100 protein-coding genes, 2 tRNA genes and 2 pseudogenes (2 of these 104 cut by a window edge) are annotated in these 113,736 nt (G+C 73.4%); 67 read left to right on the top strand and 37 right to left on the bottom strand.

Features of this window, described 5'->3' with window-relative positions:
• Positions 1-65: the 5' end (the start) of a hypothetical protein gene (locus OG871_RS18755; RefSeq protein ID WP_371498032.1), read on the bottom strand. Its footprint begins 823 nt before the window's first position; only the first 65 of its 888 coding nucleotides appear in the window; it begins with the start codon at positions 63-65; its stop codon lies off the left edge, out of view.
• A 403-nt stretch (positions 66-468) separates the two neighbouring features.
• Between OG871_RS18755 and OG871_RS18750 the strand changes: the two genes are divergently transcribed.
• On the top strand, positions 469-1,458 hold the full coding sequence (locus tag OG871_RS18750; protein WP_371498029.1) for a DUF4190 domain-containing protein: 990 nt from the start codon (positions 469-471) through the stop codon (positions 1,456-1,458).
• 422 nt (positions 1,459-1,880) lie between these two features.
• Here the strand turns inward: OG871_RS18750 and OG871_RS18745 are convergent.
• A tRNA-Pro gene (locus OG871_RS18745) sits at positions 1,881-1,954 on the bottom strand.
• Positions 1,955-2,054: 100 nt separating this feature from the next.
• On the bottom strand, positions 2,055-2,996 hold the full coding sequence (locus OG871_RS18740) for a metallophosphoesterase (protein ID WP_371498027.1): 942 nt from the start codon (positions 2,994-2,996) through the stop codon (positions 2,055-2,057).
• Between the two features lie 199 nt (positions 2,997-3,195).
• Here OG871_RS18740 and OG871_RS18735 point away from each other — a divergent pair, with 199 nt between their 5' ends.
• Positions 3,196-3,651 carry a GatB/YqeY domain-containing protein gene (locus OG871_RS18735; protein ID WP_371498025.1) on the top strand — a complete coding sequence of 152 codons (456 nt, stop codon included), beginning with the start codon at positions 3,196-3,198 and terminating at the stop codon, positions 3,649-3,651.
• Between the two features lie 170 nt (positions 3,652-3,821).
• On the opposite strand, the gene OG871_RS18730 is transcribed toward OG871_RS18735, so the two are convergent.
• Complete coding sequence (locus OG871_RS18730) at positions 3,822-6,068, bottom strand: transglycosylase domain-containing protein (protein WP_371498023.1); 2,247 nt, start codon at positions 6,066-6,068, stop codon at positions 3,822-3,824.
• A gap of 349 nt (positions 6,069-6,417) precedes the next feature.
• On the opposite strand from OG871_RS18730, the gene OG871_RS18725 reads away from it, so the two are divergent.
• Positions 6,418-6,792 carry a WhiB family transcriptional regulator gene (locus tag OG871_RS18725; RefSeq protein ID WP_371503354.1) on the top strand — a complete coding sequence of 125 codons (375 nt, stop codon included), beginning with the start codon at positions 6,418-6,420 and terminating at the stop codon, positions 6,790-6,792.
• Positions 6,793-6,961: 169 nt separating this feature from the next.
• On the opposite strand, the gene OG871_RS18720 is transcribed toward OG871_RS18725, so the two are convergent.
• On the bottom strand, positions 6,962-8,128 hold the full coding sequence (locus OG871_RS18720) for an ArsA family ATPase (protein WP_371498021.1): 1,167 nt from the start codon (positions 8,126-8,128) through the stop codon (positions 6,962-6,964).
• Positions 8,125-9,198 carry an ArsA-related P-loop ATPase gene (locus tag OG871_RS18715; RefSeq protein WP_371498019.1) on the bottom strand — a complete coding sequence of 358 codons (1,074 nt, stop codon included), beginning with the start codon at positions 9,196-9,198 and terminating at the stop codon, positions 8,125-8,127. The genes OG871_RS18720 and OG871_RS18715 overlap by 4 nt, the downstream gene beginning before the upstream one ends.
• 160 nt (positions 9,199-9,358) lie before the next feature.
• Between OG871_RS18715 and OG871_RS18710 the strand changes: the two genes are divergently transcribed.
• From OG871_RS18710 to OG871_RS18690, 5 genes are all read left to right on the top strand, one after another.
• The gene (locus tag OG871_RS18710) at positions 9,359-9,517 is read left to right on the top strand and encodes a DUF4177 domain-containing protein (protein ID WP_095874066.1); all 159 of its coding nucleotides are present in this window, start codon (positions 9,359-9,361) and stop codon (positions 9,515-9,517) included.
• Positions 9,517-9,987, top strand: a complete 471-nt coding sequence (locus OG871_RS18705; RefSeq protein WP_371498017.1) for a RidA family protein — start codon at positions 9,517-9,519, stop codon at positions 9,985-9,987. The genes OG871_RS18710 and OG871_RS18705 overlap by 1 nt, the downstream gene beginning before the upstream one ends.
• Positions 9,988-10,066: 79 nt before the next feature.
• Positions 10,067-10,939: an NUDIX hydrolase gene (locus OG871_RS18700; protein WP_371498015.1), complete on the top strand. Its 873-nt coding sequence runs from the start codon at positions 10,067-10,069 to the stop codon at positions 10,937-10,939.
• A 162-nt stretch (positions 10,940-11,101) separates the two neighbouring features.
• Complete coding sequence (locus tag OG871_RS18695; protein ID WP_371498013.1) at positions 11,102-11,293, top strand: hypothetical protein; 192 nt, start codon at positions 11,102-11,104, stop codon at positions 11,291-11,293.
• Entirely contained in the window at positions 11,290-12,111 is an 822-nt protein-coding gene (locus OG871_RS18690) for an MBL fold metallo-hydrolase (protein ID WP_371498011.1), read from the top strand. Before OG871_RS18695 ends, OG871_RS18690 begins: the two co-directional genes overlap by 4 nt.
• A 99-nt stretch (positions 12,112-12,210) precedes the next feature.
• Here OG871_RS18690 and OG871_RS18685 read toward each other — a convergent pair whose 3' ends face one another.
• Positions 12,211-12,885 (bottom strand): Crp/Fnr family transcriptional regulator, encoded by a 675-nt coding sequence (locus OG871_RS18685; protein ID WP_033818547.1) that lies wholly within the window; start codon positions 12,883-12,885, stop codon positions 12,211-12,213.
• A 387-nt stretch (positions 12,886-13,272) separates the two neighbouring features.
• On the opposite strand from OG871_RS18685, the gene nth reads away from it, so the two are divergent.
• Both nth and OG871_RS18675 read left to right on the top strand, forming a co-directional pair.
• On the top strand, positions 13,273-14,145 hold the full coding sequence (gene nth, locus OG871_RS18680; RefSeq protein ID WP_371498009.1) for an endonuclease III: 873 nt from the start codon (positions 13,273-13,275) through the stop codon (positions 14,143-14,145).
• Positions 14,142-14,840: a CoA pyrophosphatase gene (locus OG871_RS18675; protein ID WP_371498007.1), complete on the top strand. Its 699-nt coding sequence runs from the start codon at positions 14,142-14,144 to the stop codon at positions 14,838-14,840. Before nth ends, OG871_RS18675 begins: the two co-directional genes overlap by 4 nt.
• A gap of 61 nt (positions 14,841-14,901) precedes the next feature.
• Here OG871_RS18675 and OG871_RS18670 read toward each other — a convergent pair whose 3' ends face one another.
• Positions 14,902-15,861, bottom strand: coding sequence for a DUF4389 domain-containing protein (locus OG871_RS18670; protein WP_371498005.1), 960 nt, complete (start codon positions 15,859-15,861; stop codon positions 14,902-14,904).
• Positions 15,862-16,025: 164 nt separating this feature from the next.
• On the opposite strand from OG871_RS18670, the gene OG871_RS18665 reads away from it, so the two are divergent.
• The gene (locus OG871_RS18665; protein WP_371498003.1) at positions 16,026-17,210 is read left to right on the top strand and encodes a MarP family serine protease; all 1,185 of its coding nucleotides are present in this window, start codon (positions 16,026-16,028) and stop codon (positions 17,208-17,210) included.
• 137 nt (positions 17,211-17,347) lie between these two features.
• Positions 17,348-18,049: a metal-dependent hydrolase gene (locus tag OG871_RS18660; protein WP_371498001.1), complete on the top strand. Its 702-nt coding sequence runs from the start codon at positions 17,348-17,350 to the stop codon at positions 18,047-18,049.
• Positions 18,050-18,472: 423 nt separating this feature from the next.
• On the opposite strand, the gene OG871_RS18655 is transcribed toward OG871_RS18660, so the two are convergent.
• The 4 genes from OG871_RS18655 to acs all read right to left on the bottom strand — a co-directional run bounded on the left by OG871_RS18655 (position 18,473) and on the right by acs (position 24,380).
• A complete protein-coding gene (locus tag OG871_RS18655) occupies positions 18,473-19,432 on the bottom strand; it encodes an alpha/beta fold hydrolase (RefSeq protein WP_371497999.1) in 960 nt (319 codons plus the stop codon).
• Between the two features lie 131 nt (positions 19,433-19,563).
• Entirely contained in the window at positions 19,564-20,037 is a 474-nt protein-coding gene (locus tag OG871_RS18650) for a phage holin family protein (RefSeq protein WP_371497997.1), read from the bottom strand.
• 195 nt (positions 20,038-20,232) lie between these two features.
• Positions 20,233-21,531 carry a Na+/H+ antiporter NhaA gene (gene nhaA, locus OG871_RS18645; protein ID WP_371497995.1) on the bottom strand — a complete coding sequence of 433 codons (1,299 nt, stop codon included), beginning with the start codon at positions 21,529-21,531 and terminating at the stop codon, positions 20,233-20,235.
• Positions 21,532-22,424: 893 nt separating this feature from the next.
• On the bottom strand, positions 22,425-24,380 hold the full coding sequence (acs, locus tag OG871_RS18640; RefSeq protein WP_371497993.1) for an acetate--CoA ligase: 1,956 nt from the start codon (positions 24,378-24,380) through the stop codon (positions 22,425-22,427).
• 471 nt (positions 24,381-24,851) lie between these two features.
• Between acs and OG871_RS18635 the strand changes: the two genes are divergently transcribed.
• Positions 24,852-25,304: a hypothetical protein gene (locus OG871_RS18635; protein WP_371497991.1), complete on the top strand. Its 453-nt coding sequence runs from the start codon at positions 24,852-24,854 to the stop codon at positions 25,302-25,304.
• A 151-nt stretch (positions 25,305-25,455) separates the two neighbouring features.
• On the opposite strand, the gene OG871_RS18630 is transcribed toward OG871_RS18635, so the two are convergent.
• A complete protein-coding gene (locus tag OG871_RS18630; protein WP_371497989.1) occupies positions 25,456-27,852 on the bottom strand; it encodes a SulP family inorganic anion transporter in 2,397 nt (798 codons plus the stop codon).
• A 348-nt stretch (positions 27,853-28,200) separates the two neighbouring features.
• Entirely contained in the window at positions 28,201-29,187 is a 987-nt protein-coding gene (locus OG871_RS18625; protein ID WP_371497987.1) for an ATP-binding protein, read from the bottom strand.
• Between the two features lie 202 nt (positions 29,188-29,389).
• On the opposite strand from OG871_RS18625, the gene OG871_RS18620 reads away from it, so the two are divergent.
• A complete protein-coding gene (locus OG871_RS18620) occupies positions 29,390-30,283 on the top strand; it encodes an oxidoreductase (RefSeq protein ID WP_371497985.1) in 894 nt (297 codons plus the stop codon).
• A gap of 367 nt (positions 30,284-30,650) precedes the next feature.
• Here OG871_RS18620 and OG871_RS18615 read toward each other — a convergent pair whose 3' ends face one another.
• Positions 30,651-31,571 carry an HAD family hydrolase gene (locus OG871_RS18615; RefSeq protein ID WP_371497983.1) on the bottom strand — a complete coding sequence of 307 codons (921 nt, stop codon included), beginning with the start codon at positions 31,569-31,571 and terminating at the stop codon, positions 30,651-30,653.
• A gap of 618 nt (positions 31,572-32,189) precedes the next feature.
• Here OG871_RS18615 and ssd point away from each other — a divergent pair.
• From ssd to OG871_RS18580, 7 genes and pseudogenes are all read left to right on the top strand, one after another.
• Positions 32,190-33,305, top strand: a complete 1,116-nt coding sequence (ssd, locus tag OG871_RS18610) for a septum site-determining protein Ssd (protein WP_371497981.1) — start codon at positions 32,190-32,192, stop codon at positions 33,303-33,305.
• 371 nt (positions 33,306-33,676) lie between these two features.
• Positions 33,677-34,915, top strand: a complete 1,239-nt coding sequence (locus OG871_RS18605; protein WP_371497979.1) for a TadA family conjugal transfer-associated ATPase — start codon at positions 33,677-33,679, stop codon at positions 34,913-34,915.
• A gap of 373 nt (positions 34,916-35,288) precedes the next feature.
• Positions 35,289-36,074: a type II secretion system F family protein gene (locus OG871_RS18600; RefSeq protein WP_371497977.1), complete on the top strand. Its 786-nt coding sequence runs from the start codon at positions 35,289-35,291 to the stop codon at positions 36,072-36,074.
• A 227-nt stretch (positions 36,075-36,301) separates the two neighbouring features.
• Positions 36,302-36,916 (top strand): type II secretion system F family protein, encoded by a 615-nt coding sequence (locus tag OG871_RS18595; RefSeq protein WP_371497975.1) that lies wholly within the window; start codon positions 36,302-36,304, stop codon positions 36,914-36,916.
• Between the two features lie 219 nt (positions 36,917-37,135).
• On the top strand, positions 37,136-37,318 hold the full coding sequence (locus tag OG871_RS18590) for a DUF4244 domain-containing protein (protein WP_371503353.1): 183 nt from the start codon (positions 37,136-37,138) through the stop codon (positions 37,316-37,318).
• Positions 37,308-37,736, top strand: a complete 429-nt coding sequence (locus OG871_RS18585) for a TadE family type IV pilus minor pilin (protein WP_371497973.1) — start codon at positions 37,308-37,310, stop codon at positions 37,734-37,736. The genes OG871_RS18590 and OG871_RS18585 overlap by 11 nt, the downstream gene beginning before the upstream one ends.
• Positions 37,724-38,140, top strand: a pseudogene (locus OG871_RS18580) (Rv3654c family TadE-like protein); the annotation flags it as partial. The gene OG871_RS18585 and the pseudogene OG871_RS18580, both read left to right, overlap by 13 nt.
• Positions 38,141-38,286: 146 nt before the next feature.
• Here OG871_RS18580 and OG871_RS18575 read toward each other — a convergent pair.
• Positions 38,287-40,671 carry a DEAD/DEAH box helicase gene (locus tag OG871_RS18575; protein ID WP_371497970.1) on the bottom strand — a complete coding sequence of 795 codons (2,385 nt, stop codon included), beginning with the start codon at positions 40,669-40,671 and terminating at the stop codon, positions 38,287-38,289.
• A 218-nt stretch (positions 40,672-40,889) separates the two neighbouring features.
• Between OG871_RS18575 and bldG the strand changes: the two genes are divergently transcribed.
• The 23 genes from bldG (at position 40,890) to OG871_RS18460 (ending at position 71,687) form a co-directional block, all read left to right on the top strand.
• Complete coding sequence (gene bldG / locus OG871_RS18570) at positions 40,890-41,231, top strand: anti-sigma factor antagonist BldG (protein WP_109448826.1); 342 nt, start codon at positions 40,890-40,892, stop codon at positions 41,229-41,231.
• Positions 41,232-41,373: 142 nt separating this feature from the next.
• Positions 41,374-41,787: an ATP-binding protein gene (locus OG871_RS18565; RefSeq protein WP_371497968.1), complete on the top strand. Its 414-nt coding sequence runs from the start codon at positions 41,374-41,376 to the stop codon at positions 41,785-41,787.
• Between the two features lie 211 nt (positions 41,788-41,998).
• A complete protein-coding gene (locus OG871_RS18560; RefSeq protein ID WP_371497966.1) occupies positions 41,999-42,367 on the top strand; it encodes a cyclophilin-like fold protein in 369 nt (122 codons plus the stop codon).
• A 192-nt stretch (positions 42,368-42,559) separates the two neighbouring features.
• Entirely contained in the window at positions 42,560-43,297 is a 738-nt protein-coding gene (locus OG871_RS18555) for a small secreted protein (RefSeq protein WP_371497964.1), read from the top strand.
• A gap of 84 nt (positions 43,298-43,381) precedes the next feature.
• A complete protein-coding gene (locus tag OG871_RS18550; protein ID WP_371497962.1) occupies positions 43,382-44,917 on the top strand; it encodes a methyltransferase in 1,536 nt (511 codons plus the stop codon).
• Between the two features lie 296 nt (positions 44,918-45,213).
• Positions 45,214-45,762 carry a DUF3592 domain-containing protein gene (locus OG871_RS18545; protein WP_371497960.1) on the top strand — a complete coding sequence of 183 codons (549 nt, stop codon included), beginning with the start codon at positions 45,214-45,216 and terminating at the stop codon, positions 45,760-45,762.
• A 465-nt stretch (positions 45,763-46,227) separates the two neighbouring features.
• The gene (gene topA, locus OG871_RS18540) at positions 46,228-49,110 is read left to right on the top strand and encodes a type I DNA topoisomerase (protein WP_371497958.1); all 2,883 of its coding nucleotides are present in this window, start codon (positions 46,228-46,230) and stop codon (positions 49,108-49,110) included.
• Positions 49,111-49,234: 124 nt separating this feature from the next.
• On the top strand, positions 49,235-52,519 hold the full coding sequence (tmk, locus tag OG871_RS18535) for a dTMP kinase (protein ID WP_371497957.1): 3,285 nt from the start codon (positions 49,235-49,237) through the stop codon (positions 52,517-52,519).
• 140 nt (positions 52,520-52,659) lie between these two features.
• Positions 52,660-53,874, top strand: a complete 1,215-nt coding sequence (locus tag OG871_RS18530) for a DNA polymerase III subunit delta' (protein ID WP_371497955.1) — start codon at positions 52,660-52,662, stop codon at positions 53,872-53,874.
• A gap of 295 nt (positions 53,875-54,169) precedes the next feature.
• Positions 54,170-55,255 (top strand): hypothetical protein, encoded by a 1,086-nt coding sequence (locus tag OG871_RS18525; RefSeq protein WP_371497953.1) that lies wholly within the window; start codon positions 54,170-54,172, stop codon positions 55,253-55,255.
• 287 nt (positions 55,256-55,542) lie between these two features.
• On the top strand, positions 55,543-57,150 hold the full coding sequence (locus tag OG871_RS18520) for an alpha/beta hydrolase (protein ID WP_371497951.1): 1,608 nt from the start codon (positions 55,543-55,545) through the stop codon (positions 57,148-57,150).
• Positions 57,151-57,253: 103 nt separating this feature from the next.
• On the top strand, positions 57,254-57,919 hold the full coding sequence (leuE, locus tag OG871_RS18515; protein ID WP_371497949.1) for a leucine efflux protein LeuE: 666 nt from the start codon (positions 57,254-57,256) through the stop codon (positions 57,917-57,919).
• 122 nt (positions 57,920-58,041) lie between these two features.
• Positions 58,042-58,115 (top strand) — tRNA-Thr (locus OG871_RS18510).
• An 818-nt stretch (positions 58,116-58,933) separates the two neighbouring features.
• Positions 58,934-60,151, top strand: a complete 1,218-nt coding sequence (locus tag OG871_RS18505) for a LamG-like jellyroll fold domain-containing protein (RefSeq protein WP_371497947.1) — start codon at positions 58,934-58,936, stop codon at positions 60,149-60,151.
• A gap of 374 nt (positions 60,152-60,525) precedes the next feature.
• Positions 60,526-61,347 carry a glycosyltransferase family 2 protein gene (locus tag OG871_RS18500; protein ID WP_371497945.1) on the top strand — a complete coding sequence of 274 codons (822 nt, stop codon included), beginning with the start codon at positions 60,526-60,528 and terminating at the stop codon, positions 61,345-61,347.
• Positions 61,344-61,940 carry a hypothetical protein gene (locus OG871_RS18495; RefSeq protein WP_371497943.1) on the top strand — a complete coding sequence of 199 codons (597 nt, stop codon included), beginning with the start codon at positions 61,344-61,346 and terminating at the stop codon, positions 61,938-61,940. Before OG871_RS18500 ends, OG871_RS18495 begins: the two co-directional genes overlap by 4 nt.
• A 38-nt stretch (positions 61,941-61,978) precedes the next feature.
• The gene (locus tag OG871_RS18490) at positions 61,979-63,106 is read left to right on the top strand and encodes a glycosyltransferase family 4 protein (RefSeq protein ID WP_371497941.1); all 1,128 of its coding nucleotides are present in this window, start codon (positions 61,979-61,981) and stop codon (positions 63,104-63,106) included.
• Positions 63,103-65,406, top strand: coding sequence for a hypothetical protein (locus OG871_RS18485; protein WP_371497939.1), 2,304 nt, complete (start codon positions 63,103-63,105; stop codon positions 65,404-65,406). The genes OG871_RS18490 and OG871_RS18485 overlap by 4 nt, the downstream gene beginning before the upstream one ends.
• Positions 65,403-66,545: a glycosyltransferase family 4 protein gene (locus OG871_RS18480; RefSeq protein WP_371497936.1), complete on the top strand. Its 1,143-nt coding sequence runs from the start codon at positions 65,403-65,405 to the stop codon at positions 66,543-66,545. Before OG871_RS18485 ends, OG871_RS18480 begins: the two co-directional genes overlap by 4 nt.
• A gap of 120 nt (positions 66,546-66,665) precedes the next feature.
• On the top strand, positions 66,666-68,132 hold the full coding sequence (locus OG871_RS18475) for a lipopolysaccharide biosynthesis protein (protein WP_371497935.1): 1,467 nt from the start codon (positions 66,666-66,668) through the stop codon (positions 68,130-68,132).
• Entirely contained in the window at positions 68,129-69,289 is a 1,161-nt protein-coding gene (locus tag OG871_RS18470; RefSeq protein WP_371497934.1) for a glycosyltransferase family 4 protein, read from the top strand. Before OG871_RS18475 ends, OG871_RS18470 begins: the two co-directional genes overlap by 4 nt.
• Entirely contained in the window at positions 69,286-70,560 is a 1,275-nt protein-coding gene (locus OG871_RS18465) for a polysaccharide pyruvyl transferase family protein (protein WP_371497933.1), read from the top strand. Before OG871_RS18470 ends, OG871_RS18465 begins: the two co-directional genes overlap by 4 nt.
• Positions 70,557-71,687 (top strand): glycosyltransferase family 4 protein, encoded by a 1,131-nt coding sequence (locus OG871_RS18460; protein WP_371497932.1) that lies wholly within the window; start codon positions 70,557-70,559, stop codon positions 71,685-71,687. Before OG871_RS18465 ends, OG871_RS18460 begins: the two co-directional genes overlap by 4 nt.
• Positions 71,688-71,702: 15 nt before the next feature.
• Here the strand turns inward: OG871_RS18460 and OG871_RS18455 are convergent, their stop codons facing one another.
• Together OG871_RS18455 and OG871_RS18450 are read right to left on the bottom strand one after the other, a co-directional pair.
• A complete protein-coding gene (locus OG871_RS18455; protein ID WP_371497930.1) occupies positions 71,703-72,905 on the bottom strand; it encodes a cellulase family glycosylhydrolase in 1,203 nt (400 codons plus the stop codon).
• A gap of 134 nt (positions 72,906-73,039) precedes the next feature.
• Positions 73,040-74,965 (bottom strand): ATP-binding cassette domain-containing protein, encoded by a 1,926-nt coding sequence (locus OG871_RS18450; protein WP_371497929.1) that lies wholly within the window; start codon positions 74,963-74,965, stop codon positions 73,040-73,042.
• A gap of 331 nt (positions 74,966-75,296) precedes the next feature.
• On the opposite strand from OG871_RS18450, the gene OG871_RS18445 reads away from it, so the two are divergent.
• Entirely contained in the window at positions 75,297-75,638 is a 342-nt protein-coding gene (locus OG871_RS18445) for a hypothetical protein (RefSeq protein WP_371497927.1), read from the top strand.
• Positions 75,639-75,645: 7 nt separating this feature from the next.
• On the opposite strand, the gene OG871_RS18440 is transcribed toward OG871_RS18445, so the two are convergent.
• Complete coding sequence (locus OG871_RS18440; RefSeq protein WP_371497926.1) at positions 75,646-76,230, bottom strand: TetR/AcrR family transcriptional regulator; 585 nt, start codon at positions 76,228-76,230, stop codon at positions 75,646-75,648.
• A gap of 163 nt (positions 76,231-76,393) precedes the next feature.
• On the opposite strand from OG871_RS18440, the gene OG871_RS18435 reads away from it, so the two are divergent.
• Complete coding sequence (locus OG871_RS18435) at positions 76,394-77,179, top strand: SDR family NAD(P)-dependent oxidoreductase (RefSeq protein WP_371497925.1); 786 nt, start codon at positions 76,394-76,396, stop codon at positions 77,177-77,179.
• 86 nt (positions 77,180-77,265) lie between these two features.
• The gene (locus OG871_RS18430) at positions 77,266-77,490 is read left to right on the top strand and encodes a hypothetical protein (RefSeq protein WP_371497924.1); all 225 of its coding nucleotides are present in this window, start codon (positions 77,266-77,268) and stop codon (positions 77,488-77,490) included.
• A gap of 25 nt (positions 77,491-77,515) precedes the next feature.
• Here OG871_RS18430 and OG871_RS18425 read toward each other — a convergent pair whose 3' ends face one another.
• Complete coding sequence (locus OG871_RS18425) at positions 77,516-79,915, bottom strand: YbhN family protein (RefSeq protein WP_371497923.1); 2,400 nt, start codon at positions 79,913-79,915, stop codon at positions 77,516-77,518.
• A 172-nt stretch (positions 79,916-80,087) separates the two neighbouring features.
• Here OG871_RS18425 and OG871_RS18420 point away from each other — a divergent pair, with 172 nt between their 5' ends.
• Both OG871_RS18420 and OG871_RS18415 read left to right on the top strand, forming a co-directional pair.
• Entirely contained in the window at positions 80,088-80,366 is a 279-nt protein-coding gene (locus OG871_RS18420) for a hypothetical protein (RefSeq protein ID WP_371497922.1), read from the top strand.
• Positions 80,367-80,477: 111 nt separating this feature from the next.
• A complete protein-coding gene (locus OG871_RS18415) occupies positions 80,478-80,972 on the top strand; it encodes an NUDIX domain-containing protein (protein WP_371497921.1) in 495 nt (164 codons plus the stop codon).
• A gap of 7 nt (positions 80,973-80,979) precedes the next feature.
• On the opposite strand, the gene OG871_RS18410 is transcribed toward OG871_RS18415, so the two are convergent.
• Both OG871_RS18410 and OG871_RS18405 read right to left on the bottom strand, forming a co-directional pair.
• Entirely contained in the window at positions 80,980-81,681 is a 702-nt protein-coding gene (locus OG871_RS18410; protein WP_371497920.1) for a class I SAM-dependent methyltransferase, read from the bottom strand.
• A gap of 78 nt (positions 81,682-81,759) precedes the next feature.
• Positions 81,760-82,206 carry an N-acetyltransferase family protein gene (locus tag OG871_RS18405; protein WP_371497918.1) on the bottom strand — a complete coding sequence of 149 codons (447 nt, stop codon included), beginning with the start codon at positions 82,204-82,206 and terminating at the stop codon, positions 81,760-81,762.
• Between OG871_RS18405 and OG871_RS18400 the strand changes: the two genes are divergently transcribed.
• Positions 82,205-82,792 (top strand): GNAT family N-acetyltransferase, encoded by a 588-nt coding sequence (locus OG871_RS18400; protein WP_371497917.1) that lies wholly within the window; start codon positions 82,205-82,207, stop codon positions 82,790-82,792. The genes OG871_RS18405 and OG871_RS18400 overlap by 2 nt on opposite strands.
• Positions 82,793-82,802: 10 nt before the next feature.
• Here OG871_RS18400 and OG871_RS18395 read toward each other — a convergent pair whose 3' ends face one another.
• Positions 82,803-83,513 (bottom strand): tyrosine-protein phosphatase, encoded by a 711-nt coding sequence (locus OG871_RS18395; protein WP_371497916.1) that lies wholly within the window; start codon positions 83,511-83,513, stop codon positions 82,803-82,805.
• A 448-nt stretch (positions 83,514-83,961) separates the two neighbouring features.
• Here OG871_RS18395 and OG871_RS18390 point away from each other — a divergent pair, with 448 nt between their 5' ends.
• The 3 genes from OG871_RS18390 to OG871_RS18380 all read left to right on the top strand — a co-directional run bounded on the left by OG871_RS18390 (position 83,962) and on the right by OG871_RS18380 (position 87,448).
• The gene (locus OG871_RS18390; RefSeq protein WP_371497915.1) at positions 83,962-84,753 is read left to right on the top strand and encodes an RNA polymerase sigma factor; all 792 of its coding nucleotides are present in this window, start codon (positions 83,962-83,964) and stop codon (positions 84,751-84,753) included.
• Positions 84,750-85,616, top strand: coding sequence for a hypothetical protein (locus OG871_RS18385; protein WP_371497914.1), 867 nt, complete (start codon positions 84,750-84,752; stop codon positions 85,614-85,616). The genes OG871_RS18390 and OG871_RS18385 overlap by 4 nt, the downstream gene beginning before the upstream one ends.
• A gap of 248 nt (positions 85,617-85,864) precedes the next feature.
• The gene (locus tag OG871_RS18380; protein WP_371497913.1) at positions 85,865-87,448 is read left to right on the top strand and encodes a protein kinase; all 1,584 of its coding nucleotides are present in this window, start codon (positions 85,865-85,867) and stop codon (positions 87,446-87,448) included.
• Positions 87,449-87,472: 24 nt separating this feature from the next.
• Here OG871_RS18380 and OG871_RS18375 read toward each other — a convergent pair whose 3' ends face one another.
• The 7 genes from OG871_RS18375 to OG871_RS18345 form a co-directional block, all read right to left on the bottom strand.
• Complete coding sequence (locus OG871_RS18375; RefSeq protein ID WP_371497912.1) at positions 87,473-88,018, bottom strand: potassium channel family protein; 546 nt, start codon at positions 88,016-88,018, stop codon at positions 87,473-87,475.
• A gap of 88 nt (positions 88,019-88,106) precedes the next feature.
• Positions 88,107-88,778: a MerR family transcriptional regulator gene (locus OG871_RS18370; RefSeq protein ID WP_371497911.1), complete on the bottom strand. Its 672-nt coding sequence runs from the start codon at positions 88,776-88,778 to the stop codon at positions 88,107-88,109.
• Between the two features lie 85 nt (positions 88,779-88,863).
• Complete coding sequence (locus OG871_RS18365) at positions 88,864-90,306, bottom strand: hypothetical protein (protein WP_371497910.1); 1,443 nt, start codon at positions 90,304-90,306, stop codon at positions 88,864-88,866.
• Positions 90,307-90,451: 145 nt separating this feature from the next.
• Complete coding sequence (tatA, locus tag OG871_RS18360; protein WP_371497909.1) at positions 90,452-90,730, bottom strand: Sec-independent protein translocase subunit TatA; 279 nt, start codon at positions 90,728-90,730, stop codon at positions 90,452-90,454.
• Between the two features lie 157 nt (positions 90,731-90,887).
• Positions 90,888-91,238 (bottom strand): DUF202 domain-containing protein, encoded by a 351-nt coding sequence (locus OG871_RS18355; RefSeq protein ID WP_371497908.1) that lies wholly within the window; start codon positions 91,236-91,238, stop codon positions 90,888-90,890.
• Positions 91,235-91,594, bottom strand: coding sequence for a YidH family protein (locus OG871_RS18350; RefSeq protein WP_371497907.1), 360 nt, complete (start codon positions 91,592-91,594; stop codon positions 91,235-91,237). Before OG871_RS18350 ends, OG871_RS18355 begins: the two co-directional genes overlap by 4 nt.
• Positions 91,595-91,795: 201 nt before the next feature.
• The gene (locus OG871_RS18345; protein WP_371497906.1) at positions 91,796-93,355 is read right to left on the bottom strand and encodes an MFS transporter; all 1,560 of its coding nucleotides are present in this window, start codon (positions 93,353-93,355) and stop codon (positions 91,796-91,798) included.
• 97 nt (positions 93,356-93,452) lie between these two features.
• Here OG871_RS18345 and OG871_RS18340 point away from each other — a divergent pair, with 97 nt between their 5' ends.
• A complete protein-coding gene (locus OG871_RS18340) occupies positions 93,453-94,034 on the top strand; it encodes a TetR/AcrR family transcriptional regulator (protein ID WP_371497905.1) in 582 nt (193 codons plus the stop codon).
• An 80-nt stretch (positions 94,035-94,114) separates the two neighbouring features.
• Here OG871_RS18340 and OG871_RS18335 read toward each other — a convergent pair whose 3' ends face one another.
• Positions 94,115-94,447 (bottom strand): cupin, encoded by a 333-nt coding sequence (locus OG871_RS18335; RefSeq protein WP_371497903.1) that lies wholly within the window; start codon positions 94,445-94,447, stop codon positions 94,115-94,117.
• A gap of 137 nt (positions 94,448-94,584) precedes the next feature.
• On the opposite strand from OG871_RS18335, the gene OG871_RS18330 reads away from it, so the two are divergent.
• Complete coding sequence (locus OG871_RS18330; RefSeq protein WP_371497902.1) at positions 94,585-94,860, top strand: hypothetical protein; 276 nt, start codon at positions 94,585-94,587, stop codon at positions 94,858-94,860.
• A 75-nt stretch (positions 94,861-94,935) separates the two neighbouring features.
• Here the strand turns inward: OG871_RS18330 and OG871_RS18325 are convergent, their stop codons facing one another.
• Positions 94,936-96,093: an acyl-CoA dehydrogenase family protein gene (locus OG871_RS18325; RefSeq protein WP_371497900.1), complete on the bottom strand. Its 1,158-nt coding sequence runs from the start codon at positions 96,091-96,093 to the stop codon at positions 94,936-94,938.
• 187 nt (positions 96,094-96,280) lie between these two features.
• Between OG871_RS18325 and OG871_RS18320 the strand changes: the two genes are divergently transcribed.
• The 3 genes from OG871_RS18320 to OG871_RS18310 all read left to right on the top strand — a co-directional run bounded on the left by OG871_RS18320 (position 96,281) and on the right by OG871_RS18310 (position 102,385).
• Complete coding sequence (locus OG871_RS18320) at positions 96,281-97,423, top strand: TetR/AcrR family transcriptional regulator (protein ID WP_371497899.1); 1,143 nt, start codon at positions 96,281-96,283, stop codon at positions 97,421-97,423.
• 512 nt (positions 97,424-97,935) lie between these two features.
• Positions 97,936-99,885, top strand: coding sequence for an ATP-binding protein (locus OG871_RS18315; protein ID WP_371497898.1), 1,950 nt, complete (start codon positions 97,936-97,938; stop codon positions 99,883-99,885).
• Positions 99,886-100,027: 142 nt separating this feature from the next.
• Positions 100,028-102,385, top strand: coding sequence for a hypothetical protein (locus tag OG871_RS18310; RefSeq protein ID WP_371497897.1), 2,358 nt, complete (start codon positions 100,028-100,030; stop codon positions 102,383-102,385).
• Here OG871_RS18310 and OG871_RS18305 read toward each other — a convergent pair.
• Both OG871_RS18305 and OG871_RS18300 read right to left on the bottom strand, forming a co-directional pair.
• A complete protein-coding gene (locus tag OG871_RS18305; protein ID WP_371497896.1) occupies positions 102,373-102,600 on the bottom strand; it encodes a hypothetical protein in 228 nt (75 codons plus the stop codon). The genes OG871_RS18310 and OG871_RS18305 overlap by 13 nt on opposite strands.
• Positions 102,597-102,986 carry a hypothetical protein gene (locus OG871_RS18300; RefSeq protein ID WP_371497895.1) on the bottom strand — a complete coding sequence of 130 codons (390 nt, stop codon included), beginning with the start codon at positions 102,984-102,986 and terminating at the stop codon, positions 102,597-102,599. The genes OG871_RS18305 and OG871_RS18300 overlap by 4 nt, the downstream gene beginning before the upstream one ends.
• Positions 102,987-103,171: 185 nt before the next feature.
• Between OG871_RS18300 and OG871_RS18295 the strand changes: the two genes are divergently transcribed.
• The 8 genes and pseudogenes from OG871_RS18295 to OG871_RS18260 all read left to right on the top strand — a co-directional run bounded on the left by OG871_RS18295 (position 103,172) and on the right by OG871_RS18260 (position 111,763).
• Positions 103,172-104,227: a Scr1 family TA system antitoxin-like transcriptional regulator gene (locus OG871_RS18295; RefSeq protein WP_371497894.1), complete on the top strand. Its 1,056-nt coding sequence runs from the start codon at positions 103,172-103,174 to the stop codon at positions 104,225-104,227.
• Between the two features lie 28 nt (positions 104,228-104,255).
• On the top strand, positions 104,256-104,378 hold the full coding sequence (locus OG871_RS18290) for a hypothetical protein (protein WP_371497893.1): 123 nt from the start codon (positions 104,256-104,258) through the stop codon (positions 104,376-104,378).
• A gap of 715 nt (positions 104,379-105,093) precedes the next feature.
• The gene (locus OG871_RS18285; RefSeq protein ID WP_371497892.1) at positions 105,094-105,501 is read left to right on the top strand and encodes a hypothetical protein; all 408 of its coding nucleotides are present in this window, start codon (positions 105,094-105,096) and stop codon (positions 105,499-105,501) included.
• 16 nt (positions 105,502-105,517) lie between these two features.
• Positions 105,518-105,792: pseudogene (locus tag OG871_RS18280) on the top strand (DedA family protein); the annotation flags it as partial.
• A 77-nt stretch (positions 105,793-105,869) separates the two neighbouring features.
• Positions 105,870-107,663, top strand: a complete 1,794-nt coding sequence (locus OG871_RS18275) for a threonine/serine exporter family protein (RefSeq protein WP_371497891.1) — start codon at positions 105,870-105,872, stop codon at positions 107,661-107,663.
• A gap of 54 nt (positions 107,664-107,717) precedes the next feature.
• On the top strand, positions 107,718-108,809 hold the full coding sequence (locus tag OG871_RS18270; RefSeq protein ID WP_371497890.1) for a hypothetical protein: 1,092 nt from the start codon (positions 107,718-107,720) through the stop codon (positions 108,807-108,809).
• 220 nt (positions 108,810-109,029) lie between these two features.
• Entirely contained in the window at positions 109,030-110,286 is a 1,257-nt protein-coding gene (locus OG871_RS18265) for a C40 family peptidase (RefSeq protein WP_371497889.1), read from the top strand.
• Between the two features lie 193 nt (positions 110,287-110,479).
• The gene (locus tag OG871_RS18260) at positions 110,480-111,763 is read left to right on the top strand and encodes a GNAT family N-acetyltransferase (RefSeq protein ID WP_371497888.1); all 1,284 of its coding nucleotides are present in this window, start codon (positions 110,480-110,482) and stop codon (positions 111,761-111,763) included.
• 70 nt (positions 111,764-111,833) lie between these two features.
• On the opposite strand, the gene OG871_RS18255 is transcribed toward OG871_RS18260, so the two are convergent.
• The 3 genes from OG871_RS18255 to OG871_RS18245 form a co-directional block, all read right to left on the bottom strand.
• Positions 111,834-112,571, bottom strand: a complete 738-nt coding sequence (locus OG871_RS18255; protein WP_371503352.1) for a TetR family transcriptional regulator — start codon at positions 112,569-112,571, stop codon at positions 111,834-111,836.
• 98 nt (positions 112,572-112,669) lie between these two features.
• On the bottom strand, positions 112,670-113,158 hold the full coding sequence (locus OG871_RS18250; RefSeq protein WP_371497887.1) for a thiol-disulfide oxidoreductase DCC family protein: 489 nt from the start codon (positions 113,156-113,158) through the stop codon (positions 112,670-112,672).
• A gap of 27 nt (positions 113,159-113,185) precedes the next feature.
• Complete coding sequence (locus tag OG871_RS18245; RefSeq protein ID WP_371497886.1) at positions 113,186-113,590, bottom strand: hypothetical protein; 405 nt, start codon at positions 113,588-113,590, stop codon at positions 113,186-113,188.
• A 98-nt stretch (positions 113,591-113,688) separates the two neighbouring features.
• Between OG871_RS18245 and OG871_RS18240 the strand changes: the two genes are divergently transcribed.
• Positions 113,689-113,736: the 5' portion of a GNAT family N-acetyltransferase gene (locus tag OG871_RS18240; protein WP_371497885.1), read on the top strand. The gene runs 486 nt beyond the window's last position; only the first 48 of its 534 coding nucleotides appear in the window; the start codon lies at positions 113,689-113,691; its stop codon lies off the right edge, out of view.

Raw genomic sequence — 113,736 nt, 5'->3', positions numbered from 1 at the left:
GGCTCGGGGTCGACCTGCGGCTGACGGGAGGAGAGCGGGAGCAGGATCGACTGCCAGGTGCTCACCCGTTCCTCCGCGCTGGGGACCGTCGTCGCCGGATGTGGCGACTGCCGTGTCGCGGGATCGGCGAGAGGCCGGCGCCGGGGAGGCGGGTTCACCCGGCCAGGCTAGGCGCGGTGGCGCCGGGCGCGCAGGCAGACCCGAGGATCACGGTCAGCCGCCTGCGAACCACAGCTGCTGCTGCCCGGCCTGGCCCCGGATCGCGATGTCGGGGCCGTGACCGCCACCTGTATGTTGATCACCCGCCGACCCCGTCGGTGTCCCGTCCCGGGGTGTCGACGTGTGGGTCCGGTCGGGGCCGGTGCCCGCTTCGCGGAAATCGGATCGCTGTCGCCGGGGGATCGGGACAGACTTCGGCGTCGGCGCTGACCAGCCGCTCATCATCTCAACGTGCTTGAAGGATTTCGTATGACCACACCTGCCCCGCCCGACAGCCCGCAGTCCGCCGGGGAACCGGCCGACGCCAACCCGTGGGCACCGCCCGTCCAGGGGCAGGGCGAGGGCCAGGGCGAGACGCCGGGTCAGGGGGCGACCCCTGCCCCGGGCGCGGGCCCGGGTGTGCCGTACTGGCCGCTGTACCCGATGCCGGCGCCGCAGCCTCGCAACGGCCTTGGCATCGCGGCCATGGTGCTCGGGATCACCGGTGCCGTCCTCAGCCTGGTCCTCATCCTGTTCTGGCTGTCCTGGCTGCCGTCCCTGCTTGCCGTGATCTTCGGTGCCATCGGGCTGGGCCTTGTGCGCAAGGGGCAGGCGACCAACCGGGCGATGGCGCTCGCGGGCGTGATCCTGGGCGTCGCAGGCCTGCTGGTCTCGGTCGGCACCGGGGTGGTCGTCGTGGCGCATGTACGGGCGGTCAACGAGGAGCGACGGGCGGACGAGGACGCCGCCCGCGCTCGCGCCGAGGAGCGGGCGGCGAAGGAGAAGGAGCGGATCGACGCCGCACACAAGAGGATCGAGGCCGAGCAGGAGAAGCGGGCCGCGGACGAGCGGGCCCGGCGCCTGTCGTTCGGCCAGTCCTACACGTACGAGGACGGACTGAAGGTCACAACGGCGGCGCCGGAGCCGTACGTTCCGCGTGAGACCGTGCACGAGGCCCCCAAGAACGCCAAGATCATCCAGGTGCGGATCACCGTCGTCAACACCGGGCCGAAGGAGCTCTCGCTCTACGGGTCCGGATCGCCCTTCGTCAAGGACGCCAAGGGCAACCTCGTCTTCACTCTGATCGACGGAAGCGGACGGACGAAGTTCCTCGCCGGCTCCGTTGCTCCCGGCCAGGAGGCCACCAGCCTGTCTGCGTACGCCCTGCCGGACGACGCAGCCGACCCGTTCACCGTCGAGTTCAACTACGGCTCCGGGCTGCAGCGCAAGAACGTCATCTGGTCCGGTCCCCCCAGCTGACCCGAGGCCACTCCCACCAGAGCCCGCTGCGCAGAAACCAGGACCGGCCGACTTCCTGCGCAGCAGCGGCCCCCGCGCCGTGGGCGCCACGGCGCCTCTCCGTCCGACGAGCGTCCGGGTGGGGCGGCGGCCGTACGAGCCGGACGCCGGCGAGCTGCACCGATGCCCGCCGAAGGGCGACTCCTGCCTGGACATCGGCGCCCCAAGGGCGTCCTCCCTCCCACCGCACCATCGCCCGCACCCGGCCGAAGCCGTGCGAGGGCCACAGGCTCGCCTGCGTGGTTCACGGCCGCGGTGCGGCCAACGGCTCCGACCACAGGCCGCGCTCACCGGGATGCGGGAGGAGAGGCCGGACGCGCCCTGAGAACCAGTCAGGGCCGGTCTCCCTTGCGGGAGACCGGCCCTGAGCTGGTCTTACTGGGTCGGGGTGGCGGGATTTGAACCCACGGCCTCTTCGTCCCGAACGAAGCGCGCTACCAAGCTGCGCCACACCCCGGTCCTGCTGTTGTTGCTTCCGTCTCCGGCGCAACGAGTAGAACTCTACCGGACGTGCGCCGAGAGACGAAATCCGATTCCCCGGAGGGCTTCGTCGCAGGTCAGCGCCGAGGCGTCAGGGTGAGCAGGGTGGCCTCCGGCGGGCAGGCGAAGCGGACCGGGGTGTAGCGGTTGGTGCCGCAGCCGGCCGAGACGTGCAGGTAGGAGCGCTGGCCGCCGGCGCGGTGGGCGGACAGGCCCTTGACCCGGTCGGCGTCCAGGTCGCAGTTGGTGACCAGGGCGCCGTAGAACGGGATGCAGAGCTGTCCGCCGTGGGTGTGCCCGGCCAGTATCAGCGGGTACCGGTCGGCGGTGAAGGCGTCCAGCACCCGCAGGTACGGGGCGTGCACCACGGCCAGCGAGAGGTCGGCGTCGGGCGAGGGCCCGCCGGCCACGTCCTCGTAGCGGTCGTGCCGGATGTGCGGGTCGTCCAGGCCGGTGAACTCGACGTCGAGGCCGGCCAGGGTCAGCCGGCCACGGGCGTTGTTGAGGTTGAGCCAGCCGGCCGCGTCGAAGCCGTCGCGCAGCTTCTGCCAGGGGTTGTGGACGGCTCCGGTGATGCCCCGTCGACCGGTGCCGTCCGGGTTGTTGAGGCCGTGGATGCCGCTGCGCAGCGCACCGAGGTAGCGGGTCGGGCTCTTGCGGGCCGGACCGTAGTAGTCGTTGGAGCCGAAGACGTAGACACCAGGGAAGTCCATCAGCGGGCCGAGCGCGTCGAGGGTGGCGGGTACGCCGAGCGGGTCGGAGAGGTTGTCGCCGGTGTTCACCACCAGGTCGGGCCGGAGCCCGGCGAGGCTCTGCAGCCAGCGCTGCTTCTTGCCCTGTCCGGCGACCATGTGGATGTCGGAGAGCTGGAGCACCCGGAGGGGCCGGGCGCCGCGCGGCAGGATCGGGACCTCCACCCGGCGCAGCCGGAACGAGCGGACCTCGTACCCGGCGGCGTAGGCGAGGCAGGCGGCGCCGGTGGCGGCGATTCCGAGCGGGACGGAGTACAGCGGTCGCATCGGTCCATGGTCTCAGACGGGCGATCAGAGACCGAACGCGCAGGTGGTCACCGAGGGTGCCGGTGAGCTGCCGTCATCCTCCGCCGAGCCCGCGCCGCCCGCCGCGGCCCGCCGTGGCCGGCGCCGGGAGGATGGCAGGGCGGGCCCGCGGGGGCTTAATCAGGGGCGTCGGTGCCGGTCAGGTGCGAGACTCGTCGGCATGACGACGCTTAAGCAGCAGCTGCAGGAGGACCTGACGGCTGCGATCAGGGCCCGGGACGAGCTGCGCTCCTCCACCATCCGGCTGACACTGTCGGCGGTCACCTCGGAGGAGGTGGCCGGTAAGGAGAAGCGCGAGCTCTCCGACAGCGAGGTGCTTCAGCTGGTGGTCCGCGAGGCCAAGAAGCGCCGGGAGGCGGCGGAGGCCTTCGAGCAGGCCGGCCGGACCGAGTCGGCCGCCCGGGAGCGGGCCGAGGGCGAGGTGCTGGCGCAGTACCTGCCGCAGCAGCTCTCGGACGAGGAGCTGACCGCGATCGTCGCCGAGGCGGTGGCCGCGGTCGGTGCCACCGGCCCGCAGGCGATGGGTGCGGTGATGAAGCTGGTGCGCCCCAAGGTCGGCGACCGGGCCGAGGGCGGCCGGGTGGCCGCCGCGGTGAAGGCCGCGCTGGCGGGCTGACCCGGCCGCGCGCCGAGCCGCGTCGGCCCGCGTCGGCCCGTGTCGGCCCACGTCGACGCAGGTCGGCCGAGTTGCCGGCCGGTACCGGACACGCCCGAGGGCGGTCCCCGTGCTTCGGGGACCGCCCTCGGGCGTTCGTCGCGCTGCGGGCTCGGGTCGCCCCGCGGGGGTCAGTGGCGTCGGCCGCCGGTGTTGCCGCCGTTGCCGTTGTTGCCGCCGATGCCGCCGTCGGTCCCGATCGGCGGGAAGGTGAAGCCCCCGTTGATCAGCCCGCCGCCGTTGTTGCCGGCGGTGGCGGCGTCCCCGGACGGCGGGGTGGCACCGTCGGTGGGCGTCGGGGTCACCGGCACCGGGATGTTGACCGTGTGGAAGCTGGACTTCGGCGTGCCGTCCAGCGCGTCGTTCATCGCCAGCTGCCAGATCGGGCCGGGGCCGTCGGCGCCGTAGACCGCGCTGAAGGGCTTGCCGCCGATCTTGATGTTCTTCATCGAGACGTTGCCGGTGGGGCCGCCGAGCCAGACCGAGGTGGACAGCTCCGGGGTGAATCCGGTGAACCAGGCGGCGTACCGGTTGTCGGTGGTACCGGTCTTGCCGGCGATCGAACGCCCGCCGTCCAGGCCGAGCGACGAGCCGGTGCCCTTCTCGGTCACGCCCAGCAGCAGCGTGGTGACGCCGTCCGCGGTGGCCTCGGACATCGCCTGGGTGCAGTTGGCCTTCGGCACCTGGAGCTTCTTGCCGTCGGCGGCGACCATCGAGCTGATCGCGACCGGGCTGCAGTACAGGCCGCGGGCGGCGAAGGTCGCGTACACGTTGGCCATGGTCAGCGGGCTGACCTCCTGGGTGCCGAGCACCATGGAGGGGACCTGCTCCATCGGCTTGCCGTTGGCCTTGTTCTTGATGCCGAGCTTGTCCGCCATCTGCTTCATCGGGCAGAGACCGACCTGCTGCTCCATCTGCACGAAGTAGGTGTTGACCGACTTCGCCATGGCGTCCTTCAGCGAGAACGGTCCGACCTCGCTGGCCGACTCGTTCTCCACGGTCGCCGCGTTGCGGGTGCTGTTCTTCCAGGTGCCCTCGCAGGTGCTCATGGACGGGTAGTCCATGTCGTGCGGGGAGGGGTACTCCTGGGTGATCGGAATACCCGATTCGAGCGCGGCCGCGGCCAGGATCGGCTTGAAGGTCGAGCCGGGGGAGAAGCCGTTGCCGCCGCCCATCGCGGCGTCGACGTTGAGGTTGAGGACGGTCTGGTTCTGCTTGCCGTCCAGGCCGTACGGCCGGGTCTGCGCCATCGCCAGGATCTCGCCGGTGCCCGGCTTGACCATGGTGGCCGCGGCCGAGACCGAGTCGGTCGCGTAGACCTTCTTGGTCACCGCGTTGTAGGCGGCGGCCTGCTTGTCCGGGTCGATGGTGGTGTTGATCTTCAGGCCGCCCTGGCTCCACAGCTTCTGCCGGTCGGTGGCGGTCTTGCCGAAGACCGGGTCCTGCTTGACCACCCGGCGCACGTAGTCGCAGAAGAAGCCCATCCCCGCCTGGGCGGTGATGCAGCCGTTCAGCGGCTCCCGGTACTTGATCCCGAGCGGGGCCTCGGTGGCGGCCTTGGCCTCCTCCGGCGAGATGTGCTTGTACTCCAGCAGCTTGCCGATGACCGTGTTGCGCCTGGTCTGCGCGGCCTGCGGGTGCAGGATCGGGTCGTAGGCCGTGGGGTTCTGCACCAGCCCGGCCAGCATCGCGGCCTCGGGGACGGTCAGGTCCTTGGCGCTCTTGCTGAAGTAGCGGTTGGCGGCGGCCTCGATGCCGTACGCCTGGTGGCCGTAGAAGGTGATGTTGAGGTAGTTGGTGAGGATCTGATCCTTGGTCAGCTCCTCCTCCAGCTTGATGGCGTACTTCAGCTCCTGGATCTTGCGGCCCAGGCTCTTCTTGGTCGCCTCGAGGAAGGCCTGCTGGTCGTCACCGGCCTGCTCGACGAAGACGTTCTTCACGTACTGCTGGGTCAGCGTGGACGCGCCCTGGGTGGCGGATCCGGCCTCGGCGTTCTTGGTGATCGCCCGCAGCACGCCCTTGAGGTCGACGGCGCCGTGCTCGTAGAAGCGGCTGTCCTCGATGTCCACCTGGGCCTTGCGCATGATCGGCGCCATCTGGTCCGAGGTGAGGATCGTTCGGTCCCGGTCGTAGACCTTGGCGATCAGCCCGCCCTTGGCGTCGTAGATCGTCGACGCCTGGGAGAGGGTGGGAGTCTTGAAGTCCGCGGGGATGTTGTCGAAGCTGTCGGCCGTGTCCTTGGCCGTGAGCCCGAGCGCGCCGACGGCCGGCAGGGCCATGCCGGCGACCAGGACGCCGGCGAGCACGCTGCCGCCCAGGAACTTGACTCCGAGGCTCGCCTTGTCGAGCGCTGATCCCGAGGTTCGCTGAGGTGCCATGGGAGAACCCTACGTGCCGGATTCCCCACCATGGGGGCAGGTGTTCGCCTAGGCTTGTCACAAGACTGCGACAGCTTCGCTCTGTTCATCATCACCACTCTTGTGAGTGATGAGCTTTGCCCGATTTAGAGCCTTTTGCGGCCAATGATGCCCGGGTATCCCTCGATTTTCCGTAGCAGAGTGTGATGATAGTTGTCTCGGGAGTGTCGGCAAGGCCTACGACCTGCGATCACTCCAACGAGTGAGGTATCGGGTACCCATAGTCCGATTGGGTCATTTGAGATTGAGCCCGAAGGGGCTGTTGCGGAGTGCCGTTCTTCCGTAACGTCCTCAACTGGCAGCGGTGAATATGCCGTTGCCGCCGTGGGGGAGCCCCGATTCGGGAGAGGACGGCGCCAGCATGGGCTGGGTAGACGACTGGAGCGCATTGGCGGCCTGCCGCACGAGCGATCCGGATGAATTGTTCGTACAGGGGGCCGCGCAGAATCGCGCCAAGGCCGTGTGCAGCGGGTGTCCCGTTCGCACCGAATGCCTGGCCGACGCGCTCGACAACCGGGTCGAGTTCGGTGTCTGGGGAGGGATGACGGAGCGGGAGCGCAGGGCGCTGCTGCGGCGTCGTCCCACCGTGGGCTCCTGGCGCAGGCTGCTGGAGACGGCCCGGGCGGAGTACGAGGAGTCGCTGGCAACAGGAGTGATCCTGCGCGACTACGCCCAGGCGGGCTGAGCTTCTCCCGCCATCGACCGCAGGGATGCTGACGGGCAGTCGGCAGGTGTGGGGGCGGCGATCGACAGGTACCGGTCCGGCCGGTGTCCGTGTCCCGCCCGGTGCACCAGAGGGGGTCTGCTGCCCGGGCTGCGCTCCGAGTTCCGCCGGATCGCTCCGTTCACCCTGCTCACCGCTTCGCCGGGCCCGAGGGCGGCGGCGCGCTGAGGCGTTCGCCGATGATGCGCAGTCCGGCGAGGTCGTGCACGTCACCGGCCAGTGCCGGCACCTCCACCATCGGTACGTCCGGATAGACCGAGACGAACCGGTCCCGGGTGCGTCGCTCCCGGTCCATGATCTGCATCCGCTCCGCGTGCAGCCGCAACAGTCCGGCGGCCAGCGTCTCGGCCTGCACCGTGGCGGTCTGCGAGCCGTTCTCCTCCAGCATCTCGGCGGCGGCCAGCGCCCGTTCGGCGGTCAGCTGTGCGGCCCCGGTGGAGTGCACCCGGTTGAGCACCAGCCCGGCCAGCGGCATCTCGTCGGCGGCCAGCCGGTCGACGAAGTACGCGGCCTCGCGCAGCGCGTCCCGCTCCGGCGCGGCGACCACCAGGAAGGCCGTGCCCGGCGCCTTGAGCAGCTGGTACGTGCGGTCGGCCCGCTCGCGGAAGCCGCCGAACATCGAGTCCATCGCGCTCACGAAGGTCTGGATGTCGGTCAGCAGCTGGGCGCCGAAGATCTTTCCCAGGGTGCCGGTCAGCAGGCCCATCCCGACGTTGAGGAACTTCATCGCACTCCGGCCGCCGACCTTGGCCGGGGCGGTGAGCATCCGGATCACCCGCCCGTCCAGGAAGGAGCCGAGCCGGCCCGGGGCGTCCAGGAAGTCCAGTGCGGAGCGGGACGGCGGAGTGTCCACCACGATCAGGTCCCAGCGCTCGGCGGCCCGCAGCTGGCCGAGCTTCTCCATCGCCATGTACTCCTGGGTGCCGGCGAAGCCGGCCGACAGCGACTGGTAGAAGGGGTTCTCCAGGATCGCCTTGGCCCGCTCCGGGTCGGCGTGGGCCAGCACGACCTCGTCGAAGGTCCGCTTCATGTCGAGCATCATGGCCTGCAGCTCGCCGGGGCCGTCGACGTCCTTGACCAGCCGGGGAGTGTTGTCCAGCTCGGTCAGGCCCATCGACTGGGCCAGCCGCCGGGCCGGGTCGATGGTCAGCACCACGGCCTTGCGGCCGCGCTCGGCGGCCCGCAGGCCGATCGCCGCGGCGGTGGTGGTCTTGCCGACACCGCCCGAGCCGCAGCAGACGACGATCCGGGTCTTCGGATCGTCGATCAGCGCGTCGATCTCCAACCGGGTTGTCATGCCGCCCCCTGCCGCTTGAGTTCGCTCGCGAGCCGGTACAGCCCGCCGAGGTCCACGCCTTCGCCGAGCAGCGGCAGCTCGTAGGTCGGCAGTTCCAGCTGCTGCAGGTCGGCCCGCTGGTCCCGCTCCAGTTCCACCCGCTCGGCGTGCTCCCTGGCCTGTTCCAGCAACGGGTCGAGCAGCGGTTCGACGGCCGCCCGGACGGTCTCGGGCTTGCGCGACCGGCCGCCGAGGCCGGCCTCGCCGAGTGCCTGCGCCACCTCCTCGCGGTGGTCGCCGTGCACCGCCGCCACCGCGGCCGCGTCCAGCACCGGCGGCCGGACCATGTTCACCATCACCCCGCCCAGCGGCAGTTGCGCCTCCCGGAGGTCGGTGATCCCGTCCACCGTCTCCTGCACCGGCATCTCCTCCAGCAGCGTGACGAAGTGCACCGCCGTCTCCGGTGACTTCAACACCCGCATCACGGCCTGCGCCTGAGTGTGTATCGGGCCGAATCTGGCCAGCCCGGCGACCTCGGAGTTGACGTTCAGAAAGCGGGTGATCCGGCCGGTCGGCGGGGCGTCCATGACGATCGCGTCGTATGCCCGGTGGCCGTCCGACCCCTTGCGGCGGGCCGCCTCGCAGGCCTTGCCGGTGAGCAGGACGTCGCGTACGCCCGGTGCGACCGTGGTCGCGAAGTCCACGAAGCCGACCTTCTGCAGGGCCTTGCCGGCCCGGCCGAGCTTGTAGAACATCTCCAGGTACTCCAGCAGCGCCTGCTCCGTGTCGATCGCCAGCGCGTACAACTCGCCCGGCCTGCTACCGGGCTCGGCGGGCAGCCCCAGCCTGGCCCGGCTGACGGTGGCGACCTTGCGCTCCTCGTACGGCAGCGCGGAGATGCCGAACAGCTCGGCGATGCCCTGTCGGCCCTCGACCTCGATCAGCAGGGTGCGGCCCCCCTCGGCCGCCAGAGCCAGCGCGAGTGCGGCCGCCAGCGTGGTCTTCCCGGTGCCGCCCTTGCCGCTGACGACATGCAGCCGCACGCCCTCCCAGTCCGGGCCGCGCTCCTCGGGGCCGGGGGTGCTCGCCACGCTCCGTCTCCGTCCGTCCGTCGACCGGCACCGCCTGGTGCCCTCCCCGTGAGCGTAACCAGCGAGCGCCGTCGATGACGGGAGCATCCGGACGGGCGCCCGGATTGATGCCCCCTCTGTGTCCCACCTCACACCCTCGCCGACGGCTAGAGTCACCCCCATGACCAAGTGGGAATACGTCACCGTGCCGCTGCTCGTGCACGCGACCAAGCAGATTCTGGACACCTGGGGCGAGGACGGCTGGGAGCTCGTCCAGGTCGTGCCCGGGCCGAACAACCCCGAGCAGCTGGTTGCCTACCTGAAGCGGGAGAAGAGCTGATGAGCAAGGTCGAGGAGAAGCTGGCCGAGCTCGGGCTCACCCTGCCCGCCGTCGCGGCGCCGGTCGCCGCCTACGTCCCGGCGGTGCGGTCCGGCGACCATGTGCTGACCGCCGGCCAGCTGCCGATGGTGGCGGGCAAGCTCGCGATCACCGGCAAGGTCGGTGCCGAGGTCACCGCCGAGGAGGCCAAGCAGCTCGCGCAGACCTGCGCGCTCAACGGCCTGGCCGCCGTGAAGTCGGTGATCGGCGACCTGGACCTGATCGAGCAGGTCGTCAAGGTGGTCGGCTTCGTGGCGTCCGCCCCCGACTTCACCGGTCAGCCCGGCGTGATCAACGGCGCCAGCGAGCTGCTCGGCCAGGTGCTCGGCGAGGCCGGTGTGCACGCGCGCAGCGCGGTCGGCGTCTCGGTGCTCCCGCTCGACGCCCCGGTCGAGATCGAGTTCCAGGTGCGGGTCCGCGCCGCCGTCTGACCGTCCTGTGCGCCCTCTTTTCGCGCGGGGCCGGGGTCGGGTCTGTCCAACCCGGGCCCCGCGCGTTTAGCATCCGGGCATGGATCATCGAGCAAGGTCGCTCCCGATGCCGCCGTCCTGGCCTGCCCGGATCCGCGCGCTCGCGGCCGGTGAGCTGACGCCGGCGACGCCGAAGCCGTCGGCCACCGTGGTGCTGCTGCGCGACGGGCGGTCGGACGAGGCCGCCGGACCGCAGGCGTACCTGCTGCGGCGCCGGACCTCGATGGCCTTCGCCGGCGGCATGTACGCCTATCCCGGTGGCGGGGTCGACCCGCGCGACGCGGAGGCCGACCTCCGCTGGGCCGGGCCGACGCCCGGCGAGTGGGCACAGCGGCTGGGGATCGAGGTCAGCGCCGCCAAGGCCGTGGTCTGCGCGGCCGTCCGGGAGACGTTCGAGGAGGCCGGCGTCCTGCTGGCCGGACCGGACGCCGAGACCATGGCCGAGCCCCGGGACTGGAGCGCCGAGCGCGCCGCGCTGGAGGCCCACGAGCTGTCCTTCGGCGAGTTCCTGAGCGGGCACGGACTGGTGCTGCGCAGCGACCTGCTGGGTGCCTGGGCCCGCTGGACCACCCCGGCCTTCGAGGAGCGCCGCTTCGACACCTGGTTCTTCGTCGCCGCCATGCCGGCCGGGCAGGACGCGGCGGCCCAGGTCGGCGAGGCGGACAAGGTCGCCTGGCTGTCGCCCGCCGAAGCCGTCGAGGGCTACGAGGCGGGCCGGATCGGCATGCTTCCGCCCACCGTGACCGTGCTGCGCGAGCTGCTTCCCGCCCATACCGCGGCCGAGGCGCTCGCGGCGGCGGAACATCGCACCATCAGCCCCGTCCTTGGTACAGCCGAGGTGGCGGGCGATCGTATGACGGTGCGATGGTCTGGGTATGAAGAGCTGACCATCGATGGGGAATTCCCGGCGTAGCGGCGCCGGGAGTTCGGGACCGTCCGGCGTAGCGGCGCCGGGACGATGGGACCGTCCGGCGTCGCGGCGCCGGAGTTCGAAGCGGCCCGGCGTAGCGGCGCCGGGAGTTGGAGAGGGGCTCGGCGGAGGCCGGGTCACCATAGACGGAAGGAAACTCGGCCGATGATCCACAATGACGTGGCTCGCCGGACGGCGCACGCCCTGCCCGCCCGAAGCCTGACGCCCCGAAACCGGTTCGGCGCCGCCGCCGCGTACGACGTGTACGCCCCGCGTGCGCTGACGCGGCCGCTGCCGGCCCGCAGCCTGGTCCGCCGCAGCGCGGACGTGGACCGCGGAACCGAGGGCGGCCGGTGAGCGGTCTCCTCCCGGGTGACCCCGCCGCCACGGTCGGCGGTGGGGCCACCCCCCGGGCGCTGTGTGTGCTGGCGCCCAACCCCTCCCCGATGACACTGGACGGCACCAACACCTGGCTGCTGTCCGAGCCCGGTTCCGACCGGGCCGCGGTCGTCGATCCGGGTCCGTTGGACGAGGGGCACCTGCGGCGCGTGGTCGAGGCGGCCGAGCAGCAGGGCAAACGCATCACGTTGACCCTGCTGACGCACGGCCACCACGACCACGCCGAGGGCGCCGCCCGCTTCGCCGAACTCACCGGCAGCCGGGTGCTCGCCCTGGACCCGGCGCACCGGCTCGGTGACGAGGGGCTGCACCACGGCCAGGTGCTCGACGTCGGCGGTCTGGAGCTGCGGGTGGTCGGCACGCCCGGCCACACCGCGGACTCGCTGACCTTCCACCTGCCCGCCGACGGCGCGATCCTGACCGGCGACACCGTCCTCGGCCGCGGCACCACAATGGTCGCGCACCCCGACGGCCGGCTCGGTGACTACCTGGACTCGCTGCGCCGCCTGCACACCATGGCCGCCGAACGGGGCGTGCGCACCGTGCTGCCCGGGCACGGGCCGGTGCTCGCGGACGCGCTGGGCGCCGTCGACTACTACCTGGCGCACCGTGCCAACCGGCTGGCCCAGGTCGAGACGGCGGTGGAGGCCGGCTGCCGGACTCCCGCCGAGGTGGTCGCCCGGGTGTACGCGGACGTGGACCCGGCACTGTGGCCGGCCGCCGAGCTCTCGGTGCGGGCCCAGCTCAGCTACCTGGAGGACCACGGTCTGATCTGAGGCCGGTGGCCCTGCCGGGTCGTGGACTCCGGGAAACGCCCGAGGGCCCGTGGGAGCTGTCCCACGGGCCCTCGGTACACGCGTCGTCAGCGCGGGGTGTCAGCGCGAGCGGCGCGACAGCCGTTCGACGTCCATCAGGACCACCGCGCGGGCCTCCAGCTTCAGCCAGCCGCGGCCGGCGAAGTCCGCGAGCGCCTTGTTGACCGTCTCGCGCGAGGCGCCGACCAGCTGGGCCAGCTCCTCCTGGGTGAGGTCGTGCGCGACGTGGATGCCCTCGTCGGACGGCACCCCGAAGCGGCGGGAGAGGTCCAGCAGGGCCTTGGCCACCCGGCCGGGGACGTCCGAGAACACCAGGTCGGACATCACGTCGTTGGTGCGGCGCAGCCGGCGGGCGATGGCGCGCAGCAGCGCGATCGACACCTCGGGGCGGGCGTGCAGCAGCGGGAGGAGGTCGCCGTGGCCGAGGCCGAGCAGCTTCACCTCGGTCAGCGCGGTGGCGGTGGCGGTCCGCGGACCTGGGTCGAACAGCGACAGTTCGCCGATCATCTCGCTGGGGCCGAGCACGGCGAGCATGTTCTCGCGGCCGTCGGGGGACGCGCGGTGCAGCTTCACCTTGCCCTCGACCACGACGTACAGCCGGTCGCCCGGGTCGCCTTCGTGGAACAGCGACTCACCGCGGGCGAGGGTCACCTCGGTCATGGAAGCCCGCAGCTCGGCAGCCTGGTCGTCGTCGAGTGCCGCGAAGAGCGCGGCGCGCCGCAGAACGTCGTCCACGAGCTTCCTCCTGCTGGTGTCTGGGCAGTGCTACTCACCACCAAGGATGACGCATGTCACTCCGATCATATGAGGAGGGGGTGACCTGCTGGACACCGTACGGGGCCATTTGTACCCATCCGTGCGGTGTAGTCGCACCTGGGCGGACCCGTCCGTGGCCTCAACAGGCCTCCGAGGAGCCGCTGAGAGGTCGCTGCGAGACCTCCGGGAGCCCGCGAGGTGGGCACCCGTCGGTCCGGGAAGGCCCGGCGAACGGCGGGGTGCACGGCGGGTGCACGGCTTGGCGAGCGGCGCGGTGAAACGGCTTGGCGAACGGCTTGGCGAACGGCTCGGCCCGACCGGTGGAACCGTCCACGGAGGGCGGCCCGCTCGGCGTAGCCTGCGTGCATGGCAGAGAGCAAGGTCCGGAAGGCTGCGCCCGCGGTGCAGAGGGTCGCGAAGCCGAAGAAGCCGGAGTCGCATCTGGCGATGGTGCGGCGGGCGCGGAAGATCAACCGGGCGCTGGCGGAGCTGTATCCGTACGCGCACCCGGAGCTGGACTTCGAGTCGCCGTTCGAACTGCTGGTGGCGACGGTGCTGTCTGCCCAGACGACCGACCTGCGGGTGAACCAGACGACGCCGGCGCTGTTCGCGAAGTACCCGACGCCCGAGGACATGGCGGCGGCGGTGCCGGAGGAACTCGAAGAGATCATCCGGCCGACGGGGTTCTTCCGGGCCAAGGCCAGATCGCTGATCGGGCTGGCGGCCGCGCTCCGGGACCGCTTCGACGGCGAGGTGCCGGGCCGGTTGGAGGACCTGCTCACCCTGCCGGGGGTCGGGCGCAAGACCGCGAACGTCGTGCTCGGCAACGCCTTCGGGGTCCCCGGGATCACCGTCGACACGCACTTCGGCCGGCTTGCCCGGCGCTTCGGCTGGACGGACGAGGAGGACCCGGTGAAGGTCGAGGCGGTCGTCGCCGAGATCTTCCCGAAGTCCGAGTGGACGATGCTCTCGCACCGGGTGGTCTTCCACGGCCGCCGGGTCTGCCACTCCCGCAAACCGGCCTGCGGTGCCTGTCCGATCGCGCCGCTCTGCCCGTCGAACGGGGTGGGCGAGGTCGACCCGGAGAAGGCCCGCAAGCTGCTCAAGTACGAGCTGGGCGGGCAGCCCGGGCAGCGGTTGCGGCCGCCGGCGGACTATCCGGGGCAGCCCGCCCCGAGCGCGGGTGGCGGGGCCGGTCCGTCCGGCGACGACGACGGCGATCTGGACGGGGTGGCATGACGGTGTCGATCGAACGCGACGGGCTGCCGGGCTGGCTGCTGCCGGTACGGGAGGCGGCCGAGACGGTGCGGCCGGAGCAGCTGAGCCGCTTTCTGCCGCCGGCGGAGGGCGGGCGGCCCTCCGCCGTCCTGATGCTCTTCGGGCAGGGGCCGCTCGGCCCGGACCTGCTGCTGATCGAGCGGGCCCGTTCGCTGCGCTCGCACGCCGGCCAGCCGTCCTTCCCGGGCGGGGCGCTCGACCCGGAGGACGGGGATCCGGACGGTCCGGGGCCGGTGGCGGCGGCGCTTCGGGAGGCGGCGGAGGAGACCGGCCTCGACCCGTCGGGGGTCCAGGTCTTCGCGACCTTGCCCGCACTCTTCATCCCGGTGAGCGGATTCGTGGTGACGCCGGTGCTCGGGTGGTGGCGCCGGGAGACGCCGGTCGCGCCGGTCGACCTGGCGGAGACGGGTGCGGTCTTCCGGGTGCCGCTGACCGACCTCACCGATCCCGCCAACCGGGCCAGGCTCAAGCACCCGTCCGGCTTCACCGGGCCCGTCTTCGATGTGGCGGGGCGCCTGGTCTGGGGTTTCACGGCCGGGGTGATCGACCGGGTCCTGCACTACAGCGGCCTGGCACGGCCCTGGGACACCGAGCGCATGATCGCGCTCTCGGACGAGGCGCTCGGGCTGGCGGGGCGGGGGTTCGGCGAGCGCTGACGAGGGGGTCGGGCGGGTGGCCTCCGTCTGTGCGACGACGGATGGCGGATGACGGATTCCGCTATCTGGTGCCCGTCATCGGGCCGGGCGCGTCCGGCAGGTCCCCGACCACCGGCATCGTCGCGTGGTAGTTGTCGTCGGAGTCGTAGTTGCGGGTGACCGAACTGGTGATCGAGGAGGCGATGCCGGCCACGATGAACAGCACCAGCAGCGCCTTCCCGGCCCCGCTGACCACCAGCGGCCTGGTCGCCGAAGCCCTCGCGATGCCCGACGCGCCCAGCGCACCCGCCCCGGCGGCCCCCGCCCCCACGGCCCCCGCCACCGGACCGGGGGCCGCTGCCTCGGAGGCCGGCCCGGACGGCGCCTCGGCCGCCCCCGCGCCCGGCCAGGCCGCCCCGGCGGGCGGCAGCGGAGGCTCGGCGAGCGGTTCCGGGTCGCCGAACACCCGCTTTGGATACGCCGCGGTCAGCATCAGCGCGTACACCTCGAACCGCATCCGGTACCGCAGCACGGCCGCCGTCGCCTCGAACAGGGGCCGCGGCATCCGCCCCAGGACCAGGACCACCAGCCAGCTGAAGAACGCCACCACCCACCACCCGGTGACCAGCAGGTTCTGCACGATGGCCGCGGGGATCATCAGCACCAGCCGGAAGAACACCGCCAGCCGGTTGAGCAGGCCGGGCCTGACCTCGATCCGCACCGGGTACTTCTCCGGCTCGAACTCGAACGGCGGGTAGCGGTCGACGAGCAGCATCAGGTAGGCCTCGACCCGTGTGTCGTACGCGACGTACAGCGCCAGGTAGCGGGCGGCGAATTCGGGTAGCCGACCGAGGAACAGGGCGCCGAACCAGCCGATCACCACGACCACGAAGGCGGCAATGCTCAGCAGCCAGACCACGATGATCTGGGGCAGCGCCAGCAGGGCGCGCAGGAACACGGTGAACCGGTTCTGCGGGCCCGGCTCGGGGATGTCGAGCGGGGGCAGCCACTCGGCCTCCACAGCGCTGCTGGCGTCCCACATGCCTGCCTCCCGGAGTCCCTGCGGTGTCGGAGCGGTGTCGGGTTGTGACGGTTCTCTGTTCAGACGGTCCCAGTGCGGTGCACGCCCTGCCTGCCGGGTGGGCCGAGCGAGCTACCGGGCGTGAGTATGCCCGCCGCGCGCCGAGGACATGGGAGGGTAGCTGGGTGAACGTCCTGGATCTGCTGCTGATCGCCGCCGCGGTGGGCTTTGCCGTCTCCGGCTACCGGCAGGGTTTCGTGGTCGGCGTGCTCTCCGTCCTCGGCTTCCTCGGCGGAGGCCTGATCGCGGTGCAACTGCTGCCGCTGCTGCTGCGGCACATCGGACCCGGCACCACCGCCTCGGTGGTCGCGGTGATCGTGGTGATCGTGCTGGCCGCCATCGGCCAGGCCGTCACCACCCACTTCGGCTGGAAGCTGCGCGGGCACATCGGCCGCAGGCGGGCCAGAACCGTGGACGCGATCGGCGGCTCGGTGGTCAACGTGATCTCGATGCTGCTGGTGGCCTGGCTGATCGGATCGGCCCTGGCCGGGACCTCGATGCCCACCGTCTCCAAACAGGTCCGCACCTCCGCGGTGCTGGGCGGTGTCCAGGACGTCCTCCCGGCGGACGCGCCGAACTGGTTCTCCGACTTCAGCAAGGAGCTGGCACGCAGCGGCTTCCCCCAGGTGTTCAACCCCTTCGAGCACGAGCCGATCACCGAGGTCGAGGCGCCGGATCCGGCGCTGGCCGGCAGTGCCGCCGTCCAGCGGGCGCGCCAGAGCATGGTCAAGGTGGTCGGCACGGCCACGGCCTGCGGCAAGACCCTGGAGGGCAGCGGCTTCGTCTTCGCCCCGCACCGGGTGATGACCAACGCCCACGTGGTCGGCGGGGTCGAGGAGCCGACCGTGCAGATCGGGGGGGCGGGCCAGCTCTACGACGCCACGGTGGTCCGCTACGACTGGCAGAAGGACATCGCGGTGCTCGACGTCCCCCGGCTGAACGCCCCGCCGCTCAACTTCGCCGGCGAGGCCAGGACCAACGACAGCGCGATCGTGGCCGGCTTCCCCGAGAACGGCGCCTTCAACGTCCAGCCCGCCCGGATCCGCGGCCGGATCCAGGCGAACGGCCCGGACATCTACCACCGCGGCCAGGTGGTCCGGGACGTGTACTCGGTCCGCTCGCTGGTCCGCCAGGGGAACAGCGGCGGTCCGCTGCTGACCCCCGAGGGGGAGGTGTACGGGGTGGTCTTCGCCAAGTCGCTGGACAGCGCGGACACGGGCTACGTGCTGACCGCCGCCGAGGTGCGCGACGACGCCGTGCAGGGCGCCACCGCGACGGCACGGGTGGACACCGAGGGCTGCGCGCTCTGAAGCCGCGTCGCCGTGGCCCGGGCCTCCGACGGATCGGCCGGTCCTGCTGATAGCGTCGGCCCGCGCTCACCCGTTCAGCTCAAACGGAACGGGGGTACGCGAGGCGGACCGGTCCGACGGAAGGTCAGCGAGACGTCATGATGGGTCACTCGCACGCGATCAGTGGCGCGATGCTGTACGCCGCCTCCGCGCCGTTCCTGCCACCGCTGCTGCTCGGCACCCATCTGCGGCCGGCCGACATCCTGATGGGCACGGTGCTGTGCGCGGGCGCCGCGCTGCTGCCCGATCTGGACCACCACGACGGGACCATCGCCAACTTCCTCGGCCCGATCTCCAAGGTGCTCTGCCGCCTGGTGGCCTGGGTCTCCGGCGGGCACCGGCACGCCACCCACTCGCTGCTCTTCGTCGCGCTGACGGGAGCGGGCAGCTGGGCCGGGATCACCTACCTGGGGCGGAACTTCACCCTCGGCCTGACCTTCTTCCTGCTCGCCCTGGCCATCCGGGCCCTGCGGCTGCACCCGCCCGGGGACGGCCCCACGGCGTGGATCACCGTCATGGGTATGGCGGCGCTCGGCACGGCGGGCCTGAACAACTGGATGCCGACCGCCCCGGGCTGGCTCCCGTACGCGGTGGCACTGGGGACGCTCGCGCACCTGCTCGGGGACTGCCTCACGAAGAAGGGCGCCCCGCTGCTGTGGCCGCACAAGGAGCGCTACGAGGTCGTCCTGATCAAGCGCAGCGGCAACGGCGTGGAGACCAAGGTCCTGGTCCCGCTGATGACCGCCGCCACCTTCGTCCTGCTCTGGTTCACCGCGGTGTCGCCGACCGTGCTCACCTGACATCGGCCCGGCCCGGCCCGCCCGGTCGCAGTCGGCCCGAGGTGAAGGCGGGCCCAGGGGCGGCTCGGGTGCCGCCCGTCGGGCCTCAGGCCTCGCGCCTCAGCCGTGCGCCCACCCACCGGGCACGCCGTCCGAGGATGCGTGGGATGCCCATCCGGCGCGCGCCCACACGCGGTGGCCGCGCCGAGCCCTCGTACGGCCACTGGGGCCCGTGCTCCTGCTCGGGGAGGTGGGACCGCTCGGACTGGCTCTGCGAGCCGCTGCCGGGCCGGTGGCGGCGCGCGGTGGGCTCACGATCGGGCATCCAGGTCATACCGGATGGATGCCCGTAGGCCGGGCGGAGTAACCGTCCCGACCGGGCATCTGTCATGTGCGATTGTCATATGAGCCTGCGTCAGGCTTCGAGACTCACCCGTTCGGGTGTCAGTCCTTGTGCTGATCGACCCAGTTGACGAGCTCCGCCGTGAACTCCTCCGGCGCCTCCTCGTGCGGGAAGTGCCCGACGCCCGGCATCAGCCGCCAGCGGTACGGCGCCTCGACGTACTCGCCGGCCCCCAGCGCGGTCTGGGCCAGCAGCACGGGGTCGGCGGCGCCCTGCACGTGCAGGGTGGGTGCGGTGATCGGCTTCTTCATCCGGCGGGCGAACTGGATCCCGTCGGGCCGGGCCATCGACCGCAGCAGCCACCGGTACGGCTCGATCGAGCAGTGCGCGGTGCTGGGGATCTGGATCGCCTTCCGGTAGGCCGTGAGCGCCTCCTGGTCCAGCATGGAGGGGCCGGTCCAGGCGTTCAGGTACTCGGCGACCAGGGCTCCGTCGTCCGCGACCAGCTGCCGCTCCGGGATCCACGGACGCTGGAAGCCCAGGACGTGGTCGAGGGCGGCGATCTGGCGGCGGTCGGTCAGCAGGGCCCGGCGCAGGTGCCGGGGGTGCGCCGCGGAGACCACCGTCAGGCTCCGGATGACCGAGGGCCGCATCACGGCCGCCACCCAGGCCAGCGTGCCGCCGGTGGCGTGGCCGACCAGATGGGCCCGGCGCTCACCGAGCGAGCGGATCACCCCGGTGATGTCCAGCGCCAGATTGCCCGGGTCGTAGCCGCGCGGGGTCCGGTCGCTGCCGCCCATGCCCCGCAGATCGAGCGCCACCGCGCGGTACCCGGCCTCGGCCAGCGCGGTCAGCTGGTGCCGCCAGGCCCACCAGTACTGCGGCCAGCCGTGCACCAGCAGGACCAGCGGGCCCTCGCCGACCTCGGCGATGTGGAACCGTGCCCCGTTGGCGGCCAGGTCGCGGTGGACCCATGGACCGGCCGAGCGGACGCTCCAGTCGGTCTCGGCGGGCCGGGGCGTGGCGGGCGGCGTAGGAACGGGCTTCTGGTCCAGCGGCATACCGAGAGCCTGTCATACCCGTGCTGCGGACACGTCCCCGGCACTCGCGTAGCCCACGAACCGGTGCCCGGCCGCCGCGGCCCGCCGGAACCCGCCGCAGCCCGCCGGGTGGGGGCAGGGGCAGGGCGCGGCTACGGGATGCGGCCCAGCGCCCGGTCGATCTCCTCCTTGGTGGCAGGCCTCGGCCGGGCGTTCTTGAGCACGTCCGCGGTCGCCTGGGCGCCCTCGATGGTGCGGCGCGGCTTCTCGATCTTCTTGAACGAGCGCTGGGCCAGCAGGCCGAGCACCGCCGCGATCAGCAGGTAGGCGCCGCCGACGATCAGGAACGACCAGCCCAGCGTCAGCCCCAGCGCCTGCAGCCCGTACGCCGCGGCGAAGCTCAGCATCGGGATGGCGGCGAGGGCCACCACGCCGGCCACGGTGAGCGAGACGCCACCGGAGACGCCGCGCTTGACGTCCGCCCGGATCTCCGCCTTGGCGAGGGCGATCTCGTCGTGCACCAATGCGGACAGGTCGGCGGTGGCCGCGGCGAACAGCTGCCCGACCGAACGCTCGCCCTCGTAGGGGGCCCGGCCGTTGCCTGGGTCTGCGGCTCCTGCGGCCATCAGCGGTTCTCCTTGCTCGCGCGGCTCATCACTCGATCGACAGCTCAGCATCATGCCTCTACCGGTCAGTCAGGCACCACTCCGGGGCCGCCCTCGGAGGGATGGGAACCCCGCTTGGCCCAGGCTCGGCCCGCGCCGGGTGAGCCGGCGTCAGCTTCGCGGGCGGCCGCACCTTGTGGTCAGCCGGTCAGCCGGTCAGCCGGTCTGCTGGTAGATGTCGGGGATCCCGTCACCGTCGGAGTCCAGGTTCTCCTCGTCCCACAGCTGCCGGTAGTGCCGGTTGCGCAGCTTCAGCAGCACGGTGGCGACCACCGCGCACAGCAGCGAACCGACCAGGACGGCGGACTTGGCCCGGTCCGTCAGCACCGGTTCGTCGGCGAAGGCCAGCTCACTGATCAGCAGGGAGACGGTGAACCCGATCCCGGCCAGGGTCGCCACCGCGAACAGGTCGGCCCACTTCAGCTGCGGATTGAGCTCGGCCCGGGTGAACCGGGCGGCAAGCCAGGTGCCGCCGAAGATGCCGACGGTCTTGCCCAGCAGCAGCCCCAGCACGATCCCGAGCGGTAGGGCCTGGGTGAAGACCTCGCGCAGCGCGTGGCCTGAGATCACGACGCCGGCCGCGAACAGCGCGAACACCGGTACGGCGAAGCCCGCCGAGACCGGTCGTACCAGGTGCTCGATGTGTTCGCCGGGGGAGTGCTGCTCGTCGCCCTCGGTGTGGCAGCGCAGCAGCAGGCCCATCGCCACACCCGCGACCGTCGCGTGGACGCCGCTCTCGTGCATCAGCGCCCAGATCACCAGCGCCAGCGGGACGAACAGGTACCAGCCGTGCACCCCGCGCCGGTGCAGCAACCAGAACAGCACCAGCCCGGCCAGCGAGAGGCCGAGCGCCCAGAACTTGATGCCCGAGCTGTAGAAGACCGCGATGATCAGGATGGCGATCAGGTCGTCGACCACCGCCAGGGTCAGCAGGAAGGCCCGCAGCGCCGACGGCAGGTGACTGCCCACCACGGCCAGCACGCCGAGCGCGAAGGCGATGTCGGTGGCGGTGGGAATGGCCCAGCCCTCGGTGTGCCCGCCGGAGCCGCTGTTGACCACGGTGTACACGACCGCGGGCAGCACCACCCCGGCCACCGCCGCGACCACCGGCAGCATCGCGGCGCGGGGGCTGCGGAGCTCTCCGGCGACGAACTCGCGCTTGAGCTCGATGCCGGCGACGAAGAAGAAGATGGTCAGCAGACCGTCGTTGGCCCAGGCCTCCAGGGTCAGATCCAGGTGCAGCGGACTGGAGGGGCCGATGGTGTAGTGGCTCACCGTCTCGTAGGCGTGCGGCCAGACGTTCGCCCAGACGAGGGCCACGACGGCGGCGATCAGGAGCAGGATGCCGCCGACGGTCTCGGTGCGGAGCGCGTCGGTGATGAACCGGCGCTCGGGCAGCGGGAGCAGTCCGAGGAACTGGCGGCGCTTGGCCGGGGGTGGCGGCGGCGTGGCCACGACGGGGGACCTCCTGAGGGCGGGGCGGCAGATGGATACACCGGTGGTGCAGTGCCGACCAGACTTCCCGGCGCGCCTCTAGGGATCTTGATGTGTTTTTGACATTCTACGGGGCTGGTCCAGCGATATCCGTTTCTTCATACTTCATGGCGGTCGTCGGTGCATGCGGCGGCGCTCCGTCCGGGCTCCGTAGGGGCTCCGTCCGGGCTCGGCTCGCGCTCGGGCCGGGCTCGGGCCGAGCCCGGACGGAGTCGCCGGGCGGATCGGACCATTCGGGTGCGGAGCAGCGTTTCATCCGAACGGGTTCGACCGGATGCGCGAACGCCCGGCCCTCCCGGGCGCCTCCGCGCTGCGTTCCACGGCGGACGACGTGCTGCGGTACCTGCAGGCCCACCTGGCATTGGACGCCGTCCCCATCCCGGCGCGGACCGGCGCGGCGACGGGCCTCCGGGCGGCGCTGCGGGATGTCTCGCTGCCCCGGGTGGCGTGTCGGAACTCCGGCGTGCGGATCTGCCTGACCTGGAACCAGCGGCAGTTGGACGAGGGCGCGCTGGTCTGTCACGCGGGCTCGACCCGGGATTCTCCGCCTTCGCGCGGTTCGACCGGGAGGCCCAGGTCGGTCTGGCGGCGATGGCGAACACTCGGCCGTCCTCGCGGAGGAAGTTCACCCAGGCGGCCTCCCGGTCACTGCTCGGACTGGCGCACGAGAAGGCCCGGCTCGGGTGATCCGGCCGGCCACTGACCGGCCGAACCGCCGGCCGGGCGAACACCTGGCTGGGCGAACGGGTGACCGGTCGAACCGGTGAGCCGGCGGAAGCGCGGTGGCCCCGCTGTGCGCGTGCACAGCGGGGCCACCACCATGGAACCGGCCCGGCCCTGGCAGCTGGCCCGGATCAGTCCTCGCCGCCGGCCGTGGGCAGCTGCGCCTGGATCAGGTTCATCACCGAGGAGTCGGCCAGCGTGGTGGTGTCGCCCACCTCACGGCCCTCGGCGATGTCCCGCAGGAGTCGTCGCATGATCTTGCCGGAGCGGGTCTTCGGCAGCTCGCTGACGACCTTGATCTGCTTGGGTTTGGCGATGGGGCCGAGGGTGCGGCCGACGTGGTTGCGCAGGTCGGCGGTGAGGTCGTCGCTGTCGGTGGCGGTGCCGCGGAGGATGACGAAGGCGACGATGGCCTGGCCGGTGGTGGGGTCGGCGGCGCCGACGACGGCGGCTTCGGCGACGGCGGGGTGGCCGACGAGGGCGGATTCGACCTCGGTGGTGGAGATGTTGTGGCCGGAGACGAGCATGACGTCGTCGACGCGGCCGAGCAGCCAGATGTCGCCGTCGTCGTCCTTCTTGGCGCCGTCGCCGGCGAAATAGCGGCCGGGGAAACGGGACCAGTAGGTGTCGAGGTAGCGCTGGTCGTCGCCCCAGATGGTGCGGAGCATGGAGGGCCAGGGCTCGGTGAGGACGAGGTAGCCGCCGGAGCCGTCGGGGACCTCGTTGGCCTCGTCGTCGACGACGGTGGCGGCGATGCCGGGCAGGGCGCGTTGGGCGGAGCCGGGCTTGGTGTGGGTGACGCCGGGCAGCGGGCTGATCATCATGGCGCCGGTCTCGGTCTGCCACCAGGTGTCGACGATGGGGGCGGTGCCCGCGCCGATGTGCTCGCGGTACCAGATCCACGCCTCGGGGTTGATCGGTTCGCCCACGGATCCGAGCACGCGCAGGGAGCTGAGGTCGAACTTGGCGGGGATGTCGTCGCCCCACTTCATGAAGGTGCGGATCGCGGTGGGGGCGGTGTAGAGGATGGTGACGCCGTACTTCTGGACGATCTCCCAGAAGCGGCCCTGGTGGGGGGTGTCGGGGGTGCCTTCGTAGATGACCTGGGTGGCGCCGTTGGCGAGCGGGCCGTAGACGATGTAGGAGTGGCCGGTGACCCAGCCGATGTCGGCGGTGCACCAGTAGACGTCCGACTCGGGCTTGAGGTCGAAGACGGCGTGGTGGGTGTAGGCGGCCTGGGTGAGGTAGCCGCCGGAGGTGTGCAGGATGCCCTTGGGCTTTCCGGTGGTGCCGGAGGTGTAGAGGATGAACAGCGGGTGTTCGGCGTCGTGGGCTTCGGGGGTGTGGGTGCTGGACTGGCGGTCGCAGATGTCGTGCCACCACACGTCGCGGCCCTCGGTGAGGGTGGTGTCCTGGCCGGTGCGGCGGACGACCAGGACGTGTTCGACCTGGGGGCACTTGGCGAGGGCCTCGTCGATGGCGGGCTTGAGGGCGGTGGCCTTGCCGCGGCGGAAGCCGCCGTCGGCGGTGATGACCAGCTTCGCGTCGGCGTCCTGGATGCGGGAGGCGACCGCGTCGGCGGAGAAGCCGCCGAAGACGACGGAGTGCGCGGCGCCGACGCGGGCGCAGGCGAGCATCGCGACGACGGCCTCGGGGATCATCGGGAGGTAGACGGCGACGCGGTCGCCCTTGGTGACGCCGAGTTCGAGCAGGGCGTTGGCGGCCCGGGAGACCTCGTCCTTGAGCTGGGCGTAGGTCAGGGTGCGGGAGTCGCCGGGTTCGCCCTCGAAGTGGATGGCGACCCGGTCGCCGTGGCCGGCCTCGACGTGCCGGTCGACGCAGTTGTAGGCGACGTTGAGTTTGCCGTCGGCGAACCACTTGGCGAACGGCGGGTTCGACCAGTCCAGGGTCTCGGTCGGTTCGACCGCCCAGTGCAGGCGGCGGGCCTGCTCGGCCCAGAACCCGAGCCGGTCCTCGGAGGCCTGCGCGTACGCGGCGGCGGTCACGTTCGCGGCCGCGGCGAGCTCCGCCGGCGGCGCGAAACGGCGGTCCTCCTTGAGCAGGTTGGCCAGACTCTCGTTGCTCAACGCGCACTCCTCATCGAGTTCTCTACTTCCAGGGTGTTCCCGTGCGGAGGGATTGTCCCTGGTGTCCCAGCACACAGCTCACCAGGCGAACGGGCGTGTTGACAAGAGGCTCCCGAAAATTGGTGTAGACCTCTCGCTCGGAATGTGGCCACGTTCCGAGCCGATCCGGCGCCGGCAGGCCCCGACCGCCCGGGGCCCAGGCTGCCGGCAGGCACCCCTGTCGCCCCGACATCCGATCTGACGGACCGTCTGCCGGTGGCATTGACGCCCCTCCCAGCGGGTACTCCAGACAGTACCTCCAGAGGTGGTCAGGACCTTCGTGGAGCGGAGCGGGCCCGCCGTCGTGGGCGCGGCTCGCATGTCAGCGCACCCCTTCCTTCCTTCGGGGGTCGAGCCATGCCCGGAACACCTGCACACCCACCCCTTCCCGGCGACTTCGCGGTGGTCCGTATGGACGGCGGAGTCGGCCGAATGATCCGGATCGGCCAGTGGCTCAACGGCGACGGATTCGCCGACTACGAGCACGCCTTCGTCCTCGTCGACGGCGGCCGACTGGTCGAGGCACAGCCCGGCGGCGCCGAGCTGCTGCCCCTCACCGCCTACCAGGACCGCCCGATCCTGTGGTCCACCGGACTCGTCCCGCTGAGCGGCGAACAGCGCCGGGCGATCGTCGCCGCCGCTCACGGCTACCTCGGCGTGCCGTACAGCTTCGCGGACTTCGCGGCGCTGGCCGCACACCGATTCCACCTACCGGTCGGCCCGCTGCTCAAGGGCTATGTGGCGTCGACCAAGCACATGATCTGCTCCCAACTGGTCGACCAGTGCTACCAGGACGCGGGAGTCCGGCTGTTCGCGGACGGCCGCTGGCCCGGCTACGTGACACCGGCCGATCTGGCCAACCGCCTGCTGGGTCGGACGTCCTGACCCTGCTCCTCGGGTCCCGGCCGGGCCAACCAGCCCGGCCGGGTCTCCAGGTTCGGCCGGAGCGGGCCGATCCCGGGTCTTACCGGCCCTGCCCGTTCCCGGCCGGGTTCTGTCCGGGTTCTGTCCGGGTTCTGTCCGGGGAGGCTGCGGCCTACGCGGCCAGCTGCTGTTCCTCCCTGCCGTCCGAGCCTTCCGTGCCTCTGCGGTCGTCGCGGTCGGTGCGTTGCGGTGTGCGTTCCGCCGACACCGGTGCGAAGCGGCCGCTGGCTCGGTCCAGGACGTATGCCTGGGCCGTCGCGAAGTCGAAGTACATGCCGACCAGTCGCAGTGTCCCGGCAGCGACTCTGAGCTCGACCGCCGGATTGGCCAGCAACTGGTCCAACTGCTGCACCACATTGGTGATGCAGAGTTGCTCCACCGTGTCGGCCACCGGACGGTCCTCGAACTCGGCGGGCACCCTGCGCAGTCGGGCAAGCGAGCCGCGGCCGTTGCGCAGCCAGCGGGCCAACGCAGTGGGCGGACCGGGCTGCTCGTGCAGTCCGTCGAGCAGGGCCTTCATCGCCCCGCACCCCGAGTGCCCGCAGACGGTGATGCTGCCGACCTCCAGGACCTCCACGGCGTACTGCACCGCGGCGGCCACCGAGTCGTCCGCGGCGCCGGGCTCGTGCGGTGCGGGCACCAGGTTGCCGACATTGCGGACGGTGAAGAGATCGCCGGGACCACTGTTGGTGATCATGCTGGTGACCATGCGGGAGTCGGCGCAGGTCAGGAACAGCTGGGACGGAGTCTGACCGTCGCGTGCGAGCCGGGCCAGCTCCTCGCGCACCAGAGGGGCGGTGTGCTGCTGAAACCCGCGCACCCCGTCGAGCAGTCGGCCGTGCGGATCATCCGCGCCCTGCTCGATGCAGTGGTGACCGACCCACGGCGTCCAGGCCCGGCAGCGGTGCGGGCCGGGGGAGCTGCCGGAGCGGACGGTGCCGTCCGGGTCGAGGACTCCGTCGTCCGGGCGCTCGGTCAGCATCGACACCCGGCCGCCGGCCGACAGGTGGCCGGCCCGCCAGGCGTGCACGGCCTCGTAGGCGGCGTGGTCCAGGAAGGAGCCGTCATGGCAGACCGTGACCGCCGTGCCGGCGGGAATGCGAGTCAGCGCGCGGCTCAACTTGGGGACCGCCGCGAACGTCAACGGCCCGTGCGTGTGAACGGTGTACGACCCGTCCGGTTCGGTCACCACATCGACGTGCGCCCGGGTGAGCCGGTACAGCGCGAGCAGTACGGCCACCGAGCCGCCGAGGGCGACCCCGAGCGGCACCCCGAGCAGCACGACGCCGAGCACGGTGGCCAGGTAGACCGGGAACTCCCGGTGCCGGTGGATCCTGCGGATGTGCGCGAAGCTGACCATCTGCACCCCCACCACCAGGACCAGCGCGGCCAGGGCCGCCAGCGGGATCCGTCGCAGCCCGCTGGTCAGGACCAGGGCGGCCAGCAGGACCCAGCAGCCGTGCAGCACCGAGGACATCCGAGTGGCCGCGCCGGCCTGGACGTTGGCGGTGCTGCGCACCGCGCCTCCGGCCACCGGCAGGCCGCCGAGCAGCCCCGACACCAGGTTTGCGGCGCCCTGCCCGCGCAGCTCCCGGTCGAGGTCACCGGTGCCGTGCGACATGCGGTCCACCGCCACGGCGGAGAGCAGCGACTCGACGCCGGCCACCGCGGTGACCGTCAGGACCGCGGCCAGCAGTTCGGGCCAGTGCTCCGCGAGCACCGTCCCGGACGGGAGCGAGGCGAGGGCGTGGTGGTCCCACTCGGGCAGCTCGACCCGGGCGAGCCGTAGGCCGGCCAGGACGGAGAGCGTGGTGGCGGCCGCGACGGCGACCAGGGCCGCCGGGACCTTGGCGAGCCGGGCGCCGATTCTGCCGGGCCGGCCGGGGAGCCGGCTGAGCCGCGGCCAGCCGAAGAGGACGGCGACGGCGACCGCTCCGACGGCGAGGGCGGGCAGGTGCGGGCCGGCCAACTGCCCCGGCAGCGCGACCATGTTGGCGAGGGCGGAACTCTGTGGCGAGCCGCCGAGGACGACGTGCAGCTGGGTCAGCGCGATGGTCAGCCCGACTCCGGCGAGCATGCCGTGCACGATGGCGGGGGACACGGCGAGCGCGGCGCGGGCCACCCGGAGGGTGCCGAGGAGGAGTTGGAGCACGCCGGCCGCAACGGTCACAGCGCAGGCGACCTGCCACCCGTACCGGGCGAGCAGGCCGGCGGTGACCACGGTGAGCGCGGCCGAGGGGCCGCTGACCTGAAGAGGTGTGCCGCCGAAGAGGCCGACGACCAGCCCGCCGACCGCGGCGGACACCAGGCCTGCGGTGAGTGGGGCGCCGGTGGCCAGCGCGATGCCGAGCGAGAAGGGGACGGCGATCAGGAAGACCGCGAGGGAGGCGGGCACGTCCCGCAGCAGCAGTCGTCGGACGTTGCCCGTCGGCGGGTGGCCCGGCCCCGCGGGCGGGGCGTGGTCGGTGGTGTCCGAGGGAGTGGGGGCGCTGGAAATATCGAGGGTCATGGTCTTCCCGTCTGTCCGGGGAACGAACGCAGTCAGGTCCGGCGATGTGGCTTGAGGTCGGAGTGGCTGTCGTGGGTCGCGACGGTACGGCGGGATGGCTTGGGCGCAGCGGTAGGTCTCCGTGGGCAGCCCGCGACCATCAAGAGTCGGTAAACTGAGAGTAATGAAACCTTTGCACAGCGTACAACTGAACGGAAGGTCGGGCTCCGGCTTTCACTCCTATGAGTGGTGCGCGAACCGATCGGGAACTGTGGGAACGCAAAAGTCCGGCGACACCCCGTCGCGGGGGCGTCGCCGGACCTGGTGCTGCCGGCTGCGGGGGCGGCCGGAGTGGGTGCGGTCGCGTCGTCAGGCGTGCGCGGTGGCGGGGCTGGGGGTGGCCGGCACGAAGCCCTTGTCGATCTGCACTGCGAGGTCGATGCCGACCTTTGCGTTGCCCCAACTCTCCGCGTTGCGGAGGTGGAAGTGGACGGCCTGGGCGGTGTACCGCTCCGCGTCGCGCTGATCGAACGCGGCCTCGGCCTCGCTCCTGAGCAGCTCCAACACCTCGCGGTTGGCCGGCTCCAGGGTCCGCAGTGCCGGCGCGTCGCCGCGCTCCAACCGGCGGACCCAGTCGGACTGGCCGAAGGAGCTGAGCAGGTCGCCGCCGACCTCGCGGCGCAGGAAGGCCAGGTCCTCGGGGCTCTGGACCTTGTTGCCGACCACCCGCAGCCGGACTCCGAAGTCCTGGGCGTACTCCTTGTACTGGCGGTAGACCGAGATGCCCTTGCGGGTCGGCTCGGCGACCAGGAAGGTCAGGTCGAAGCGGGTGAACAGGCCGGAGGCGAACGAGTCGGAGCCGGCGGTCATGTCGGTCACCACGTACTCGTCCCGGCCGTCGACCAGATGGTTGAGCAGGAGCTCGACCGCGCCGACCTTGGAGTGGTAGCAGGCGACGCCGAGGTCCTCCTCGGTGAACGCGCCCGTCGCCAGTAGCCGGACCGAGCCCTCGTCGAGCGCGATCGGGCGCGCGCATGCCTCGTACACCGGATTCTCGTCGACGATCCGCAGGAGGCGTGAACCCCGGCCGGGCGGCGTGGTTTTGATCATTTCGTCGGCCGAGCCGATCAGCGGGTTGGTGCCGCGCAGGTACTCCTTGATCAGCGACAGGTGGGCGCCGAGCGAGGGCACCGAATTCGCCTGATCATCGGTCAATCCGAGTGCTGGGCCGAGGTGTTGGTTGATGTCGGCGTCGACGGCGATGACCGGACATCCCGCTGCGGCCAGGTGGCGGATGAACAGTCCGGACAGCGTGGTCTTCCCGCTGCCACCCTTGCCGACGAAGGCGATCTTCATCTGAGACTCCGGCTCCTACTCCAGTGTGTCGCGACCGTCGGCCGCGGACTGGAAGACTGTTGGAAATCGTTATCGTCACCGATAGTGGCTATGCTAACCGGGGTTTGGTGTGCGATACATACGGGAACGACGGATTGCCTCGAACGGGTGATAGCGGGGTTGCTGTGGGGGACTCTCCCCAGGAGTGATTACTCTCGGGTAGGTGAGCACTGGAACTGATCCCCTCGCCCCGCTGGCCGATCTTCCCGGGGTGCCCGAGGCCGTGGCCGAGGTGCGCAAGGCTGTGGACCGTCTTTACGGGCACCGGGTGATGCGCCGCCGGGCGTCGGAGGTGACCTCGGAGGCCGCACTCCGCGGCGCCCGGGCCTCGGCCGCGCTCGACGGCGCCGACTGGCCGCTGGAGGAGGTCCGGCGCCGGACCGACTTCAGCGCCGACGCCCAGGCCCGGACGGTCGGCGGCGCGCTGCGGATCTCGGCCGAGGCGGGGCAACTGCTCAGCACCTGGCGGCACTCTCCGCTGCAGGTGCTGGCCAGGCTGCACCTGTTGGCCGTCGGCGACGCGGACCCGTCGGCCGGTCGCCCGCGCAGGCCGGGTGAGCCCGCAGCGAACGCCTTCCCGGCGGAGCTGGACGCCGTCGAGGGCGTGGGGGCACCGGTGGCGGGCGGCGCCGAGGTGGTGGAGCTACCGCCGGCCCCCTCGGCCGAGGAGAGCGCGGCGCGGCTCGACCAGCTCTCCCAGCTCCTGGCCGCGCGTGCGGAAGGCGCCGCCGGCGGCACCCCGGCGCTGGTGGTGGCCGCCGTCGTGCACGGCGAGCTGCTGGCGCTTCGGCCGTTCGGCGAGCACAACGGCGTGATCGCGCGCGCTGCGCAGCGCATCGTCCTCATCGCCGAAGGGCTCGACCCCAAGGCGATCTGCCCGGCCGAGGTCGGCTTCGCGGAGCTGGGTACGGCGGCGTACCGGCAGGCGCTGCTGGGCTACCTGGGTGGGACACCGGATGGGATGGCGCGCTGGATCGCGCACTGCGGCGCGGCGTTGAGGCTGGGCGTGCGGGAGAGTACGGCGGTCTGCGAAGCGATGCAGCGCGGCATGGTCTGAGCCGCAGACAGAGTTGCGGCGGCACCTGATCGGACCGGGTGCCGCCGCTGGTACGGATACCGGGTTACCAAGCATGCACCGGAAAGTGCCCATCAGGCGGGGATCCTGCCCGTTCACCTGGTGCGGCGGCCCGACAGCGGGTCGGCTGCATGTGGGTGCTCAGTTATCCGTACTCGGTCCGTGGGCCTGAATTGCGTTGTCGGAGCGACCCCGTAGGGTCCTGACCGGGTCTCGCGGGCCGTTAAGTCCTTTGTATCGCGCTTTGGGTGAAAGCGGAACCCGAAACGGGAAGCTTTTACTTTTTGTCCGTTTAGGTGGGTCGAGTAGGGAGTCGGGAGGGTTCGCGTCGCCCCGCGTGCGGCGCCGTCTACGCCTCCGGCCTGCGCCTGCGCGCCGCGTACCACAGCAGTCCCGCAGTGAGCAGAGCCGTTCCGACAGCCACCGTCGCGACCACCGACCGGCTGGGCGTGTGGAATTCGGGCAACCGTCGATGGAGCTCGACCGGGCGGCTGAAGACCAGGACGGGCCACTCGCGGGAGACCGCCTCCTTGCGCAGCGCACGGTCCGGGTTGACCGCGAACGGGTGGCCGACCGTCTCCAGCATCGGCAGGTCGGTCGACGAGTCGCTGTACGCATAGCAGTTGGGGAGGTCGTACCCCTCGGACTCGGCAAGCTCCCGGATCGAGACGGCCTTGTTCTCGGCGTAGGCGTAGTACTCGATCTCTCCGGTGTACCGCCCGTCCTCGATCTTCAGGCGGGTCGCGATCACATGGTCGGCCCCGAGCAGGGCGCCGATCGGCTCCACCACCTCGGCGCCCGAACTGCTGACGATCACCACATCGCGGCCAGCCGCGTGATGCTGCTCGATCAGTGAGGCGGCCTCGTCGTAGATGATCGGATCGATCAGGTCGTGCAGGGTCTCCGCGACGATCTCGCGGACCTGCTGGACGTTCCAGCCCTTCGTCATCGCCGACAGATAGGCGCGAAGCTTCTCCATCTGGTCATGGTCGGCGCCGCCCAGGAGGAAGACGAACTGTGCGTAGGCGCTCTTCAGGACGGCGCGGCGATTGATCAACCCGCCCTGGTAGAACGGGCGGCTGAAGGCCAGAGCGCTCGACTTGGCGATGATCGTCTTGTCGAGATCGAAGAAAGCCGCGGTACGCGGCGCACGGTATGGCCGCCGCGGGGAGGCGGAGGGCTCCGTGCTTTCCGATGAGGAACGGTTCGCGGGGCCCGACGGGGTGTTCCCGCCCTGGTCGGCGATGTCGGCGTTCTCGGTGGTGTCCACGGGAACCGAGGATAGAGGGCCCGCCTGAGCACCCCGCCATTCGGCGTACTCGTAGGCGTGCGGGTTTGTGTTTCTGGCCGCTCGGGTACACCATTGAAGTCACGGATCGTTCGCGACCGTGCTAACCCGGTCCGGCTCCTCCCCCCCGAGTCGGACCGTGGATAGACGACCCCCGCTCTCCCCCCCGGCGGGGGTCGTCGCACGTCCTGGGCCGTTTGCCGGGCCGGTTGTGGACGTTGCAGGGGGTGTGCGTCCAGGCCTGCCGATGTCGGCGGGCCTTCTTGCTGTCCGGCCGAGTGCGGCTGAACTGTCACGGTGAGTGATCGGAATCGATGTCTCATTGCGCGCTCGTTCGGCGAGCGCGAACGATCTTCGAGTCGCTTCACGCGTCAATTCCGCACACCAATACCCCCCGGTCGGGTGAACGAAGTTATCCACAGCCCCTACTTGTCCACAGGGATTAGGAAGGGGGCTGACGGAATCCGTTCCACCCCGCACCTTGGTGCTCGGACAGAGGCCGGAGATCCCGTCGAGGGAGAGCGGCCGATGTCCTACCGGCCGGTTCCGGAATCGCGTCTGCGGCCTCCGGAACCCGACACCTCAGCGGGGGAGACCTCCATGTCGTCACCCATCACCGATCAACCCGTCGCCGACCGACCGACCCCGAGCGGGCCGCTCATCGTCACCGCGGACGAGGCGCTCGCCGAGCACCTGGTCCGCATCTGCGCCGCGGCCGGCACGGAGCCGCAGCTGCTGGCCGGCGCCCCACCGCCCCGCCAGGTCTGGGAGAGCGCACCGCTGGTGCTGGTCGGAGACGACCTCGCCGAGCACTGCGCGGGCCTCAGCCGCCGGGCCGGCGTCCTGCTGCTGGGGCTGGACCTGGACGACGGCGAGGTCTGGATCCGGGCCGTCCAACTCGGCGCCGAACACGTCCTGTTCCTGCCGGATGCGCAGACCTGGCTGCTCGACCGGATCGCCGACGCGGCCGAGGGCGTCGGGCCGCCGGCTCTGACCGTGGCCGTACTCGGTGGTCGCGGCGGCGCCGGGGCGTCCACCCTTGCCTGCGCACTGGCCATCACCGCGGCCCGCACCGGCCGCCGGACCATGCTGATCGATGCCGATCCGCTCGGCGGAGGCCTGGACGTCATGCTCGGGGCGGAGCACGTCGAAGGACTCCGATGGCCCGATCTCGCGGGGTCTCGCGGACGGGTCAGCGGGGCCGAACTGGCAGGCGCACTCCCGGCACTTCACCGGTTGACGGCGCTCTCCTGGGACCGGAGCGATCTGCTCACCATCCCACCGGAAGCGATGCGCAGCGTCCTCGCGGCGGCCCGCAGACGCGGCGGCCTGGTCGTCATCGATCTACCGCGCCACTTCGACGCCGCCGCCGGTCAGGCACTCGAGCAGACCGACACAGGCCTACTCGTCGTCCCTGCCGAACTGCGCGCGATGGCGGCGGCGGACCGGGTGGCCGCTGCGGCGCGGATGCGGCTGTCCGACCTTCGGGCGGTGGCCAGGGTCCCCGGGCCCGCGGGTCTGGCCGGTTCCGAGATCGCCAGGGGCCTCGGCCTGCGGCTGGCCGGCGAACTCCCCCAGGAGCCGGGGCTGTCGGTCGATGTGGAGCGGGGCGCACCACCCGGTATCCGTAAGCGCGGGCCGCTGGCCCGCTTCTGCAGCAGTTTCCTGGATGAAGCCATGCCGCCGGTGGCGGCAGCCGGAGGAGGTGTACTGTGACCGATCGCCTTCGCAGGCCGGGTCTGCGCAAGAGCAACCGAGGCCGGAGCACGAGCGTCCGCGAGCGGGGTGCTGTCGTGACCGGAGGGCGCCTTGCCGAGCACCGAGGGCGGGTCCGTCCGCACAGCCCGGACGCCGCTCACCGGCCCGACAGAGGTGCCACGGGCGGGGGCGGGGCGGACGTGGACGCGGGCGTCGATGGAGGCGCGGCGGGGCAGGCCGCAGAGCAGACGGTGACTGCCCCCCTCGACCCGACGCCTCAGCTCCTGGAGTCGGGCGCTGCCCGTCCCGGCCCGAGTCCGCGGCCGTCGCAGGCTCCGTCGGGCGCCCGGCGGGATCCGGGGCCGCCCTGGCCCGGCGCAGGCCCGGTCGTGATCGGGCCCGGCGTGCCGCGCGCCGCCCACGGCGGTGACCCCGGGCAGCAGGCGGACCGGGCGGCCGCACTGGTCGATGCCGTGCGGCTCCGACTCGCCGAGACCGGATCCCCGCCGACGGCCGGCTCGGTGGCCGCAGCCCTCCGCTCGGCGCGGCCACCGCTCGGTGGTGGCGATGTCCTCGACGCAGTCCGGGTGTTGCGCGCCGAAATGGTCGGCGCGGGACCACTCGATCCGCTGCTTTCGCAGCCCGAGGTGACGGACGTGCTGGTGAACGCGCCCGACGAGGTGTGGGTCGACCGTGGAGCGGGCCTGGAACGCGCGCCCAACGTCCGCTTCCCGGACGCCGAGTCCGTCCGGCGGCTTGCTCACCGACTCGCCTCGGCGGCCGGCAGACGACTTGACGATGCCCGGCCGTGGGTCGACGCCAGAATGCCGGACGGCACGAGGCTGCACGCCGTGATCCCGCCGATCGCCACCGGCTGCACTCACATCTCGCTCCGTACCAGCCGTCCCCAGCCCTTCAGCCTGGACGAGTTGGTGGATCGGGGCTCGTTGCCGCCGGCCGGTGCGCAACTGCTCACCCACGTCGTACGAGCCAGGCTCTCCATGCTCGTCAGCGGCGGGACCGGTACCGGCAAGACCACGCTGCTCGCAGCCCTCCTCGGGCTGGTCGCCCCCTGTGAGCGGATCGTCCTGGCCGAGGACTCCTCCGAGCTCAGGCCCGATCACCCGCATGTGGTCCGGCTGCAGGGCCGTCCGCCGAACCAGGAGGGGTTGGGCGAGCTCACCCTGCGGGACCTGGTGAGGCAGGCCCTGCGGATGCGTCCCGACCGCGTGGTCGTCGGGGAGGTGCGCGGCGCGGAGGTGGTGGACCTGCTCGCCGCACTGAACACCGGACACGAGGGAGGCTGCGGCACGCTCCACGCGAACTCCGCCGATGACGTTCCGGTCCGGTTGGAGGCGCTCGGCTCGTTGGCCGGCCTGGACCGCCCGTCGCTGCACAGTCAGGTGCGCGCAGCCCTGGACGTCATCGTCCACCTGGTCCGTGACGCGGCGACAGGCCGGCGGCGGGTCTCTGCCCTGCACATCCTCGCCAGCGACGGTCAGGGGCTGGCCAGGACCATCCCCGCAGTGTCCTTCGGGGCCGACGGCAGCTGCCGGTCGGGGCCCGGGTGGGACGGGCTGCGGCAGCGCTGCGAGGCCCGTGGCGTCGAACTGCCGAGGAGGCTGTGATGACGGCTCGCCAGGTCGACCTGGCCTGTGTGCTGTTGCTCTGCTCGGTGGCGGGGGCGGCCTGGTGGTTGCTTCAGTCGGCGGTCAGGAGGAACCGATGACCGGGGTTGGGGTGTCGGGGGTTGGGGTGACCGCGGCTGAACTGCTGCCGGTGCTCGCGGCGCTCGGTGGCGCCGTGGCAGGCCTCTGGCTCGGCCAGCGAGGGTTGCGGCAGAGAGCGCGGACGAATCGCCGCGCGCGTGTCCTGCTGGGCTCGTCGTCGCGTGGCGAAGACGGCCGTTGGATTCGCCGGTGGATCCGGCACAGACGGCTGCGCGGCCGACTGGGGCCGGCCCGGCCGCCCTGGCTGGTCCCGGAGCTGCTTCTGCTGCCGGTGGGCCTGGCCCTCGGGGAGCTCACCGACTCCGTCGTGCCGGTGCTGGGGGCCCTCGCAGGCGTCCGGCCGCTGTACCGGTGGCGTCGCCGCCGAAATACGGTGGCGCAGGCCCGCCGTCGGGCCGCGGCAGTGATCGAGCTCTGCGTGGGGCTGTCCGCAGAACTGCGCAGCGGCGCGACGGCTGAGCAGGCACTGAACGTGGTGATCTCACGGTCAGGGCCGCACCTGTGGCAAACGCTCGGGGCGGAGCCCACGGCGCGGCTCACGGCGGCCCGGTACGGGGCGGACGTTCCCGCCGCCCTGCGACTCGCGGCCGAGCTGCCCGGCGGGCGGGGTGCTGCCGCCGTCGCCGCCTGTTGGCAGGTCACCACCGCGAGCGGGACGAGCCTGGCGGCAGGGCTGGACCAGGTGGCGGACGCGCTCCGCGCAGAGCGCGCGCTGGCTGAGGAGATCGCAGGCGAGCTCGCGGGCCCGCGGACCACGGCCGTGATGCTCGCCGCACTGCCGCTGGTCGGGACGCTGCTCGGGCTCGCGCTCGGCGCGCAGCCCGTACGGATCCTCCTGCACACCCCGGCAGGCCTGGGGTGCCTGCTGGGCGGGGTGCTGCTGGAGGCGGCGGGTCTGTGGTGGACCTCGCGCATCGTGCGGGCTGCGGAGGACCTGCCGGACCTGCCGGAGGTGCCGGAGGTGCGAGGCCGTCGCGCAGGGGAGAAACAGCGGCACCAGGCGCTCGCATGCGGGCTCTCACGCACCCGTGCGGCGGCGTTGGGAGTGGGCACGTGACCGATCTGTCACTGCCGCCCGCACCGTTCGGGCGGCAGAGCTTCCCGGTGGCGCCGGTGCTGCTGGTCGTGCTGGCCGGGGTCGTCGGCGCGGCCGCCGGACTCCGACACACCGTCAGGCACCGGGAGGCCAGAGGCCGCCTGGGGAGATGCCTGCCCTCCCTGGCACGGACACCTCGTTGGTCTTCTGCACGGTCCCGCTGGGCAGGGGCAGCGCGGCTCCAGCGGATGCCCCCGCCCGACCGGCTGGTGCCCCTGGTCGCCGCGCTCGTCGCGCCGGTGGTGTTCGGGCTCTCGGTCGGCGTCCCGGTCGGCGTGATGACGGGTGTCGCGCTCTGGCGGTGGATGCCCAGGGCGCGGTCGCCGGCCGCGCGTCGGGCCGCGCGCGAGCAGGACAGGCTGGTCCGGCAACTCCCGTTGACAGCAGATCTCCTGGCGGCCTGCCTGGGATCCTGCCCCGCGCCGGACCAGGCCGTCGCAGCGGTGGCCCGAAGCGTGGACGCGCCCATGAGCTCGCGGCTGGAAGCCGTGGTGGCCCAGCTCTCCCTGGGCGCTTCCCCGGAGGCCGGCTGGGGGCAGCTCGCAGTCGACTGTCCGCCACTCGCCCCGCTGGCCCGATGCCTCGTCCGAACCAGCCTCAGCGGCGCCCCGCCGGTCGAGGCTCTCAGCGGCCTTGCGCACGCCCATCGGGCGGCGGCGAGCCGCGCGGCTCACACCAGGGCGCGCCGGGCCGGTGTGCTGGCGACCGCACCGCTGGGCGCCTGCTTCCTGCCGGCCTTCGTCCTCATCGGCGTCGTACCCGTGGTGATCGGGCTGACTGCGCACTTCACCCAGCGGCTGTGACCGACGGTCCGCGCGGCCTCCGGGTCCCCGACTGCAGCTGCGATGCCCGGCGAGCTGCTGCTCTTCCCCTCCCCGTGCGGCCCTCCACGCACGCACCTCCTCCACCCAGCGCCCTCCACCCTGCCCGCACCTCGCCTGTGAAGGAGTCCACTCGTGACCTCGACCCAGAACAACCGCCTGCACCCCGTCCGTCACCTTCTTGGCCATCGTGCCGCCTGGCTGCGTGCCAGGGTGCGAAGGCTGCGAGGTGGCGGCCGGGATGCGGGCATGACCACGGCCGAGTACGCCATCGGGACGGTCGCTGCCTGTGCCTTCGCGGCGATCCTCTACCGGGTGGTGACCAGCGGGACTGTCACCGATGCCCTGTCGGGAGTGCTGGACCGGGCGCTCCATGCGGTGTGACCGGAGCACGTGGAAGCACCGGATCCGCAAGCGTGCGGCCAAGGGCGACGCCGGGTTCGTGACGGCCGAGACCGCGGTGGCCCTGCCGGCCCTGGTACTACTCACCGCGATGCTCCTCTGGGGCGTGGTGGCCGCGGCCGGCCAGATCCGCTGTGTGGACGCCGCCCGGGTGGCTGCCCGGGCGGCGGCCCGAGGGGATCCCGATGCGGCAGCGCTCGCCCGCGCCGCGGCGCCTGCCGGCGCCTCCGTCGAGCTCGTCCAGGACAGCCGGACGGTCAGCGTGACGGTAGAGGCACCGTGCCCGGGGCCCGGGAGTCTCGGCGCGGCGCTCTCCGTCCGGCTGCGGGCGACGGCGGTGGCGGCCCGCGAGGACGTGCTCGGCACATCGGACGAGGGAGGTGGCCTGTGGCCGTCCTGAGATCATGGACACCTCGGGCCCTCCCCGACGTCCGCCGCCTGCGGGAAACGCCGGGGGACCGTGGCTCGGCCTCGGTCTGGCTGGTCGGACTGGCCATGCTCGGCTGTGTGGTCTTCGCCGTCAGCCTGGAGGTCGGGGCCGTCGTGGCCGCGCGCCACCGCGCCGAGTCGGCGGCCGACCTGGCGGCACTCGCCGCGGCGGACCGGCTGTTGATCGACCCTGACGGCGGCTGTGCGAGGGCTGCGGAGATCGCCGTACTGCACAGGGCCGAGCTGGTGTCCTGCTCGCCGTCGGTCGGCGGGACCGACGGGACCGACGGGGCCGACGAGGACAGCGTGGACGTGACGGTCCAAGTCGCGGTGCGGGGGCTGTCCGTGCCGATCGGGCCCGCCAGGGCACGCGCCCGCGCCGGACCGGTGTGGACGCCGACTGCGGAGGCGAACGAGCCGGCGGAGGAGACCGGGACGGCCCCGGTGGCTGCACAGGCCCGGCCGGCGGCCGGTCGCCGGAGCCGTCCGCCGCGCACCGTGCGGCGAGGGGTGGATGTGGATCAGTCGCCCGGCCGACCCACACCCGGCGGAAGGGTGTCCGATCGGTCACCGCGCTCCGCGGCGGGCGGACGCGGAGCCCCGGCCAGCAGGATCCCGAGCAGCCTCACGGCTGCGGCCTTGTCCAACGGGTCGTTGCCGTTGCCGCACTTCGGTGACTGCACGCAGGACGGGCAGCCGCGCTCGCACTCGCAGGCGGAGATGGCGTCCCGGGTCGCGGTCAGCCACTCCACGGCGCGCCGGAACCCGCGCTCGGCGAAGCCGGCTCCGCCGGAGTGGCCGTCGTACACGAAGACCGTCGGCAGGCCGGTGTCGGGGTGGAGCGGTACCGACACCCCACCGATGTCCCACCGGTCGCAGGTGGCGAAGAGCGGAAGCAGGCCGATCGAGGCGTGCTCGGCCGCGTGGGCAGCGCCGGGCAGCTGGTCGATCGGGATGTCGGCGTCCAGCAGCTGGTCCTCGGTGACCGACCACCAGACCGCCCGGGTGCGCAGTGTCCGGGGCGGGAGGTCGAGCTTGCTCTCGCCCAGGATCTCCCCGGTGGCGATCCGCTTGCGCAGGTACCCGACCACTTGGTTGACCACCTCCACCGACCCGAAACTGAGCCGGGCCTCCCCCCAGGGCTCGGTGGTGTCGGTGGACAGGACGGAGATGGAGGTGATGTCGCGGGCCGCCGTGGTGTAGGGCGGGTCGGCCTGCTCGACCAGGGCGACGGAGGTCTCCAGGTCCAGGTCGCGGACGAGGTAGGTGCGGCCCTGGTGCAGGTGGACGGCGCCGGTGTGGACGGTGGTGTGTGCGGCTGCGGCGTCCACGGTGCCGAGCAGCCGGCCGGTCGGTGCCTCCACGATCTGCACCGGGCTGCCCCCACTGCCCCGCAGGTCCACCCGGTCGACGGCGCGCTCGCGGCGGGTCCAGTACCAGGAGCCGTCGCCGCGCCGCCGCAGCAGCCCGCGCTGTTCCAGCACGGGCAGCAACGGTCCGGTGGACGGCCCGAACAACGCGAGGTCCGGTTCGGTCAGCGGGAGCTCGGCGGCGGCGGCGCACAGGTGCGGGGCCAGGACGTGTGGGTTGTCCGGGTCCAGCACGGTGGCCTCGACCGGGGTCGCGAAGAGTGCCTCCGGATGGTGCACCAGGTACGTGTCCAGCGGGTCGTCTCGGGCGATCAGCACGGCCAGCGCGCCCTGTGCCTCGCGACCCGCCCGTCCGGCCTGCTGCCACAACGAGGCCCGGGTACCCGGGTAGCCCGCCATCAGGACGGCGTCCAGGCCCGACACGTCCACACCGAGTTCCAGCGCGGAGGTGGACGCCAGCCCGAGCAGCCGACCGGACTGCAGGTCGCGCTCGATGGCCCTGCGCTCCTCGGCGAGGTAGCCGCCCCGGTAGGCGGCGACCCGACCGGCCAGAGGGCTGCCGAGCTGGTCCTGGGCCTGCAGGGCGACCAGCTCCGCGCCCCGTCGGGAACGCACGAAGACGACCGTCCGCGTGCCGCTCTCGACCAGCTCGGTCAGCAGGTACCCGGCCTCCGCGGTGGCGGTGCGGCGGACCGGGGCGCCGTGCTCGCCGACGTTCTCCGTCAGCGGTGGCTCCCAGAGGCCGAAGACCAGCGGCCCGCGGGGAGAGGCGTCGTCGGTCACGGCGACCGCGGGCAGCCCGGTCAGCCGCTGCGCCGTGGCGGCGGGTTCGGCGGTGGTGGCCGAGGCGAGCAGGAAGGTCGGGGTGGAGCCGTAGCGGGCGCACAGGCGCCGCAGCCGCCGGAGCACCTGGGCGACATGGGAGCCGAAGACACCGCGATAGCTGTGGCACTCGTCGATGACCACGTACGAGAGCGCCTTGAGGAAGGAGGCCCAGCGGGGATGGGCAGGCAGGATGCTCCGGTGCAGCATGTCCGGATTGGTCAGCACGTACGAGGCGTACTGGCGGACCCACTCGCGTTCCTCTCCCGGAGTGTCGCCGTCGTAGAGCGCGACCCGCACCCGGCCGGGCACCAGTTCGGCGGCCCGCCGTCGCTGGTCGGCGGCCAGGGCCTTGGTCGGGGCCAGGTAGAGCGCCGTTGCGCCGCGGCCGTTGGGGGCCTCGGTGCCGTCCAGCAAATCGCTGAGCACGGGCGCCAGATAACCGAGCGACTTGCCCGAGGCGGTGCCGGTGGCGATCACCACCGTCTGTCCCGATGCGGCCAGTCGCATCGCCTCTGCCTGGTGGGCCCACGGCTCGGTCACCCCGAGTGCCGCGGCAGCCTCCACCACCTCGGTTCGGATTCCCTCAGGCCAGGGTGCGTAACGGGCGGCGCGGGCGGGCAGATGCTCCGTATGGGTGAGGCGGTCCGACCGGCCCCGGTCGGTGGACAGGGTCGCGAGCAGAGCCTCGGGCTGGTGTTGACGGGGCGGCATGAGGACCCAGTGTGTCACCGGCGTGACGGAGAATCGCCCCAAGCCATCGTGCGGGCATGGTCACAGGTGGTTGAATGAGGCCGTGACGGCCGCATGGCCGAGGGTCGCAGTGCCGAGGCCGAGCCACGGCTTGCTACGCCCCTGGCCTGCGACCACGCGGTGGCGGCCACCTGGCCGAAGATCGCAATGACGTAGCAAGGCAAGGTGCTGGAGGTTCCGTGGACCTGTCCCTGTCGACCCGTACAGTCGGCGATCGCACGGTCGTCGAGGTTGGCGGCGAGATCGATGTGTACACCGCCCCGAAGCTGCGTGAGCAGCTGGTCGAGCTCGTCAACGACGGCAGTTACCACTTGGTCGTCGACATGGAGGGCGTTGACTTCCTGGACTCGACCGGTCTCGGCGTGCTGGTCGGTGGCCTCAAGCGGGTCCGGGCGCATGAGGGCTCGCTCCGCCTGGTGTGCAACCAGGAGCGCATCCTGAAGATCTTCCGGATCACCGGTCTCACCAAGGTGTTCCCGATCCACACCTCGGTGGACGAGGCTGTCTCGGCGACCGACTGATCGACCGACTGATCGCTTCTCGTGTGTCGGCGGGGACGCTGTCCGCGTTCCCGCCGGCCCGGGAGGCCGACACTGCCCGTGTGGTGGTCGAGAGCCGGCGTGCTCCGGCCCAGTCACGGGGAGTAACCCCGGAGGGGGATAGATGGCAACCGTCGAACTTCGATTCAGCGCGCTCCCCGAGCACGTGCGCACGGCCCGCCTGGTGGCGGCTGCCGTGGCGAGACGCGTCGGGGTCGACGAGTCGGTTCTGGACGAGGTCCGCCTCGCGGTGGGTGAGGCCTGCTCGCGTGCGGTCGGTCTGCACCAGCGCGGTGGCGTCGAGGGGACGGTCCGGGTCGCGTTGACCGAGCTGGAGAAGCGTTTCCTCATCGAGGTCGAGGACGAGGCCGGCCCGATCGGTCCGACATCCGACGGCGCGCAGCCGGAAGCCGGTGAGGACGATCTCGGCCTCGCAGTGATCACCGGGCTCGTCGAGGACGTCGAGGTGGGGAACGGCGCCGAGGGCGGCCTGATTCGGATGAGTTGGCCGATCGCCAACGTCTCGGTCGAGGCCTGAGGCCTGAGGCCAGAGGCCAGAGGCCAGAGTCCTGAGGGCTGAGTCCTTGGAGCCGGGGCCGGTCCGCTCCGGGCGGCCCGACCCCCGGGCGCACTCCCGCATACCGGCCTGACCGGCTTCCCCGACATGGATTGACAAATTGTTGAAGCAGGGGTTCCCTGCTCTCCGGTGCGATCGGTGAGGTTTCACCACGTACGGGAGAGAGACCCCCATGCGGATACGCATTCTCTGGCCTGCCGGGCAGGCCACCGCGCTGATGCGCGCGACCCCCACCTCGGAGGCCCTCTGGGCCGCCCTGCCGATGAGTTCCTCGGCGAACACCTGGGGTGAGGAGGTCTACTTCGGCACCCCCGTCAGCGTCACCACGGAGGCTGACGCCCAGCAGGTCGTCGAGCCGGGCACGGTGGCGTTCTGGACCGACGGGGACAGTCTGGCGCTCCCGTACGGGCCCACGCCGATCTCGCGCGGCGGCGAGTGCCGGCTGGCCGGCCCGTGCAACGTCCTCGGGGAGCTGGAGGGCGATGCCCAGATCCTGCGGACCGTGCGCAACGGTGACCCGATCCGGGTCGAGCGGGCCTGAGCTGCGGCTTTGGCCTGCCCGACCTGCTCCTGCCGCTGATCCCTGCCATGGTCCCCGGACCGGTCCCGGCCTCGGTCCCCGACCCGGCCCAGTCCCCGCGCCTGCCGCTGCCCGGGACCGGCCGGTGCGGTGGGGGCGGGCGGGCGTGTAGGTTCGCAGGTCGATGACCCGGACCGCCGAAAGGGCCCACTGGTGAACAAGCGACTGCTGGCCGCGTCCGCACTCGGGGTGGTTCTCGCGCTCGGCGCGGCCGCGTGCAGCGATGACAACACCGCCCAGCTGGGCACATGGGCCAAGGGCGTGTGTGATGCGGCCCAGGCGCCGATCGCGCAGTCCCGGACCGCCCTCGCGGACACCGCCGTGGTGCAGCCCGAGGAGGCACCGGCCGATCTCCAGAAGCGGCTCTCCGCGGACCTGGCCGCACTCGGGAAGACCAACCAGGAGCTGGCGGACGCCATCGACAAGGCCGGCGCGCCGAAGGTCGACGACGGCGCGACGGTCCAGCAGAACGCGGTCGGTGAGCTGAAGCAGGCCGCCCAGGGCTACCAGGACGCACAGAAGAAGCTCGACGGGCTGTCCAACGCCGACCGGGCGAAGTTCGCGGACGGTCTGCGCAGCGTCGGGGACCAGGTGCAGCGGCTCTCCCGGCTCTCCACCCAGGCGATGAACCGCCTGCAGAGCGGCGAGCTGGGCGACGCGCTCAAGAAGCAGCCGGGGTGCAAGGCCGCGACCCCCGACGCCGCCCCCGGCACCGGGACGACGGGTACCGGCGCGCCAGGGGCCTCTTCGGCGCCCGCCGGTTCCGGCTCGCCCGCACCGCAGGGCACTGACTCCGCGCCCGCTCCCGCCGGGTCGTCCAACGCCACCCCGGCCTCCTCCGCGCCCGCATCGTCGGCGGCCCCCGCCTCCCCGACCGCGTCCGCGAGCTGAGGCGACTGCGCGTCCGCGAGTCGAGCCGCCCGCGCCGGACGGTCGCGGGGCGGCCCGCCGACGGTGGCGGGGGACAATGGCGGGGTGACCAGTAGCCCCGCTCTTGACCCCGCCCGCCTCGCCGAACTCCGCGAGGCGCTGCTCGCCGCTTCCTTCACCGCCGACGGCTGCCTGGACCTGCTCGGGCCCACCGGCTACGCGGCACTGGCCCGCAGCGAGGCGGTGCCCGCCCTCCGGGCGACCCGTGGCGGCACGCCGCTGGAGACGCTGGTGCGCCTGTTCCTGCTGCAGCAGCCCGTGCCGTACGCCGCCGGCGCCGCGGCGCTTCCGGTGGAGCACTGCCTGGCCGACGGCTGGCTGCGGCGGGACGGCGACGAGCTGCGGGCCACCGTCGACGTGCGCCCCTACGCCAACGAGGTGGCCGGGCTGGACAGCGCGGACGCCTGGGTGGTGTCCGACCTGGGCTGCGCCGTCGGCGGCGCCGGCGGGATCGGCTCCGGGGAGACGGCCGCCGGGGTGGTGCGCAAGGAGTTGGTGCTCGGCGTGGGCGGAGCCTCCACCACGCTGGCCAATCTGACCGTCCGTCGGCCGGTCGGGTCGGCGCTGGACCTCGGTTCCGGCTCCGGTGTGCAGGCGCTGCACGCGGCTCGCCACGCCCAGCGGGTCACTGCCACCGACCTCAACCCGCGTGCCCTGCACTTCACCCGGCTGACCCTGGCGCTCTCCGGTTTCGCGGACGTCGAGGTCGTCGAGGGCAGCCTGTTCGAGCCGGTGGCCGGGCGGAAGTTCGACCTGATCGTCTCCAACCCGCCGTTCGTGATCTCGCCCGGGAGCCGGTTCGTCTACCGCGACGGCGGCATGGCCGGGGACGAGCTCTGCCGCACCCTGGTCCGCAACGCCGTGACCCACCTGGAGCCAGGCGGCTACTGCCACCTGCTGGCGAACTGGCAGCACGTCAAGGGCGAGGACTGGCACGACCGGCTGGCCGGCTGGGTGGCCGGGACGGGGCTGGACGCCTGGGTGGTGCAGCGTCAGGTTCAGGACATCGCCGAGTACGCGGAGCTCTGGCTGCGCGACGGCGGGGACCACCGCGGACCCGGCTCCGACTACCAGGACCGCTACGCCCAGTGGCTGGACGCGTTCGAGGCGGCCGAGGTCGAGGGTATCGGTTTCGGCTGGATCACCCTGCGGGCCGGTGGGGCCGCCGATCCGGCCGTACGGATCGAGGAGTGGCCGCACCCGGTCGAGCAGCCGCTCGGCCCGCACATCGACCGCTGGTTCGCCCGGCAGGACTTCCTGCGGACGCACGACGACGCCGCGCTGCTGGCGGCCAAGTACGTGCTGGCCGACGAGGTGGTCCAGGAGCAGGTGGGCGCACCGGGGGCGGACGACCCCGAGCATGTGATCCTCCGTCACAACCGGGGCATGCGCAGGGCGACCAAGGTGGACACGGTCGGCGCCGGGTTCGTGGGCGTCTGCGACGGGACCCTGGCGGCCGGCGAGATCATCGATGCGATCGCGCAACTGCTCGGCGAGGAGCGGGTGGTGCTGCGGGACCGGGTGCCGGAGTCGCTGCGGATGCTGACCGAGCAGGGCTTCATCGAGCCGGTCACCGGCTGACCGCGGGCTGACCACCGGCCGGCGACCGGCTACCACCGGCTGACCGGCGGGCTGACCGCCGGTCGGGCCCGCTCGGCGGGCTCGGCCCGGCTCGGCGCGGCCGCCCGGCCGGTGTGCCCGCAGGGCCGGGTGCACGCTCCGACCCCAGGGCCGGGTGCACGCACCGGCCCCGGGCCGGGTGTTCACCTTCCGGTGGCCTCGGCGTTCCCCAGCGTATGTCGAACGTCAGTCCGGGGTTGTCCGTGGCCTGCGACTGTCGGTCCACAGGCTTGTGGGCGACGGGCGAGGGGGCAGGGGTGGAGGTTCCGACGGCATGGGCGGCGGGGGTCGTGCTCACCCTGTTCGGCAGCGCACTCCTGCTCTGGTGCGCCGTGGAACTGCGCCTTCGCCACCGCCTCCGTAGGCACGGTGTCCGGGTCACCGCACGGGTCGTGGCGGATGGCGACCGCCACGGCGTCCCGCACCTGGAACCCTACGGCGACGCCTTCGGCGAGCTGGACAGTGCACCGCTGCTGTCGTACTCGGTGACGGGCCGGCCCGACGGCGTGCCGCTGCGGGCCGTCCCCGACACCGAGCGGCCCGCCGGTGCCGTCCTGCCCGGTGCCGCGCCGCCTGCCGGAACCGTCCTGGCCCGGCCCCGCGGGCACACCCCGCTGCGCCGCCCGGCGCGGCTGCGGCCCGGGACGAACGTCCAGATCGCCTACGACGCGCGGCGGCCCGACCGGGTGGTGCTGGCCGGTGCGGACGCGGCTCCCGCCCTGCTCAGCGACCTGTTCTGGGCGCTGCTCGGCACCAGCGCCCTGGCCGGCGGGCTCAGCCTGCTCGGAGCCGCGGTCCTCCGCTGACCCGGCCCCGGCCCCGGCCCCGCTCGCCCGCCCCGCCGGTGACCCGTGCCGGGCTTTCCGGGCAGGCCTTCCGCCGCGCCCGACCCGTGGAGCGCAGCGCCCCACCGACCGGGCGCCGGGCTGAGCGCCCGTCAGCCATCGGTGTGCCGAATCCGGCCGCCGAGGCACTTCCAGCGGCCTGCTCGGAGGATGAAAGCCCCATCTGCGCAGCGCAAAGGCTCGGCATCGGGTTACCGTTCGAGTGGCGTCGGTCGGCCTAGCAAGTGAAAAAGCTGGATCCGTCCGTTTGACAAGGGTGGCCAGGGTACGGTCACACTCCGCTGGTGGGGCCGTCGCACAGCGACTGCCTCCGGGCGATGTGCCCCTCCTGTCCTCTGGCGGGAAAGGAGGGAGGGTCGGGCGAAATCCCTCCCTCGTGTCGGCCGCGCCGCCAGCAGAGATAACGACCGGGAGAGAAGAGCGAAGGTGTCCCCGAGCAGCGAGACCGCGCACGGCAAGCGACTCGTCATCGTCGAGTCGCCGGCCAAGGCGAAGACGATCAAGGGCTACCTTGGCCCCGGCTACATCGTCGAGGCCAGCGTCGGGCACATCCGCGACCTGCCCGGCACGGCTGCCGAGGTCCCGGACAAGTACACCGGCGAGGTGCGCCGCCTGGGGGTCGACGTCGACCACGACTTCGCACCCATCTATGTGGTGAACGCGGACAAGAAGTCCCAGGTCACCAAGTTGAAGTCGCTGCTCGCCGAGTCCGACGAGCTCTTCCTCGCCACCGATGAGGACCGCGAGGGCGAGGCGATCGCCTGGCACCTGCGGGAGGTGCTCAAGCCCAAGGTGCCGGTGCACCGGATGGTCTTCCACGAGATCACCAAGGACGCGATCCAGGAGGCCGTGCGCAACCCGCGCGAGCTGAACCAGCGCCTGGTCGACGCCCAGGAGACCCGCCGCATCCTCGACCGCCTCTACGGCTACGAGGTCTCGCCGGTGCTGTGGAAGAAGGTCATGCCGAAGCTCTCGGCCGGCCGGGTGCAGTCCGTCGCGACCCGCCTGGTGGTCGAGCGCGAGCGGGAGCGGATGGCGTTCCGGTCCGCCTCGTACTGGGACCTGGTCGGCACCTTCGGCACCGGCCGGACCGCCGTGGACGCGGCCAACCCCGAGACGTTCGGCGCCCGGCTGGTCTCCGTCGACGGCAAGCGGGTCGCCACCGGCCGGGACTTCGGCCAGGACGGCCGGCTCAAGACCGCGAACACCATGCACCTGGACGAGCAGGCCGCCCGCGGGCTGGCCGCCGCCCTGGAGCAGACGGCCTTCGCCGTCCGCAGCGTCGAGTCCAAGCCGTACCGCCGCTCGCCGTACGCGCCGTTCCGCACCACCACGCTCCAGCAGGAGGCCAGCCGCAAGCTGGGCTTCGGCGCCAAGCGGACCATGCAGGTGGCCCAGAAGCTGTACGAGAACGGCTTCATCACCTATATGCGTACCGACTCCACCACGCTCTCCGAGACGGCCGTCGCCGCCGCCCGCGCCCAGGTCACCCAGCTCTACGGGGCCGACTACCTGCCGGACGCGCCGCGCACCTACGCCAGCAAGGTGAAGAACGCCCAGGAGGCGCACGAGGCGATCCGCCCCTCCGGCGACCGCTTCCGCACCCCGGCCGAGACCGGCCTGGGCGGCGACGACTTCCGGCTGTACGAGCTGATCTGGATGCGTACCGTCGCCTCCCAGATGAAGGACGCCGTCGGTCAGTCGGTCACCGTCAAGGTGGGCGGCCGGGCCTCGGACGGCCGGGACGCCGAGTTCTCCGCCTCCGGCAAGATCATCACCTTCCACGGCTTCCTGAAGGCCTACGTCGAGGGCGCCGACGACCCGAACGCCGAGCTGGACGACCGCGAGCGCAGGCTGCCCCAGGTCACCGAGGGCGACCCGCTGGCCGCCGACCGGCTCAACCCGGAGGGCCACGCGACCAAGCCGCCGGCTCGCTACACCGAGGCCTCGCTGGTCAAGGAGCTGGAAGACCGCGAGATCGGCCGCCCGTCGACGTACGCGTCGATCATCGACACGATCATCAACCGCAAGTACGTCTTCAAGAAGGGCACGGCGCTCGTCCCCTCCTTCCTCTCGTTCGCCGTGGTGAACCTGCTGGAGAAGCACTTCGGCCGGCTGGTCGACTACGACTTCACCGCCCGGATGGAGGACGACCTCGACCGGATCGCCGCGGGCGAGGCCCAGTCCGTCCCGTGGCTGAAGCGCTTCTACTTCGGTGAGGGCGAGGGGCTGCCGGCCGGCGGCGCCGCCGACGCCGGCAACGGCGACGGCGACCACCTCGGCGGACTGAAGGAGCTCGTCACCGACCTCGGCGCGATCGACGCCCGGGAGATCAGCTCGTTCCCGCTGAGCGACGAGATCACCCTGCGGGTGGGCCGCTACGGCCCGTACGTCGAGAAGGCCTCCCAGGTGGAGGGCGAGCCCGGCCAGCGCGCCGACATCCCGGACGAGATGCCGCCGGACGAGCTCACCGTCGAGCTTGCCGAGGAACTGCTGGCCAAGCCCAGCGGTGACTTCGAGCTGGGGGCCGACCCGGTCAGCGGCAACATGCTGGTCGCCAAGGACGGCCGCTACGGCCCGTACGTGACCGAGATCCTGCCCGAGGGCACCCCGAAGACCGGAAAGAACGCGGTCAAGCCGCGGACCGCCTCGCTCTTCAAGACGATGACGCTGGACACCGTCACCCTCGACGACGCGCTGAAGCTGCTCTCGCTGCCGCGCGTGGTCGGCGTCGACGCCGAGGGCCAGGAGATCACCGCGCAGAACGGCCGCTACGGCCCGTACCTCAAGCGCGGCACCGACTCCCGCTCGCTGACCAGCGAGGACCAGCTGTTCACCGTCAGCCTCGACGAGGCGCTGGCGGTCTACGCCCAGCCCAAGGCGCGCGGCCGGGCCGCCGCCGCGCCGCCGCTCAAGGAGCTCGGCAACGACCCGGTCAGCGAGCGGCCGGTGGTCGTCAAGGACGGTCGGTTCGGCCCGTACGTGACGGACGGCGAGACCAACGCGACGCTCCGCAAGGACGACGACGTGGAGACCATCACGCCGGAGCGCGGTTACGAGCTGCTGGCCGAGAAGCGGGCCCGCGGGCCGGTGAAGAAGGTCGCCAAGAAGGCCCCCGCGAAGAAGGCGGCGGCCACCAAGACGGCGGCGAAGAAGACCACCGCGAAGAAGACCGCCGCGAAGAAGACGACCACCGCCAAGACCGCGACGGCCAAGACCGCCACGGCGAAGAAGGCGGCCGCCAAGAAGACCGCCACGGCGGCGACGACCGCCGCCGGCCAGGCCCCCTCGGAGTCCGAGGAGAGCTGATCCTGTTCGAATCGCGGGCCCGCACCGTCGGTGCGGGCCCGCGGTGCGTCACAACCCTGTCATGAGGCCGCCTCACAGGGCCCGCACCCCTACTGGCGCCTGCCCTGACCGCTACCCTGACGGTATGACGAGCGAGGAGCAGCCCACCAACCGCACTGGCGTGCACGCCCTGCCACCCGTGGCCCCGGCCGGCACACCCGGCGAGCGGGCCCGGGCCCTGTTGCGGCTGCGCCCGTACCGCCGGCTGTGGACGGCCCAGCTGGTCGGGGGGACGGCCGACCGGCTCGGCCTGCTGGTGCTGGCGCCCCTGACGGTGGTCGCCGCCGTGCTGGGCGGCCAGTTCGGGTCCGGGTCCGGGTACCGCCAGTTCGCGCTCGCGCTGGCCGCCGTGTTCGGGGCCAGGCTGCTCGCCACCCTGCTGTTCGGCGCGGCGCTGCTGGGCCCGGTGCACAAGCTGGTCGCCCGGATGGACGGCCGCTGGACCCTGTTCGGCGCCGACGCGCTGCGAGCCGTGCTGATCGGCATCGCCCCCTGGTGGGTCACCTGGACGGCCGACTCGGCGGTCTGGGCGCTGCTCGCCACCGTCTTCGTGACCGGAGCGGCCGAACGGGTCTGGACGATCGGCAAGGCCGCGGCCGTCCCCGGCCTGCTGCCCGCCGCCGACCCGTACGCCCCGGCCGCCGAGCGGCGCCCCTCGGACGCCAGCCTGGACGCGGTGCGGACCCTGGACGCCCGGACCGGCTGGGCCACCATCCCGCTCGCCGCGACCGCGCTGGTCGCGTTCACCCTGCTCAACAACGTCTTCGCCGCGGTCGCCTCCGACTGGCTGCGGCTCAACCAGGTGACCTCGGCGGCCGTCGGCGCCGCGCTGCTGTTCGCCGGCTCCGCCGTGCTGATCTACCTCCAGCAGCTGCCGTCCGCCGGCCCGGTCGCCCCGCGGTCCCCGCTGCAGGGCCTGCGCGCGCCCGTCGACGCCGCCCCCGGCGGCTCGGCGCTGCGCAAGGGCCGCACCGGATCCGCCCCCTACTTCACCTTCGCGGTCGCCGCCGCCTACGCCACCATGGCCGGTGTCAGCGCGCTCGGTCTGCTCACCGCCCTCGACCACCGGGCCGGCCCGATCGGGTACGGCCTGCTGGTCCTCGCCGCCGCCGGGGCTCCGGCCCTCGGCATCCGGCTGACCCGGGCCACCCTGCCGGCGCTCTCCCGCCGGCGGCTGCTCGCGCTGGCGCTGCTGGTCGAGGGCGTCACGCTGATCCTGGCCGGGCTGGTGCTGGACTTCGTCCTGGTGCTGCTGCTCACCGTGCTGGCCGGGCTGGCGGCCGGGGTGGTCGTCGCCACCGGCCGTACGCTGCTCGCGCAGGAGATCGAGGAGTCGCGGCTGCCCAAGGTCACCGAGCACCTGTACGCGGTGCTGCGGGCCGTGGTGGCCGCCGCGCTGGTCGGACTGCCGCTGATCGCCGCCGTCTACGGCGAGGTCCAGTACGGCGAGGTCCGGCCGGGCGGTTTCACCTTCATCCACGGGGGCGCCGCGCTGGCGGTCTCCACCGCCGGCCTGCTCACCCTGGTGCTGGCCGCCGTGGTGCTGCTCAAGACCGACGACCGGCGCGGGAGCGTGCCGCTCGGCCGCGAGCTGGTGCAGGCGCTGCGCGGCTCCAGCACGATCGCCCCGCACCGCACCACCGGTACCGGCTTCTTCATCGCCCTGGAGGGCGGCGACGGCGCCGGCAAGTCCACCCAGTCGCAGGCCCTGGCGGAGTGGATCCGCAGCAAGGGCCACGAGGTGGTGCTGACCCGCGAACCCGGCGGGAGCCCGATCGGACAGCGGCTGCGCGCGCTCGTGCTGGACGTCGGCAACACCGGACTCTCGCACCGTGCCGAGGCGCTGATCTACGCCGCCGACCGGGCCGAGCACGTCGAGAACGTGATCCGCCCGGCGCTCGCCCGCGGCGCCGTGGTGATCACCGACCGGTACATGGACTCCTCGATCGCCTACCAGGGGGCCGGCCGCGACCTGGCCGCCACCGAGGTCGCCCGGATCTCGCGCTGGGCGACCGGCGGACTCGTCCCCGACCTCACCGTGGTGCTGGACGTCGACCCCGGGGCTGCCCGCGAGCGCTTCACCGAGGCGCTGGACCGGCTGGAGTCCGAGCCCACCGAGTTCCACCAGCGGGTCCGGGCCGGCTTCCTCGCGCTGGCCGCGGCCGACCCGTCCCGCTACCTGGTCGTCGACGGCAGCCAGCAGCCCGCCCTGGTGACCACCGCGATCCGCCACCGGCTCGACCGGGAGCTGCCGCTCTCCGACCAGGAGCGCGCCGCCAAGGCCGAGCAGGATCGCCTCGCCCGTGAGGACGCCGCCCGGCGCGCCGCCGAGGAGGCCCGCCAGCAGGCCGAGCTGGCCGAGGCCGAGCGCAAGCGGCAGGAGCTGCTGGAGCAGCTGCGCGCGGAGCAGGCCGAGAAGGACCGGCTCGCCAAGCTGGAGGCCGAGCGGATCGCCGCCGAGGCCGCCCGCAAGGCCGCCGAGGAGGCCCGGCTCAAGGAGGCGGAGGAGGCCCGGCTGCGGGCCGAGGTGGAGGCCGCGCGTCAGGCTGCCGAGGCGGCCAGGCTGGCGGTCGAGGCCGAGGAGCGCAAGCGCCGGGAGGCGGAGGCCGCGGCCCAGGCCGAGATCCAGCGGCAGCGCGAGCTGCAGCGGGCCGAGCAGCGTCGACGGGCGGAGGAGGCCCTGCAGCGCGCGGAGGAGGCCCGGCTGAAGGCCGAGGCCGACGCTGCCGCAGCGGCGGCCGCCACGGCTGCCGCGGCAGCGGTGACGGCGGGTGCCGACGCGGCCGGGTCCGCCCGGCCGGAGGCCGTGACGGCCGAGCTGCCGCAGGTGTCGACCGAGCCCGCGGGCGAGGCCGAGATCACCCAGGAGATCACGGAGGAGGCGCGCCGGGCGGCGATCCGGGCGGCCGCCGAGGCCGCCCGCAGGTCCGCCCCGGCGGCGGCCGAGACCGCGGTGCTGCCGAAGGTGCCCGCCGCCGACGCCACCGCGGTCCTGCGGAAGGTGCCCGCCGCGGACGCCACCGCCGTGCTGCCGAAGGTGCCCGCAGCCGACGAGACGGCCGTGCTGCCGCCGGTGCCCCCGACCGCCGCGGCCGGTGCCGGTCCGGCGCCGGACCGGGTGCCCCCGGGCCTGTGGCGGGACGAGCCCGCGCAGCCGCCCGCGGAGGAGCCCGAGTCCACCCGGGAGCTGCCGGCCGTCGAGTCGCGCCCGCGCCCGGACTGGGCGGAGGAGACGCCGATGGACGACCTGCCGAGCCTCACCGACACCCTCCTCGGCTCCCGCGACGAGTGGGCGCATTGGGAGCCCGAGGACCAGCAGACCGAGCCCGAGGCGCCGCGCGGCATCTTCCGCAAGCGCCGCAAGGACTAGGCGGTCCGGCAGTGAGAGGTCCGGCCCCGGCGCACCCGCGCCGGGGCCGGACCCGTCCCCGCCGGCGCCCGGTGGCGGAGCGGTGTCCTGGGCGGGCGTTAGGCTCGGTGGCGGACGGGGTCGGCGGCAGGGAGCGCGGCGTGAGTGTGTGGGACGACCTGGTCGGTCAGGACCGGGTGGTGGAGCAGTTGCAGGCAGCCGCCCGGGCCGCGCGGGCGACGGCTGCGGCCGGCCGAGGCGGCGGTGCGGCCGATCCGGCGGCGAACGCCTCCCTGATGACGCACGCCTGGCTGTTCACCGGCCCGCCCGGGGCCGGGCAGACCACGGCGGCCCGGGCCTTCGCCGCGTCGCTCCAGTGCACCAGCCCCGACCTGGAGCTCGGCGGCACACCCGGCTGCGGATTCTGCGACGGCTGCCACACCGTCCTCGCGGGCAGCCACGCGGACGTGAAGTACGTCCGCACGGACGGGCTGTCGATCGGCGTCGGCGACATGCGCGAGCTGGTGCTCCGCGCGTCCAGCTACCCGACCGGCGGCCGCTGGTCGGTGATCCTGATCGACGCCGCGCACCGACTCACCGAGGCCGCGGCCAACGCCCTGCTCAAGGGCGTCGAGGAGCCCTCGCCCCGGACGGTCTGGCTGCTCTGCGCCCCCTCCGTCCAGGACGTGCTGCCGACGATCCGTTCGCGCAGCCGCCTGCTGGTGCTGCGCACCCCGGCGGCCGAGGCGGTGGCCGACATGCTGGTCCGCCGCGACGGCGTCGAGCCCGAGACGGCGCGGGTCGCGGCGCTGGCCGGCCAGGGTGACATCGACCGGGCCCGCCGACTGGCGGTGGACGACCAGGCCAGGGCCCGGCGCGCGGACGTCCTGCGGATCCCCCTGGACGTCGCCGACCTGGGCGGATGCCTGACCGCCGCGCAGCGGCTGGTGGACACGGCCAAGGCGGACGCGGACGCGCTCGCCGAGACCCAGGACGCCAAGGAGACCGGCGACCTCAGGGCGGCGTACGGCGCGGCCGAGGGCAGCCGGGCGCCGCGCGGGATGGCCGGCGCGGTCAAGGACCTGGAGAAGCGGCAGAAGAGCCGGGCCACCCGCACCCGACGGGAGACCCTCGGCACCGCCCTGAACGACCTGCTCGGCTTCTACCGGGACGTCCTCGCCGTCCAGTTCGGCGCCACCGGGCCGCTGGCCAACGAGGACCAGCGCCCGGCCGTCGGCAAGGTCGCGGCGGCGGGGGCGCCCGAACAGACCCTGCGCCGGATCGAGGCCGTCCTGCAGTGCCGGCGCGCGCTGGACCGCAACGTCGACCCGCTGCTCGCGGTCGAGGCGATGACGGTGGCGCTCCGGGCCGGCTGAGCCCACGCGGCGCGCCGTACCTGCCCGACCGCCGTACCTGCCCGACCGCCGTACCTGCCCGACCCGCCGTACGTGCTCGACTCCGGTTTGCCCGTGCCTCGGTACCCGGGCGACCGGCCGGTCGTGCCGCGGCTGCCGAGCGGTCGCGGCCGCCCGCGCCCCTCGGCTCGCTCGTTCGAGTGAACGTCGCCCGCCGCCCGTACGGCCCGGGCCCGCCCGGGCGGCGCGTTGTGCACCCTGAGGGCTGAGCCCGCCGCGGTACCGGCGGCCGGTCCTCCTCCGAGGTGGTGCGCCCATGCCCCGTCCGCTCCTCATGGTGCCCCTGGTGATCTCGGCGGTGGCCGCCGGCTGGCTGGCCCGGGCCGCCCTGCTGCGCTGGCGCGACCTGCGGGCCGCGCAGACGTACGAGATCACCGCCGAGCAGCGGCCGGTGCTGCTGCGGGCCGGCGCCGCGGTGGTCTGCGTGATCTGCGTGACCGCGCTGGCCGTCGCGGTGGCCCTCGGCGGTCGGCCGACCTGGAGCGCGGCCGAGGAGTCCGGGCCCGACGCCGGGCCGCAACCGGCCGCGCCGCCGGTGGCGAGCAGCGCCCGGCCGACCGCCACGGAGCTGCCGCCGGTGGTCACCCACTTCGAGTCCGTCGGCCACCCGGCCGGCGGAGAACTGCTGCAGGCGGTGGTGGCCGCTCCCGACGGCCGCCCCCGCTCGGTGCGGGTCTGGCTGCCGGCCCAGTACCAGGAGCAGCCGAAGACGGCGTTCCCGGTGATCGTGCTGCACTCCGGCACCGCCGGCCGGACCGCCGACGTCGAGCGGCCCGAGGTGTTCGAAGGGGTGGCGTCCGCGGTGCAGCTCGGCAAGGCCAACCCGTTCGTGGTGGTGGCCCCCGAGGCACCGAACGGCACCGGCCACCCCTGCGACCTGGTCGCCGCCGCACCGCAGGCGGTCGCCGACGACGCGGCCCTGCGCACCGCCGTGACGGGCGCTTTCCGTACCCTGCCGGCCGGGCCCGCGGGCTGGGGGGTGCTCGGCCTCGAAGGCGGGGCCCCGTGCGCCGCCGCTGCCGGGCTGACCCGGCCCGACCTGTACGGCGCCGCCGCCGCGGTCTCCGGCCGCTACGACGCCCCCGCCCTCACCCAGGCCGGAACCGAGGCCCCGCAGAACACCGCGGCCCGGCTGCTGCTCGCCGCCGCCAAGGCCGACGGGGAGGGCGTGGCCAGTGCGCGGAAGCTGCAGAGCGCGCTGCACGCGGGCAAGGGGCCGGCGGCCAGGGCCGACGTGAGGATCTCCGACATCGTCCAGGACTTCGCGCCCGCGGGGGAGCGGCTGCGGCTGGTCCGGGTCGCGGTGCAGTACCTGGCGGAGAGCCTGGCCAAGCCCGCCTGAGCCGACTGCGCGGGTGTCATCCGCGCTGCCTGTGCCGCCCTGTGACGCGTGTGTCCCCGTGCCGCCTGTGCCGCCCGCGCCGCCTTGCGCCGGATGCGCGGCGACCGGGTGCTGTTCCCCGTCCGGTTGCCGGTGACCCGGCAGGTCCCGGGCCCGCCCGCTACGCTCGGGGCAGCCGGCGGGTGAGCACCCCGGACGGCCGGTGGGCACGGGGTCGACCGCCACCGGGCCCGGCACCCGCGTCGAAGGTCGATGAAGGCCGACGAGGTCGAAGAGAGAGACACACCATGCGAGCTGCCAGGCTGCCCCTGCGAAGGTCCGTCCCCGTGGCCGCCGCCGTGAGCCTGCTGCTCGCGGCCGGGTGCACCGCCGGCGGTGGAGTCCCGGGGCCCGCCGACGGCTCGGGCTCCTCCTCGGACGGCCGCGGCCCGGCCGCGGTGGCTCCCGGTGCGACCACGGCGACCCCGCTGGAACCGCTCCCGGCGCAGATCCCGCCGAACCTGGCGCGGTACTACGCCCAGCAGCTCGGCTGGCAGAGCTGTGACGGCGAGTTCGAGTGCACCACCTTCAAGGTCCCGCTCGACTACGCGGACCCGGCCGCCGGCGACGTCACCCTCACCGCGGCCCGGCTGCGGAGCACCGGTGGCACGGGCCGGCTCGGCTCGCTGCTGGTCAACCCCGGCGGCCCCGGCGGTTCGGCCGTCGAGTACATGGAGGGCTCGGCCCGCAGCTTCGACCCCGGCCTGCGGGCCAGGTACGACCTGGTCGGTCTGGACCCGCGCGGGGTCGGCCGCTCCAGCCCGGTCACCTGCCTGAGCGGCGACCGGATGGACGCCTTCACCGCCGTCGACATCACCCCCGACGACCAGGCCGAGATCGACGCCCTGGTCGTCGCCGACAAGGAGTTCGCGGAGGGCTGCCGACAGCGTTCCGGCGCCGTGCTCGGACACGTGAGCACCGTCGAGGCCGCCCGCGACATGGACGTGCTGCGCGCCCTGCTCGGCGACGAGCGGCTCAGCTACCTCGGCAAGTCCTACGGCACCTTCCTCGGCGCCACCTACGCCGGGCTCTACCCCGCCCGGGTCGGCCGGATGGTGCTGGACGGCGCGATGGACCCGTCGCTGGACGCCGTCGGGGGGAACAAGGGGCAGGCGGCCGGCTTCGAGACCGCCTGGTCGGCCTTCGCCAAGGACTGCGTCAAGCGCGAGGACTGCCCGCTCGGCCGTACCGAGGAGGAGGCCGGCCGACAGCTCACGGACCTGTTCAAGCGGATCGACGCCCGGCCGCTGCCCACCGATTCGGGCCGGCCGCTCACCGAGTCGCAGGCCACCACCGGCACCATCCAGGCCATGTACGCGGAGTTCCTCTGGTCCCAGCTGCGCAGCGCCGTCAGTGACGCGAAGGCGGGCGACGGGACGGCCCTGCTCAAGCTCTCCGACAGCTACTACGAGCGCGAGCCGGACGGCTCGTACCCCAACCTGATGTTCGCCAACATGGCGGTCAACTGCCTCGACCTGCCGGCGGCCTTCGCCGACCCGGCGGCGGCGCAGGCCGCGGTGCCGGACTTCGAGCGGGTCGCGCCGCGGTTCGGCCGGGACATGGCGTGGATGGCGCTGGGCTGTGCGTACTGGCCGGTCAGGCCGACCGGCGCGCCGCACACCGTCCGGGCCGCCGGGTCCGTCCCGATCGTGGTGGTCGGCACCACACGCGACCCGGCCACGCCGTACGCGTGGGCCCAGTCGCTGGCCGGGCAGCTGGAGTCCGGCCGGCTGCTGACCTACGAGGGCGACGGGCACACCGCCTACGGCCGGCGCAGCGACTGCATCGACGAGGCGGTCAACCGCTACCTGCTGGGCGGCGAGGCCCCGGCGAACGGAACCCGCTGCAGCAAGTGAGCCGAGGGCGTGAACCGGCTGCTGTCATGAGCGTTTCTGCTTGACGGTCCTTCTGGTTAGCATGGTGCGCCCCCGTTCTCGCGTCTGCCGTAGGAGCGCATCCGTGCTCGGAGTCAACGACCTCGCGACGTACACCCTCGGCGCCCTGGTGATCGTCCTGCTGCCCGGCCCGAACTCGCTGTACGTCCTCTCCGTGGCCGCCCGCAAGGGCATCCGCACCGGCTACCGGGCCGCTGCCGGTGTCTTCGTCGGCGACTTCACGCTGATAAGCCTCACTTCGCTGGGGGCCGCCTCCCTGGTGAAGGCCAACCCCGCGGTCTTCGCGGTGGTGAAGTTCGGCGGCGCGGCCTACCTGCTGTGGATCGGCTTCGGACTGTGCCGGGCGGCCCGCGAGCTCTGGCGGGAACGCAGGGCGGCCGCAGCCGACGGCGGCGGCGACGGCGCGCCGAGCCCGGCCGGAATCGACACCGAGCGGCCGTTCGGCAGGGCGCTGGCGATCAGCCTGCTGAACCCCAAGGCGCTGATCTTCCTGCTCTCCTTCTTCACGCAGTTCGTCGACCCCGGGTACGGGCAGCCGGTGCTCTCCTTCACGCTGCTCGGCGGGATCCTGCAGGGCTTCAGCCTGCTCTACCTGTCCGTGCTGATCTTCACCGGCACGAAGGTCGCCGCCGCCTTCCGCCGCCGCAAGCGGCTCTCCGCCGGACTGACCGGAGGCGTCGCGGTCCTGTTCGCGGGGTTCGCCGCCAAGCTGGCGGTCGCCTCCGCCTGAGGCCGCGGCCCCGGCCACACCGGCGGGGGCCGGTACGGATCACGGTCGGAAACTGTGTAGACTGACCCGCGTTGTTGGTGCGACGCTCATCCCCTCGGGGCTGGGAACAGACCGGCGACGGTGCCGCCTTAGCTCAGCTGGCCAGAGCAACGCACTCGTAATGCGTAGGTCGCGGGTTCGAATCCCGCAGGCGGCTCAATAGGCAAGGCCCGGTCGGAGGAATCCGGCCGGGCCTTCCGTCGTCCGCACCCTCTGCCGTTCGTGCCCCGCCGTCGTGGGCCGGAGAGGGCGCACGGGGTATCTCCCTGCGGTTGTCCGGGTCCGCCGGGTGGTGGGCCGTCAGGTGTCGTGGTCCACCGGGCACGGCACTGAAGCGGGTCACCGCGGTGAGCGGTGACGGCGAGCACACGCTGGTGTACCGGTCGATCGACCACGCGCAGAACCAGGCCGTGACGACGGGCGCCGGTGATCCGGTGCCACGCACGGGCGGGGACTCGGGCCGGTGAGAGGCGTCGCGGAGTACCCCGGCAGCACGGTCGGGGGATTTCCGGCCCGGCCGGTCGGCCGGGGCGGGATCACCCGGCCGCATTCCGCGGTCATTTCGGCGCAGCCCCGTCCCGTCGGACGATCGAATGCCCGAACCCGCACGTGCAGGCCCGCACCGGCGGCTGAAAGGGATTCACTCCGGCATCGCCCGGCCCGGCCGCCGCAGCGGGAATCGGACCGCAATTCACGGTCCGCGGAGCACCGGGAAGACGGGTCGCCGGTCGGCTGCTGCGGGCTGCGGGCTGCGGGCTGCGGGCTGCGGGCAGGGCCGTGGACGTGGTTCGCCGTTTCGGCCGGACTTCGGTGTGCCGCCTTCTCTCGGCGGGGTTCGACGCGGCGGACGGTAAGCACCCCGGTGGGGGGCGGCGCCGTGGAAGGGGCGCGGCCGGTCGCGGGATTCTTCCGATCTGGTGTCGTTATCCGAATCCGCCATCGGGCTCCGCGGCCTGATGTTCTAGCATCCCGTCTATGACTGACGGCACGGAACACCCGGGCGGGGCCGCCGCCCCCGGGCAGGACCCGCGGAACACCCAGCCCACCATGCCCGACCCGCGCGTGTCGGCCCAGGTACAGCCTCCGGAGGCCGTCCCGCCGCAGGACCCCGGGCCGGGGGCGGCGGCGCCCGGCAGCTACGGTTATCCGCCCCAGGCGCCGGTTTCCGGCTACGGATATCCGGGACCGCAGGGTCAGTTTCCGCAACAGGGCGGTTTCCAGGCGCCTCCTCAGTTCCAGCAGCCTCCTCAGTCCCAGTTCTCGCCGGGCCCGCAGCAGTTCGGCAATCCCGCGGCCGAGCCGGACTGGGAGGCGCTGGCCGATCAGGGTGCGGCCCAGGCGCGTCGGCGTCGGCGGTTGTGGACCCTCGGTATCGTCGCGCTGGCCTGCGTCCTGGGCGTCGGCGTGGGCGCCGTGGTCATCAAGGGCGTGAACGGCAACGAGAAGCCGAGCGCGACCGGCTCGCCGAGCGCCTCCGCGTCCGGCGGCTCGGCCTCGGCCTCCGGTGCGCCCGGGAGCTCGCCGACCGTCCCGGGCCAGCCGAATCTGCTCGCCGACGGTTCCGGCCAGGCCAACCTGGCGGTCGGCCCGGACGCCCAGGTCAGCAGCGTGCAGAACGGCTTCGTGCTGAGGCTGCGCAGCAACGGCAACTCGTTCGCCCAGTCGGCGAATCCGGTGATCGACGTGGCCAAGAGCTTCAGCGTCTCGGCCTGGGTCTACAACGAGGCGGCGGAGGGCCCGCGCTCCGCGATCAGCCAGGGCGACGGCATCTCCTACTCCTTCGACCTCGGGCGCGACGACGTCAACGGGCGCAAGTCCTGGGTGTTCCGGGTGCAGACCGCGGACGGCGGCGCGGACGCGACGGCCGTGCAGGTGCTCTCCGACAACATCAACACCGTCGGCGCCTGGGTGCTGCTCACCGGTGTCTACGACGCCGACCAGCACTCCATCGCGCTGTATGTGAACGGTGCCCCGGCCGGTACCGCCGCCGTCCCCGCGGTATGGGCCGGACCCGGCCCGCTGCAGCTGGGCCGCAACCGCCACCACGGCATCTGGGGCAGCTACTGGGCGGGTGTCATCGGTCACATCAAGGTCTGGGACAAGCCGCTGTCGCCGGCTCAGGCGGCCGCGCTGAAGGACGGCGGGGGTGGCGCCGGCGCCGTCAAGCCGATCGGATCCTGGCTGGTCGGCTGAGCCGCCCGTACGGTCGATGCCGCGCGGACCCGGCCCCGGAAGGGGGGGCCCCCTCCGCGGCGGCATTGCCGTATACCCTATGCTCCTCCTGTCGTACCGTCACAGGGTGGTCACGGGACGGGCGGCCAGGGACAGGAATCCACCAGGGTCGCGGGTGTTTCGGCAGTACTCGATGGGCACACGCAGCAACCGAACGCTCTGATCAGTCAACTGATCGGCGGGTGGCCGGCCGGCCGTTCCTGATCTCCGTGTGTGCCGCAACCGGGCCGGTTGCGGCCTTTCCCCATGGCCTGCGGACGGCCGGGGCCGCCCGCACGACGTCGGGCGGGGACGGACTGGTCCTGTACGACGAAGCCATTTCCAGGGGGAGTTACGTGAACACGCTGTCGATCGTCATTCCCGCGCTCAACGAGGCGTCAAACCTACCGACGGTGATGGGATCGGTCCCGGTGGCCGAGCTCGCCGCCGCGGGGTGGGACACCGAGGTGGTCGTGGTCGACAACGCATCGACGGACGACACCGCGACCGTGGCCCGGGAGCTCGGCGCACGCGTGGTCACCCAGCTCGAGCGCGGCTACGGAAACGCCTACCAGGCCGGTTTCGAGGCGGCGACCGGAGACGTGATCGCCACCGGTGACGCGGACTGCACGTACCCCTTCGACGCCCTGCCGGACCTGCTGCGGACTCTGGTCGAGCAGGACGTCGAGTTCATGACGACGGATCGGCTGCGCCGGGAGAACCGCGCGGCGATGAAGCCCTCGCACTTCGTGGCCAACCACGCGCTGTCGACCCTCAGCCGGACGCTGTTCCGCAACGGGCTGCGGGACTCCCAGTCCGGCATGTGGATCTTCCGGAGCTACATCTGGCACGGGCTGGACGTCCGCTCCGGGGGCATGGCCTTCTCCCAGGAGATCAAGAACGCGGTCTCGCTGGCCGGCTACCGGTTCACCGAGGTGCCGATCGAGTACCGCACCCGGGGCGGCGAGGTGAAGCTCAACGCACTGCCCGACGGGATGGCCAACCTGCGACAGCTCTTCGCGCACCGCTTCCGCAAGCCCGCGGCCTCCGCCACGGGCGCGGCCTCGGACGGTGCGGCGGCCCTCCCCGTCGAGACCGCTCCCGCGGAGCCCGTCCCCGCCGGGGGCGTCAGCCTGCCCAAGCAGACCACACGCGCCAAGCGGTACGAGACGGCATGAGCGACCAGCTCTCCGCGTCCGATCCCGAGCAGCAGGAGGAAGAGCACGAGCCGCGGCACGAGCCCGACCCGGTGGACGACAGCGAGCCGACGCACGCGGCGCCCCGCACCTCGCGACGCTCGACCGGGCGGGGCCGCCGAGCCGTCGCGCAGCTGAGGTCACGCCGGCTGCTCGGACCTGCGGCCGGCCTGGTCGCGGTGTGCCTGGCGGTGGCGGTCGCCTGGGTGGTGCCCGCCTCGCGCGAGGTGCTGCGCCAGTCGTTCACCAAGCAGTCGAGCCCGTTCACCGAGCTGTACTTCACCTCCGAACCCACCTTCGAAGGGGCCACCGTGGTCGTCCCCGTCGCCGTCAACGCGCACGGGACCGGCATCAAGTCGTTCCAGCTGGACGTGGTGCTGGAGGGCCCCGGAGGCAAGCCGGTGACCGCCACCACGCTGCCGCTGACGCCCCGGGACGGCACCGCGGTGCCGCTGGTGGCCCGGCTGGCGACCAGCAACGCGGACGTCGCGGTGGTCCGGGTCGCACTGAAGGGCCATCCGCAGAAGCTGCACTTCCGCTTCGGGAAGCCGCAGGCCGCCGAGGGCAAAGCATGACCGCCGACCGAGCCGACTCTGCCGTGGAAGCCTGATTGATGCGCACCGTCCTGCAGGTCACCCCGTACTACCCGCCCCACCTCGGTGGCCTGGAACGCGTGGTGGAACAGCTCTCGCACCAGCTCGGCCGCCGGCACCGGGTCCGGGTCGTGACGACCGCACTGGGCGCCGGCGGCGCCGCCCGCCGCTCCCGGGACGGCCGGATCCTCGTCCGGCGGCACCGGGCGGTCGAGGTCGCGCACACCGCGATCGCCCCCGGCCTGCCGTTCTCCCTGCTGTCCGGGCCGCGGACGGCCGTGCTGCACCTGCACTACGCGCACGCGCTGATGCCCGAGCTGGTGGCGCTGGCCGCGCTGGCCCGGCGCCGACCGTTCGTCCTGCACTTCCATCTGGACGTGGACGCCTCCGGACGGCTCGGCAGGCTCCTTCCCTTCTACAAGAAGCACGTCCTCGGCCGGGTGCTGCGCGCCGCGGCCGCGGTGATCGTGCTCACCGAGAGCCAGGCGGCCTTCGTCCGGGACGGCTACCGGGTCGCGCCGCAGCGGGTCTTCGTGGTGCCCAACGGGGTCGGAGCCGAGTACTTCATGCCGGTGCGGGAGACGTCCGGTGAGCCGCTGCGCCTGCTGTTCGTCGGCCGGCTCAGTGCGCAGAAGAACGTCGGACGCCTGCTGGAGGCGGTCAGCCTGCTGAAGCGGCCGGTCGCGCTGCGGATCGTCGGCGACGGCGAGCTGCGGACGGAACTGGCAGCCCAGGCCGACCGGCTCGGCCTCACCGGGGTCGAGTTCGCGGGCGGACTGCTGGGCGAGGAACTGGTCCGCGCCTACGCCCAGGCGGACGTCTTCGTGCTCCCCTCGGACAAGGAGGGCATGCCGCTGGCGGCACTGGAGGCGATGGCCGCCGCGCTGCCGGTGGTGGCGACCGCCGTGCCCGGCAACCGTGAACTGCTGGACGGGACCGGCCTGCTGGCCGAGCCGGAACCGGCCGCGCTGGCCGCCGCGATCGACGCCCTGGCCGCCGACCCCGAGCTGCGGCTGCGGCTCGCCCGGCGCAGCGCCGAAGCGGCACCCGGGTACTCCTGGGAGGCGGTGGCGCAGCGGGTCGAGCAGGTCTACGACCGCGTCGCGCCGCTGTCCGCGCCCGCCGGACGGACGGGGGACGCGGCATGAGCCTGCCCTCCCTGCTCCGTGGCCGCAACGGCGTACTGCTCGGGATCGCGCTCGCCTGCGTGGTCGAGGCGCTGCCACATGTGCCCGGGGCGCCGCGCACGTTGGCCGGACTCTGGCTGCTGCTGGGCGCGCCGGTGGTGCTCTGGCGGGGCGTCGCCTCCCGGGTGGTCTCCGGCCGGGACAGCAGCCTGATGCTCGCGGTCGGCATGGCCGTCATCACCGACCTGGTGGTGGCCCTCGGCGTGAACACCCTGCTGCCGCTGGTCGGTACCGACCACCCCCTGACCCGGGTCCCGCTCGCCGGGGCGTTCGCGATGACCCTCGTGGTGATCGGCGCCCTCGTCCCCGAGGAGCACCGGGAACCGCGGCCGCGCCGCACCGCTCTGCCGCCCGGGGCCGCGGCCGTCGGCGGGCTCGGCGCGCTCGCGCTGGTGCTGTCGGTGGCCGGGCCGGTCCGGCTCAACAACGGCTTCAGCGGCAAGGTCAGCGCGGTCGCGCTGGTGGCGGTCGCGGCGCTGCTGCTGATGCTGCTGGTCCGACGCCGGCGCTACGGCGTCCCGGTCCTGGAGACAGGGCTGTACCTGGCGGCGACCGCGCTGCTGCTGCTGAACTCGCTGCGCGGCTGGTACATCGCGGGGCACGACATCCAGCGCGAGTACGAGTTCTTCCGGCTCACCCTCGGTGGCTCGCTGTGGAGCGTCTCGACCTATCCGGACGCCTACAACGCCTGTCTGAGCATCACCCTGCTGCCCGTCAGCGTGGTCCGGCTCACCGCCATCCCCGACATCTACGTGTTCAAGCTCGTCCTGCCGCTGCTGTTCGCGCTCACGCCGGTCCTGGTGTACCGGTCGGTCCGCAACGTCGCGCCGCAGTTCGTGGCCCTGCTGTCGGCCGTGTACTTCATGGTCTTCCCGACCTTCTTCACCGACATGACCTTCCTCGGCCGGCAGGAGGTCGCGTTCCTGCTGCTCGGTTGCACCCTGCTGGTGCTCACGGACTCCGGGCGGCCGCTGCTCAACCGGCGGCTGGCGTTCGTGGTGCTGCTGGCGGGCGTGGTGCTCTCGCACTACGCGACGACGTACGTCGTGGTGGCGACCCTCGCCGGTGCCGTCGCCGTCGACCTGACCTGGCGTCTGATCGGTCGGCGCGGGCGCAAGCGGGCCCGGCGGCGCAGCCGGCTGGCCCAGTCCAAGCCGTTCGTGACCTGGTGGATGGTGGTGGCCCCGGCCGTGCTGGCGCTGCTGTGGGCCGGGCCGGTCACCCACACCGGCGGCCAGCTGCGCAGTACCCTCGGCGGCGCGGTCCAGCAGGCCCTCCACCTGGGCCAGGGGTCGGGCGGGTCCTCGGACACCCGGTACAGCCTCGTGGGCGGCGGCAGCACCAGTCCGCAGCAGCGGTTGGCCGACTACCGGGAGCGGAGCGTGCGGGAGACCGCCGCGAAGCGCGCGGCGGGCGACTACCTGCCGCTCGCGACGGTCGACGCCTACCCCCTCACGGTGGTGCCGCAGGACAGCCTCCCGCTCACCAGGGCCGGCCGGGCGCTGCAGGCCACCGGACTGAGCGTGGAGGGCCTGAACGGCTTCCTGCGGCAGTCCAGCGCGAAGCTGCTCCAGCTGCTGCTGCTGGTCGGCGTGGTGGTGACGGTCCGGTCGCGGCGGCGGATATTCCAGCCGACCAGGGACCAGTTCACCCTGACCGCGGGCGCGGTGGGCCTGATCGCGCTGCTGACGCTGGTGCCGCAGCTCTCGGTCGACTACGGCGTGCTCCGGGCCTTCCAGCAGGGGCTGTTCTTCTTCGCCCCGTTCATCGCCGCCGGGACGCTCTGGCTGGCGCGCTGGGCCAAGCGGCGGGCCGTGCCGGTGGTCTGCACGTTCATGGCGTTGCTCTTCCTGGACCTCACCGGCGTCGTACCGCAGGCTCTCGGCGGCTACCCGGCGCAGCTCCAGCTGAACAACGCCGGCCAGTACTACGACATCTACTACCCGAGCACCGAGGAGCGGCTGGCCACCTACTGGCTCCAGCAGCGCACCGCGGGGCAGCGGCCGCTGCCGGTGGTCCAGGCCGAGGGCTACACGTTCCGGCGTGTGCAGACGCTCATCCCCGGCCCCGCGGTCGGCGACATCTTCCCCACGGTCCTCGGCTACAACCCCTACGTGGTCCTGGGCTCCACCACGGTGCGCACCGGTGAGGTGACCTTCTCCTACCAGGGTGACCTGGTGACCTACCGGTACCCGATGGACCTGCTGGACCGGACCAAGAGCCAGATCTACAGCAGCGAGGGATCGGGGGTCTACAAGTGAGCCCGTCGGACCGGCCGCTGCGGGTACTGCTCGTCAGCCACTACTACCCGCCGCACGTCGGCGGCATCGAGAACGTCGTCCGCCAGGAGGCCGGCCGCCTCGCGGCCCGCGGTGTCGACGTCACGGTGCTCACCAGCGGCGAGCGCGGCTCCGCCCTGGTCGAGGACGGCGTACGGGTGGTGCGGATCGCCGCCTGGAACGGCGCCGAGCGAGCCGGTGTGCCGTTCCCGGTGCTGTCCCCGGGCGCGCTGCCGGCCGCCCTGCGCTGGGCGCGGTGGGCCGACGTGGTGCACCTGCACGACTGCCTCTACCTGACCTCCTGGACGGCTGGCCTGGCCGCCCTGCTGACCCGCACCCCGCACCTGCTCACCCAGCACGTGGCGATGGTGCAGCACCCGTCCGCGCTGGTGCGCGGGGTCCAGCGGGCGGTGTACGCGACGGCGGGGCGGGCCCTGCTGCGCCGGGCGCGGGCGGTGCTGACCCTGAACGCCACCGTCGCGGACTTCGTGCGGGCGTACGGCGCCCGCCCCGAGCGGGCCCGGCACCTCGCGAACGGCGTGGACACCGAGCTGTTCCGCCCGGCCGTCTGCGCCGAGGAGAGCCGGCTGGCCCGCCGGCGCCTCGGCCTGCCCGAGGAACGGCCGCTGGTGCTCTTCGTCGGCCGGCTGGTGCCCAAGAAGGGCTACGACCTGCTGCTGGCAGCCCACGACGCCCAGGCCGGCTACGACCTGGTGTTCGCGGGGGACGGCGACTCGGCTGCCCTGGCGGGCCGTCCCGGTGTCCACCACCTGGGGGCGCTCGCGTCCGAGGAGCTCGCCGAGGCCTACCGCGCCTGCGCGGTGTTCGCGCTGCCGTCGACCGCCGAGGGCTTCCCGCTGACCGTCCAGGAGGCGATGGCCTCCGGCCTGCCGGTGGTCACCACGGACGACCCGGGCTACGCCCCGTACGGGCTGGACCGCTCGCAGGTCCTGCTGCTGCCCCGGGACGCCGAGGCGCTGCGCGCCGCCCTGACGGCCCTGGCCGCGGACGCTCCGAGGCGGGAGCGGATGGGGCGATACTCTCGTGACCACGCCGTCGAGGCGTTCGGGTGGGAGGAGCATGTGATCGCGCTGGTCCGGCACTACCGGGAGGCGGCGTGAGACGGCCCGCCCGGGCGGTCGAGGCGTCCCCCCGTGGCTAGGCACCGGGGCGGCCCCGGCGACAAGCCGACCGGGCGCCGACCGGCCGGTCGAACGGCCGAGGGAGGGCCGGGCGGCACGGTGAACCGCCGCAAGCACGCCCGCCCGCCGGACCAGGTCTACCGCAGTTCGTTCTTCCTGCTGGCGTCGACGGTGACCACGGCCGCGCTGGGCTTCCTGTTCTGGGTGGTGGTGGCCCGCTTCTACTCCCCGCAGCAGGTCGGCATGGCCACCTCGCTGATCACCGCCACCACGCTGATCGCCTATCTGAGCCTGTTCGGCCTGAACAGCACCCTGATCCGCTTCCCCGCCCCGGAGACCGCCCGCAACGGCCAGCTCTCCCAGTCCATCGCGCTGGTGGCCGGGGTCTCCTGCCTGGTCGCCACCGGCTACCTGCTCGGGCTGCCGCTGTACGGGGAGAAGCTGCTGTTCGTCCGGGACCACATCGCCGCGGCGGCGGGTTTCGTGCTCTTCTGCGTGTGCGCCGCGGTGAACCAGCTGACCGACTCGGTGTTCATCAGCGCCCGCGCGCCGCAGTACAACGTGCTGGTCGACGGGCTGCTGCAGGGTCTGGTCAAGCTGGCCCTGCCGGTCGCCCTGGTGGGATTCGGGTCGGTGGGCATCATCGGGGCGACCGGCGGCGGCTACGCGGCGGCGGCCTTCGCCTCGCTGCTGCTGATGCGCCGCAAGCTCGGCTTCCGTTTCGACTTCCTGGCCCGGGGCACCCGGCTGCGGGAGCAGCTGAGCTTCTCCGTCGCCAGCTACATCTCCAGCCTGCTCAACCTCGCGCCGCTGATGGTGACCCCGCTGATCGTGCTCCAGCAGCTCGGGGCGGCCGCGGCGGGCTACTACTACGTGGCCTTCCAGATAGCGGGTCTGCTGAACGCGGTGTCGTTCTCGGTGGGGGAGGCGGTCTTCGCGGAGGCCAGCCTCGACCCCTCGCGCTTCTCCGTGCTGCTGCGCCGCTCCGCGGCCATCATGACCGCGGTCCAGGTGCCGGCCGCACTGATCGTCGCGGCGGGGGCCGGGCTGCTGCTGCGGCTGTTCGGCGGCTCCTACGCGGCCGAGGCGAGGCCGCTGCTCACCGTGCTGGCGCTCGGCGCGCTCGCCGTGGCGCTGAACACCTGGGCCAGCTTCGCGCTGAAGCTCACCCGGCGGATGGGGCCGCTGGTGTTCAGCAACGTGGTCTACGCGGTGGTGACGATCGGGCTGGCCATGCTGTGGTCCCACCGGGGCCTGGTCTGGCTCGGCTGGGCCTGGGGCGCCGGCAATCTGGCCTCCGGCCTGGTCGCGATGGCGGGCCTGCCCGGGTGGCGGCGCGGCCGGGCCCGCGCGGCCGAGCGGGAGCAGCCGCCCGCGCCGGTCCAGGACGCGGTGCTCCCGCCGTGGGAGCACCCGCCGGGCCCGTACCCGCAGCCGGTGCCGCAGCGGGACGCGTATCCGCGCGAGCAGGTCCGTCCGGAGCGGTTCCCGCCGGAGCCGCGGGCGGAGCAGCGGGATCCGTGGGGGACGACGCTGCCCCCGCGCAGTGGGGAGGCCGGCGCATGAGGGTGCTGCAGATCGTCAACATCGGGTTCGAGGCGGGCGGTGCGGAGAAGAGCGTCCGGCTGATCGCGGAAGGACTCGGTGCGCGCGGGCACCAGGTGCGGGTGGTGGCCACCGACCTGCTGGCGGAGGGCCGGGAGGTCTTCGCTGACGAGCTGGTGCCCGCGATCTCCGGTGGCCCGGCGCGGCGGCTGCTCGGCTACTTCTGGCACCGGCCGGCCCATCGGCGGGTGGCGCGCGCGGTACGGGAGTTCCGGCCGGACTGCGTGCACCTGCACACCATCGGCGAGTTCAGCCCGGCGGTGCTGGCCGCGACCCGCGGGTGCCGCCGGGTGTTGACCGTGCACGGTCCCGAGGACTGGACCCGGGAACTGCTGCGCTGGAACCTGGCCTCCGCCGCCTCCGGCGGCCGGCTCACGCCGGGGGACCGGGCCCGCTACCTGTATCTGAGGTTCCTCCAGCGGCCGGCCTACCTGCCGCGGCTGCGCCGGGTCGACCGGGTCCTCGCGCCCAGCCGCTGGTTCGCTGACGCGGTCCGGGCCGACGTCGGCTCCGTCCCGGTCTTCGTGCTGCCCAACGGGATCGCCCGGTCGGCGGCCCCGGCCCCGGTGGCCGCGACCGACCGGGTGCTGTTCGTGGGCCGGCTGGAGCGGGTCAAGGGCGTGCACGTCCTGCTGGACGCCTTCCGCAGGCTGCTGACGGACCGTCCGCAGGCCCGGCTGTCGGTCGTCGGGGACGGCTCCGACCGGGCCCGTCTGGAGGCTTCCGCCGCGGACCTGGTCGCCGACGGTCGGGTGACGTTCCACGGCTGGCTGCCGGCGGAGGACGTCGCCGACCGGCTGCGGGAGGCCTCGGTGGTGGCACTGCCGTCGCTCTGGCCGGAGAACTTCCCGACGGTGGCGCTGGAGGCGCTGCAGCTCGGCCGGCCGCTGGTGGCGTCCCGGGTGGGCGGGCTGCCGGAGCTCGTCGGCCCGGACAACGGCGCGCTGGTCGAACCCGGGGACGCCGCCGGGCTCGCCACGGCGCTGGGCGCTCTGCTCGGCGACCGCGAGCTGCTGCAGCGGCTCGGGGACGGGTCGGCGGCGCGGGCCGACCGCTACGGCGTCGAACGGTTCCTCGACGCTCTGGAAGACCACTACGAAGAGGTTGCCGCACAGTGAAGGTCGTCGTCGTCAATGCGTTCGCGCGCGGGAACCGCGGTGACGCGGCCCTGCTGAGCGTGGCGCTCCAGCAGGTCCAGCTCGCTTTCCCGGGCGCCGAGACCAGGATCGCGGGCTTCGAGCAGCCCGGCCGGTGGCCGACCTTCGACGACGTCCCCAACCTGGGGTCGATCCGCCGCTACGTCGGCGACGAGGACGTCTCCCGTCCGGCCCGGATCGGCCGGAAACTGCTGGCCCTCGCACTGGCGCTGACCGCGGCCCTCCCGGGGGGACCGGCCGTGGTCCGCCGGCTCGCCGGACTGCTGCCCGGGGAGATGCGGGCCGAGGTGCGGGCGCTCGCCGAGGCCGACCTGGTGCTGTCCCTCGGCGGGGGCTACCTGAACGGCAAGGCCGACTTCCCGTCCGACCTCAGCATCGCCTTCCTGCTGTTCCCGCTCTGGCTCGCCCAGCGGTTCGGGGTGCCGGTGGTGCTGGCGCCGCAGTCGTACGGGCCGTTCCCGACCGGGCGTCAGCAGCGGATGATGCGGGCGGTGGTGGGAGCCAGCCGCCGGGTGGTGGCGCGCGAGGAGATCAGCGTGGCCAGGCTCGCCGAGGCGGGCGTGCCCGACGCGAACCTGCTCCGCGGGGTCGACAGCGCCTTCGCCTTCCGCAGCCGCTCCCGGCGGGCCTGGCGGACGGAGCTGGGCATCCCCGCGGACGCCCGCCTGGTGCTGGTGACGGCCCGGCAGTTCCTCGACCCCGCCGGCCAGGCGGCGTACGAGGAGGCCATGGCGGCGGCGGTGCGGCACCTGGTGGAACGGCACGGCTGCCAGGTCGTCCTGGTGCCCCAGGTCACCTGCACCTTCCAGGCGGACGACGACCGGATCGTCAACCGCCGGATCGCCGCGGCCGTCGACAGCCCGTGGCTGCACGTCGTCGACGACGAGGGCATCGACCACCACGACATCTTCGCCCTCTACGGCACCGCCGACCTCATCCTCGGCACCCGCTTCCACTCGGTCATCTTCGGCCTGGTCGCCGGGGTGCCGTGCGCCGCGGTCGAGTACGACCACAAGACCCGCGGGATCATGGCGGACCTGGGGCTGGAGCACTGGGTGGTCCGGATGACCGAGGCCACCCCGCAGTCGCTGACCGGCCTGGTCGACCGCCTGGTGGCCGAGGAGGAGGACTACCGCGGCCACCTGCGGGCGGTCCTGCCCGGCTACTCGGCCCGCGCCGAGGAGTTCGTCGGTCTGCTGCGCGCGGACCTGGCACCGGAGGCCGCCCGGTGACGCCCCGTACGGTCGCCGTCGTCGCCCCGTACTACCCGCCCAAGGTCGGCGGGGTGGAGAACTACGCGGCGCGGATCGTCGGTGCGCTGGCCGCCGCTCCGGACCTGCGGCCGGTCGTGATCACCAGCAACCCCGAGGGCCGGCGCACCAGGGTCAGCACCGAGGACGGCGTCCGGGTGGTCCGGCTGGGCACCTGGCTCCGGCTGTCCAACACCCCGCTCAGCCCGCTCTGGCCCGTCCAGCTGAGCCGCTGGCTGCGCCGTACCGGGGCGGAGGTGGTCAACGCGCACGCGCCCGTGCCCGGCCTGGCCGACCTCGCCGTCGCGGTGGCCGGCCGCCGGCCGGCCGTGTTGACGTACCACGCCGGTTCGATGCACAAGGGCGGCCCCCACGACGGTCTGGCGGACCGGCTGATCGGCGGGTACGAGCGGTACCTGCTCCCGCGGGTGTTCGACCGGGCGCGGGCGCTGGTGGCCGTCTCCCCGGTGTCGCTGGCGGCGGGCCGCCCAGGGGCCGTGGAGATCAGCCCCGGGGTCGACCTCGCGCGCTTCACCCCGGGACCGCCCGCCTCGGGCCGGCCCCGCACGCTGCTGTACGTCGGCCGGCTGGACCGTTCCTCGGCCTGGAAGGGGGTCGACGTACTGGTCCGGGCGTTCGCGGCGCTGGCCGACCTGCCCGACGCCCGGCTGCGGCTGGTGGGCGGCGGCGACGCGCTGGCGGACCAGATGGCGCTCGCGGCGCGGCTCGGTGTCGGCGACCGGGTCGAGGCGGCCGGCGAGCTGACGGGCGACGACCTGGTGGAGGCGGTGCGGACGGCCGCCGTCCTGGTGCTGCCCTCGCGGACCGAGTCGGAGTCCTTCGGCATGGCCCTGGTCGAGGCGATGGCCTGCGGCACTCCGGTGGTGGGCTCCGCGGTGGGCGGCATTCCGCACGTGGTGACCGACGAGGTCACCGGCCTGCTGGTGCCGCCCGGCGATCCCGAGGCGCTGGCGGCGGCCTGCCGCCGGCTGCTCGGGGACGGGCAGCTCGCCGACCGGCTGGGGGCGGCGGGCCGCCTGCGGGCCGAGGAGCGCTACGACTGGGACGCGCTGATGGCGCGCTACCTGGAGCTGTTCCGGTCGCTCTAGGGTGCTGGGCCCGGGCTACGGCTTGCGCTTCTGGTAGGCGCCGACGGCGGCCTTCCAGGCATCCAGGGCGGGCTTGGGCGTGCCGTCGAAGCTGCGCAGGCCGTAGAACTTCGACCGCTGGCCCTTGTCCTTCTCGGTGCCCGAGTCCTGGTCGGCGAACCAGAACACCGCGCCGACGTGCGGGTTGGCCGCGGCGGCCGGGATGGTGTCGGTGGCGATCTCGGCCTGGAAGGCCGGGGTGACGTGCGTGGAGTCCGGCGGGATGGTCTTGCCGTCGGCAGCCGTGCCGGGGCCGTTGGTCGGGGCACCGGTCTCGGTGAGCCAGATCGGCAGGTTCGGTGTCCCGTTGGCGTCCAGCACCGCGACCAGGTTGCCCCGGGCGCTGCTGATGTCCTCGAAGGCGGTGCCGAAGTCGGTCTTGGCGCTGGGCAGGTACGGGTAGGTGTAGGGGTGGTAGCCCACCGCGTCCACCAGGCGGTTCGCTCCCAGCTTGCAGATCTCGGCCAGGAACTCGCTCTGCGAGATGTACCCCTTCTTCGCGTCCGTGCCGACGGCGGCGAGGCCGCCCATCACCAGGAAGGCCTGGGGGTCGGCCTTGCGCATCGACTTGGTGGTGGCCTTCAGCAGCTCGGTGTAGCCGACCGGGTCCGGCTTGGGGGCCCAGAACGGGATGTTGGGCTCGTTCCAGATCTCCCAGGTGTGGACACCCTGGGGTGCGTACCGCTTGACCGCCTCGGCGGCGAAGGCGGCGAAGGTCTCCGGGTTCGCCGGCGGGCAGGACTGGTCGTTGCCCGGGCAGCTGACCTTCTGGGCCCAGCGCGGGGTGTAGCCGATCACCGGAAGGACCGTCAGGCCGCGTGCCCGGGCGGCCGTGACCACCCGGTCGAAGCGCTGCCACTCGTACCGCTTGGAGCTCTCCGGCTGGATGTTGCGCCAGGACAGGTCGACCCGGACCCACTGGGAGCCCGAGTTGACGGCGTCGTCCAGCCCGATCGCGAGTTCGTCGTCCTTCGCCCAGGTGAGGGTGTCGCCGTAGGCGATGCCGATGCGCAGCTTGTCACCGCCGGGGGCGCTCGCGGACGCGGAGGGCTTGGGTGCGTTCTCCGGCTTGGCGGCGGAGGGCGAGGAATCGGCGGCCATGATGGTCGCGCCGGCGGAAATCACGAACGCGACCAGCGCCACCAGCAGTCGCTGTCGTCTAGCAGATTGCCTCACCATGCCCCACAGCCTAGGCCAGCCTGTTCGAGGACCGGCCGAGAGGGGGCCGCGGACCGGGACGGACCGGTGCGCGGCGACTCCTGCCGGGGCGGGTACCCCGGGCCGAGGCTCGGACCCGAGGTACCCGCGCGGGCTCAGCCGTCGGTGGTGGTCCGCTGGACGGGGAGCCGGCCGCGGTCGCGCTGCAGCAGCCACAGCTCGCGGAAGAGCCCGGGTTCGGCGGTGAGTTGGGTGTAGCTGCCGGTCTGGACGATCCGGCCCTCGCGCATCACCACGATCCGGTCGGCCACCGCGGCATTGATCAGGTTGTGGGTGACCAGGATGATCGCGCGGTCCCGGGCCGGCGCGCGCAGGCTGTGGAAGATCCGGTGCTCGACCCGGGCGTCGAGGTCGGAGGTGGGCTCGTCCAGGACCAGCAGGCCGGCCTCGCGGTGCAGCGCCCGGGCGACCGCGATCCGCTGCCACTGACCGCTGCTCAGCTCGACACCGCCCCACCACTCCCTGGCCAGCAGGGTGTCCAGCCCGGACCGCAGCCCGCCGATCACTTCGTCCGCCCCGCACAGGGCGGCGGCGCGCAGGACGGCCTCGTCGCCACCGCGCAGCGACTGCCCGAGCTGGATGTTGTCCCGTGCGGTGAGCGGCCAGCGGGCGAACTCCTGCGGGACGACGGCGGTGCGCCGCCAGGCCGCCCGGGCGTCCAGCGCGCGGGTGGGCACCCCGTCCCACAGCACCTCGCCGCCGTGCGGCAGGTTGAGCGCGGCCAGGCACTTCATCAGGGTGGTCTTGCCGGAGCCGTTCTCGCCGATCAGGGCGACGATCTCGCCCCGGGCCAGCCGCAGCGACACGCCGTCCAACGCGGGCCGGTCCGCGCCCGGGTAGGTGTAGGAGACGTCCCGGACCTCCACCTGCTCGGGGCCTTCGGGGCGGACGGTGCCGCGGTCGATCCGGTGGCCGCCCGCGAGTTCCACGAACTCGGCCCAGTCGTCCAGGTACAGGCCGAGCCGGTAGAGCCGGGCGCCGAAGCCCACGATGCCCTGAAGACCGGTGGCGGCGGCGCGCAGGCCGATCACGGCGGTGCCGGCGGCGGCGATGCCCATCCGGCCACTGGTGAGCAGCCAGACCAGCACCGCCCAGACGGTCAGCGAGGCGAGTCCGCCGGCCAGCGCGCCGGTCAGGGTGATCCGGGCGGACCGCCAGGCCGCCTCGTCGGTGGTCCGGTCGATCCGGGCGCCGGCCTGGCGGTAGCGGCCGATCAGGAAGTCCGCGACGGTGTCCGACCTGACCTGGTCGGCGGTGGTCTTGTCGACCAGGAACCAGCGCAGCAGTCCGAGCAGCCGCCGGTCCTCCAGGGTGGCGAGCATGCCGAGGTAGTGCACCCGGGCGGAGCGGACGGCGGCCAGACCGGAGGGCACCGAGGCGGCCACCAGGAAGGGCAGCAGCAGGGGGTGCAGCACCGTCAGCACGGAGGCGGCGGCGAGCAGGGACACGGCGGAGGAGATCAGGTTCTGGGCGTCCCCGATCAGCTCCTTGGAGACGTCGGCGCCGCGGTCGGCGGCGTCCCACTTGTCGTTGTAGCCGGGAGTGTCGTAGGCGGCCAGCTCGGCGGAGGTGGCGGCCTCCAGCAGGGTCAGTTCGCCCTCGCGGCCGATCCGGGGGGCCAGCCGCTCGGACAGTCCGGTGATCGCGACCCCGGCCAGCGCCCGCAGCCCGGTGGCCAGGCCGAGCACGGTGAGGGAGGGGAGGGCCTGGCCGAAGTGGTCGGCGATCCGGCCGGTGGCGACCAGGCCGATGGTCGCGGTGGTGGCGATCAGGGCGACCGCCCCGAGGCCGCCGGACAGCGCCTGGAGGAGCAGCAGCAGGACGGTGGAGGTGCGGTCCACCCGCCAGGCCAGGGCGAAGGCCCGGCGGACGAGTTGGGGCAGCCGGCGGCTCATGGCCGTCACCGACATCGGCTGCTGGGTGTGGATCCGGCGTTCGCTGGGGAGCTGGAGCTTGAGGTCCTCGTGGGGGCGGCTGTCGCTTCGGCCGGGCTTGACCGTCCGTCCGGTCTCTTCGGTCATGGAGCTCCTCGGGTGAGGGTGGTTGCGCGGGGTGGTTGCGCGGGTGGTCGCGCGGCTGGGGGAGCGGGGGAGCACGGTGCGGCCACGATCCTGGCAGCGGCTTCGCGACGCGCCGGGCGTGTCCCCCGGCAGGTCACCCGATGTGGCCAAAGCCGTGTCGGCGTCGGCGAGTTGACTGGCGTCTGGCCGGTGCGCGGTGGTGACGGGCGCGGGCGCGCGCCTCAGCCGCCGGCGACCCGGGACGAGCCCGCTCCGCGCTCGACCCGACCTCCGTCCGGCGGGTCTCGCAGTCCTGCGGCTAGGCTTCGCCGATCTGCACGAAGGGCGGGGCATGACGGACGAGGGCATGACGGACGAGGACGGGTTCGGCTGGTACGGGGTGCGGTGCGTGTTCCGCTGGGACGCCCGGCCGCAGGCCTACGAGGAACGGATCACCCTCTGGTACGCCGACTCGATCGACCGGGCGATCGAGTTGGCCGAGACCGAGGCCGAGGCCTACGCGGCCGAGGGCGGCTTCGAGTACCTGGCCATCGCCCAGGCGTACCGGATGTTCGACCGGCCCGGTTCCGGGGCCGAGGTGTTCTCCCTGCTGCGGGAGAGCCCGCTGGAGCCCGACGACTACCTGGACTCCTACTTCGACACCGGCGAGGAGCGCCAGCAGATCTCGGACTGAGGCACCGCTACCGGCGTGGCCCCGCGCCGTGCAGCAGGGTGTCGACGATCCGCGCGGCCAGCGCCTCCGGGTCGACCTCCTCGCCCTCGGGGCGCCCGTGGACGGCCTCGCCGAGCAGCGCGTAGTACACCCGGGCGACCCAGGAGAGGTCCGCCGCCGGGTCGATCACGCCCTCCTGCCGGGCCCTGGTGAGCAGTTCGAGGCAGCGCCGGTCGATCTCGGCCCAGCCGTCGGCGGCCTCGCTGCCCTCCTGTGCGGGCAGGTTGAGCGCGAAGCTCCAGGCGCCCTTCACCCGGATCACGTTCGCGGTGGCCCGGTGCATCACGACCAGGGCGGGTGAGGAGTCCGGGCGGCTTTCCTCGATCGCGGTGGCCAGCTGCCGTACGGCGGAGGCGGCGAGGGCGTCGACCAGCGCCTGCCGGCTGGCGAAGCGGCGGTGCACGGTGGTCCTGGCGACCCCGGAGGCCTCGGCGATCTGTTCCATGGAGGCGGCCGGATTGGCCGCCAGGACGCGTTCGGCCGCCGCCAGGATGGCGCGCACGCTGCGTTCCGCGTCCGCGCGCAGCGGCCGGCCCGCCGTTGTGCCGCTCATCCGTGCCTCCTGGTCAGCTCCCCGACAGACGATACAGCCGAGCATCAGTTCGCCCAACAACTGCTACACACTTGTTGCGTTTTTGGGAGAAAAAGCTACTGTTCTGTCTCAGTTGCCGTGGTTCGTCGACCCTCGGCCCGCCGACCCCCCAAGGAGCCCCGCCATGCCCACCGCCCTCGTCACCGGTGCCTCGTCCGGCCTCGGCGCGGAGTTCGCCGCGCAGCTCGCCGCCCGCGGCCACGACCTGGTCCTCACCGCGCGGTCCGCCGACCGTCTGAAGGCCCTCGCCTCCGACCTGCGCACCGCGCACGGCGTCCGGGTCGACGTGGTGCTCCAGGACCTCGCCGAGCCCGGCGCGGCCCGGCTGATCGCCGCCGAGCTGGACGCCCTGGGCCGCACCGTGGACCTGCTGGTCAACAACGCCGGCTTCGGCACCTGCGGCCGCTTCGAGGAGACGGCCGCCGTCCGCGACCACGAGCAGCTGATGGTCAACGTGGTGGCCCCGGTCGACCTCGCGCACGCCGTGCTGCCCGGCATGCTGGCCCGCGGCTCCGGCGCGGTGGTCAACGTCGCCTCGGTGGCGGCCTTCCAGCCCTCGCCCTACTTCGCCGTCTACGCGTCCACCAAGAGCTTCGTACTGAACTTCAGCCTCGCCCTGCGGCAGGAGTACCGGCGGCGCGGGGTCCGGGTGCTGGCCCTGTGCCCGGGCCCGGTGGAGACCGGCTTCTTCGAGGCCATCGGCACCCGCAAGGCGGCCGTCACCGGCCGGATGGCCACCCCCGAGACGGTGGTCCGCGCCGCGCTGCGGGCCCTCGACCGCGACCGCCCGTACGTGACGCCCGGCCTGAGCAACCTGCTCGCCGCCCACCTCGCGCCGCGCCGCTCGCGGAACCTGGTCGCCGCTGTCGCCGAGCGGATCACCCGCAAGGTGCTCGACCCGGCCGTGTAGCGCCGAGTGCAGGCAGGCGCGCGGGCAACACGCCGAGGGCCGCTCCGCACCGCGCCAAGCGCCCGCCGGCGGCGGATACTGGCGACATGCCCCAGAATCCTGAGAGCCCCGAATTTCCGGAGGACTTCGACGAGGAATCGCCGGTGGTCGTCGAGGCGGAGGACGAGGAACGCGAGGTGGCCGACCACCTCGGTGACGACCTCGAGCTGCTGAGCGAGCGCCGGGCACTGGGCGCCGGGGACTCCGACGACGGCGACGCCGTCGAGCAGGTCCGCGAGGTCGACCTGGACGAGGACGAGTACCGGGTCTGAGGCCCGCCGCTGCGGCCGCCGGCGCTCAGAGCGCCTTGCGCCGCTGCAGCCAGGCGAACGCGGCCCAGCCGGGCAGGACCGGCAGCAGGAAGGTCAGCAGCCGGTACAGCACGACCACGGCGAGCGCCGTCCCCATGTCCATCCCGCCGGTGCCGGCCAGCAGCTGCTGCAGGAGGGCCTCGACCCCGCCGACCCCGCCCGGGGTCGGCACCGCCGAGCCCACCGCGTTGCCGGCCATGAAGGTGAAGCCGGCCGCCGCGAACTGCGGGCTCTGCCCGATCGCCCGCGCGCAGCAGTACAAGCAGGTCACGAACGTCAGCGAGACCAGGAGCTGCCCGGCCAGCCCGGCCGCCAGCTTGCCCGGCTGCTGAAGCAGGTCGAGCAGCCGGGGCAGCACCTCGGCGCGCAGCGGCCGCAGCAGGGCCTGGAGCCGGCGGCGCAGCCGGGGCACGGCCACCACCGAGAGCAGCAGCAGGCCCAGCCCGGCCAGGATCACCGCCATCGCGGCCGGGTCGGGCATCTCGGTCTGCGTGCCGCGCCCGAGCAGCCAGCCGAAGCAGGCGACCTGCAGCAGGTGCAGCATCAGGCCGAGCAACTGGGCGGCGCCGACGCTGGACAGCGCCTGGGCGGTCGGGATGCCGCTGCGCTGCAGGAACCGGGTGTTGAGTGCCACCCCGCCGACCGCGCCGGGTGACACCAGCTTCACGAACGACCCGGCCACCTGCGCCATCAGCGCCCGGCCGAAGGTCAGCCGTTCCGGCACGAAGCCGATGAACCCGAGGGTGGCCGCCGGGTAGCTGGCGGCGGAGGCCAGCGCGGCCGCCGCCAGCCACAGCGGGTCCGCCCCGGCCAGCACGGTGATCGGGTTGCTGCCGCTGAACAGCTCCTTCAGCAGCAGGAAGCCGGCCAGCATCCCGGCCAGCACGGTGATCAGCGTGCGCGGCCGCAGCCGCTCCAGCCGGACCGGCTGGGCCGGTGCCTGCGGCAGGCTGCGCAGCACCTCCGCACGGACCTCGGCGACCAGCGCGGGGTGCTCGCGCAGGGCGGCCCGGGTGTCCCGGGCGAGGGCGATCGGCTGCAGCAGGGGCAGCGCCGCGCCGACGGCGGCCGGGCCGAGCACCGCGTTGCCGGTCAGCACCGCGCGTTCCGGGCCGGCCCGCAGGGCGAGCACGGTGAGCAGCCCGGCGAGGTCCAGCTTGAGCAGCAGTTCGCCGGCCGCGATCTCGCCGTCGGCCAGGTCGACCAGGTGGACGGCGCCGGCGGCGTCCACCAACAAACTGTCCGGACCGATGGTGCGGTGCGCCAGCTGCCGGCGCTGGAGCAGCCGCAGCTGCCGCCAGGCGTCGGCCAGCACCTCGTCGGTGAGCTCGGCGTCGGTCAGCTCGTGCAGCGGCCGGGCGGACAGCCGGGGGTAGGCCACCAGGGCGGCGTCCGGTCCCAGCTCGGCGACGGCGACGGGTTCGGGGGTGCGGACGCCGGCCGCGGTCGCGGCGTAGGCGAGCAGCGCCTGACGTTCCAGGCCGGCGCGCAGCGGACGCAGGCCGAGCGCCGGGGGCGCGGTCCGCAGTCGCAGCAGTTGCCAGATCCGGTGCAGCAGGCCGCTGGCCTGGGCCTGCCGGTCGAGCAGCCGGACCTCCAGCTCAGGGCGGCCGTCCCGCTGGGTGACCAGGTAGCGGCTGGGTCCGGTCCGCCGGATGGTGTCCGGCCGCACGCCCGCCTTGCCGAGGGTGCTGCGCAGCCGGCGGTCGGTGGGCAGGCTGGTGGGCTCGCCGAGGGCGTACCGGGTGCCGTGCGCGGCGGTCCAGCCGACCAGCAGGCCGAGCAGCAGGGACAGCGGAGTGGCGTAGCCGGTGAGGAGCCCGGACAGGCCGGCCAGGGTGAGCGCGACGGCGAGGGCGGTGCGCCAGCGGGTCAGCCCGAGGGTGCCGACGGTGGTCATGAAGGCGAGGACGGGGGCCAGGTGCCCGTAGACCGGGTCGGTCCGGCCGACGCCACCCGGGGCGGGGTGGGTCAGGGTGGCCAGGCCGTCGACGCCGAGGTCGAGGGCGAGCGCGAGCGCGTAGGCGATCACGGCGGCGAGGACGCCGTCGGTGACCCGTCGCCGGTCGCCGCGCAGCAGGCGGGCGGTGGCGAAGGCCGGCGGGACGAGCAGCAGGGCGGCGGTGCACAGGGCGCCGACCACCCGGACCGGGGTGCGTGGCAGCAGTCCGGCGCCGTCGGAGATGTCGCGGTCCAGGCCGAGGGCGGTGCGCTGGGCGTAGTCGGCGATCAGCAGGGTGAAGCCGACGGCGGCGAGGCCGACCAGCAGGCGCAGCAGCGCCGCGGGGTGGCGGACACGCAGGGCGTCGCCGCCGCCCGGTCCGTCCTGCGCCGGGCGTTCGGCGGATGAGGTCGCGGAATGCTCATCTTGTATCACCGTAGCCACGCGGCATGGTTTCACACGGCCCTGAACGGCGGTCGCCGCTCCGCGGAATGCCAGGGATCAATCAGGGGTGTATACCAGCTCATAGGTGGGCATACCGGAACGGATGCCGCAGCCGTGCAGCCGCCCGACCCGCAGCCCGCGGAGACCGGCGGCCGCCGAAGGGAGGTCGATGATGACCAAACGATCGACGGCCAAGATGACCAAGCTCCGCCGGGGTACCCAGGACATCCTGGAACGCCGCTCGATGGCGACCAGTACGAGCCCGCTCGCCCCGCAGCTCCACACCGACAACCCGACCGCCGCCCGGGTGGGGCCCTACTTCGGTGACGACACCTTCAGCCACGGCGGCCGCCGGGCCCTCGCCGCCACCGCCCCACCGCCGGGCCAGGCCCACCACGCCGAGCTCCCGGGCCACCGGCACCGCGGCGCCGAGAAGCACTCCGCGCACTGAGCGCCCCGACGGGGTGGTGTCCGCACGGCGGGTGCCACCCCGTTCGTCCGCCCGAGGCGGACCGGTGCTGCGAGAGTGGGTCGCGACACCGTCCCGTCCCGAAGGAGTGCCATGTCGGACAGCCCGCTGCTCCAGTCCCGCGAGGAGTGGCTCGCCTCGCTGCACCGGGTGTACGCCGCCGCCGGCTGCCTGATCACCGACCCGGCGGGCCGGGTGCTGATCGTGAAGGCCGGCTACCGCGAGCACTGGCAGTTCGTCGGCGGCACCGTCGACCTCGGCGAGAACCCACGGCAGTGCGCCTCCCGGGAGCTGACGGAGGAGACCGGGATCGTCCGGGAGGCCGGCGAGCTGCTGGTGGTCGCCTGGACCAACCCCTCCGGCGAACTCGACCACCCGGCGAGCCACTTCCTGTTCGACCTCGGCACCATGGCCGCCGACACCCCGATCACGCTGCCGGCCGGGGAGCTCGACGACCACCGCTGGGCCTCCCCCGAGGAGGCCCTCACCCTGCTCGGCCCCGCCCGCTCGCTGCGCCTGACGGCCGGGCTGGCCGCCCGCGCCGACGGCCGTACCCGGGTGCTCACCAGCCCGAGCTCGGGGTTCTGAGGCGTTCTCAGGCGGGGTTGCGCCAGACGTAGGCGGCCGAGACCGGGTGGCTGCGCAGGCGCTCCCACTTCGGCTTGAGCGCGATCCACTCGTCGTCCACCACGGCCTCGCGCATCTCGGCCAGCTCCCAGCCGGCCGCCAGGCCCGCCGAGAGGTGGTCGCTGACCAGGTGGATGTGGGTGGCGATGGCGGTCGGGGAGCCGTCGGCCGCGTCGTAGTGGGTGGGCATGCCGGCGGCCATGATGAAGTACGGGTGCAGGCCGACCAGGACGAACAGGCCGCCCGGGCGGGTCAGCCGCCGGGCCTCGCGGTAGAGCGGGCCGAGGTCGGCCAGGTGCTCGTCCACCAGGGACGAGACCGTCAGGTCGTAGCCGTCCGAGGGCAGGCCGGTGGCGGCCAGGTCCGCCTCGACCAGGCGGTCGTGGGCTCCCTTGGCGCGCGCCCGGGCGAGCATCTCGGGGGTGAGGTCGACGCCGTCGACGGCGCCCACGCCCTGCGCGCGCAGCCAGGCGCCGGTCCGGCCGGTGCCGCACCCCAGGTCGGCCGCCCGGGTGGCCTCGGCCCAGCGCGGGACGGCGAGCGCGGCCAGGACCGCGAGGTCCATGGCGTCCTGCACGGTCTGCTCGTAGGTGTCGGCCCACCCGGCGTAGCCGGTACGGACGTCCACCATCGGGTAGTTGCGGGTGTCGAAGTCGGCGAAGTCAACCATGCCGCCAGTGTTGCCACGGCGGGCGGCCGGCGGCCAGCGGTTTTCCCGGGGCCGGGCGGGGCGAAGGTGGGCGGGCGACTACAGCGCGAGCTTGAAGCCGTCGTGGCTGCGGGTGAAGCCGAGCGAGGTGTAGAAGCGGTGCGCCCGGGCCCGGTCCTTGTTGCTGGTGAGCTGGACCAGGGCGCAGCCGCGCGCCCGGGCCCGTCCGACGGCCGCGTCCAGCAGGTCCCGGCCGAGCCCTTCGCCGCGCCGGTCGGCGCGTACCCGGACGGCCTCGATCAGTGCCCGTTCGGCACCGCCCCGGCCCAGCCCGGGGATGTAGGTCAGCTGGAGGCTGCCGAGCACCGTGCCGTCGCCGGCGTCAAGCACCAGGAGTTCGTTGCGCGGGTCCGCGTCGATCGCGGCGAACGCGGCCTCGTACGCTGCACCGACGGTGATCGAGTCGGGGTCGACCACGGTGTCCTCGTCGGCGAGCAGGCCGAGGACGGCCGGCAGGTCCCGGCGGGTCGCGGTGCGGAAGATCATGACGGGAGTCTGGCAGATGGAGCTGGTGGTCCACCCGGAGGCCGAGGTGCCGTCCGACCTGCGGGCCCAGGTCTGGGAGTTGCAGGAGCAGGCCTGGCCGACCGGGCGGCCGGACCCGGGGGTCGGTCACGATCCGGCGCTGCTGCCCCGCTCGATGCTGCTGCTGGACGGCCCCCGGGTGGTGGCCGCACTCGACCTGCTCACCAAGGAGATCACCCACGCCGGGCAGGTGTTCCGGGCCTGCGGCCTGTCCGCCGTGGTCACCGACCGGGCCCGCCGGGGCCGCGGCCACGGCGGCCGGCTGGTCGCCGCGGCCCGCGGGCATCTCGCCGAACTCGGCGTCGATCTCGGGGTGTTCAGCTGCGACCGGCCGCTGGAGCCGTTCTACCGGCGGGCCGGCTGGCAGCTGCTGCCCGGCACCGTCCTGGTCGGAGGCACGCCGCAGGAGCCCTTTCCGAGCGACCGGCCCGGCTTCGACAAGGTGGTGCTGGCGGAGTTCGTCACCGCGCACGCCCGCGCCCACCGGGCGTCCTTCGCCGGCGCCAGGATCGCGCTGTACCCCGGTGGGATCGACCGTCTCTGGTGATCGCGGCGGCTCAGCCGAGCAGCCTGGCCCGGACGGCGGCCAGCTCGGCGGCGGGCAGGTAGGACTGCGGCTCGAACTCGGCGAGCACCTCCCGCAGGGCCGCCTCGGCCGTGGTGCCCGCCTCGCGCAGGATCTCCTCGGTCACCACCGCCTCGTCGGGCCGTCCGAGCATGCCCCACAGCGGCCGGAGGTTCTCGGTGCTGAGCAGGTAGTCGGCGGCGATCGCCTCGGCCCGCACTCCGGCGACCGCCAGCAGGACCAGCGTGGCCAGCCCGGTCCGGTCGCGGCCGGCCCCGCAGTGCACCACCACGCCGCCCGGGCGGGCCGTGGCGACGGCGGTGACCAGGGCGGCGACGGCGTGCGGGCAGTCGTCCAGGTAGGGGCGGAAGGACAGCGGCGTGCCGTCCAGCCCGCCGAACCGGGCCCACCAGTCGGGGCCGGCCAGCTCGTCGAGCGGCACCCGGACCAGCTCGACGTCGGCCGGGTGGGCGAGCCGGGGCCGGAAGTCCGCCTCGTCGCGCAGGTCCACCACGGTCCGTATGCCGTACGCCCACAGGGCCGCCCAGCCCTCGTCGGTCAGCGAGTCGAGGTTGTCGGCGCGCACGACGGCGCCCCGGCGGGTCCGGCCGCCGTCGACGGTGGGCAGACCGCCGAGATCGCGCACGTTGAGGCAGCCGTCCCAGGCCAGCTGTCGGTCGTCCGTCGTCTCGCTGCTGCGCATGCCGCTGCGTCCCCCGCGTCCCTGTCCCGCCCGGGGGCCTCGTGCCCCCCGGCTGTTGATCAGGACGGGCTGCGGGTCGTCGGCGGTTCCGCCCGAGGGGGCCGGCGCGCCGACCGGCGCGTCCGATCCGGGGGGAGTGCGGCCTGAGCCAGGGCCGGGGCGCGGGCCGGAGCGTGCAGGTCTGCCCTCCGCCGGTGAAGCCCACGGCCCGGAGGCCGGGTGCGAGGTGCTCCCGCATGCCCTCCGCGAGGAGCTCGTGGGCAGTCGTCACCGCCGGTCCGCGGGGGAGGGGCGGCCGGGCGGGAGCGCCCTCCGTCTACGAAGCCATGCCTCGGACACCTTTGCGGGCTGTGGGCGAATGGCAGCGGCTGACAGGGCCTCGTCCCCGACCGGCCGGGCCCGCCCGGGCGGGACCCGCCCTTCGGGTCACCCGCCCGGATGGCGCATCATGTGGCGGGTGCAGAGTGCAGAACACCACGGAGCGGACGCCGACAACGGGGTCGGCCGCCCGATCGGCCAGGGGCGGTCGCCCGACCGCAGGGCCGACCTGGCGGCAGCCGTCCTGGCCGCCCGGGCCGGGGACGAGGACGCCTTCCGGCTGCTGTTCCGGGCCGTCCAACCGGGCCTGCTGCGCTACCTGCGGGTTCTGGTCGGCGGCCGGGCCGAGGACGCGGAGGACATCGCCTCCGAGGCCTGGCTGCAGGTGGCGCGGGACCTCGACCGGTTCACCGGGGACTCCGACGGCTTCCGCGCCTGGGTGGCCACCATCGCCCGCAACCGGGCCATGGACCACCTCAGACGCCAGCGGCGCCGACCGGTCGCCGACCTCCCCGAGGAGTACCTGGCCGAGCTCGCCGCGGCCGAGGACACCGCCGGCGCCGCGCTGGCCACCGTCACCACCTCGGACGCGCTCGCGCTGATCGCCAGGCTGCCCCGGGACCAGGCCGAGGCGGTGCTGCTCCGGGTGGTGCTGGAGCTGGACGCCGAGAGCGCCGCCCGGGTCCTGGGCAAGCGGGCCGGCAGTGTCCGGATGGCCGCCCACCGCGGGCTGCGCAGGCTGGCCGGACTGCTGGAGCAGACCGGCGGAGCGGCGGCCGGCCTACCCGGCCGGGACCGGTCCACGCCGCCCCCGCGGGTGCCCGGGCAGCCGGCCGGACCGGCGCCCGCGGAGACCGCGAAAAAAATTTCCGCCCAGGGTGTGACACCGCGAAGAGCCGCGACGCTGAAGGACATGAGATGAGCACCAACCGATCCCGCCGGATCGACCGCGACACCGCCGAGCAGCTGCTCGCCGGTGCCGGGGCCGACCCGGAGGCCGGTCAGGCCGCCCTCACCGGTCACCCGGCGCTCGCCGGGCTGCTCGCCGCCGCTGCCGCCCAGGCAGTCGACGCCGAGCCGGCCGGGGAGCAGCGGGCCCTGGCGGCGTTCCGGGAGGCGCGCATCAGCCCTGCCACACCGACCAGCCCAGCTGCCCAGCCCCGGAGGCGAACCATGGCGGACACCGCGCTCGCGCGGGCCTTCAGCGCGAAGGCCCTCGCCGCCGCGTTCGCCGCCACGGCGCTCGGCGGCGTCGCGTTCGCCGCGGGCACCGGCACGCTGCCGCCCGCCCTGGGCGGTGGACCCGCTCCGGGACACCGGGTGACCGCGGCGCCGGCCGCCCCCGCGAGCAGCGGTCCGGCACAGCGGACGGCCCCCGTCCGCCCGTCCGGCGGCTCGGCCGCGAACGGGTCGGTGGCCCCGGCGCACCCGAGCGGTTCCGCCACGCCGTCCGGCGCCGTCTCCCCCGGCGGCGGCTCACCCGGCCGTGCGGACGATCCGTCGGACACCGCCGAGCCGGCCGACCGGGCGGACTCGGCCCGGCTCTGCCGATCCCTGCGCGAACGGCTGCGCGGTGGCGCGAGCCTGGCCGACGTGTTGAAGGATCCCGCCCTCGAACAGCTCAACCGGGCGGCGGGCGGCTCGGTCCACACCTCCGCGTACTGCGCGGACGTGCTGCACGAGAAGCTGCCGGACCCACCGTCCGCGACCAAGGACGGACGGCTGCCCGGCAGCGGCCGGACGGCGACGGCCACCCCCGCACCCTCCGGCGAACGCCGGGGGTGACCCAGAACTCCGGTCGGGCGGCGGGCGAACCCCCCGGGCCCGCTGCCCGACCGGTGGCCGCGCTCCGCGCGGTTCGGCAGGACCCGACAGACTCCGGGCGGTCGGTGGGCTCCCCCGTGTCCACCGGCCGCCCGGCCGCCCGGCCCCTGGCCTTCCGGTCCCCCGCCCGAACGCCCGGCCGCTATCGTGCACAGGTGCACGAGGCGAACTGCAGCCTTGGGCCGTCGGAGTGAGGGGAGCGGTTCCCGGTGATCGGACGCGCGCTGAACGGGCGCTACGAGCTCGTCGAGATACTCGGCGTCGGCGGCATGGCCACGGTCTGGCGCGGGATCGACCGTCAGCTCGGCCGCCAGGTGGCCGTCAAGGTGCTGAACGGCGGTCTCGCCGACGACCCCCACTTCGCCGAGCGGTTCGGCCGGGAGGCCCGGCTCGCCGCGATGCTGGTGCACCCCCGGGTGGTCATGGTCTTCGACTCCGGGGTGGACCAGGGGTCGCCATACATCGTCATGGAGCTGGTCCAGGGCCGGCCGCTCAGCCACGTCGTCGCCGATGCCGGGACGCTGCCGCTGGAGCGGGCGGTCGGGGTGGCGGCCGCGGTCTGCGAGGCGCTGGAGGCCGCGCACGGCCAGGGGCTGGTGCACCGGGACATCAAGCCGGGCAACATCATGATCACCGCCGACGGCGGGGTGAAGGTGGTCGACTTCGGCATCGCCAGAGCCGGTTCCTCCGCCGCCGGCCGGCTCACCCAGAACGCGACCGTGCTGGGCACCGCCGCCTACCTCTCGCCGGAGCAGGCCACCGCCGGCGCCGTGGACGCCCGCGCGGATCTCTACGCGGTCGGCTGCGTCCTGGTCGAGATGCTCACCGGTGCCCCGCCGTTCGACGCCGACACCCCGGTCGCGATCGCCTACAAGCACGTCACCGAGTACCCGGTACCGGTCTCCGTGCACCGCCCGGACGTACCGGCGGCCCTGGACGCCGCCGTGCTGCGGCTGCTCGCCAAGCACCCCGACGGCCGGCCGGCCAGCGCCGGCCAGGCCCGCGCCGAGCTCCTCGCCGCCGTCCCCGGCGCGCACCAGGCCGACCGCACCGGCGAACTGCTCGGAGCCGGCGCGGCCACCCAGGTGCTGCCGCCCGTCCCGGCGGGGCTGCTCGCCCAGCCGCCGACCGGCCCGCCGTTGATGGCCCAGGCTCCGCAGGCCGCCGCACCCGCGCCGCGCCACCCGGGCGAGCGGCACACCTCGGTGCTCCCGCCGATCCCCTTCGACCCGCCCGGCGACCACGCCGGCGGCGGGCCGCCGGCCCCGAACCGCCGACCGCTGGTCATCGCCGGTGCGGGAGTGGCGGCGGCGGCCGTCGCGGTCGTGGTCGCGGCGCTCAGCCTCGGCGACTCCTCGGGGGGAGCGGTCGCCGCCCCGGTCTCCTCGTCCGCCGCCACCCAGGCCGTCCCGTCCGCGTCACCGGCCGCGCCCACCGCCTCGCCCGGCCTCGGCGCCTCGCCGTCCCCCTCCGCCCCGGCCTCCGGGTCGCCGTCCGGGAAGGCCGGCCCGGCCCTCGGGATCGCGCAGCTCAGGGCGGTCGTCGCGCAGACCAGGATCAATCGCGACCGCGACCGCCAGGAGGAGCTGATGCAGATCCTGGACGAGGCGGCCAGGTCCGTCGTCTCCCGCCACCCGGACACCGCCGAGGACCAGCTCCGGGACGCCCAGAAGGTGGTCCGGGACCTCGCCAAGCGGAAGGCCATCGACGGTGACACCTCGCAGGCCTGGCAGTCCCGGCTGACCTCGCTGATCGCCGCCGTGCACGCCCAGCAGCAGGACGGGAACGGCTGACCGCGGACCGGCCCGCCCGGCGGCTCAGCCGTGGCGGCGACGCCGGTCGGCCCGCTGCTCCAGGGCTCTGCGCAGCCGGCTGTTGATCGCGGTGGCGCCTGCCGTCAGAAAGACCAGGGTGTAGAGGATCTGGACCATCACCAGAACCCGGGCCGTCTGCCCGGTCGGCACGATGTCGCCGTAACCGACGGTGGCCATGGTGATCACGGTGAAGTAGAGCGAGTCCACCTTGGTGCTGATCCCCGGGAACTCGCCGGGCGTGCGGGCCATCGCCAGGTAGGCGGTGGCGAACAGCACGATCGAGAAGCAGACCAGCATGATGATCACCAGCGCGGGGTGGCCGCGCTCGCCGATCACCTCCTGCTGGATCTGCCGGAGCAGCGTGATCGCCACGCCGACCAGCGAGAGGCCGAAACAGGCCCAGCTGAGGGTCGGGTGGTGCGGACCGAAGACGCCCAGCGGTACCACGAACCAGGCCGCGAACAGCAGCACCGGAAGCCCGAGCGCGATGACCCAGGCCAGCGGACGGACCGCCTTGCCGTGCATCGGCTCCTCCGGTGGTCGGGACACGTCCGGTCCCGTCCAGCCTGGGGGACGCGCGCGCGCCACGCGGGGCCGGGCTGCGCCGTTCGGGCGCCGCGGCCGGCCGATCCCGCCGTCAGCCGAGGTTCGCGGGGGCCGTCCGCTGGGCGGCGAACAGCCGGTGCGAGGCGTCCTCCTGGGCCAGCCTGCGCAGCGCGGCCAGCGCCGCGTCGCCCAGGACGGTGCCGATCACGGCGCTCTCCACCAGGCCGTCCGGATCCGGGTGGGTGGCGACGGCGGCCACCTCGGCGGCGGCGAGCCGCTCCGCCGCGGCGGCGTAGTCGTCCAGCAGCCCGATCAGCTCGTCCTGGCCGAGGGTGTGGAAGGCGACGATCACCTGGGCCAGGGCCTGCCGGGCGGGGCTGTCGGTGGTGACCTGCCAGCCGAGCCGGTCGACCAGCTTCTCGACCGCCCGGTCGGCCTGCTCCCGCGCCGCGCTCTCGCCGGCGCTCTCGACGCCGGTGGCGGGGGAGGGGGCGGTCACCGCGCCGAGGGCGACGCCGAGGGTGTCGTGCAGCGAGCGGCCCGGGGTGTCCAGGGCGGTCAGCACCTCGCGGGCCGAGGCGATCGAGAGCCGGCCGACGTCGATCATGGCGCGCACCAGCTTGAGCCGGTGGACGTGGGTGTCGCCGTACTGGGCCTGGTTCGGGCTGGTCAGCTCGCCGGCCGGGAGCAGCCCTTCACGCAGGTAGTACTTGATCGTCGGCACCGGCACGCCGGTCCGGCCGCTCAACTCGCCGATTCGCATGGCTGTCCGCTCCCTGGTCTCCGCTGAATGGATAGCCTACCTTCCCAATATGTCGCGGAGGACGACGGCCCTCGTCGCCGCCCGCTCAGCCCCCGGCGGCTTCGGCGGGCTCGCCGGGCCCGCCGGGCCCACCGCGTTCGGCGGGTTCGCCGGGCTGGTCCAGGAACTCCAGGATCGCCAGGACCAGCAGCAACAGCAGGGCCAGCCAGAGCACCACCGCCACGGTCGGGTAGCTCCACAGCAGCAGGACGAGGGCGAGCACGCAGGTCACACCCCAGCCCAGCCAGGCCTTCCAACGGTGCACGAACCGGCCGACCGGGCCGAGCCGCATGCCCAGCCGCTCCGCCGCGTCCCGGACGGCGCCGAGCCCGGCCTGCCACAGGCCGCGTACCGCGCTCGCCCGTCGGCCGCTCCCGGACAGCCAGGCTCCCAGCGCGACCACGATGCCCAGCGCCAGCAGCATCCGGACGGCGGCGCGCAGGTAGCGGACGAGCGCGTCGTAGACCGCCGCCGCGGCGTCCTCGTTGACCCCGGACGGCAGTTTGTCCAGGTAGATCACCCGGAAGACGGTCAGCCCGATCCCGAGCACCCCCGCGCCGACGGCCATCGCGATCGCCGTGGTGACCACCGCGCGCCGACGCCGCGCGGTCAGCAGAACGCCGCCGACGGCGCACAGCAGCGTCACGACGGGCAGCCAGAATCCGACCAGCTCCAGCAGCCGGAAGCCGGTCTGGACGCTTTTCACACTGTCGGAGCGGATCAGTGTGATGTCGGTGTGCACCTCCGGGATCTTGGCGGCGACGCCCACGCCCCGGTCCACCAGACGGGTCTTCACCTCGTCGATCAGCGGCGCCAGGTCCAGGGTGACGGTGTCGCCCTTGATCTCGACGGCGCCGCCGCCCTTGCCGGTCAGCGCCTTGTCCACGGCCGCGTGGATGTTGCGGTTGGCGTTGACCCAGAGGGTGGCGAAGGCCTCACTCTCGACCAGCCGCTGCACCTGGTCGTGGACGAAGCCGGTCAGACCGCTCGTCAGGGCGGGGCCGACCTTCTTCAGCGCGGTGTCCAGGAGCGGCCGGTCGGCGGGGGCGATGTCCGCCAGAAGGCTGTCGATCGGTAGCTGCTGCATGATCAGATCGGTCACCCGGTTGGTGACGGCGCTCTGTACGGCCGGGTCCTTGGCCAGCGGGGCCACCGTGGCGACGTACCGGTCGGTGTCGGAGATCTGGGAGTTCGTCCAGGTGGCGATGGCGGACAGCGGGGTCAGCACGGCCGCGAGCGTGATCAGGACGGCGGCCAGCAGGGATCTGAGCCGGTGTCGGGGCGGGGCCGGCGTCTTCTTCTCCAGGACGGCGACCCGCTGCCGGAGCTCGGTGAGCTCGTCGGGCTCGGCGGGCTCCGCGGCTGACGGCTGCTCCGGGCCGGGCGCCGACGGCTTGGGGCCCGACGGCTCGGAGTCCGAGGGCTTGGGGCCCGGCGGTTGCTCCGGGTGCGGGGGCCGGTCCGGTTCCGGTGCTCCTGGGGTGGCCATGGCAGTCCTCCGAGCACTCGGCGCGATCGTCGAATACCAGGAGATAACAGAACAAATAGGACGGCTACTCGACTACTCCGTCGGGCGGCCATGACAGAGCCCCCGTTCCGTCGGTGACGGAACGGGGGCTCTGGAGCCGGGAGGCTCAGGCGCCGGTGGCCGACTTGGTGGTGTCGGCGGACTTCGTGACGTTGGTCGGCGCGACCGCCGGGCGGGGCTGCTCGGCCGGGCTCTGGGCCGCGGTGCCGTTCTGGGTCTCGGCCGGAGCGTCGTCCTCGCGCAGGGCCTTCGTCTCGGCCTTGAGGATGCGCATCGACTTGCCGAGGCCGCGTGCCATCTCGGGCAGCTTCTTGGAGCCGAACAGCAGGACGAGCACGACCACCATGATGATGAGGTGCCAGGGCTCAAAACCGTTACGGAACATCCCTGACCACCGGTCCTTTCGCGGAAGTTCTCGCCGAATGCCAGCCGGACGGACTTGCCCGACCTGGCCAGTATGCCTGGCCCGGTCCGAGAACGTATACACCCGTCGGCAAACGCTGGTCGAAAACCAGGTGCTGAGCGGCTTGTGGTCTGGACCATTATTCGGTCGCGGGGTCCGCTCCGGGGGCCGTCAGCACACACCAGGCACTGCCTGCCGCGGCCACCGCCACCGTGAGCGCCAGCACCCGCAGCGGCATCACCCGGACCGCTTCCGGGACCGCCCCCGCGACCTCCAGCCGGCGCCGGCGGCGCAGCCCGTACCCGAAGAACCCACAGGCCGCGGCGGCCAGCAGACCGCCGAGCGCGGTCAGTCCCGGCTGCCGGGAGACCAGGCCGGTGCGCAGGATCAGCATCGCGTCGACGGTCAGCAGCAGGGCGGTGCGTCCCCAGGCCAGCAGCGTGCGCTCCGGCTGCAGGCCCGGGTCGCGGCCGGGCGGGGACGCGGTCACCGGACGGAGCCGATGATCAGGACGGTGAACACCGCGGCGGCCACCACCACACAGACCGTCAGCACCAGCATGATCCGGGTGTAGGGCAGTCGGCCGCCCTCCCGGATGGCCCGCTCGACCCGCACCCAGCGGCGGTACGCGGTGGCGCCGAGCCCGGCGCCGCCGAGCGCCAGCACCACCGCGAGGGCCGCCCGGACCGGGGCCGACGCGAGGCCGGGGGTGAGCTGGTCGATCGCGACCGCCCCGGCCAGCAGCGCCAGTGCCGTGCGGATCCAGGCCAGGAAGGTGCGCTCGTTGGCGAGGGTGAAGCGGTAGTCCGGGTCCTCGTGCTCGCGGCGCCAGGCTGGTTCCGGCATCGGCGGCGGGCCTCCTGCGGTCGGTGCTGCGCGGGTCGGTGCACGCGGGTCGGTGCTGCGCGGGTCGGTACTGCTGGGGTCGCGGACCACGCTAGGACGCGCCGGGCGGAAAGGCGCGCGGCACGGCGAGGGCCCCGGCCGACTGGTGTCGGCCGGGGCCCGGATGATCCGCAGGTGGTCGGCCCGGCGGGCCTCGCCGGGTCAGACGGTGACCGGCTGCTCCTCGGCCGCGGCCGGGGTGCCCGCGGGAGCGGCCGGCAGGTGCCGCATCAGCCGGTTGGCGGCGAGCGCGGCGCCGAGCATGATCAGCAGGCCGGCCACCGCCGCCACGTGCATTCCGTCGGCGAAGGCCGCGCGGCCGGCCGCCAGCAGCTCGGTGCCGGCCGGGCCGGAGATCCGGCCGGCCACCGTGACGGCTCCGCCCAGGGTGTCCTGCGCCGCCCTGGCCGCGTCGGCGGGCAGTCCGGCGGGCATCCTGCCGTCCAGCTGGGTCCGGTAGATCGCGGCGCCGGCCGCGCCGAGCAGGGCGATGCCCAGCGAGCTGCCCAGCTCGCTCGCGGTCTCCGAGGTGGCGGAGGCGGCGCCGGCCCGCTCGGCGGGGGCGGCGGAGACCACCATCTCGGCGGTCAGGGTCATGGTGCCGACCGCACCGGCCGCGATCACTCCGGCGGCGGTCAGGATCAGGGCCAGCGGGGTGTCGGGACCGACCAGGGCCATCAGGCCGAAACCGGCCGCACTGATCACGAACCCGCCGGTCATCAGGGTCGCCGGGCGGACCTTGCCGGCCAGGGCGCCGATCCCGCCGACCGCCGCGCCGACGCCGACGCTCGGCAGCAGCGCCCAGAGCGAGGCGGCCAGCGGGCTCAGGCCCTTGACCAGCTGCAGGTACTGGGAGGTGAAGAGGGTGAAGCCCATCATGGCGAACATCGCGATGGTGTTGACGGTGATCGCACCGCTGTAGGTGCGGATCCGGAACAGGCTCAGGTCGATCAGCGGGTCGGCCGCGGTCCGCAGCCGGGCCACCAGGCCGGCCCCGGTCAGCAGGCCGGCGGCGAGGACGAGCAGCGGCGGCAGGCTCCAGCCGTCCACGGCCAGGGTCTTGATCCCGTAGACCACCGGCAGCACGGTGGCGATCGACAGTGCGGCGCCGGCCAGGTCGAAGCGGCCGGTGGCGGCGGCCCGGTACTCGGGCAGCAGGGCGGGCGCGGCCAGCAGCACCAGCAGCATCACCGGCACGGCGGCGAGGAACGCCGAGCCCCACCAGAAGTGGTTCAGCAGCAGTCCGCCGGCCACCGGGCCGAGCATGGCGCCGCCCATCATCGCCGCGCTCCAGATGCCGATCGCGGCCTGCCGCTGCTTGGCGTCGTGGAACATGTTGCGGATCAGCGCCAGCGTGGACGGCATCAGGGTGGCCCCGGCGATGCCGAGCAGGGCCCGGGCGGCGATCAGCTGGGCGGCGCCGTCCGAGCAGGCCGCGACCAGCGAGGCGGTGGCGAAGCCCGCGGCGCCGGCCATCAGCAGCCGGCGGCGGCCGATCCGGTCGCCGAGCGCGCCCATCGGGATCAGCAGGCCGGCCAGCAGGAACGAGTACATGTCCATGATCCACAGCTGCTGGGTGCCGCTGGGCTGCATGTCGGTGGCGATGAACGGGACGGCGAAGAAGAGCACCCCCATGTCCATCGCGATGACGAGGGTCGGGAGCAGGAGGACGGCGAGGCCCGTCCATTCGCGGCGGCCGGCGAGGCCGTTGGTTGCGGTCATGGGGATGACTGTACGAGCGTGTGACACATCTGTCTAGTACAAGCGTCTGACTCGTTCGTGCGAGACGATCGTCCATCTCTGGCGTAGCATCGATCGCATGGGAAACCGCGAGGATCTGCTGGCGGGCGCCAAGCGCTGCCTGCTCGACAAGGGCTACGGGCGCACCACCGCCCGGGACATCGCCTCCGCCGCCGGCGTCAGCCTGGCCGCGATCGGCTACCACTACGGCTCGAAGGACGAGCTGCTGGCGCAGGCGATGATCGCCGCGCTGGAGGACTGGGGCGCGGCGGTCGGCGCGGCGCTCTCCGAGGCCGCCGGGGTGTCCGACCCGAAGGAGCGGTTCGCCGCCGCCTGGGACCAGGTGCAGCGCACCTTCGTCGAGAACCGCGGCCTGTGGACGGCGCAGTTCGAGGTACTGGCCCGCACGGACGACGCCAAGGGGCTGCGCCAGGCCTTCGACGAGGCCCAGCGGGACGGCCGGCTCGGGCTGGCCGCGATCTTCCAGGGCCTGGAGGAGGTCCCCGACACCCCGGACGAGATGGCCCGAGGCGCCTTCTACCAGGCCCTGCTGGCTGGGCTGGCGGCCCAGTGGCTGATCTCGCCCGAGCAGACGCCCAGCGGCGCGGAACTGCTGCGCGGGCTGGAACTGGTCAGCGAAGGCGTCCTCGGCAGGAGCTGACCCGGGGGTGCGGCCAGGCCGGCCCCGGTCGGTCGAGCTCGGTCGGTCGAGCTCAGCCGGTCGGCCTCAGCCGGTCACGCTCAGTTGGTCACGACCGTGAGCAGCACCACCGAGTCCACGTGCGCGAGCAGTCCGTGCCGCTCCTGCGGGATCGGGTGGAGCTGCCCGGCCGAGAGTTCCCGGCGGCGGCCCGCGACCGTCAGCGAGACCCGGCCGCGCAGCACCAGCAGGCTGGCGGCCACCGGGGCGTTGTGCTCGTCCAGCGCGGCGTCCGCCCGGAGCGCGATCACGGTCTGCCGCAGGACGCTGTCGTGCAGCAGCAGGTGGGCGCTGCGGCCGTGCGGGGAGGCGGCGGCCTTGGCGCTGTGCTCGTCGGCCAGCGCGTTCAGATCGACGGGTGCGGGCTCGGACATCGCGGCCTCCTGCGTGGGCGGGACCCCCGCCGTGACCCTAGGCCCGGACGCGCCCTCCGCGCGCGCTGGACCGCCACCAGGGGGTACGTCGGGCCTCTCCGGGTGCGCGATGGCTCCCTCGGGCCGATGGTGGAGGTATGGCGACCAACAACAGGCTCAGCGACGGATTCAACGTCAACCGCACGGCGCTCACCGCCGGTGCACTGATCGGCGGTGTGGGCGCCCTGCTCACCATGGCGGGCGCGGTCATCGTCGGCATCTCACTCGCCTCGGCCGGACGCGACTACGTCCGGCGGATGGAGACCTCCCCCGCCGAGCGGGCGACCCGGGCGATGCAGCAGGCCCGGGCGGCCTCGCTGGCCGGGCTGGAGGCCTGGCGCAGCGAGGCGGGTCAGAGCAGCTCGATGAACTGACCCCGGCCGCACCGCGACTGCCGCCCCCGGCTCAGGTCCGAGGGCGGCAGCGGGCGTGCCCGGACCCGCCCGGCGTCACAGGCCCAGGGACTTGGCGATGATGCTGCGCATGACCTCGCTGGTGCCGCCGTAGATCCGGAACACCCGGTTGTCGGTGTAGAGCCGGGCGATCGGGTACTCCAGGATGTAGCCGTAGCCGCCGTGCAGCTGGAGGCACTTGTCGATCACCTGGGAGGCCGACTCGGTGCAGAACAGCTTGGCCGCCGCGGCGTCCGCGACCGTCAGCTCGCCGTGCTGGTAGAGCTCCAGTGCGCGGTCCACCATGGACTGCTGGGCGACCACCTGGGCCTCGCAGTCGGCCAGGGTGAACTTGGTGTTCTGGAACTCGGCGACGGCCTTGCCGAAGACCTTGCGGTCCTTCACGTACTGCACCGCGAAGCGGACGGCGGCCGCGGCGGAGGCGTACGCGCCGACGGCGATGGCCAGGCGCTCCTGCACCAGGTTGTGGGTGAGGTAGCTGAAGGCCTTGCCCTCCTCGCCGAGCAGGTCCGCGACGGGGACCTGGACGTCGCTGAAGGCGAGCTCGGCGGTGTCGGAGGTGCGCAGGCCGATCTTCTGCAGTTTGCGGCCGACGGTGTAGCCCTCGGAGGTGGTGTCCACGCAGAGGATGGACAGGCCGGCCCGGCGGTCCTGGGGGTCGGGCGGGGAGGTCCGGCAGACCACCAGGACCAGGTCGGCGAGCACGCCGCCGGTGATGAAGGTCTTGGCGCCGTTGAGGACGTAGTGGGTGCCGTCCGCGGAGAGCTTCGCGGTGGTGGTGATGCCGGCAAGGTCGGAGCCGGCGCCGGGCTCGGTCATCGCGATGGCGGTCATGATGTCGCCGGAGACGAAGCCCGGCAGCCAGCGGCGCTTCTGCTCCTCGTTCGCGTACTCCAGCAGGTAGGGCAGCACCAGGCCGGTGTGCACCCCCGAGGAACCGAAGGTGACGCCCGCGCGGGCGCACTCCTCGCTGACCACCGCCTGGTACTTGAAGCCGCTCTCGCCCGCGCCGCCGTACTCCTCGGGCACCTCGATGCCGTAGACGCCGAGCGCGCCGAGCTTGCGGTAGAAGTCGCGCGGCGGGTGGCCGGCGGTCTCCCAGCTCTCGTAGACCGGGACGACCTCCTTGGCGATGAAGTCCCGGATGGTCTCCCGGAAGGCCTCGTGGTCCTCGGTGAAGACGGTACGGCGCACGGTGGCGCTCCCTTCGGACAGCGGCTGATCGCGGGACAAGTTAATCGCCGGTAGCCTCGACTGTCCAGCATCGATGCGCTGGCCGTGGGGTGAAGGAAGCCGGTGGCCCACGGGTCGAGCCGGGCTCAAGTGAATCCTTGCTACCCTGAGCGCCGATTTGGCGGACAGTGGGTGAGGGGTGGAGGCGGTGGCGGAGCGGGAGATCGTGCGGCGCCCGCCCGGGCGCCGGGCGCAGATCCTCGCCGCCGCGGTCGGGCTGTTCCACCGGCACGGCTACCACCAGGTGTCGATGGCGGAGGTGGCCGCCGAGGTGGGCATCACCGCGCCCGCGCTGTACCGGCACTTCCGGGGGAAGCCCGAACTGCTGCGGTGCGCCGTCGAGTCGGAGCTGGCCGTGCTGGGCGAGGCGGTCCGGCGCGGGGCCGACGGGCCGGACGGGCTGTGCGCGGCGCTGGCGGCTGCGGCGATCGAGCACCGGGCTCTCGGAACGCTGTGGCAGCGCGAGGCGCGACTGCTGCAGCCCGGTCAACAGGCACTGCTGCGGCGGCAGTTGCGCGGGCAGGTGGCACAGATGGCCCGGGTGGTCGGCGGCCCGGCGGTGGTGGGCGCGGAGTTCCGCTGCTGGTCGCTGCTCTCCGTGTACGGCAGCCTGTCGCACCACACCTTCGCGCCGTCGCGGCGGCGCTTCGAGCGGCTGCTGCGACAGCTCGGCGCTGCGCTGCTCACGGCCGAGGAACTCCCCGGCCGGGGAGCCCTTGAGGCGGTCGGGCCCGGCGGCGTGCCGGTGGGGTCGCGGCGGGAGGAGCTGCTGGCCGCCGCCGTCCGGCTGTTCGACACCCGGGGGTTCGACAACGTCAGCACCGAGCGGCTGGGCGCGGCCGTCGGCATCGCCGGCCCGAGCGTCTACAAGCACTTCGCCACCAAGACCGGGCTGCTGGCCGCGGCCCTGGTGCGCAGCCGGGAGCGGCTGTGGCACGAGGTGGGCGGGGCCCTGGCCGACGCGTCCTCGCCGGGGGACGCGCTCTCGGCGGGGCTGACCGGCTACCTGGACTTCGCCCGGCGCAACAGCCACTACCTGGGCGCGATGCTCCGGGAGACCGAGCGGTTGGCGCCGCCGGACCGGAAGGCCGCGCTGGACTTCCGGCGGGACTTCCTGCGCACCTGGGTGGACCTGCTGCGGCAGCTGCGGCCGGAGTACGACCGGGCGGAGGCGCGGATCCGGGTGCACGCGATGTTCGCGCTGGTGAACGACGGGGTGCGGCACCGGTCGGGCGGCGTGGAACCGGCGCCCGGGCTGGAGACGTTGAGCCGGGCGGTGCTGGGTCTGTAGACGACGGGGGTGAGGGGGCGGCCCCGCGCGGGCCCACCCCCTCACCGGTCATACCGGAGCCGGTACCGGTCTAGTGGATGTCGGCCTGGGCGGTACCGATACCGGCGACGAGGAAGGCTCCGAGAGCGGTGACGGCGGCCGCCGCGCGAATACGGGACACGGTGGTCTCCCTGCTGGGTGCGAAAAAATGGCGCCCCGGGGTTGGCCGTCCCGTTCGCGCCGGTCCTGGCGTCGCCTCATCAGGATTGCTCAGACGGCCTATTGACCACCAGCGGTGGTCGGACGGTTCGCCCGAAGGTGTCACGGATATCGGGTAACCCCGGAAAGCGTCACCGGGCCCAAACGTGTGCAAGCCTGCGGGAATCGCCCCGAAGGGCGGTGATTTCCCCCACCCGGCGGGGTGGCCGACGGGTGGCGTTCACGTCAACTCGCGGTTGACCGGGTATCTCATCGGATCAAGGGTGACAGAAAGTGCTGGTCGATAGATTGTCGTACTGGCAGACTGGGGCCTCATGTCTCAAGGTCTGCCGCCCGGTCACGGGCCCGCCGGCGATTTCTCCGCCGCCGACAATCTGCGCACGACCGAGGTCGATCTCGGCGGCCTGGTGAGTGTTCTCGCCACCCATCTCTACTCCACCCCGCTGGTCGCCCTGCGCGAACTCGTGCAGAACGCCCACGACTCGCACACCCGGCTCAGGCTGGAGGACCCGGACACCGCCGCCGCGCCGCTGATCAGGGTGCGCGGCGACGCGGCCCGCCGCACCGTCGCCATCGAGGACACCGGCGCCGGCCTCACCGAGCCGGAGATCCACGCCTACCTGGCGACCGTCGGCACCGGCTACACCCGGATGCTGCGCGAACTCACCGGGAACCAGGACCTGATCGGCGCCTTCGGCCTCGGCTTCCTGTCCGCCTTCTCGGTCGCCGACGAGGTCACCGTCACCACCACCTCGCACCGCGAACCGCACCTCGGCCACCGCTACCGCAGCCGCGGCGGCGAGCAGTACAGCGTCGAGCCCGTCGCGCCCAGGCCCGCCCCCGGCACCGAGGTCGAACTCCGGCTCAAGCCCGAACACGCCCACCTGGCCGACGAGTACGCGCTGCGCGAGGTGCTCGGCCGGTACTGCGTGCTGCTGCCGATCCCGGTCTACGTCGGCGACGACGAGACGCCGGTCAACGACGTCCCGGTGCCCTGGCGCACGGAGCAGCCGAACGGCGACCCGCACGCCGCGCGGATGCGGTTCGCCACCGCGTTCGGCCGCCGGTTCGAGCCGCTCACCGCCTTCCCGGTCGAGCCGGTCGAGGGGAGGACCGACGCCGCCGGCCTGCTCTGGGTGCAGGACGGCGGCACCTACGGCTCCAGCGACAACCGCGACCTCTCCGTCTACCTGCGCGGCATGCTGCTCTCCGAGGACGCCCGCGACCTGCTGCCCAGCTGGGCCGGGTTCATCGGCGGCGTGGTCGAGTCCAGCCGGCTCACCCCCACCGCCAGCCGCGAGGACCTCCAGCGCGACGACCACTACCGCGCCCTCCAGCAGGCCCTCACCGACGCCATCGTGGACGGCCTCTACGAGACCGCCCGGCTGCACCCCGCGGCCTGGCGGCGGATCCTCGCCCGGCACGGCCAGGACCTGCTCGGTGCCGCGCTCTGCGACGACCGCCTGTTCACCCTGCTCGCGGACGACGTCCCGGTGCCCACCTCGCAGGGCGACCTGACGGCCGGCGCGCTGCGGGCGGCCGGCTCGGGCGCCGTGCACGTGGCGCTCGGCAGCGGCGGCGGCTTCGAGGAGATGCTGTACCGCGCCATGCAGGTGCCGATCGCCCGCGGCGACCGGTACGCCGTGCTGCCGTTCCTGCGTCGCTACGCCCAGCTGCGGGACTGCCGGATCGTCGAACTCGGCAGCGAGAGCGGCAACCGGGAGCTGTTCCGCGACCCGGAGCGCCCGCTGCCCGCCGAGGAGACCGCCTGGCTCGGCGCCGCCCTGGCCGACGAGGGCGAACAGCTCGTCCCGGCCCGGTTCGACCCGCCGGGCCTGCCGCTGGTGCTGGTGCCCGACCGGGAGGCCGAGCTCAAGGCCCGGATCGAGGACGACCAGGCCGATGCCCGGATCCCCTCCGCCGCGCTGCGGCTCGCCCGCGCCTTCACCGCCAGGACCGACGGCGCCGTACAGGCCCGGCTGTACCTCAACCTCGCGGCCCCCTCCGTCCAGGACCTGCTGACGGCCTACCGCACCGGGCACACCGGCAGCACCACGGCTGCCGCGCTGCTCCGCTCGCTCAAGGTGATCATGGCTTCCGCGGCCGGCTCCGCGGCGGGCGACCTGACGGCGGCGCTGGCCGGCGTCGGCACCGCGGTCTCCGCGCTCACGGCCGCGATGCCCGCGACGGTCGCCGTACCCGACCGGCTGTCGGGACCGGCCGCCACCCCGACCGTGGACGAGAAGCCGGGCGAGCCCGGATGACGGCGGCACACGGCACCGCCGGTACCACCGTCGCCACCCGAAGCACCCGAAGCACCCGAACCACTGGTTCCACCGGCACCACCGGTACCACCGAGTCGGCCGCGCACCCGGCGGCCGCACCGCACCACGGGGGGAACACCGCATGACCACCGACATCTGGGGCTGGGTGCACGACACCCACCGCCAGCTCGCCGAGTCCGGCCAGCACCGGCTGGCCACCGCGCTCGCCGAGATCGCCGGCCACGCCGTCGAGGGCCGCAACGAACAGCTGGACGCCATGTACCCGGAGGCACTGGCCTCCGCCCGGGCCCTCGGACTGCCCTGGGTCGAGGTCTTCCTGCGCCACTGGCGGCTGCAGAACCTGCTGAACAAGCGTCACCAGGGCGAGGCCGCGATGGCCGAGGCCGTCTCCCTGCTGGAGTTCGCGCACCGGGAGGAGACCGCGAGCTGCCCGCAGTCGGTCTGCGCCGTCCAGGACTTCACCATCTGCCACGCCAACATCGACGGCCCCGGCTACGTCCCCGAGCGCCTCGCCGTGCTGGAGGAGACCCTGCAGCGGGTCGAACCCGCCCGGGCCTGCTTCGACTGCCTCTCCCGCGAGTACGCCGACACCCTGGAGGACGACGACCGCAGCGAGGAGGCACTCGGCCACCTCGACCGCGCCCAGGCCCGGATCCAGGCCGCCGGCGAACAGGTCTCGCTCGCCTTCGGCCACAGCCGCGCCTCCGCCCTGCACCGGCTCGGCCGCTACCAGGACGCCCTGGCCGCGTACGACACCGCCGAACACGCCCACGTCGCCGGCCGCAACCGGCTCGACGACGACGACCGCCGCAAGCTCGCCGCCGGCCGCGCCCTCAACCTCGCCGCCCTCGGCCGTACCGACACCGCCCTCGAACTGCTGCCCCCCGCCGAGGAGGCCGACCAGTACGCCGACATCCGGCACCGCTGGGCCCGCGCCGTCGAACTCCTCGCCGAGGCCGGCGCGCTGCCGCACGGCGCACTCGCCAACGACGCCGAACTCGGCGCCCTGCTGGCCCGCTGGGTCGGCCACCTCGACACCGCCGGCTCGCACCGCCCCTGCCTCGACCTGCTGCTGGCCGCCGGCCGCCTCGCCGTCGCCCGCGGCGCCCGGACGGTCGCACTCACCCTGGTCGCCACCGGCGAGCGCAAGCTCGCCGCGCTGCGCCGCACCGACGGCGTCGCCGACCGGCTGGCGGACCTGAAGACCGCCGCCGAGGCGCTGCCGGTCGCCGAACTCCCGGTGCCGGCCGCCGACCTGGTCGACTGGCTGGCCGAGCACACCCCCGCCCCGGAGACCGGGGCGGACCTGCTGTCCGCCGCGCGCACGGACCCCGCCGCCGACACCCCCGCACTGGTGGCCAACCTGGCCGCGGTGCTCGGCCTGCTCGGGCACACCCGCGCCGCCGCCGACCTGCTCTGGGCCGAACTGGACGGGGGCCGCGACCAGGACTACCTGGCAGGCATGCTCGGCTCGATGCTGATCGACGCCCGTGACGGCGACGGCGTCCGCCGCCTCGCCGACCGGCTGCTGACCACGGCACCCTCGGACGCGCACTGGCTGCGCGCCCGCTGGGCCGCCGCCGAAGACCGGTGGGCCGAGGTCGGCGAGCACTGCGCGGGAGTGCTGGCCCACGAGCCGGACGCCATCAACACCCGCCGGCTGGCCGCCACCGCGGCCACCAGGACGGGCGACCACGCGGCAGCCCAGCGGATCTACCAGGAGCTGCTGGAGTACGCGCTTGACCCGGCCGAGGCCGGGCCCGAGGAGCAGCACCGCACCGTTCAGGAGCCCGACCTCTGGCACCTGATCACCGCCGCCTCCGCCAACCGGGACTGGGACACCGTCCGCGCGGTCGGCGCCCGGCTGGAGATCGAGTTCGAGGAGGACTCGGGCCCGGTCGAGGAGGAGTGGCAGATCATCACCCTGCGGGCCACCCGGACCAACGGCTCCACCGCCGAGTTCCCGGCGATCCGCACCGGCCCGGCCACCGCCCGGGTGCTGCCCGTGCTCGGCGACGAACTCCCGCTCAACCACCGGGACACCGTGGTCTTCGGGCCGGCGGTGCTGAACGACCCGCCCGAGACCGACGAGGCGCGCGAGCACTGGCGTCCCATCTTCGAGATGCTCACCCTGCTCGACCCGGCCGGCTACACCACCCACTGGCTGGACGGCGCCTGGCCCGGAGACGAGCACTGGGTCGCCCTGCGCGGCGCCCTCCAGGAGGCCGGCTTCGGAGTCTGGGCGTACAGCGGCGACCAGTACCACGTCACCGACCCGGCGGACGAGGACGGCGAGGGCCTGCCCGGCATCTACGCCGCGCTCGGCGTCCCGCCCACCGCCTCGGCGGCGGACGCGGACGCCCTGCTGCTGCGGCTGACGGCCGCCTGGCCGCACCCGGTCAGCTGGCTGGACCTGGCCGAGGCGGGCGGGCTGGACACCGCCCGGCACCGGGAGATCGTCGAGCGCTACGGCCTCTGACCCGGCCCGACTGCCGTCGCGGCGGGGGAGCGGGCTCCGCCGCCGCGATGGCAGATGTGCACGAACGCGAGGTGGTGCGGGTACGCCGCCTGATGGCCGCCCAGCCACCTCCGGGCGGCCTCCTCACCGTCGGACAGCCCCGACTCGGCCCCGCAGGGCGTACCCGAGGCGTCCCGCTCCAGGCAGCGGAAGCCGTGCAGCGCCGTCTCGTTCACGCCCGCTCCCCGGCCGCCCGGACCATCCGCGGATCGGCGTCCCACTCCCGCCCGCCCCCGCGCGGACGCAGCCACCACCGCCCGTCGGCCTCGCCCCGGAACTCGCCCACCCGGCCCGAGGCCAGGTCCACCACCGGCTCGCCGACGGCCGGCTGCCACGGCGCCGTCGACCCCGCCCACACCACCGCCGCGAGCCGCAGCGCGACATCGGGCCGGACCGCGCCGAGCTCCACCAGGACGGTGCCGGAGACCCGGGCGGAGCGCCAGTCGACGCCGAGGGAGGGAAGTCTGACGTGCGCGGCGTCCAGGGATCTGGTCAACTCCCGCAGCGCGTAGGCCGCTTCTCCGCGGGCGTCGGCCGTGTGCCGGTCGATCACGGACCCCACGGCGGTCACCCGGCCTTCGGCGGCGCGGGCCGCTCGGTCACGGCGTGCATGGTCGCTCCTTCCGTCGGGTGCGCTCCCGCGCGCCCCGGATACGTTGCTCTCTGCCACCAAGCATGACCGCGGAGTAGTAGCGTGACGAGGGATCAAGCGTGCCATCCGGGAGCGTCACGGCGGGAGTTGGAAACATGGTCCGACGTGCGGCGATCGCTCCGAAGGGGGAGCAGTGTTCGCCCCAGTTCCTCGCCTGGCTGCTCACCACCGCACGCGAGCGGGCCGGGCTGACCATCACCGACCTGGCGGCGAAGCTGCACTGTGACCGCTCCCTGGTCTCCCGCATCGAGTCGGGTGACCGGGTGCCTCAGGCGAGGCTGATCCAGCACTGCGACGAGCTGCTCGGTACGGGGGATCTGCTGGCCGCGGCGTGGGCCAAGGTCGACTGGCACCGGGAGGTCGAACACCCGGACTGGTTCCGCCGCTATGTGGAGATGGAGGCGGAGGCGACGGTGGTTCGCGAGTACCAGAGCTCGTGGGTCTCCGGCCTGCTGCAGACACCCGCCTATGCACGGGCCATCCTGTCGCAGGGCGACGCCGCAGGCGACGAGGCGTTGATCGCCGAGCGGGTGGCGGCAAGGTTGAGCCGGCAGAACCGCTTCCTCGCCCCCGACGGGCCGCTGCTGGTCGTGGTGCTGGACGAGTCGGCCATCGAGCGGCGGGTCGGCGGACGGCAGGTCATGTACGAGCAGTTGCAGCATCTCCTCAGGGTGGGGGCGCGCCCGAACGTCGTGCTCCAGGTGGCGCCGTACGAGCTCGGCGAACGGACGCCCGCAGGTGTGTCGTTCACGCTGATCGATCTGCCCGAGGGCGCGCAGTGGCTCTACACTGAGGGCCTGGCCAAGGGCCATTTCATCAGTGAACCGCACCAGTTGCTGCGACGCTCGAAAGCCTATGAACGACTCAGGGCCGACGCGCTGTCCGCATCGGATTCGGCAAGGCTGATCCGCAGTGTCATGGAGGAGCTGTTGAACGTGAGCCCCAAGGCCGACCTCAGCGCCGCGCACTGGTTCAAGAGTGCGCACAGCGATCAGGAGGGCGGCAACTGCATCGAGGTGGCCTACAACCTCGACGCCGTCGTCCCCGTGCGTGACTCCAAGAGCCCCGATGCCCCCGGGCTCGTCTTTCCGCGGGATGCCTGGGCGGCCTTCGTCCGGGCCGCCGCCGCAGGGGCGTTCGGCGAGGTCTGAGGCGGGGACGGGGGTGGGGTGCGGGCACTTGGCGAAGTCGGCGCACCAGTACTCGGGCCCGCCGCTGAACCCGCCGGAGCAGCTGGTGCCGAACTGGTCGCCGCCGAGGCTGTTGTGGGTGGGGTTGTCGGCGCAGGTGCTGGCGCTCTAGCCGACGTTCGCGGCGGCGAGGGCCGCGGCGTCCGTGCCGGTCGCGGCTGATGCGGTCTGGGTTCCGGTGACGGCCGGCAGCGCGAGGGCGACCACGAGGACGGCCGTGCCGGATATCCGTCAGGCTAAGTTCTTGAGCTTCACCGTTCTCCTTGAGGAGGAAGGGCAGCTCGGGGCCGCGGACCGGGACTGAGGCCGGTTCTGCGGTGCGGGCCCCGCGGGCCTGGTCGAGTCTTGGCGAGCCGCGTGTCGCCGCCGTCGCGCGACCGGCGTACGGGTGTCCACGGTTTCGCCGGGATGTGTGAGTTTGCCCGCGCACGTGGATGAACCCGGTCGGCGGCCGGTACGACTGAGGGCGAAGCACCGATGTCGAGCGGGGGGTACGGGCCATGGGTGGGATGCATCGCACGGTGGGTGCCGGGGCGGCCGGGGCGGCCGGGCGGGCGTCGCGGCGGAGGTCGGCGGGCGGTCTGGGCCGGAGTGCCGCCATCGCGTTCGGGGCCTTCGGGCTCAGGCCGGTGCCGCCCGGCCGGCCCGTCCGGGAGCAGGACTACCGGTAGTCGGCGGCGCCCCGGGCGCGTCGACGGCCAGGGGGGCGTGCGGGAGGGCGCTCGTTCTGAGCTCATGTGCGCCGGTCAGCCCTGCCACATCTGTTGACAGGAAGCCGTCGCCGCTGGAGCCTCGCGGTACGGCACGAGTCAAGGGGGAGAAGACATATGACGACCTATCAGGCAGGCGCCGTCGGTCCGATGCCGAAGGCGCTGAAGTTCGCGATCGGGGGCATCGTCGTCCAGGCGCTGATCAACGGCTTCGCCGGGGTGCTGTTCTATGCGCTCGCGAGCGACGAGGCCTCGCACGGCAACGACGACGGCACCGGCCTGATCCAGCTGGTCGCGTTGGTCTCGATCGCCGTCGCGGTGCTGCTGGTGGTGTGCGCGGTGCTGACGCCGCGCCGGTACGGCTGGGTCCGCGCCGTGGTGATCACGGTCGAGGTGGTGTCCGTGATCAGCTCGGCCGTCGCGCTGTTCTCGGGTGCGGTCGCGGCCGTCGGCGGCATCGCGATCGCCCTGGCGATCATCAAGGCCTACGCCTCGGGGGAGAGCGGAGCCTGGTTCACCCGCTGAGCGGGCGGCACGGGCCAAGGCGATCGTGCTGGCCCGCTTCGTCCCGGTGATCCGCACCTTCACCCCGGTCGTGGCGGGCGTCGGCCGGATGAGCGCCGGACCTTCGTCCTCTACAACGTGATCGGTGGCGTGTACAACGTGATCGGTGGCGTGCTCTGGGGCGCGGGCGTCACCGCGCTCGGCTACTTCCTCGGCAGGATCGCCTTCGTCCGGGACAACATCGAGTTCATCTGCCTCGGCGTCGCGCTGGTCTCCGTCCTCCCCGTGGTGTTCGAACTGCTCCGCGCCAGGCGCTCGCACGCGGCCGACTCCCGGGCCTGAACCGACCGGCCGGAGAGTCTTAACCGCAGGTCCACCGCACCGTACATATGCACCGGGCCGTTCGATCGGGCAAGGTGGGGGCAGAAACGGGAGCACACCGTGGCCGGCGCGGCCACCAGGGGCGGCGAGGAGCGGACGTGCCGAAGCGGGGCCGGCAGGACGGCGGCAGTGAGACCACGGCACCGGACGCGCCGCCGCCCACCGAGGGCCTGCTCGGCCCGGACGCGCCGCCGGTCGAGCCGCAGACCGTCACCCCGCTCGCCCCGGCCCCGCTGCAGACCGACGGCCTGCTCGCCCCCGCCCCCGCCGACCAGCCCCGCAGCGTCGCCGAGGACACCCTCACCCCGGAGGACTGGCGCGCCGCCGGCTACACCCCGGCCGCCGGCATCGCCATATCCGCCCTGCAGCCCGGCGCGCCCGGCGACGCCCCCTGGCCGGACCGGATGCGCACCCTGCTGCGCACCCCGATGGCAGAGCGCCCCGCCTTCGAGCGGACCTCCCGCGAGCTGCACCCCTCCGCCAGCGGCCGCAACGTGCCGCGCATCCTCGACCTGACACTCCGGATCGGCGAGCTGCTGCTCGCCAGCGGCGAGGCCGCCGAGGACGTCGAGGCCGCGATGCTCGGCATCGCCCACGCCTACCGGCTGGACCACTGCGAACCGCAGGTCACCTTCACCCTGATCTCCATCTCGCACCAGCCCTCGCTCACCGACGCCCCCGTCACCGCGGACCGGGTGGTGCGCCGCCGCACCTCCGACTACACCCGCCTCGCCGCCGTCTACCGGCTGGTCGCCGACATCACGGCCGAGCGGGCCGGCATCAACGACGCCTACCGCCGGCTCGCCCGGATCCGCCGCAACCGGCACCCGTACCCGATCTGGGTGCTCGCCCTGGCCACCGGCCTGCTGGCGGGCGCGGCCACCTTCCTGGTCGGCGGCAAGGTCGACGGCAAGGCCTGGCTGGTGTTCGGCAGCGCCTTCGTCGCGGCCGTCCTCGGCGACCGGCTGGCCGCCCTGATCGCCAAGCGCGGCCTGCCCGAGTTCTACCAGTTCGTGATCGGCGCGATGCCGGCCGCCGCCTTCGGCATCGCGCTCTCCTTCAACGACCTGCACCTGCGCGGCTCGGTGGTCATCACCGGCGGACTGTTCGCCCTGCTCCCCGGCCGGGCCATGGTCGCCGCCGTCCAGGACGGCCTGACCGGTTTCTACATCACCGCCGCCGCCCGCCTGCTCGAAGTCGTCTACCTGGTGGCCGGCATCGTGATCGGCGTGATGCTGGTGCTGTACGTCGGCGTCAACTTCAACGCGAACCTGCGGCCGGACGAGAGCCTGGCCGGCTCGGTCGACCCGCCGCTGCAACTGCTCGCCGCGATGGTGCTCACCGCCGCCTTCGCGATGCTGCTGCAGACCGACCGCCGCGCCCTGCCCATGGTGGTGCTCAACAGCGCCATCGGCTGGTCCACGTACGGCGTCCTGGCCTACAACGCCGAGATCTCCCCGATCGTCTCCACCGGCCTCGCCGCCGGCCTGGTCGGCCTCTTCGGCCAGCTGATGGCCCGCTACCGCTACGCCTCCGCGCTGCCCTACGTGACCGCCGCGATCGGCCCGCTGATGCCCGGATCCGTGCTCTACCTCGGCATGCTCGCCCTCGCCCAGGGACACTCCAGTGCGGGGCTGGTCTCGATCAGCCGGGCAGCGGCGATCGCGATGGCCCTCGCCATCGGGGTCAACCTGGGAGGCGAGGTCGCGCGTCTGTTCATGAAGGCACCCGGTGCCACCGACCGCATCGCGCCGTACCTGCTGGTACCCCGCAGAGCGGCGAAGCGCACCCGGGGGTTCTGACCGGCCGTTAGCCGGAAGGACCGTGAGCACCACCGAACGAAGGCAAGCACCACGATGATCGGCACCCTGCTGGACGGCTACCGCGAGCACATCGTCGCGACCCACAAGCAACCGCTCTTCCTGCTGCTCGCCGGCTTCATCACCTCCTTCGTCTGCATCCGCTTCAGCGTCCGGATGATCCGGGCCAAGGTGCGCTGGTGGCCCGGCAACATCGCCCCCGGCGGCCTGCACATCCACCACATGGTCTTCGGCCTGGGCTTCCTGCTGCTCGGCGGCATCGGAGTGATCGCCACCAACGGCGGCCACCCCTGGATCAACTGGTTCGGGCTCAGCTTCGGCATCGGCTGCGGGCTGGTGCTGGACGAGTTCGCCCTGATCCTGCACCTCGACGACGTCTACTGGAGCGCGCAGGGCCGCAAGTCGGTGGACGCGGTGATCCTCGGCATCCTGGTCACCGCCCTGCTGCTGACCGGCTACGTCCCGCTCGGCGTGGTACCCGGCCAGAGCTCGCCCACCGGCTGGGGCCGCTGGGGCCTGGTCGCGGTGATCTCCGTCAACGCGCTGCTGTCGGTGGTCGCCCTGCTCAAGGGCAAGGTGTGGACCGGGCTGCTCGGCATCATGGTGCCCGGCCTGTCCGCCGTCGGCGCCGTCCGGCTGGCCCGGCCGACCAGCCCCTGGGCCCGCTGGCGGTACGCCGACCGGCCGCGCCGCAGGCGCCGCGCGGTACGCCGCGAACGGCTGCTGCACGCCCGGGCCGACCGCGCCCGCACCTGGCTCTTCGACCTGATCGCCGGCGCCCCCGACAAGGTGCCCGCCCACCACACCGCCACCCACCGGGTCGCCGAGCGGATGGCCGCCCGGGCCACCGCCCACCTGGACGCCCACGCGGCCCGCTCGCTCGCCCGCCGTTCGGCCCGGCTCGCCGACCGGCGCTCCGCGTCCCCGGTGGCCCAGCGGGCCCACCCGTCCGCCGGCCCGGACCCGGAGCGGGAGGACGGCGCCCGCCGGCGCCGCCGTACCGTGCACGCCGGACGGCTGCGCACCTATGCCGTCCGGCCCGGTTCGGACCGCCCCGCCTCCGCAGCCGCGGGCGCCCGCACGCCGTACCGGCACCCGCGGCTGCCGCACCCCCAGCCCAAGCGCTGAGCCCGGGCCTCGCCGCCGCACAGCAGGCCCCGCCCGCGCTGCCGCCGCCGATGGCGCCGAGGGGCCGCCGAGCAGACAATCCGACATCTCACCCGGGCGGCCGTATGGCGGTCTCACCGGCGGGCGGCCGTCTCTGGGAAAATCACCGTGAGTGACCGGATGGTCACCTGGTGGGGCAGGGGACCGACCATCAGCCGAAGACGGAAGAAAGGCCGTGGCCGTGGCCCGCAGACTGCTGCCGACGCTCGTGCTCACCCTCGCCGGCGTGGTGGGGCTGCTGCCCGGAGCCGCCGCCGCGCCCGTGCCCGCCACCGCGGTGGCGCCCGCCGAGGACGCGTACCCCTCGGCCGAGGAGGTCGCCCGCGCCAAGGCACAGGCCGACGCCAAGGCCGCCGCGAGCAGCACCGTCGAAGCCCGGCTCGCCGCCGCCCAGGCCGCCCTGGCCGAAGCCGGACGAACCGCCGAGCAGGCCGTCGAGGCCCACAACGGCGCACAGGTCGGGCTGGCGCGGGCCCGGACCGCGGCCGCCGCCGCCGGCCGGCGCTCGGCCGAGGCGCAGACCGCCCGCGCCGCCGCCGCCGAACGGGCCGCCCAGCTCGCCGCCGAGACCTACCGGCAGGGCGCCTCCGCCGAACTCTCCGCGATCGACGCCCTGCTGGGAGCCCGCGGCCCGCGCGCCGCCACCGAGCAGGCCGCCGCCGTCGGCATGGTCGGCAGCCGGGCCCGGCAGATCCTGGACGAGGCCACCGCCACCGCCGCCGAGGCCACCCGCGCCGCGGACGCCGCCCGCGCCGCCGAGGACGAGGCCCGCCGGGCCGCCGACAACGTCCGGACCACCAGGGAGCAGGCCGAGGCCCAGCTGGCCGCGCGGCAGGACCAGGCCGCCGACACCGCCCGGCGACGGGACCAGCTCCTCACCGAGCTGGCGGCGGCCCGCAACACCACCCTCGACCTGGAACGCCGCCGCCAGGAGGCCCTGGAGGCGATCGCCGCCCGGCAGGCCGAGGAGGAGGCCGCGGCGGCCGCCCTGGCCGCCGCCGCGGCAGCCGCCGCCGTGCCGGCCGCCCCCACGGCGCCGTCCCGGCCCGCCACCGACAACGCCTGGTCCGCGGGCGGCGCCCAGGCCGCCGTCGCCTTCGCCCGCGCCACGATCGGCCTGCCCTACCTCTGGGGCGGCGAGGGCCCGACCGGGTACGACTGCTCGGGGCTGACCATGATGGCCTGGCGCACCGGCGGCAAAAGGAGCCTCACCCACTTCGCCGCCGACCAGTACGCCGAGTCCACGCCCGTCTCGTACCGTCAACTCCGCCCCGGCGACCTGATCTTCTGGACCAGGACCGGCCGCCCCCAGGACATCTACCACGTCGCCATCTACCTCGGCGGCGACCAGATGATCGAAGCCCCCCGCCCAGGCGCGGCCATCAAGCAGGCCAGCCTCTGGATCATGGGAATCCCCGACTTCTACGCCCGCCCGTAGCCCATAGCCCGTAGCCCGCCGCGGGACGCGGTTCCCCTGACCGCACCGGGTGGGTGGTGCACCGCCGTTCCCACGTTTTTCTGCCGCCGTTGCCGTGCGGCCGGGCCGCCGCGCCGCAGGGGTGCCGGGGCACTGGGCCAGGGGGGGCGGAAAAGCAGATGCCGCCCCCAGCGCCGCGCCGTACGGTGGCCGGATGGGCAACGTCGCACGGGGCCGCCCCGGCCAGGAGATCGAGATCCGCGCGGTGACCGCGGAGGAGCTGCCGGACTGGGACCGCGCCATCGCCCGCGGATTCCTGAGACCGCACCTGGAGCCCGGCCTGGACTGGCGCCGGCTGCTGTTCGAGCCGGGCCGCAGCCTCGGCGCGTTCGACACCTCCGAGGGCGGCGACCGCTGCGTCGCCACCTTCCGCAGCTTCGACAGCGAGCTGACGGTGCCCGGCGGCGCCACCCTGCCGGTGGACGCCATCACCTCCGTCACCGTCACGGCCACCCACCGCCGCCGCGGCCTGCTCACCGCCATGATGGACCACGACCTGGCCGCCGCCCGCGAGCGCGGCAGCGCCGCCGCCATCCTGATCGCGGCCGAGTACAACATCTACGGCCGGTACGGCTTCGGCCCGGCCACCCAGGCCCAGGGGCTGCGCATCGACCTGACGCGCTCGGGCGGCCTGCGGGCCGGCCTGCCCGTCCCGGACGGCGGCCGGATCGACTTCGTCGACATGGCCGACCTCCGCAAGCTCGGCGGCGACCTGCACGAGCGCTGGCGCCGCACCCAGCCGGGCGCGATCAGCCGCTACGACGCCTGGTGGCGCCTGCACACCGGTGACGTCACGCTGCCCGGCTTCGACTGGAAGGAGCCGTTCGCCGCACTCCACCGCGACGCCGACGGCCAGGTCACCGGACTGATCACCTACACGGTGGACGACAAGTGGGCGGGCAACCTCCCCGACTGCACGCTCACCGTCCTGGACCACTTCGCCCTCGACCAGCCCACCGCCAACGCGCTCTGGCAGCTGGCCTTCTCGGTCGACTGGGTCCGCACCGTACTGGTCGAGAGCCTCGGCGCGGACGACCCGCTGCGGCTGCTGCTCAACGACCCGCGCGGCGCCGCACCGGCCGACGAGACCGGGGACTTCACCTGGCTGCGCCTGCTGGACGTCCCCGCCGCCTTCGCCGCCCGGACCTACGCCGCACCCGGCCGGATCGTCCTGGACGTCACCGACCCGGCCGGTTACGCCGCGGGCCGGTGGGCACTGGAGACCGCCGCCGACGGCACCGGCCGCTGCGTCCCGACGGACGACGCCCCCGACCTCGCCCTGGCGGCCGCCCGGCTCGCCGAGCTCTACCTCGGCACCGGAAACGCGACCCGGCTGGCCGCCGCCGCCCTGCTCACCGAGGTCCGCCCCGGCGCGGCCGCGGCCGCCGACCTGCTGCTGCGCACCCCGCGGCAGGCCTGGAATCCGGACGGCTTCTGACGGACGGTCGGCGAAGGCCGGTCCGCCGGTCAGGGCGGCGGGTACGGGCGACTCGGCGGGGAAGGCGACGTCACGGGCGGACGGTACGACCGACGGTCGGCAGCACGAAGTCCTGGATCAGCCCCTTGGCGTCGCGCACCAGCGGACGGAAGACCCGGTACCGGGAGAGGTTGACCACCTTGGCCACCAGCGGGGTGCAGCGCTTGACGAAGGCGCGGGTCCGCTCGGTGTCCGGGGTGCGGTCGAACACCCAGTACAGCACCACGATCATCAGGTGCAGCCAGAGCAGGTCGGGCATCAGCTCGACCAGCTCGGCGTCCAGCTTCGGCGCCAGGTCGGAGCCGCTGAGGGTCTCCCGGAACAGCTCGACCGCCGTCGCGCGGGCCGGGTGCGACTCGTTGGAGAACGGGCTGAGCGGGCTGTCCGGGTCGGCCGCCGTGCGGAAGAACTGGGCGGCGAACTCGTGGTAGCCCGCCGCGCAGTCCAGCCAGGAGGTCAGGGTGATCTCCAGCCGCTCGGCGAAGTCCCTGGTGTGCGCCATCCGGGCCCGGGCGTCGGCCGCGTGCTCGTACGTCATCCGGTCGTAGAAGCCCTGGATCAGGAATTCCTTCGACGCGAAGTAGTAGTAGGCGTTGCCGACCGACACCCCGGCTTCCTGGGCGATCGCGCGCATCGTCGTCTTGTCGTAGCCGCGTTCCTGGAACAGCCGCATGGCGGTCTCCAGGATCAGGGCCCTGGTCTGCTCGCTCTTGTCGGTCTTGGGCAGTGCCCTGCCGCCGCGTACCTCGCCAGCCGGGACGGGCGGGATGCCCGTGCCGGCGGCGAGGTCCTCGGCGGTCCGCCCGGTGGTGCCGGGTCCGCTGCTCTCACCCTGAGTCGATGCCACGTCGTCCACGGTCCCTGAGCCTAGCCCGGCAGGGCACAGGTCCCCGAGTCGCAATCGATCCCCGTCCCGCCGGGCCGGGCCGTACCGGATGACCCCTGTACACCCGGTACGGCCCGGCCGGCCCCCGTGGCCGCGCGGTACTGGCTGGCGGCGTAGGCCGCGGCCCTGGCCAGCGGGAGGCCGGCCGGGGTGCCGAGGCGCTGGGCGAGCGCCCGGTGGCCGGCGAGGGCCCAGAGGCAGGCGACGAAGGCGGGTGCCCCGCGCCAGACCTCCCCGGTGTCGCCGACCACGGTGATCTCGCCGAGCGAGGCGTCGTGGTCGAGCCCGGGGTAGCGGGCCCGGGCCTCCTCGGTGGCGACCCGGACGAACTCCAGCGGCACCAGCTGGCGCTGGGTGCGCAGCCATCTGGTCAGGTGGCGGCAGAGCCCGCAGTTCGGGTCGTGCAGGACGGTCAGCCGCCGTACGGGCGGCAGCGCCGTGATCGGGCTGCCCGTGATCGGGCCGCTCATGGCCGGACTGCTCATGGCCGGGCCCGCTCAGACCTGGCCGGGCTGCAGCCAGGCCTGCGGCGGGACCGGCGGCCGCTGCTGCTTGTCGAGGCTGCCGCGGCGGCGGATCCGGTTGAGCACGTACACGTTGCCCAGGTGCATCACCCCGAGCAGCAGCAGGACGGTGCCGAGCTTGTAGGAGAGGGCGTTGAAGACGCCCTGGAGGTCGGCCACCACCTCGTCGTTGCGCATCCAGAGCGCGACGAAGCCGAGGTTGATCAGGTAGAAGCCGACGACCAGCAGCTGGTTGACGGCGTCGGCGAGGCGGTCGTCCCCGGAGAACACGTCGGCCAGGAAGATCCGGCCGTTCCGGCTGAGGGTCCGGGCCACCCAGACCGTGACGCCGGTGGCGACCGGGAGGTAGGCGGCATAGCTGACAACTGCGTAGTCCATCGGGACCACTCCGTTTCGAACGTGTTCAAAACCTTCTGGGCATGACTGTAGGGGGTCTTTTGAACATGTTCAAGTGGCCGGTGTGGGAGGGTGGGGCGATGGAATCGGAGATCGTCATCAGGGTGGGCGGCGAGGCCGACGCGGAC

Origin of the sequence: Kitasatospora sp. NBC_00374 (assembly GCF_041434935.1) — a bacterium.
GTDB lineage: Bacteria > Actinomycetota > Actinomycetes > Streptomycetales > Streptomycetaceae > Kitasatospora.
The sequence above is the reverse complement of the archived record's forward strand: the minus strand, read 5'-3'. Positions and strand labels throughout refer to the sequence as shown.

Bases quoted from the DNA above. Each gene is read 5' to 3' on its own strand.
- OG871_RS18750 (WP_371498029.1), top strand. From the start codon at position 469: ATGACCACACCTGCCCCGCCCGACAGCCCGCAGTCCGCCGGGGAACCG.
- OG871_RS18740 (WP_371498027.1), bottom strand. From the start codon at position 2,996: ATGCGACCGCTGTACTCCGTCCCGCTCGGAATCGCCGCCACCGGCGCC.
- OG871_RS18735 (WP_371498025.1), top strand. From the start codon at position 3,196: ATGACGACGCTTAAGCAGCAGCTGCAGGAGGACCTGACGGCTGCGATC.
- OG871_RS18730 (WP_371498023.1), bottom strand. From the start codon at position 6,068: ATGGCACCTCAGCGAACCTCGGGATCAGCGCTCGACAAGGCGAGCCTC.
- OG871_RS18725 (WP_371503354.1), top strand. From the start codon at position 6,418: ATGCCGTTGCCGCCGTGGGGGAGCCCCGATTCGGGAGAGGACGGCGCC.
- OG871_RS18720 (WP_371498021.1), bottom strand. From the start codon at position 8,128: ATGACAACCCGGTTGGAGATCGACGCGCTGATCGACGATCCGAAGACC.
- OG871_RS18710 (WP_095874066.1), top strand. From the start codon at position 9,359: ATGACCAAGTGGGAATACGTCACCGTGCCGCTGCTCGTGCACGCGACC.
- OG871_RS18705 (WP_371498017.1), top strand. From the start codon at position 9,517: ATGAGCAAGGTCGAGGAGAAGCTGGCCGAGCTCGGGCTCACCCTGCCC.
- OG871_RS18700 (WP_371498015.1), top strand. From the start codon at position 10,067: ATGGATCATCGAGCAAGGTCGCTCCCGATGCCGCCGTCCTGGCCTGCC.
- OG871_RS18695 (WP_371498013.1), top strand. From the start codon at position 11,102: ATGATCCACAATGACGTGGCTCGCCGGACGGCGCACGCCCTGCCCGCC.
- nth (WP_371498009.1), top strand. From the start codon at position 13,273: ATGGCAGAGAGCAAGGTCCGGAAGGCTGCGCCCGCGGTGCAGAGGGTC.
- OG871_RS18675 (WP_371498007.1), top strand. From the start codon at position 14,142: ATGACGGTGTCGATCGAACGCGACGGGCTGCCGGGCTGGCTGCTGCCG.
- OG871_RS18670 (WP_371498005.1), bottom strand. From the start codon at position 15,861: ATGTGGGACGCCAGCAGCGCTGTGGAGGCCGAGTGGCTGCCCCCGCTC.
- OG871_RS18660 (WP_371498001.1), top strand. From the start codon at position 17,348: ATGATGGGTCACTCGCACGCGATCAGTGGCGCGATGCTGTACGCCGCC.
- OG871_RS18655 (WP_371497999.1), bottom strand. From the start codon at position 19,432: ATGCCGCTGGACCAGAAGCCCGTTCCTACGCCGCCCGCCACGCCCCGG.
- OG871_RS18650 (WP_371497997.1), bottom strand. From the start codon at position 20,037: ATGGCCGCAGGAGCCGCAGACCCAGGCAACGGCCGGGCCCCCTACGAG.
- OG871_RS18635 (WP_371497991.1), top strand. From the start codon at position 24,852: ATGATCCGGATCGGCCAGTGGCTCAACGGCGACGGATTCGCCGACTAC.
- OG871_RS18630 (WP_371497989.1), bottom strand. From the start codon at position 27,852: ATGACCCTCGATATTTCCAGCGCCCCCACTCCCTCGGACACCACCGAC.
- OG871_RS18625 (WP_371497987.1), bottom strand. From the start codon at position 29,187: ATGAAGATCGCCTTCGTCGGCAAGGGTGGCAGCGGGAAGACCACGCTG.
- ssd (WP_371497981.1), top strand. From the start codon at position 32,190: ATGTCGTCACCCATCACCGATCAACCCGTCGCCGACCGACCGACCCCG.
- OG871_RS18595 (WP_371497975.1), top strand. From the start codon at position 36,302: ATGCCCCCGCCCGACCGGCTGGTGCCCCTGGTCGCCGCGCTCGTCGCG.
- OG871_RS18585 (WP_371497973.1), top strand. From the start codon at position 37,308: ATGCGGTGTGACCGGAGCACGTGGAAGCACCGGATCCGCAAGCGTGCG.
- OG871_RS18575 (WP_371497970.1), bottom strand. From the start codon at position 40,671: ATGCCGCCCCGTCAACACCAGCCCGAGGCTCTGCTCGCGACCCTGTCC.
- OG871_RS18565 (WP_371497968.1), top strand. From the start codon at position 41,374: ATGGCAACCGTCGAACTTCGATTCAGCGCGCTCCCCGAGCACGTGCGC.
- OG871_RS18560 (WP_371497966.1), top strand. From the start codon at position 41,999: ATGCGGATACGCATTCTCTGGCCTGCCGGGCAGGCCACCGCGCTGATG.
- tmk (WP_371497957.1), top strand. From the start codon at position 49,235: ATGACGAGCGAGGAGCAGCCCACCAACCGCACTGGCGTGCACGCCCTG.
- OG871_RS18525 (WP_371497953.1), top strand. From the start codon at position 54,170: ATGCCCCGTCCGCTCCTCATGGTGCCCCTGGTGATCTCGGCGGTGGCC.
- OG871_RS18520 (WP_371497951.1), top strand. From the start codon at position 55,543: ATGCGAGCTGCCAGGCTGCCCCTGCGAAGGTCCGTCCCCGTGGCCGCC.
- OG871_RS18505 (WP_371497947.1), top strand. From the start codon at position 58,934: ATGACTGACGGCACGGAACACCCGGGCGGGGCCGCCGCCCCCGGGCAG.
- OG871_RS18495 (WP_371497943.1), top strand. From the start codon at position 61,344: ATGAGCGACCAGCTCTCCGCGTCCGATCCCGAGCAGCAGGAGGAAGAG.
- OG871_RS18490 (WP_371497941.1), top strand. From the start codon at position 61,979: ATGCGCACCGTCCTGCAGGTCACCCCGTACTACCCGCCCCACCTCGGT.
- OG871_RS18485 (WP_371497939.1), top strand. From the start codon at position 63,103: ATGAGCCTGCCCTCCCTGCTCCGTGGCCGCAACGGCGTACTGCTCGGG.
- OG871_RS18470 (WP_371497934.1), top strand. From the start codon at position 68,129: ATGAGGGTGCTGCAGATCGTCAACATCGGGTTCGAGGCGGGCGGTGCG.
- OG871_RS18455 (WP_371497930.1), bottom strand. From the start codon at position 72,905: ATGGTGAGGCAATCTGCTAGACGACAGCGACTGCTGGTGGCGCTGGTC.
- OG871_RS18450 (WP_371497929.1), bottom strand. From the start codon at position 74,965: ATGACCGAAGAGACCGGACGGACGGTCAAGCCCGGCCGAAGCGACAGC.
- OG871_RS18445 (WP_371497927.1), top strand. From the start codon at position 75,297: ATGACGGACGAGGGCATGACGGACGAGGACGGGTTCGGCTGGTACGGG.
- OG871_RS18440 (WP_371497926.1), bottom strand. From the start codon at position 76,230: ATGAGCGGCACAACGGCGGGCCGGCCGCTGCGCGCGGACGCGGAACGC.
- OG871_RS18435 (WP_371497925.1), top strand. From the start codon at position 76,394: ATGCCCACCGCCCTCGTCACCGGTGCCTCGTCCGGCCTCGGCGCGGAG.
- OG871_RS18430 (WP_371497924.1), top strand. From the start codon at position 77,266: ATGCCCCAGAATCCTGAGAGCCCCGAATTTCCGGAGGACTTCGACGAG.
- OG871_RS18420 (WP_371497922.1), top strand. From the start codon at position 80,088: ATGACCAAACGATCGACGGCCAAGATGACCAAGCTCCGCCGGGGTACC.
- OG871_RS18415 (WP_371497921.1), top strand. From the start codon at position 80,478: ATGTCGGACAGCCCGCTGCTCCAGTCCCGCGAGGAGTGGCTCGCCTCG.
- OG871_RS18410 (WP_371497920.1), bottom strand. From the start codon at position 81,681: ATGGTTGACTTCGCCGACTTCGACACCCGCAACTACCCGATGGTGGAC.
- OG871_RS18400 (WP_371497917.1), top strand. From the start codon at position 82,205: ATGACGGGAGTCTGGCAGATGGAGCTGGTGGTCCACCCGGAGGCCGAG.
- OG871_RS18405 (WP_371497918.1), bottom strand. From the start codon at position 82,206: ATGATCTTCCGCACCGCGACCCGCCGGGACCTGCCGGCCGTCCTCGGC.
- OG871_RS18395 (WP_371497916.1), bottom strand. From the start codon at position 83,513: ATGCGCAGCAGCGAGACGACGGACGACCGACAGCTGGCCTGGGACGGC.
- OG871_RS18390 (WP_371497915.1), top strand. From the start codon at position 83,962: ATGTGGCGGGTGCAGAGTGCAGAACACCACGGAGCGGACGCCGACAAC.
- OG871_RS18385 (WP_371497914.1), top strand. From the start codon at position 84,750: ATGAGCACCAACCGATCCCGCCGGATCGACCGCGACACCGCCGAGCAG.
- OG871_RS18370 (WP_371497911.1), bottom strand. From the start codon at position 88,778: ATGCGAATCGGCGAGTTGAGCGGCCGGACCGGCGTGCCGGTGCCGACG.
- OG871_RS18365 (WP_371497910.1), bottom strand. From the start codon at position 90,306: ATGGCCACCCCAGGAGCACCGGAACCGGACCGGCCCCCGCACCCGGAG.
- tatA (WP_371497909.1), bottom strand. From the start codon at position 90,730: ATGTTCCGTAACGGTTTTGAGCCCTGGCACCTCATCATCATGGTGGTC.
- OG871_RS18350 (WP_371497907.1), bottom strand. From the start codon at position 91,594: ATGCCGGAACCAGCCTGGCGCCGCGAGCACGAGGACCCGGACTACCGC.
- OG871_RS18345 (WP_371497906.1), bottom strand. From the start codon at position 93,355: ATGACCGCAACCAACGGCCTCGCCGGCCGCCGCGAATGGACGGGCCTC.
- OG871_RS18340 (WP_371497905.1), top strand. From the start codon at position 93,453: ATGGGAAACCGCGAGGATCTGCTGGCGGGCGCCAAGCGCTGCCTGCTC.
- OG871_RS18335 (WP_371497903.1), bottom strand. From the start codon at position 94,447: ATGTCCGAGCCCGCACCCGTCGATCTGAACGCGCTGGCCGACGAGCAC.
- OG871_RS18330 (WP_371497902.1), top strand. From the start codon at position 94,585: ATGGCGACCAACAACAGGCTCAGCGACGGATTCAACGTCAACCGCACG.
- OG871_RS18315 (WP_371497898.1), top strand. From the start codon at position 97,936: ATGTCTCAAGGTCTGCCGCCCGGTCACGGGCCCGCCGGCGATTTCTCC.
- OG871_RS18310 (WP_371497897.1), top strand. From the start codon at position 100,028: ATGACCACCGACATCTGGGGCTGGGTGCACGACACCCACCGCCAGCTC.
- OG871_RS18295 (WP_371497894.1), top strand. From the start codon at position 103,172: ATGGTCCGACGTGCGGCGATCGCTCCGAAGGGGGAGCAGTGTTCGCCC.
- OG871_RS18285 (WP_371497892.1), top strand. From the start codon at position 105,094: ATGACGACCTATCAGGCAGGCGCCGTCGGTCCGATGCCGAAGGCGCTG.
- OG871_RS18275 (WP_371497891.1), top strand. From the start codon at position 105,870: ATGCACCGGGCCGTTCGATCGGGCAAGGTGGGGGCAGAAACGGGAGCA.
- OG871_RS18270 (WP_371497890.1), top strand. From the start codon at position 107,718: ATGATCGGCACCCTGCTGGACGGCTACCGCGAGCACATCGTCGCGACC.
- OG871_RS18260 (WP_371497888.1), top strand. From the start codon at position 110,480: ATGGGCAACGTCGCACGGGGCCGCCCCGGCCAGGAGATCGAGATCCGC.
- OG871_RS18250 (WP_371497887.1), bottom strand. From the start codon at position 113,158: ATGAGCGGCCCGATCACGGGCAGCCCGATCACGGCGCTGCCGCCCGTA.
- OG871_RS18245 (WP_371497886.1), bottom strand. From the start codon at position 113,590: ATGGACTACGCAGTTGTCAGCTATGCCGCCTACCTCCCGGTCGCCACC.